This window comes from Stenotrophomonas sp. ZAC14D2_NAIMI4_7 (assembly GCF_003086675.1).
Classification (GTDB): Bacteria; Pseudomonadota; Gammaproteobacteria; order Xanthomonadales; family Xanthomonadaceae; genus Stenotrophomonas.
Map to the genome: position 1 here is coordinate 3,082,258 of NZ_CP025995.1, position 112,297 is coordinate 3,194,554.

At 63.5% G+C, this 112,297-nt stretch carries 106 protein-coding genes and 2 pseudogenes; 58 read left to right on the forward strand and 50 right to left on the reverse strand.

Features of this window, described 5'->3' with window-relative positions:
* Positions 1 to 8: 8 nt before the first annotated feature.
* From C1922_RS14210 to C1922_RS14220, 3 genes are read left to right on the forward strand one after another with little or no spacing between them, the layout of a single operon-like run.
* Positions 9 to 776: an SDR family oxidoreductase gene (locus tag C1922_RS14210; RefSeq protein ID WP_108750343.1), complete on the forward strand. Its 768-nt coding sequence runs from the start codon at positions 9 to 11 to the stop codon at positions 774 to 776.
* 25 nt (positions 777 to 801) lie between these two features.
* Positions 802 to 1,299 (forward strand): Ohr family peroxiredoxin, encoded by a 498-nt coding sequence (locus tag C1922_RS14215; protein ID WP_108750344.1) that lies wholly within the window; start codon positions 802 to 804, stop codon positions 1,297 to 1,299.
* Between the two features lie 57 nt (positions 1,300 to 1,356).
* Positions 1,357 to 1,719 carry a hypothetical protein gene (locus C1922_RS14220; protein WP_108750345.1) on the forward strand — a complete coding sequence of 121 codons (363 nt, stop codon included), beginning with the start codon at positions 1,357 to 1,359 and terminating at the stop codon, positions 1,717 to 1,719.
* Here C1922_RS14220 and C1922_RS20415 read toward each other — a convergent pair.
* The gene (locus tag C1922_RS20415; RefSeq protein WP_159091976.1) at positions 1,707 to 2,477 is read right to left on the reverse strand and encodes a hypothetical protein; all 771 of its coding nucleotides are present in this window, start codon (positions 2,475 to 2,477) and stop codon (positions 1,707 to 1,709) included. The two genes, C1922_RS14220 and C1922_RS20415, sit on opposite strands and share 13 nt — an antisense overlap.
* A gap of 278 nt (positions 2,478 to 2,755) precedes the next feature.
* On the opposite strand from C1922_RS20415, the gene C1922_RS14225 reads away from it, so the two are divergent.
* From C1922_RS14225 to C1922_RS20825, 3 genes are all read left to right on the forward strand, one after another.
* A complete protein-coding gene (locus tag C1922_RS14225; protein WP_108750346.1) occupies positions 2,756 to 3,208 on the forward strand; it encodes a PA2169 family four-helix-bundle protein in 453 nt (150 codons plus the stop codon).
* Between the two features lie 174 nt (positions 3,209 to 3,382).
* Positions 3,383 to 4,261: an NAD(P)-dependent oxidoreductase gene (locus tag C1922_RS14230; protein ID WP_108750347.1), complete on the forward strand. Its 879-nt coding sequence runs from the start codon at positions 3,383 to 3,385 to the stop codon at positions 4,259 to 4,261.
* 255 nt (positions 4,262 to 4,516) lie between these two features.
* Positions 4,517 to 7,051 carry a methyl-accepting chemotaxis protein gene (locus C1922_RS20825; RefSeq protein ID WP_108750348.1) on the forward strand — a complete coding sequence of 845 codons (2,535 nt, stop codon included), beginning with the start codon at positions 4,517 to 4,519 and terminating at the stop codon, positions 7,049 to 7,051.
* Between the two features lie 80 nt (positions 7,052 to 7,131).
* Here C1922_RS20825 and C1922_RS14240 read toward each other — a convergent pair whose 3' ends face one another.
* On the reverse strand, positions 7,132 to 7,518 hold the full coding sequence (locus tag C1922_RS14240; protein ID WP_108750349.1) for a DUF2628 domain-containing protein: 387 nt from the start codon (positions 7,516 to 7,518) through the stop codon (positions 7,132 to 7,134).
* A 215-nt stretch (positions 7,519 to 7,733) separates the two neighbouring features.
* On the opposite strand from C1922_RS14240, the gene C1922_RS20550 reads away from it, so the two are divergent.
* From C1922_RS20550 to hemC, 6 genes are all read left to right on the forward strand, one after another.
* Positions 7,734 to 7,904, forward strand: coding sequence for a hypothetical protein (locus C1922_RS20550; protein WP_199912182.1), 171 nt, complete (start codon positions 7,734 to 7,736; stop codon positions 7,902 to 7,904).
* A gap of 366 nt (positions 7,905 to 8,270) precedes the next feature.
* Positions 8,271 to 10,196, forward strand: coding sequence for a glucans biosynthesis glucosyltransferase MdoH (gene mdoH / locus C1922_RS14250; protein WP_108750350.1), 1,926 nt, complete (start codon positions 8,271 to 8,273; stop codon positions 10,194 to 10,196).
* Between the two features lie 50 nt (positions 10,197 to 10,246).
* On the forward strand, positions 10,247 to 10,906 hold the full coding sequence (locus C1922_RS14255) for an alpha/beta hydrolase (protein WP_108750351.1): 660 nt from the start codon (positions 10,247 to 10,249) through the stop codon (positions 10,904 to 10,906).
* A 3-nt stretch (positions 10,907 to 10,909) separates the two neighbouring features.
* Positions 10,910 to 11,953 carry a sensor histidine kinase gene (locus tag C1922_RS14260; protein ID WP_199912183.1) on the forward strand — a complete coding sequence of 348 codons (1,044 nt, stop codon included), beginning with the start codon at positions 10,910 to 10,912 and terminating at the stop codon, positions 11,951 to 11,953.
* Positions 11,954 to 11,963: 10 nt separating this feature from the next.
* Positions 11,964 to 12,692, forward strand: coding sequence for a LytTR family DNA-binding domain-containing protein (locus C1922_RS14265; RefSeq protein WP_108750352.1), 729 nt, complete (start codon positions 11,964 to 11,966; stop codon positions 12,690 to 12,692).
* Positions 12,693 to 13,255: 563 nt separating this feature from the next.
* Positions 13,256 to 14,167 (forward strand): hydroxymethylbilane synthase, encoded by a 912-nt coding sequence (gene hemC / locus C1922_RS14270; protein ID WP_108750353.1) that lies wholly within the window; start codon positions 13,256 to 13,258, stop codon positions 14,165 to 14,167.
* A gap of 84 nt (positions 14,168 to 14,251) precedes the next feature.
* Here the strand turns inward: hemC and C1922_RS14275 are convergent, their stop codons facing one another.
* Together C1922_RS14275 and C1922_RS14280 are read right to left on the reverse strand one after the other, a co-directional pair.
* Positions 14,252 to 15,028, reverse strand: a complete 777-nt coding sequence (locus tag C1922_RS14275; RefSeq protein WP_108750354.1) for a DUF481 domain-containing protein — start codon at positions 15,026 to 15,028, stop codon at positions 14,252 to 14,254.
* A 107-nt stretch (positions 15,029 to 15,135) separates the two neighbouring features.
* Positions 15,136 to 15,735 carry a hypothetical protein gene (locus tag C1922_RS14280; RefSeq protein WP_108750355.1) on the reverse strand — a complete coding sequence of 200 codons (600 nt, stop codon included), beginning with the start codon at positions 15,733 to 15,735 and terminating at the stop codon, positions 15,136 to 15,138.
* 82 nt (positions 15,736 to 15,817) lie between these two features.
* On the opposite strand from C1922_RS14280, the gene C1922_RS14285 reads away from it, so the two are divergent.
* Both C1922_RS14285 and C1922_RS14290 read left to right on the forward strand, forming a co-directional pair.
* Positions 15,818 to 16,789, forward strand: coding sequence for a YafY family protein (locus tag C1922_RS14285; protein WP_108750356.1), 972 nt, complete (start codon positions 15,818 to 15,820; stop codon positions 16,787 to 16,789).
* Positions 16,790 to 16,819: 30 nt separating this feature from the next.
* Entirely contained in the window at positions 16,820 to 17,614 is a 795-nt protein-coding gene (locus tag C1922_RS14290) for a MetQ/NlpA family ABC transporter substrate-binding protein (protein ID WP_108750357.1), read from the forward strand.
* A gap of 39 nt (positions 17,615 to 17,653) precedes the next feature.
* On the opposite strand, the gene glpK is transcribed toward C1922_RS14290, so the two are convergent.
* From glpK to C1922_RS14305, 3 genes are all read right to left on the reverse strand, one after another.
* Entirely contained in the window at positions 17,654 to 19,153 is a 1,500-nt protein-coding gene (gene glpK, locus C1922_RS14295; protein WP_108750358.1) for a glycerol kinase GlpK, read from the reverse strand.
* 154 nt (positions 19,154 to 19,307) lie between these two features.
* Positions 19,308 to 20,789 (reverse strand): glycerol-3-phosphate dehydrogenase, encoded by a 1,482-nt coding sequence (gene glpD / locus C1922_RS14300; RefSeq protein ID WP_108750359.1) that lies wholly within the window; start codon positions 20,787 to 20,789, stop codon positions 19,308 to 19,310.
* Positions 20,790 to 20,965: 176 nt separating this feature from the next.
* A complete protein-coding gene (locus tag C1922_RS14305; protein WP_108750360.1) occupies positions 20,966 to 21,601 on the reverse strand; it encodes an OmpW family outer membrane protein in 636 nt (211 codons plus the stop codon).
* A gap of 187 nt (positions 21,602 to 21,788) precedes the next feature.
* Between C1922_RS14305 and C1922_RS14310 the strand changes: the two genes are divergently transcribed.
* From C1922_RS14310 to lpdA, 3 genes are all read left to right on the forward strand, one after another.
* Positions 21,789 to 22,304, forward strand: coding sequence for a DNA-deoxyinosine glycosylase (locus C1922_RS14310; protein ID WP_108750361.1), 516 nt, complete (start codon positions 21,789 to 21,791; stop codon positions 22,302 to 22,304).
* A 167-nt stretch (positions 22,305 to 22,471) separates the two neighbouring features.
* Complete coding sequence (gene aceF, locus C1922_RS14315; RefSeq protein WP_108750362.1) at positions 22,472 to 24,184, forward strand: dihydrolipoyllysine-residue acetyltransferase; 1,713 nt, start codon at positions 22,472 to 22,474, stop codon at positions 24,182 to 24,184.
* 106 nt (positions 24,185 to 24,290) lie between these two features.
* Complete coding sequence (gene lpdA / locus C1922_RS14320; RefSeq protein WP_108750363.1) at positions 24,291 to 26,093, forward strand: dihydrolipoyl dehydrogenase; 1,803 nt, start codon at positions 24,291 to 24,293, stop codon at positions 26,091 to 26,093.
* A 464-nt stretch (positions 26,094 to 26,557) separates the two neighbouring features.
* Here lpdA and C1922_RS14325 read toward each other — a convergent pair whose 3' ends face one another.
* Complete coding sequence (locus C1922_RS14325; RefSeq protein WP_108750364.1) at positions 26,558 to 27,376, reverse strand: hypothetical protein; 819 nt, start codon at positions 27,374 to 27,376, stop codon at positions 26,558 to 26,560.
* A gap of 497 nt (positions 27,377 to 27,873) precedes the next feature.
* Here C1922_RS14325 and C1922_RS14330 point away from each other — a divergent pair, with 497 nt between their 5' ends.
* The 9 genes from C1922_RS14330 to C1922_RS14370 all read left to right on the forward strand — a co-directional run bounded on the left by C1922_RS14330 (position 27,874) and on the right by C1922_RS14370 (position 34,945).
* Complete coding sequence (locus tag C1922_RS14330; RefSeq protein ID WP_057496518.1) at positions 27,874 to 28,206, forward strand: hypothetical protein; 333 nt, start codon at positions 27,874 to 27,876, stop codon at positions 28,204 to 28,206.
* 31 nt (positions 28,207 to 28,237) lie between these two features.
* A complete protein-coding gene (gene atpB / locus C1922_RS14335; RefSeq protein WP_108750365.1) occupies positions 28,238 to 29,038 on the forward strand; it encodes a F0F1 ATP synthase subunit A in 801 nt (266 codons plus the stop codon).
* A gap of 73 nt (positions 29,039 to 29,111) precedes the next feature.
* Complete coding sequence (atpE, locus tag C1922_RS14340) at positions 29,112 to 29,417, forward strand: F0F1 ATP synthase subunit C (protein WP_005411133.1); 306 nt, start codon at positions 29,112 to 29,114, stop codon at positions 29,415 to 29,417.
* A 107-nt stretch (positions 29,418 to 29,524) separates the two neighbouring features.
* Entirely contained in the window at positions 29,525 to 29,995 is a 471-nt protein-coding gene (locus C1922_RS14345) for a F0F1 ATP synthase subunit B (RefSeq protein ID WP_108750366.1), read from the forward strand.
* Between the two features lie 2 nt (positions 29,996 to 29,997).
* Entirely contained in the window at positions 29,998 to 30,525 is a 528-nt protein-coding gene (locus C1922_RS14350; protein WP_108750367.1) for a F0F1 ATP synthase subunit delta, read from the forward strand.
* Positions 30,526 to 30,569: 44 nt separating this feature from the next.
* Positions 30,570 to 32,117, forward strand: a complete 1,548-nt coding sequence (atpA, locus tag C1922_RS14355; RefSeq protein WP_108750368.1) for a F0F1 ATP synthase subunit alpha — start codon at positions 30,570 to 30,572, stop codon at positions 32,115 to 32,117.
* 95 nt (positions 32,118 to 32,212) lie between these two features.
* Positions 32,213 to 33,076, forward strand: coding sequence for a F0F1 ATP synthase subunit gamma (gene atpG / locus C1922_RS14360; protein WP_010481324.1), 864 nt, complete (start codon positions 32,213 to 32,215; stop codon positions 33,074 to 33,076).
* Positions 33,077 to 33,113: 37 nt separating this feature from the next.
* A complete protein-coding gene (atpD, locus tag C1922_RS14365; protein WP_108750369.1) occupies positions 33,114 to 34,520 on the forward strand; it encodes a F0F1 ATP synthase subunit beta in 1,407 nt (468 codons plus the stop codon).
* 2 nt (positions 34,521 to 34,522) lie between these two features.
* A complete protein-coding gene (locus C1922_RS14370) occupies positions 34,523 to 34,945 on the forward strand; it encodes a F0F1 ATP synthase subunit epsilon (protein WP_005419509.1) in 423 nt (140 codons plus the stop codon).
* A 130-nt stretch (positions 34,946 to 35,075) separates the two neighbouring features.
* On the opposite strand, the gene C1922_RS14375 is transcribed toward C1922_RS14370, so the two are convergent.
* Positions 35,076 to 35,462 carry a GtrA family protein gene (locus tag C1922_RS14375; RefSeq protein WP_108750370.1) on the reverse strand — a complete coding sequence of 129 codons (387 nt, stop codon included), beginning with the start codon at positions 35,460 to 35,462 and terminating at the stop codon, positions 35,076 to 35,078.
* 80 nt (positions 35,463 to 35,542) lie between these two features.
* Here C1922_RS14375 and glmU point away from each other — a divergent pair, with 80 nt between their 5' ends.
* Both glmU and C1922_RS14385 read left to right on the forward strand, forming a co-directional pair.
* Positions 35,543 to 36,910: a bifunctional UDP-N-acetylglucosamine diphosphorylase/glucosamine-1-phosphate N-acetyltransferase GlmU gene (glmU, locus tag C1922_RS14380; protein WP_108750371.1), complete on the forward strand. Its 1,368-nt coding sequence runs from the start codon at positions 35,543 to 35,545 to the stop codon at positions 36,908 to 36,910.
* A complete protein-coding gene (locus C1922_RS14385; RefSeq protein WP_108750372.1) occupies positions 36,879 to 37,412 on the forward strand; it encodes a GNAT family N-acetyltransferase in 534 nt (177 codons plus the stop codon). The genes glmU and C1922_RS14385 overlap by 32 nt, the downstream gene beginning before the upstream one ends.
* A 29-nt stretch (positions 37,413 to 37,441) precedes the next feature.
* On the opposite strand, the gene C1922_RS14390 is transcribed toward C1922_RS14385, so the two are convergent.
* The 7 genes and pseudogenes from C1922_RS14390 to C1922_RS14420 form a co-directional block, all read right to left on the reverse strand.
* On the reverse strand, positions 37,442 to 38,803 hold the full coding sequence (locus C1922_RS14390; RefSeq protein ID WP_108750373.1) for an ATP-binding protein: 1,362 nt from the start codon (positions 38,801 to 38,803) through the stop codon (positions 37,442 to 37,444).
* A gap of 428 nt (positions 38,804 to 39,231) precedes the next feature.
* A pseudogene (locus tag C1922_RS14395) lies at positions 39,232 to 40,212 on the reverse strand (sigma 54-interacting transcriptional regulator); the annotation flags it as partial.
* Between the two features lie 34 nt (positions 40,213 to 40,246).
* Complete coding sequence (locus C1922_RS14400; protein WP_108750375.1) at positions 40,247 to 40,636, reverse strand: PDZ domain-containing protein; 390 nt, start codon at positions 40,634 to 40,636, stop codon at positions 40,247 to 40,249.
* A 1-nt stretch (position 40,637) separates the two neighbouring features.
* Positions 40,638 to 41,855: an FtsX-like permease family protein gene (locus C1922_RS14405; RefSeq protein WP_108750376.1), complete on the reverse strand. Its 1,218-nt coding sequence runs from the start codon at positions 41,853 to 41,855 to the stop codon at positions 40,638 to 40,640.
* Between the two features lie 20 nt (positions 41,856 to 41,875).
* Positions 41,876 to 43,177 carry an ABC transporter permease gene (locus tag C1922_RS14410; RefSeq protein WP_108750377.1) on the reverse strand — a complete coding sequence of 434 codons (1,302 nt, stop codon included), beginning with the start codon at positions 43,175 to 43,177 and terminating at the stop codon, positions 41,876 to 41,878.
* A 10-nt stretch (positions 43,178 to 43,187) separates the two neighbouring features.
* Positions 43,188 to 43,910: an ABC transporter ATP-binding protein gene (locus tag C1922_RS14415; protein ID WP_108750378.1), complete on the reverse strand. Its 723-nt coding sequence runs from the start codon at positions 43,908 to 43,910 to the stop codon at positions 43,188 to 43,190.
* 24 nt (positions 43,911 to 43,934) lie between these two features.
* Positions 43,935 to 45,218, reverse strand: coding sequence for an efflux RND transporter periplasmic adaptor subunit (locus C1922_RS14420; protein ID WP_108750379.1), 1,284 nt, complete (start codon positions 45,216 to 45,218; stop codon positions 43,935 to 43,937).
* Between the two features lie 201 nt (positions 45,219 to 45,419).
* Here C1922_RS14420 and glmS point away from each other — a divergent pair, with 201 nt between their 5' ends.
* Together glmS and C1922_RS14435 are read left to right on the forward strand one after the other, a co-directional pair.
* Positions 45,420 to 47,258 (forward strand): glutamine--fructose-6-phosphate transaminase (isomerizing), encoded by a 1,839-nt coding sequence (gene glmS, locus C1922_RS14425; protein ID WP_108750380.1) that lies wholly within the window; start codon positions 45,420 to 45,422, stop codon positions 47,256 to 47,258.
* Between the two features lie 767 nt (positions 47,259 to 48,025).
* Complete coding sequence (locus tag C1922_RS14435) at positions 48,026 to 48,460, forward strand: NIF family HAD-type phosphatase (protein WP_108750382.1); 435 nt, start codon at positions 48,026 to 48,028, stop codon at positions 48,458 to 48,460.
* Between the two features lie 69 nt (positions 48,461 to 48,529).
* Here C1922_RS14435 and C1922_RS14440 read toward each other — a convergent pair whose 3' ends face one another.
* The 6 genes from C1922_RS14440 to C1922_RS14470 all read right to left on the reverse strand — a co-directional run bounded on the left by C1922_RS14440 (position 48,530) and on the right by C1922_RS14470 (position 56,630).
* Positions 48,530 to 49,618, reverse strand: a complete 1,089-nt coding sequence (locus tag C1922_RS14440; protein WP_199912184.1) for an aldehyde dehydrogenase family protein — start codon at positions 49,616 to 49,618, stop codon at positions 48,530 to 48,532.
* Between the two features lie 565 nt (positions 49,619 to 50,183).
* Positions 50,184 to 51,491, reverse strand: a complete 1,308-nt coding sequence (locus tag C1922_RS14450) for a cytochrome c (RefSeq protein WP_108750384.1) — start codon at positions 51,489 to 51,491, stop codon at positions 50,184 to 50,186.
* A gap of 3 nt (positions 51,492 to 51,494) precedes the next feature.
* The gene (locus tag C1922_RS14455; protein ID WP_108750385.1) at positions 51,495 to 53,270 is read right to left on the reverse strand and encodes a GMC family oxidoreductase; all 1,776 of its coding nucleotides are present in this window, start codon (positions 53,268 to 53,270) and stop codon (positions 51,495 to 51,497) included.
* Between the two features lie 46 nt (positions 53,271 to 53,316).
* Positions 53,317 to 54,039, reverse strand: coding sequence for a gluconate 2-dehydrogenase subunit 3 family protein (locus C1922_RS14460; protein ID WP_108750386.1), 723 nt, complete (start codon positions 54,037 to 54,039; stop codon positions 53,317 to 53,319).
* A 126-nt stretch (positions 54,040 to 54,165) separates the two neighbouring features.
* The gene (locus C1922_RS14465) at positions 54,166 to 55,428 is read right to left on the reverse strand and encodes a carbohydrate porin (protein WP_159091980.1); all 1,263 of its coding nucleotides are present in this window, start codon (positions 55,426 to 55,428) and stop codon (positions 54,166 to 54,168) included.
* 137 nt (positions 55,429 to 55,565) lie between these two features.
* Positions 55,566 to 56,630 carry a LacI family DNA-binding transcriptional regulator gene (locus C1922_RS14470; RefSeq protein ID WP_108750388.1) on the reverse strand — a complete coding sequence of 355 codons (1,065 nt, stop codon included), beginning with the start codon at positions 56,628 to 56,630 and terminating at the stop codon, positions 55,566 to 55,568.
* A gap of 251 nt (positions 56,631 to 56,881) precedes the next feature.
* Here C1922_RS14470 and C1922_RS20780 point away from each other — a divergent pair, with 251 nt between their 5' ends.
* Positions 56,882 to 57,244 (forward strand): MarR family transcriptional regulator, encoded by a 363-nt coding sequence (locus C1922_RS20780; protein ID WP_227416018.1) that lies wholly within the window; start codon positions 56,882 to 56,884, stop codon positions 57,242 to 57,244.
* 68 nt (positions 57,245 to 57,312) lie between these two features.
* Here the strand turns inward: C1922_RS20780 and C1922_RS14480 are convergent, their stop codons facing one another.
* A complete protein-coding gene (locus C1922_RS14480; RefSeq protein ID WP_108750389.1) occupies positions 57,313 to 58,491 on the reverse strand; it encodes an MFS transporter in 1,179 nt (392 codons plus the stop codon).
* A gap of 106 nt (positions 58,492 to 58,597) precedes the next feature.
* Here C1922_RS14480 and C1922_RS14485 point away from each other — a divergent pair, with 106 nt between their 5' ends.
* Positions 58,598 to 59,443 (forward strand): helix-turn-helix transcriptional regulator, encoded by an 846-nt coding sequence (locus C1922_RS14485; protein WP_108750390.1) that lies wholly within the window; start codon positions 58,598 to 58,600, stop codon positions 59,441 to 59,443.
* On the opposite strand, the gene C1922_RS14490 is transcribed toward C1922_RS14485, so the two are convergent.
* The 7 genes from C1922_RS14490 to C1922_RS14520 form a co-directional block, all read right to left on the reverse strand.
* A complete protein-coding gene (locus C1922_RS14490; protein ID WP_234413325.1) occupies positions 59,402 to 60,175 on the reverse strand; it encodes an ATP-binding cassette domain-containing protein in 774 nt (257 codons plus the stop codon). The genes C1922_RS14485 and C1922_RS14490 overlap by 42 nt on opposite strands.
* Positions 60,169 to 61,131, reverse strand: coding sequence for an iron chelate uptake ABC transporter family permease subunit (locus C1922_RS14495; protein WP_199912187.1), 963 nt, complete (start codon positions 61,129 to 61,131; stop codon positions 60,169 to 60,171). The genes C1922_RS14490 and C1922_RS14495 overlap by 7 nt, the downstream gene beginning before the upstream one ends.
* Positions 61,115 to 62,086 (reverse strand): iron chelate uptake ABC transporter family permease subunit, encoded by a 972-nt coding sequence (locus tag C1922_RS14500; RefSeq protein ID WP_108750392.1) that lies wholly within the window; start codon positions 62,084 to 62,086, stop codon positions 61,115 to 61,117. Before C1922_RS14500 ends, C1922_RS14495 begins: the two co-directional genes overlap by 17 nt.
* The gene (locus C1922_RS14505; RefSeq protein WP_159091982.1) at positions 62,083 to 62,982 is read right to left on the reverse strand and encodes a siderophore ABC transporter substrate-binding protein; all 900 of its coding nucleotides are present in this window, start codon (positions 62,980 to 62,982) and stop codon (positions 62,083 to 62,085) included. Before C1922_RS14505 ends, C1922_RS14500 begins: the two co-directional genes overlap by 4 nt.
* A 147-nt stretch (positions 62,983 to 63,129) precedes the next feature.
* Positions 63,130 to 65,169 (reverse strand): TonB-dependent siderophore receptor, encoded by a 2,040-nt coding sequence (locus C1922_RS14510; protein ID WP_159091983.1) that lies wholly within the window; start codon positions 65,167 to 65,169, stop codon positions 63,130 to 63,132.
* Positions 65,170 to 65,397: 228 nt separating this feature from the next.
* Positions 65,398 to 66,153 carry a helix-turn-helix transcriptional regulator gene (locus C1922_RS14515; protein WP_108750395.1) on the reverse strand — a complete coding sequence of 252 codons (756 nt, stop codon included), beginning with the start codon at positions 66,151 to 66,153 and terminating at the stop codon, positions 65,398 to 65,400.
* A gap of 27 nt (positions 66,154 to 66,180) precedes the next feature.
* Positions 66,181 to 66,954, reverse strand: a complete 774-nt coding sequence (locus C1922_RS14520; RefSeq protein ID WP_108750396.1) for a fumarylacetoacetate hydrolase family protein — start codon at positions 66,952 to 66,954, stop codon at positions 66,181 to 66,183.
* A 275-nt stretch (positions 66,955 to 67,229) separates the two neighbouring features.
* Here C1922_RS14520 and C1922_RS14525 point away from each other — a divergent pair, with 275 nt between their 5' ends.
* Positions 67,230 to 67,922 carry a siderophore-interacting protein gene (locus C1922_RS14525; RefSeq protein WP_159091987.1) on the forward strand — a complete coding sequence of 231 codons (693 nt, stop codon included), beginning with the start codon at positions 67,230 to 67,232 and terminating at the stop codon, positions 67,920 to 67,922.
* Between the two features lie 9 nt (positions 67,923 to 67,931).
* Here the strand turns inward: C1922_RS14525 and C1922_RS14530 are convergent, their stop codons facing one another.
* Together C1922_RS14530 and C1922_RS14535 are read right to left on the reverse strand one after the other, a co-directional pair.
* A complete protein-coding gene (locus tag C1922_RS14530; RefSeq protein WP_108750398.1) occupies positions 67,932 to 68,627 on the reverse strand; it encodes a FadR/GntR family transcriptional regulator in 696 nt (231 codons plus the stop codon).
* Between the two features lie 75 nt (positions 68,628 to 68,702).
* Positions 68,703 to 69,425 carry a helix-turn-helix transcriptional regulator gene (locus C1922_RS14535; RefSeq protein ID WP_159091988.1) on the reverse strand — a complete coding sequence of 241 codons (723 nt, stop codon included), beginning with the start codon at positions 69,423 to 69,425 and terminating at the stop codon, positions 68,703 to 68,705.
* A gap of 152 nt (positions 69,426 to 69,577) precedes the next feature.
* On the opposite strand from C1922_RS14535, the gene C1922_RS14540 reads away from it, so the two are divergent.
* Positions 69,578 to 70,771 carry an MFS transporter gene (locus tag C1922_RS14540; RefSeq protein ID WP_159091990.1) on the forward strand — a complete coding sequence of 398 codons (1,194 nt, stop codon included), beginning with the start codon at positions 69,578 to 69,580 and terminating at the stop codon, positions 70,769 to 70,771.
* A gap of 64 nt (positions 70,772 to 70,835) precedes the next feature.
* Here the strand turns inward: C1922_RS14540 and gcvA are convergent, their stop codons facing one another.
* A complete protein-coding gene (gcvA, locus tag C1922_RS14545; protein ID WP_108750401.1) occupies positions 70,836 to 71,750 on the reverse strand; it encodes a transcriptional regulator GcvA in 915 nt (304 codons plus the stop codon).
* A 112-nt stretch (positions 71,751 to 71,862) separates the two neighbouring features.
* Between gcvA and C1922_RS14550 the strand changes: the two genes are divergently transcribed.
* The 6 genes from C1922_RS14550 to C1922_RS14575 all read left to right on the forward strand — a co-directional run bounded on the left by C1922_RS14550 (position 71,863) and on the right by C1922_RS14575 (position 76,473).
* Positions 71,863 to 72,381, forward strand: a complete 519-nt coding sequence (locus tag C1922_RS14550) for a carboxymuconolactone decarboxylase family protein (protein WP_108750402.1) — start codon at positions 71,863 to 71,865, stop codon at positions 72,379 to 72,381.
* A 101-nt stretch (positions 72,382 to 72,482) separates the two neighbouring features.
* Complete coding sequence (locus C1922_RS14555) at positions 72,483 to 73,256, forward strand: SDR family oxidoreductase (protein ID WP_108750403.1); 774 nt, start codon at positions 72,483 to 72,485, stop codon at positions 73,254 to 73,256.
* Between the two features lie 73 nt (positions 73,257 to 73,329).
* Entirely contained in the window at positions 73,330 to 73,671 is a 342-nt protein-coding gene (locus tag C1922_RS14560) for a carboxymuconolactone decarboxylase family protein (protein ID WP_199912188.1), read from the forward strand.
* Positions 73,672 to 73,678: 7 nt separating this feature from the next.
* Entirely contained in the window at positions 73,679 to 74,410 is a 732-nt protein-coding gene (locus C1922_RS14565) for a cupin domain-containing protein (RefSeq protein ID WP_108750405.1), read from the forward strand.
* Positions 74,398 to 75,516, forward strand: a complete 1,119-nt coding sequence (locus C1922_RS14570) for an FAD-dependent oxidoreductase (RefSeq protein ID WP_108750406.1) — start codon at positions 74,398 to 74,400, stop codon at positions 75,514 to 75,516. Before C1922_RS14565 ends, C1922_RS14570 begins: the two co-directional genes overlap by 13 nt.
* 570 nt (positions 75,517 to 76,086) lie before the next feature.
* Positions 76,087 to 76,473, forward strand: a complete 387-nt coding sequence (locus tag C1922_RS14575; protein WP_159091992.1) for a hypothetical protein — start codon at positions 76,087 to 76,089, stop codon at positions 76,471 to 76,473.
* Positions 76,474 to 76,541: 68 nt separating this feature from the next.
* Here C1922_RS14575 and C1922_RS14580 read toward each other — a convergent pair whose 3' ends face one another.
* Complete coding sequence (locus C1922_RS14580; protein WP_108750408.1) at positions 76,542 to 76,772, reverse strand: hypothetical protein; 231 nt, start codon at positions 76,770 to 76,772, stop codon at positions 76,542 to 76,544.
* Positions 76,773 to 76,991: 219 nt separating this feature from the next.
* On the opposite strand from C1922_RS14580, the gene C1922_RS14585 reads away from it, so the two are divergent.
* Positions 76,992 to 78,485: an FAD-dependent oxidoreductase gene (locus C1922_RS14585; RefSeq protein WP_108750409.1), complete on the forward strand. Its 1,494-nt coding sequence runs from the start codon at positions 76,992 to 76,994 to the stop codon at positions 78,483 to 78,485.
* Positions 78,486 to 78,603: 118 nt separating this feature from the next.
* On the opposite strand, the gene C1922_RS14590 is transcribed toward C1922_RS14585, so the two are convergent.
* Complete coding sequence (locus C1922_RS14590; RefSeq protein WP_108750410.1) at positions 78,604 to 78,912, reverse strand: KGG domain-containing protein; 309 nt, start codon at positions 78,910 to 78,912, stop codon at positions 78,604 to 78,606.
* A 160-nt stretch (positions 78,913 to 79,072) separates the two neighbouring features.
* Positions 79,073 to 79,261, reverse strand: a complete 189-nt coding sequence (locus C1922_RS14595; protein WP_108750411.1) for a DUF3606 domain-containing protein — start codon at positions 79,259 to 79,261, stop codon at positions 79,073 to 79,075.
* 201 nt (positions 79,262 to 79,462) lie between these two features.
* On the opposite strand from C1922_RS14595, the gene C1922_RS20565 reads away from it, so the two are divergent.
* From C1922_RS20565 to C1922_RS14605, 3 genes are all read left to right on the forward strand, one after another.
* A complete protein-coding gene (locus tag C1922_RS20565; protein ID WP_199912189.1) occupies positions 79,463 to 79,618 on the forward strand; it encodes a hypothetical protein in 156 nt (51 codons plus the stop codon).
* Between the two features lie 69 nt (positions 79,619 to 79,687).
* Positions 79,688 to 81,643, forward strand: a complete 1,956-nt coding sequence (locus C1922_RS14600) for a prolyl oligopeptidase family serine peptidase (RefSeq protein WP_108750412.1) — start codon at positions 79,688 to 79,690, stop codon at positions 81,641 to 81,643.
* A gap of 80 nt (positions 81,644 to 81,723) precedes the next feature.
* Complete coding sequence (locus C1922_RS14605) at positions 81,724 to 82,170, forward strand: BLUF domain-containing protein (protein ID WP_159091994.1); 447 nt, start codon at positions 81,724 to 81,726, stop codon at positions 82,168 to 82,170.
* Positions 82,171 to 82,200: 30 nt separating this feature from the next.
* On the opposite strand, the gene C1922_RS14610 is transcribed toward C1922_RS14605, so the two are convergent.
* The gene (locus C1922_RS14610; RefSeq protein WP_108750414.1) at positions 82,201 to 82,482 is read right to left on the reverse strand and encodes a DUF3247 family protein; all 282 of its coding nucleotides are present in this window, start codon (positions 82,480 to 82,482) and stop codon (positions 82,201 to 82,203) included.
* 2 nt (positions 82,483 to 82,484) lie between these two features.
* Positions 82,485 to 83,060 (reverse strand): DUF4142 domain-containing protein, encoded by a 576-nt coding sequence (locus C1922_RS14615; RefSeq protein WP_108750415.1) that lies wholly within the window; start codon positions 83,058 to 83,060, stop codon positions 82,485 to 82,487.
* Positions 83,061 to 83,375: 315 nt separating this feature from the next.
* Here C1922_RS14615 and C1922_RS14620 point away from each other — a divergent pair, with 315 nt between their 5' ends.
* From C1922_RS14620 to ligD, 5 genes are all read left to right on the forward strand, one after another.
* Positions 83,376 to 83,885: a DUF892 family protein gene (locus C1922_RS14620; protein ID WP_108750416.1), complete on the forward strand. Its 510-nt coding sequence runs from the start codon at positions 83,376 to 83,378 to the stop codon at positions 83,883 to 83,885.
* A gap of 49 nt (positions 83,886 to 83,934) precedes the next feature.
* Positions 83,935 to 84,837 (forward strand): manganese catalase family protein, encoded by a 903-nt coding sequence (locus tag C1922_RS14625; protein WP_108750417.1) that lies wholly within the window; start codon positions 83,935 to 83,937, stop codon positions 84,835 to 84,837.
* Between the two features lie 10 nt (positions 84,838 to 84,847).
* The gene (locus tag C1922_RS14630) at positions 84,848 to 85,351 is read left to right on the forward strand and encodes a hypothetical protein (RefSeq protein WP_108750418.1); all 504 of its coding nucleotides are present in this window, start codon (positions 84,848 to 84,850) and stop codon (positions 85,349 to 85,351) included.
* Positions 85,352 to 85,415: 64 nt separating this feature from the next.
* Positions 85,416 to 85,592, forward strand: coding sequence for a DUF3606 domain-containing protein (locus tag C1922_RS14635; protein WP_108750419.1), 177 nt, complete (start codon positions 85,416 to 85,418; stop codon positions 85,590 to 85,592).
* Between the two features lie 12 nt (positions 85,593 to 85,604).
* Positions 85,605 to 88,151, forward strand: coding sequence for a DNA ligase D (gene ligD / locus C1922_RS14640; RefSeq protein ID WP_108750420.1), 2,547 nt, complete (start codon positions 85,605 to 85,607; stop codon positions 88,149 to 88,151).
* Positions 88,152 to 88,170: 19 nt separating this feature from the next.
* On the opposite strand, the gene C1922_RS14645 is transcribed toward ligD, so the two are convergent.
* The 3 genes from C1922_RS14645 to C1922_RS14655 are packed head-to-tail and all read right to left on the reverse strand — an operon-like array spanning position 88,171 to position 89,915.
* On the reverse strand, positions 88,171 to 88,725 hold the full coding sequence (locus tag C1922_RS14645) for an isochorismatase family cysteine hydrolase (RefSeq protein ID WP_108750421.1): 555 nt from the start codon (positions 88,723 to 88,725) through the stop codon (positions 88,171 to 88,173).
* A 1-nt stretch (position 88,726) separates the two neighbouring features.
* Positions 88,727 to 89,365 carry a DUF6766 family protein gene (locus C1922_RS14650; RefSeq protein ID WP_108750422.1) on the reverse strand — a complete coding sequence of 213 codons (639 nt, stop codon included), beginning with the start codon at positions 89,363 to 89,365 and terminating at the stop codon, positions 88,727 to 88,729.
* Positions 89,366 to 89,417: 52 nt separating this feature from the next.
* A complete protein-coding gene (locus C1922_RS14655; RefSeq protein ID WP_108750423.1) occupies positions 89,418 to 89,915 on the reverse strand; it encodes a DUF892 family protein in 498 nt (165 codons plus the stop codon).
* Between the two features lie 281 nt (positions 89,916 to 90,196).
* Here C1922_RS14655 and C1922_RS14660 point away from each other — a divergent pair, with 281 nt between their 5' ends.
* Both C1922_RS14660 and C1922_RS14665 read left to right on the forward strand, forming a co-directional pair.
* Entirely contained in the window at positions 90,197 to 90,604 is a 408-nt protein-coding gene (locus C1922_RS14660; RefSeq protein ID WP_234413327.1) for a BLUF domain-containing protein, read from the forward strand.
* Between the two features lie 145 nt (positions 90,605 to 90,749).
* A complete protein-coding gene (locus C1922_RS14665; RefSeq protein ID WP_108751614.1) occupies positions 90,750 to 91,199 on the forward strand; it encodes a BLUF domain-containing protein in 450 nt (149 codons plus the stop codon).
* Positions 91,200 to 91,212: 13 nt separating this feature from the next.
* On the opposite strand, the gene C1922_RS14670 is transcribed toward C1922_RS14665, so the two are convergent.
* From C1922_RS14670 to C1922_RS14700, 6 genes are all read right to left on the reverse strand, one after another.
* Positions 91,213 to 91,635, reverse strand: coding sequence for a low affinity iron permease family protein (locus tag C1922_RS14670; RefSeq protein ID WP_108750425.1), 423 nt, complete (start codon positions 91,633 to 91,635; stop codon positions 91,213 to 91,215).
* Positions 91,632 to 91,886: a hypothetical protein gene (locus tag C1922_RS14675; RefSeq protein ID WP_108750426.1), complete on the reverse strand. Its 255-nt coding sequence runs from the start codon at positions 91,884 to 91,886 to the stop codon at positions 91,632 to 91,634. Before C1922_RS14675 ends, C1922_RS14670 begins: the two co-directional genes overlap by 4 nt.
* 396 nt (positions 91,887 to 92,282) lie before the next feature.
* A complete protein-coding gene (locus C1922_RS14680; protein ID WP_108750427.1) occupies positions 92,283 to 93,464 on the reverse strand; it encodes a M23 family metallopeptidase in 1,182 nt (393 codons plus the stop codon).
* A gap of 108 nt (positions 93,465 to 93,572) precedes the next feature.
* Entirely contained in the window at positions 93,573 to 94,535 is a 963-nt protein-coding gene (locus C1922_RS14685; protein ID WP_159091996.1) for a GlxA family transcriptional regulator, read from the reverse strand.
* Between the two features lie 795 nt (positions 94,536 to 95,330).
* Complete coding sequence (locus C1922_RS14695; protein ID WP_108750430.1) at positions 95,331 to 95,954, reverse strand: tyrosine-type recombinase/integrase; 624 nt, start codon at positions 95,952 to 95,954, stop codon at positions 95,331 to 95,333.
* A gap of 199 nt (positions 95,955 to 96,153) precedes the next feature.
* Complete coding sequence (locus C1922_RS14700) at positions 96,154 to 97,059, reverse strand: LysR family transcriptional regulator (protein ID WP_108750431.1); 906 nt, start codon at positions 97,057 to 97,059, stop codon at positions 96,154 to 96,156.
* Positions 97,060 to 97,201: 142 nt separating this feature from the next.
* On the opposite strand from C1922_RS14700, the gene C1922_RS14705 reads away from it, so the two are divergent.
* The 7 genes from C1922_RS14705 (at position 97,202) to C1922_RS14735 (ending at position 106,135) form a co-directional block, all read left to right on the forward strand.
* Positions 97,202 to 98,599: an amidohydrolase family protein gene (locus C1922_RS14705; protein ID WP_108750432.1), complete on the forward strand. Its 1,398-nt coding sequence runs from the start codon at positions 97,202 to 97,204 to the stop codon at positions 98,597 to 98,599.
* A gap of 8 nt (positions 98,600 to 98,607) precedes the next feature.
* Positions 98,608 to 99,069, forward strand: a complete 462-nt coding sequence (locus C1922_RS14710) for a DMT family transporter (protein ID WP_108750433.1) — start codon at positions 98,608 to 98,610, stop codon at positions 99,067 to 99,069.
* A gap of 278 nt (positions 99,070 to 99,347) precedes the next feature.
* Positions 99,348 to 99,974, forward strand: coding sequence for a TetR/AcrR family transcriptional regulator (locus tag C1922_RS14715; RefSeq protein ID WP_108751615.1), 627 nt, complete (start codon positions 99,348 to 99,350; stop codon positions 99,972 to 99,974).
* A 61-nt stretch (positions 99,975 to 100,035) separates the two neighbouring features.
* Positions 100,036 to 101,148, forward strand: coding sequence for an efflux RND transporter periplasmic adaptor subunit (locus tag C1922_RS14720; protein ID WP_108750434.1), 1,113 nt, complete (start codon positions 100,036 to 100,038; stop codon positions 101,146 to 101,148).
* The gene (locus C1922_RS14725) at positions 101,145 to 104,210 is read left to right on the forward strand and encodes an efflux RND transporter permease subunit (protein WP_108750435.1); all 3,066 of its coding nucleotides are present in this window, start codon (positions 101,145 to 101,147) and stop codon (positions 104,208 to 104,210) included. The genes C1922_RS14720 and C1922_RS14725 overlap by 4 nt, the downstream gene beginning before the upstream one ends.
* A 36-nt stretch (positions 104,211 to 104,246) precedes the next feature.
* Positions 104,247 to 105,524, forward strand: a complete 1,278-nt coding sequence (gene fabF, locus C1922_RS14730; protein WP_108750436.1) for a beta-ketoacyl-ACP synthase II — start codon at positions 104,247 to 104,249, stop codon at positions 105,522 to 105,524.
* On the forward strand, positions 105,521 to 106,135 hold the full coding sequence (locus C1922_RS14735; protein ID WP_267896400.1) for a TetR/AcrR family transcriptional regulator: 615 nt from the start codon (positions 105,521 to 105,523) through the stop codon (positions 106,133 to 106,135). Before fabF ends, C1922_RS14735 begins: the two co-directional genes overlap by 4 nt.
* 370 nt (positions 106,136 to 106,505) lie before the next feature.
* Here C1922_RS14735 and C1922_RS14740 read toward each other — a convergent pair whose 3' ends face one another.
* From C1922_RS14740 to C1922_RS20715, 3 genes and pseudogenes are all read right to left on the reverse strand, one after another.
* Positions 106,506 to 108,437 (reverse strand): UvrD-helicase domain-containing protein, encoded by a 1,932-nt coding sequence (locus tag C1922_RS14740; RefSeq protein ID WP_108750438.1) that lies wholly within the window; start codon positions 108,435 to 108,437, stop codon positions 106,506 to 106,508.
* Complete coding sequence (locus C1922_RS14745; RefSeq protein ID WP_108750439.1) at positions 108,434 to 110,848, reverse strand: ATP-dependent endonuclease; 2,415 nt, start codon at positions 110,846 to 110,848, stop codon at positions 108,434 to 108,436. Before C1922_RS14745 ends, C1922_RS14740 begins: the two co-directional genes overlap by 4 nt.
* A 121-nt stretch (positions 110,849 to 110,969) precedes the next feature.
* Positions 110,970 to 111,101, reverse strand: a pseudogene (locus C1922_RS20715) (IS3 family transposase); the annotation flags it as partial.
* Positions 111,102 to 112,297: the final 1,196 nt, after the last annotated feature.

Sequence of the window (112,297 nt, forward strand, 5' to 3'; positions counted from 1 at the left end):
GACAACGCATGAAGATTCTCGTCATTGGCGGCACCGGCCGCATCGGCAGCAAGGTTGTGGAGCGCCTGCGGGCAGCCGGACACGAGGCCGTGGTGGCGGCACCGTCCACGGGCATCGATGTGTTGACCGGGGAGGGCCTGGAGGAGGCCATGGCCGGCACCGAGGTGGTGCTGGACCTGGCCAACTCGCCCTCGTTCGAAGACGCCGCCGTGCTGTCGTTCTTCGTTACGGCCGGGCACACGATCCTGGCTGCGGCCGCGCGCGCGGGCGTACGCCACCATGTGGCGCTGTCGGTGGTGGGCACCGATCAGTTGGCCGCCAGCGGCTACTTCCGCGGCAAGATCGCACAGGAGCAGTTGATCCGCGATTCGGGCCTGCCGTTCACCATCATCCATTCCACCCAGTTCTTTGAATTCCTGCCGGGCATCGTGCAGTCGGCCGGGCAGGGCCCGACCCTGCGCCTGCCCAGTGCCGATGTGCAGCCGATTGCCGCTGACGATGTAGCCGATGCGGTGGCCCGCATCGCACTGCAGCCGCCGGTGAACGGCGTGGTGGACATTGCCGGGCCGCAGCGCGAATCGATGGCGGCGTTGGCACAGCGCTTCCTGCAGGCCAACGGGGATACGCGCGAGGTGGTGGCCGACCCGGACGCGCCCTATTTTGGCGCGGTACTGCAGCAGGGCACGCTGGTGCCGCAGGGCGAGGCGTGGACGGGCCGCATCGACTTCGCCCAGTGGCTGCAGCAGTCCACGTCGGCAGCGGGGCCGCGAGCATGACGCTGCTGGACGTCCAGGTCTGCCAATGAGTGGCCTGAAGCCGCCGCCGTCCAGTGTGCTCGATCGCTATCACGGCGATGAGGTGCGCCCGCTCTACACCGGCCGCGTGCGGGTTCATGGCGGCCAGGCCGGGCACGGTCGCGCCTCGGGCGTGGTGCGTTCGGATGATGGTGCGCTGGCCGTCGATCTGCGCCTGCCCCCTGAACTGGGCGGTCCCGGCGGTGGCACCAATCCCGAACAGCTATTGGCGGCCGGCTACGCCGGCTGCTTCCACGGCGCCATGGTGCTGGTTGCCGCGCGGGCCGGCCTGGTGCTGGACCAGCCCAGCGTCGAGGTGGGGGTGACCTTCGCCCGCGACCCGGTGGATGGCCTGTACCTGCTGTCCGCCGAGATCGTGGTGTGCCTGCCGGGAATGGATGCCACGCTGGCGGCGGAACTGGTGCGCAATACCGAACGCGTGTGTCCGTACGCCAAGATGTTCCATCGCGGCATCAGCCACGTGGTGCGGGTCAGCGTGGGATGAACGCTGCGCCCTGTCATGGTTGCCTGGTGATCAGGCTCGCGGCTGCCATAATGGGTCATGCACACTGCGTCCCTCACCGTCACGCTGGAAGCTGCGTTCCTGGGTCTGCGCGCGCTGCCGTGGTTCGCGCTGGCGCACAACAGCCTGAACCCGCGCCTGATCCTGCACGCGGACCGTGTGGAATACCGCGTGCTGCGCCGCCGTGAGCGGCCCTACAGCGCGATTGCCGAAGTGGACTACCGGAACTGGCGCAGTACGCAGAACATCGTGCTGGCATTTGAAGGAAGCGCATTCACCTTCATTGCCAATACCGGGGTGCTGGGCCGCACGCGGGGGGCCATTGCGCGATTGCAGGCGCAGGGATGCGTGTTGTCACCGCGTGCGCAAGAATTGCTTGGAAGCGCGATTCAACGGCCATGAAGTGCCCAGATCTCAGTGGCAATGGAGCTCTGGTCAAAATGGCCGCACACCGACAGTGTTGCGTTTCCTTCGTGGATTCCGGGAGACAGCCCACCGGTAGAGCAGACCACCCCGCGTGAGACCCACAGCCATTTGTTAACGGAAACCGATTCGCCGACATTGCAACCCGGGATGAAACTGGCCAGCCATGACACGACCTGACTGCTGACAGTTTCAAACTCCGCATCGGCGTGAACGGCATATCCGCCAGGATCCCCACGGTACACAGAACCGGGGCCATCCATGACGATGCTGCTTGTTGCCCCACATGAGTTCCGCTTCGCAGACGGTGCTACGGTCTCGGCCTTTGTTTGATCGGGCTTGCCTGGCCGCGGCGAGGTTCCCACGCAGGACAGCAGCGTCTGGGTCTGCGGTGAAAACACGGACACGCTGTCCCTCGAAACGGTTCCGCCTATGCGGGCACAATAGCGATCCAGTGCATCCAGCGTCGAAGGTGACTGCTGGATCGCATCCAGCTCCAGCAGTCCATCGGCCTGTTCGGTATGGACCAGCTCTACCGTTTCACCCGTCCCAAGCCGATAAACGCGTCGCAGCTGCGATGGCGCCGCCCTGGCTGACGATGCGTAGGGTCTGGACTCTTCGATCAAGGTGAAGTCGTCCATCCGCGGAGCATGTGTACTGCCGTCTGCCGCTCGTGCTGGACCGGTCGCACCGAGTAGAAGGAACAGCAGGCATGCCGAAGTGACCAGGGTGTTCATTGTGGAACCGCCTTTTCCAGATGGCTGCACGAGACTGTGCGTAGGCTGAATCTAGGCGTGGGGCAATGCCCATTGAAAGAGGCAAAAGCGTCAGCAATTGCTGCAATCACGTGAAGCAGCTGCAACGCCGCGTGAAGCAGTCAGCGCCGGTTCTACAGCGTGATTCCCGCATCAATCGCTGCTCACCTGCACCGCACACGCGTTCGATCATCGTGGCTGCGCACGGCAACGGTCATGCACCGCTGCCTCTTCCCGCAGATCCGAAAAGGAGCCACGCCATGAGCACCCAGTCCACCATCGAAAGCCGTTTGAACGACCTGATCGAAATCGCTCGCGACGGCAAATCCTTCTATGAAGAAGCGGCCACCAAGGTGAAGGATGCCGAGCTGTCGGCACTGTTCACCCGCATCGCCGGCGTCAAGGCGCGCATCGTGACGTCGCTGAGCAGCGCGGTGGCCGCCACCGGCGGCAAGCCGGCCGAGCACGGCACCATGGTCGGTTCCATGCAGCAGTTCTACGGCAAGGTGCGTGCCGCCTTCGGCGATACCAACTATGGTTACGTGGCCGAGCTGGAAGAATCGGAAGACCGCCTGCTGGGCGCGTTCAAGGACGTGCTGAAGGAAAACGACCTGCCGCCGGCCGTGCGCCAGGAAGTGACCCAGTGGCTGCCGGACGTGCAGGAATGCCACGCCGTGATGCGCACCCGCAAGCACGCAATGAAGGCCGCTTGATCGCCTGATCGTTTCTGGCTGACCCCCACCAGCCAACCCGGGCCCCGCCACATGGCGGGGCCTTTCTGTGCGTGCGCGCACAACTGCGATGCACCACTGTCGCCGCAGTCGCATGGCCTGCCTAGAATCGCTTCATCCCGGTACGTTCCGGGCGCTTTCGAGTGAATGGATTCCATGAAGATTCTGCTGACCGGAAGTTCCGGCCGCATCGGCCGCGCGATCTTTGGTGCGCTGGCGGCGCAGCATGAGGTGATCGGGCTGGACCGCAGTCCGTTCGCCACCACGCGCATCGTGGCCGACGTGACTGACCGCACTGCACTGCTGCGAGCCCTGGATGGCGTGGATGCGGTGATCCATACCGCCGCCCTGCACGCGCCGCATGTGGGTCTGGTGGACGAAACGGTGTTCCAGACGGTGAACGTGGACGCCACCGCGCAGCTGCTGCAGCTGGCGCGGCAGGCGGGTGCGCGGCGGTTCGTATTGACCAGCACGACGGCGCTGTATGGCCACGCGGTGGTTCCTGGCGGCTGCCGCTGGATCGACGAAGACACCCAGCCGCAGCCGCGCACCATCTACCACCGCAGCAAGCTGCAGGCCGAAGCACTGGCCGAGCAGGCCGCATCGGACGGCTTCAGCGTGCGGGTGCTGCGCATGGGCCGTTGTTTCCCCGAGCCCCCCGAGCGCATGGCGCTGTTCCGCCTGCATCGGGGCATCGACGCGCGCGATGTGGCCAGCGCGCATGCGGCGCTGCTGCTGGACGAAGGTGGCGCGTTCCAGCGCTACATCGCCTGCGGTGCCAGCCCGTTCCAGCGCGAGGATTGCCTGCAGCTGGCCGTTGATCCACGCCAGGTGCTGGTGCGCCGCTCGCCGCAGCTGCTGGCTGAATTCGACCGCCGTGGCTGGTCGTTGCCCCCTTCGATCGACCGGGTGTACGACAGCCGCCGGCTGCAGCAGCAGCTGGGCTGGCAGCCGCGCCACGGGCCCGAAGAGGTGTTGCAGCAGTACGCCGCCGGCAGCATTGAAGTGTTGCCCCGCGCGATGGCCCGGCCGTAACCCGTCGCGTCGAGCTTGCTCGACGACCATGAAGGCTGGCGGCACCGCGCCAGTCGAGCAAGTTCGACTCTACCAACCGCGTCCCACGAGGCTGAGTGCGTTCAGCTTCGGCGCCCGGTCCGGCTCAACCTGTGCGGCGCGCGGCCGTTAACCCGGTGCGCGCCTTCTTCTGGAAGGTGGCCCGCGCGAGGGATCGCGCATCTGCGCGGTGCCCCCACCGGTGCCGGTTGTCCTGAATCACCTGCGGATCCTTCCATGTCGCCTTCCCGTTCTACGGCTGCCCGTCGCCCCGGTAGCATTGCCCACAAGCTGATGCTGGGCACCGCGCTGATCGCACTGCTGTGCTTCGGCCTGACCGCCTTCCTGATCTACCGCCAGGCCAGCAGCAGCCTGATCAACGCCTCGCGCCAGACCATGGCCAGCGAAGCCAATGCCGAGGCACGCAAGGTCGCCGCCGACCTGGGTACTGCCTTTGCCAGCAACGACGCCATGGCCGAGGCCGTCCTGGCCCAGCGCGCACGCGGCGATGTGCCCAACCGTGCCAGCCTGGCCGCCATCATCGGCGAACAGCTGCACGCGCACCCGGAATGGCTGGGCAAGAGCACCATGTGGGAAGCCGATGCCTTCGATGGCAAGGACGCCGAATTCGTGAACACCGAGGCGCACGACGCCACCGGTCGCTACATGAGCTACTGGGCCTGGCAGGACGGCAAGCCGACCCAGTCGCCCATGACCGACTACACCGACAGCGCCAGTGGCTCTGCCGACTGGTATGTGGGCCCCAGCCGCGACAAGCTGCCCAAGGTCAGCGAACCCTACGCCTACGACATCGGCGGCCAGCAGGTGCTGATGAGCACGCTGAGCACGCCGATCGTGGAAAACGGCACTTTCCTGGGCGTGTTCACCGTCGACTTCTCGCTGGCCGCCCTGCAGAAGCATCTGGCCACGCTGGCACCGATGGGCGCCGGCCGGGTCGAGCTGCTGTCGCCCAAGGGCGTGGTGCTGGCCGCGGCCAATCCGGCCGAGATCGGCAAGCCGCGCAGCGATGCCGGCACCCGCGCCATGTTGCAGCAGATTGCCGCCGACAAGACCGTGGAAGCCTTCGAACCGGACGATGCCGGCAACGTGCGCCTGTACGTGCCGCTGAAGATCGGCGACGCGCCGCAGCGATTTGCCCTGGGCGTAGTGGTGCCGCATGCGGTGATCGTGGCCGAAGCGCGCCAGCTGCTGTGGCTGACCCTGCTGGTTGGCGTGGTGGCCGCGCTGACTCTGAGTGCCGGTGTGTACGTGCTGCTGCGCCGCCTGGCGATCCGCCCGCTGGCCGAAGCCGTGCGCATCGCTGGCGATGTGGCCGCCGGCAAGCTCGATTCGGCCATGCCCGCACGCAGCAGCGATGAAGTGGGCCGGTTGCTGGAGGCAATGCAGAGCATGCGTGGCCAGCTGCAGGCGGTCATGGCCGCCCAGGCCGAGATGGCGCAGCGCCACGATGCCGGGCAGATCAGCTACCGCATGGATGCCTCGGCATTCCCGGGCGAGTACGGCCGCATGGTCGCCGACAGCAACCAGCTGGTGGCGTCCAGCAATGCGGTCACCCAGCGCCTGGTGGAGGTGATGCAACGCTACGCCGTGGGCGACCTGAGCGTGGACATGGAAGCGCTGCCGGGCGAAAAGGCGGTGTTCACCGCCGCCATGGCCACCACCAAGAACAACCTGGGCGCGATCAACGATCAGATCCAGCAGTTGGCCGCCGCAGCCGCCGCCGGTGATTTCGCCGTGCGCGGCGATACCCAGCGCTTCGAGCATGATTTCCGCCGCATGGTGGAAACCCTGAACACGATGATGCAGGTGAGCGACCACAACCTGGCCGCGCTGTCCACGCTGCTGCGCGCGATCGCCGCCGGCGACCTCAGTACGCGCATGCAGGGTGATTTCCACGGTGTGTTCGCGGTGATGCGTGACGATGCAAACAGCACCGTGCAGCAGCTGACCCAGATCGTCGGCCAGATCCAGCAGTCGGCCGCCAGCATCCGCCTGGCCGCAGGCGAGATTGCATCGGGCAACAACGATCTGTCGCGCCGTACCGAAACGCAGGCGGCCAACCTGGAAGAAACCGCCGCGTCGATGGAAGAACTGACCTCCACCGTGCGCCAGAATGCCGAGCACGCCCAGCAGGCCAACAGCCTGGCGGCGTCGGCGGCCGGCGTGGCCAGCGAAGGCGGGCAGGTGGTCGGCCAGGTGGTGCAGACCATGGAACAGATCGAAAGCTCGTCGCAGCGCATTGCCGAAATCATTTCGGTCATCGATGGCATCGCCTTCCAGACCAACATCCTGGCGCTGAACGCCGCAGTGGAAGCAGCGCGTGCCGGTGAGCAGGGCCGCGGTTTCGCCGTGGTGGCCAGCGAAGTGCGCGCGCTGGCACAGCGCTCGGCGGGCGCGGCCAAGGAGATCAAGGAGCTGATCGATGCCTCGGTGGCCCATGTCGGTGCCGGTGCGCAGCTGGTGCACGCCGCCGGTCGCACCATGCAGGACATCGTCGGCCAGGTGGGCCGGGTGAACGAGATCATGGCCGAGATCTCGGCCGCCTCGCGCGAGCAGTCCGCCGGCATCGAGCAGGTGAACCAGACCGTGGTGCAGATGGACGAAACCACCCAGCAGAACGCCGCGCTGGTGGAAGAAGCCACGGCCGCCGCGCGGGCCATGGAAGAGCAGGCCGAACAGCTGGCGGTGGCGGTGTCGCGCTTCCGCCTGCAGGCCGATGCAACGGCGGCGAAGGTGCTGCGCGCCGCCTGAGGGCTGGAAACGAAGACGCCCGGCGGGGGCCGGGCGTCGTTTGCATCCTTGCCGCGCGTCCGTGCGCAGGTCTGATTCGCTCAGAACATTCCTTCAAACGGGTTCCAGCTGGTGCTGCCCTTCACCTGTTCCAGGTAGTAGGCGTAGTTGGTACTGGAGGCCACCAGGAAGTTGGTGGCGATGAACAGGGCGCGGGCGACGATTTCCGGCAGCACGAAGGCCAGCGCCATCAGCACGATGTTGATGCCGATCACCACGATCGCCTTGCGCCACATGCCCAGGATGAACAGGTAGATGGCGCCGAAGAAGAACGCGAAGAAGTTCAGGTTGATCTTCAGCCGGTCGCCGAAGGACAGGGCCTTCCAGGCCTGCTTGAAGCCGGGCTCCTTGGGGGCACCGTGCTGTTGGTAGAAGGCAAAGCGGAACTGCCACTTCGGACTGAAGCGGGAGAGGTCTACGGCATTCATTGAATAGGGACATCCCTGTAAGAAAACGTTTTCATGATAAATGGCGGCGCATTCAGGTGGTACAGGGTCGCGTCAAAAATGTGACGCCTTGCTCAGGATTTGTCGCGTCGGGCGGTCGCACCGTCACCCACCCGCCTTGTTTTTAGGATAGGGTGCGCAGTTCCGCTGGCGCCCCGGCTTCATCCAGGCGTTGGCGGAATGTCCATGGAGGTTGCATGACCACAGCTGCTACACCGGAAAACGCACCGGGACCGGTGCTTCTGCCGACACCTGAAGTGGTGCAGGCACAACAACTGCTCGCCCGCCAGCAACTGGCGGTGGCGATGGAGCGCGCGCGCGCGGCGGCCAGTGGTGTCGCCCACGCACCGGCACTGGCCGACGAGTGAGATCTGCCGGGGCCGGGATCGCGTTGGCCGACCAGCGCGACCGGCCCACCCCAGCGCCTGTTCATGAGAGTTGTTCTCATTTGTCACGATCCAGCCAAGCGCTCGCCTGCTGATGGCTGAATGGGGACATTTCCCGGCGCAAACCTTCGCACTGGGCTTACATTTGCCCGCCTAGACTGGGCCGCATTTTTTCGATTCCGCCCCGTTGGAGATCGTGTGGGTTCCGGTAGTGACAGACATCGACTGCGCGGCGTGAAGCCCTTGCAGGCTGGACAAGTGCGGGCGCCGGGTAGGCGCGCCGGGAACCTTGGTGCATGCAGCCCCGCCGGGATGGCAGGGCGCGGCGCCTGGGCGGAATAGGCCTGCATGGAAGTTCAAACCCACAACCCGAGCACGGGCAACCCGGATCTGGATGCCGGCTGGGCCCTGCTGCCTGCCGAATCGCCGCTGGTCATGCCCGAGCAGAGCCTGGGCGAGGGCGCGCTGAAGGTGCGCCGCCATCGCACCTCGCCGCGCTTGATCGGCCTGCGCCGCCTATACATCCTGGGTGGCACCGCCGTGATGACCGCCGCCGCCACCCGCATGATGTGGCGGGTGCTGTCGGGCAATGGCATCAGCGTGCTGGAAGCCTGCTTGCTGGTGCTGTTCGTCGGCCTGTTCGCCTGGATCGCGCTGTCCTTTGCCAGCGCGGTGGCCGGCTTCCTGACCGCCGTGTTCGACCGCGGCTACCGCCTGGGCATCGACCCGGACAAGCCGCTGCCGGTAGTGCACAGCCGTACCGCACTGCTGATGCCCACCTACAACGAAGATCCGCGCCGCCTGCTGGCCGGCCTGCGTGCCATCTATGAATCGGTGGCGGCCACCGGCCAGTTGCAGCGCTTCGACTTCTTCGTCCTCAGCGACACCCGCCGCGAGGACATCGCCCGCGCCGAAGAGCAGGTGTTCAACGAACTGCGCGAGCTGGTTCCCGACGGCCGGGTGCGCTTGTTCTACCGCCGCCGCAGCGACAACAGCGGCCGCAAGGCCGGCAACATCGCCGATTGGGTGCGTCGCTTCGGCGGTGCCTACCCGCAGATGCTGATCCTGGATGCCGACAGCCTGATGACCGGCGACAGCATCGTGCGCCTGGTGGCCGGCATGGAACACAACGCCGACGTCGGCCTGATCCAGACCCTGCCGTCGGTGATCGGCGGGCGCACGCTGTTCGCACGCATGCAGCAGTTCGGCGGCCGCGTGTACGGCCCGGTCATCGCCCGCGGCGTGGCCTGGTGGCATGGCGCCGAGAGCAATTACTGGGGCCACAACGCGATCATCCGCACCCGCGCCTTCGCCGACCACGCCGGACTGCCGGCGCTGCCCGGGCGCAAGCCTTTTGGCGGCCACGTGCTCAGCCACGATTTCGTGGAAGCCGCGCTGATGCGCCGCGGTGGCTGGGCCGCGCACATGGTGCCTTACCTGGGTGGCAGTTATGAGGAAGGCCCGCCCACCCTGACCGATCTGCTGGTGCGCGACCGCCGCTGGTGCCAGGGCAACCTGCAGCACGGCAAGGTGGTGGGCAGCCGTGGCCTGCACTGGATCAGCCGGGTGCACATGCTGATCGGCATCGGCCACTACTTCACCGCGCCGATGTGGGGCATGTTGATGCTGATCGGCATTGCCATCCCGCTGTTCCAGGAAGGCATCGATTTCAATGCCGTGCTGCATCTGTCGCCCAGCGTCTACTGGCGTGCGCAGGATGAAGTACAGGTGGTGCGGCTGTTCGGCGCCACCATGGCCGTGCTGCTGATGCCCAAGGTGCTGGGCTACCTGGCCATGCTGCTGGACCCGGTGGACCGCCGCGGCTGCGGGGGCGCTATCCGTGCCTTCGTGTCGATGCTGGTGGAAACCGTGCTGGCGGCGCTGATGGCGCCGGTGGTGATGTACGTGCAGTCGCGCGGCGTGGCCGAAGTGCTGTCCGGGCGCGATTCGGGCTGGGATGCGCAGCAGCGCGACGACGGCGGCATTTCCTGGTGGGCGCTGGTGCGCGGCTATGGTGGGCTTGGCCTGTTCGGCGCGTTCATGGGTCTGCTGGCGTGGGCGGTGTCGCCGTCACTGGCGGCCTGGATGGCGCCGGTGGTGATCGGCATGGTGCTGGCCATTCCGGTGGTGGCGCTGACCTCCTCGCGTGCGCCCGGTGCCTTCCTGCACCGTCTGGGCCTGCTGGATATTCCTGAAGAGAACCTGCCGCCGCCGGTGCTGGTGCGCGCCGCGCAGCTGCGCCGCGAGGCCGCCCAGCAGCCGCCGCTGTACTGATCCACGCGCGGCACCTGCATAATGCGGCTCGAACGTACAGGAGCCACAACATGCTGCAAACGGTGGAACAGGAAACCGGCGCTTCGCCGCAGTGGTCGGTCATCTGGCTGCACGGCCTGGGCGCCGACGGCCATGACTTCGCGCCCATCGTGCCGGAACTGGTACGCCCGCACTGGCCGGCGCTGCGCTTCGTGTTCCCGCACGCGCCGGTGCGGCCGATCACCATCAACAATGGCGTGCCGATGCGCGGCTGGTACGACATCGTCGGCATGGACTTCCGTTCGCGCGCCGACATGGCTGGCGTGCGTGAATCGATGGCGCAGCTGGACGCGCTGATCGCCCGCGAGATCGAGCGCGGCATCGCCGCCGACCACATCTTCCTGGCGGGCTTCTCGCAGGGTGGGGCGGTGATCCTGAGCGCCGCGCTGGCGCGCACCGCGCCACTGGCCGGCCTGATCGCGCTGTCCACCTACCTGCCCGATGCGCAGAGCGCCACCCGTGTTGAAGGCGCCGTGGATGTGCCGGTGTTCATGGCCCACGGCACCGGCGATCCGGTCATACCGCTGCCGGTGGCCGAGCACAGCGCGCAGGTGCTGCGCGACCTGGGGCTGCAGCCGCAGTGGCACAGCTACCCGATGGCCCACCAGGTCTGCGCCGAGGAAATCGACGCGCTGGGCGATTGGCTGCAGCAACGGCTGGGCGTGGCCTGAGCCATGGCCGCTGCCAGCGCCGCGCCGTGGATGCCGGAACTGTGCCGCCTGCCGCGGCTGGCCGCCATGCTGGGCCTGGCCGAGCTGGTCGTGGTGGTGCTGGCGCTGGCGCCCGATGGCAGCCGGCACTGGACGCTGGGCGAGCTCACGTCGGCCAGCGGCTTCGCGCTGTGGCTGGCGCTGGCCGTCAGCATCAGCCTGTGTGCGCTGCGGCGGCCGTTGTCACGCCTGCCCGAAGCGCTGGGCGCTGTCGCCGCCGTGGCCCTGGCGGCGCTGATTGCCGTGGCCTGCGCGGCCATCATCCATGCGCTGTATGCCGTCCTGGATGACAACTTCACCCGCGGCATCAGCTTCCTGCGCTTCACCCTGGGCAGTGCCGCCACCACCGCACTGATCACTGCGCTGGCCCTGCGCTACTTCTATGTGAGTGATCGCTGGGCTGCACAGCTGCAGGCCAACGCACGTGCGCAGGCCGATGCGCTGCAGGCGCGCATCCGCCCGCACTTCCTGTTCAACAGCATGAACCTGATCGCCAGCCTGCTGCACCGTGACCCGGCCGTGGCCGAGCGCGCGGTGCTGGATCTGTCCGATCTGTTCCGTGCGGCGCTGGGCGCGGGCGAGGGCGATGCCACCCTGCGCGAAGAATGTGAACTGGCCGAGCGCTACCTGTCCATTGAGTCGCTGCGCCTGGGCGATCGCCTGCAGGTGCGCTGGCAACGCGACGAACCGCTGCCGTGGGAGCTGCCGCTGCCACGCCTGGTGCTGCAGCCGCTGGTGGAAAACGCGGTGCTGCACGGCATTTCACGGCTGCCGGAAGGTGGCACGATTGAACTGCACTTGGCCCGGCAGGGCGAGGAACTGCAGATCACCGTGCGCAATCCCGCACCTGACCCGCTGGCGCCGGGGCTGGCCCTGGCACGTGGTGCCGGCCATGCCCAGCACAGCATCGGCCATCGCCTGGCCTGGCGCTTCGGCCGCGGCGCGCGGATGACGGCGGGCTGGAGCGAAGGCTACTATGCCTGCCAGGTGACAGTGCCGATCCAATGAAGGAGCGACCGTGAGGGTGGTCATCGCCGATGACGAACCGCTGGCCCGTGAACGCCTGCGCAGCCTGCTGGCCGCGCAGGAGGGCATCGAGGTAGTGGCCGAAGCCGGCAACGGTGAGCAGGCGCTGCACGCCTGTGCGGAACTGCAACCGGACCTGGTGCTGCTGGACATCGCCATGCCGGGGCTGGATGGCCTGGAAGCGGCCCGCCACCTGGCCAGTTTCGAGCCGCGTCCGGCGGTGGTGTTCTGCACCGCCTACGATGCACATGCGCTGTCGGCGTTCGAAGCGGCGGCCATCGACTACCTGATGAAGCCGGTACGCGCCGAGCGGCTGGCCGCGGCGATCGCGCGCGCGCGGACGTTCCTGGCCGGTCGTGATGGCCAGCCGCAGCACAACGGTGGCCAGGCCCGCAGCATGCTGTGCGCGCGGCTGCGCGGCAGCCTGCGGCTGATTCCGCTGGACGATATCCACTACCTGCAGGCCGAAGAGAAGTACGTGGTGGTGCACCACGCACGCGGCGAAGACCTGATCGAGGAATCGCTGAAGTCGCTGGAGGAGGAGTTCGCCAGTCGCTTCGTGCGCATTCACCGCAACTGTCTGGTGGCGCGCCACGAGCTGGTGGAACTGCGGCGCGGCACGGGCGGGCAGGTGCAGGCGGTGCTTCGCCATGGCAAGCAGCCGCTGGAAGTCAGCCGCCGCTGCGTGGCGACGCTGAAGCAGGAAGTACGGCATCTGTAAGGGTGCCGCGCGGCCTGCGGCCGCGACCGCTTACGAGCAAAATCTGAAGCAACAGCAACAGCAACAGCAACAGTGGGTCATGGCTCGTTGTTTCTACGTGCTGGGTCGGGCCGGGGTGGGGGCGCGGGACACGCCGTTAACCCATCCATGGGGGCTCGTAGGCGCCATCCATGGCGCCTGCGGTCCCGCGCCCCCACCCCGGCCCAACCCTCTCCTTTTCCCGGCGTCGGACGGCAAAGGCATTGTTGTTATCGGGTGGGGGAAGAGGGGTCAGATCCCTTTTCCTGCGGAAAAGGGATCTGACCCCGGAAGCCGCCGGCTTTTGATTTTTTCTTCTGATCTTCCGTGGTTGGCGCGCACGGAAACTGTCAGAGGCCGGGCGGGGTGGGTTCGCGGGGGTGTCTGCGGCATGGATGCCGCGGACAAGCCTCCATGGACGGATTCACGGCGTCCCCCGCGAACCCATCCCGCCCGGCCAAGCACGCCTTCCAACCGCAACCCTCGCCAGCCACGAGGGGCTCCGCCGTTGGCCGTATCCGCGCCGGAGGCGCGATAATGCACCGATGGAAACCGTCCGCATCGCCACCCGCAAGAGCCCGCTCGCCCTCTGGCAGAGCGAACACGTCGCCGACCGCCTGCGCCATGCCCACCCTGGCCTGCACGTGGAACTGGTACCGATGAGCACCCGCGGCGATGAGGTGCTGGATCGCTCGCTGGCCGCCATCGGTGGCAAGGGCCTGTTCCTGAAGGAACTGGAGCTGGCCATGCTGCGCGGTGAGGCTGATTGCGCGGTGCATTCGCTGAAGGATGTGCCGATGGAACTGGATGCGCCTTTCGCGCTGCCGGCCATGCTGACCCGGCACGACCCGGCCGATGGCTTCGTCTCCAATCTCTATGCCTCGCTGGATGCGCTGCCCATCGGTGCCCGCGTGGGCACGTCCTCGCTGCGCCGCCAGGCCCAGTTGCGCGCACTGCGCCCCGACCTGCAGCTGCTGGATCTGCGCGGCAACGTGAACACGCGTCTGGCCAAGCTGGACAACGGCGGCTACGACGCCATCGTGCTGGCGGTGGCTGGGCTGGAGCGTTTGGGGCTGGGCAACCGCATCGTTGCCCGCCTGCAGCCGCCGCAGTGGCTGCCGGCGCCGGCGCAGGGCGCGGTGGCGGTGGAGTGCGATGGCGGCAACGCACGCCTGATGGCTTTGTTCGCCGGCCTGGACGATGCGGCCACGCGCGCCTGCGTGGAAGCCGAGCGGGCGATGAACCGCGCGCTGCATGGCAGCTGCCATGTGCCGGTGGCGGCCATCGCGCAATGGCAGGGCGATGATCTGCACCTGCAGGGCCTGGTAGGCAGTGCCAGCGATGGCCGCGCGGTGCGCGCCGAAGCGGTCGGGCCGGGCAGCGATCCGGACACGCTGGGCCAGCAGGTAGCGAAGATGCTGCTCGGTGCCGGCGCCGGCGAACTGCTGAACGTCTGACCGAACCCCATTTCCGTAGAGTCGAGCTTGCTCGACTGCTGTTGGCCAGGCAGTCGAGCAAGCTCGACTCTACGAAAGCAGACCTTATTTGAACTTGTAGACCACGTTCATCGTGGTCAGCGTATCGGTCTTGCGCTTGTCGTCGGCCACGTCGCTGTTGTATCGCGCCTGCCAGCCGGCCTTCAGTGCCAGGTGCTCGTTCATGCTCACCGACACGCCGAAGTCGTTCTGGCCGAAGGTGTTGTACGAGCCCGATTCCACCAGCAGGTTGTTGATCAGGTCGGTGTTGTCGGTCAGCGAATACTTCAGCTCGAACTGGCCCTGGCCGATCAGGCCGGTACGGGTGCGGTCGTCTTCGGTGCTGTGGGTGCGGCTGACACCCGGGCCGATCAGCGCGTCGAAGTAGAAGCGGTCGGTGTTCCACAGGCGGGTGCCGTAGCCCAGACCCAGCGAACTGCGGCGGTCGTAGGTGGCGAAGTCATCGCGCTCGAAACGCACCTTGGCCGACAACTGGCGGTGTTCGCCCAGCTGCAACGCGCTGCCGGCGCTGCCGGTGTAACGGTTGGCCGTGGTGTTGGTGCGGCGCGTGGTGGTGCCGTCGTCGTTGGTTTCGGTCACCTTGGAACTGGAGCGCAGGCCGAACAGATCCATGGTGTGCACCCAGTCATCGTCGGTGTAGCGCAGGCGCAGGCTGCCGTTGAAGCTTTCGGTGCTGCTGTTGCCGCGTGCCGACGCGAAGCCCAGCTCGCCGCCGCTGCCACTCCATGGCGAGGTCATCGCCGCAAGCTCGGATGCGTCCTGCGCGTAGGCCAGCGGCGCGCACAGCAGCAGGGGGACCAGCAGGGACAAACGCAGGGACATCAAGGCTTCTCCGAAGCGGTTAACAACCGGTGATGATACTGGATGGTCGATGACAGGCCGACCCGCCACGGCCCGTGCTTCAGCAGGCGTTGCCGCCGCTCCCCCATTCAGGGCAGATCGACGCGCAGGGCAGGGTCGTTGAAGCGCGAATAGCGCAGCCGCAGCTGGTAGGGCCCATCCTGGGCGGTGCCGCTGCGCATGATCTGCCGCGGCAGGCCCTGGTCGTCCACCCAGTAGTCCAGGTGCTCGCCGGGGCCGCTGCGCAGCCGGTAGTGGCGCGTGGCCACGCCGTCCAGCGATTGGCTGCCCAGGTCTTCCACCTGCAGGGCCGCCGGGTCGGCGTCGGCTGGCAGCGGGCTGCGCCATTGTTCCAGCGCGCCCGCCGGCAGCGGCACCTGGCGTATCGCGCCTTCGGCCTGCAGGAACAGCGTGTCGCCGATGATGATCTGCGCCCCGGCCGGGGTTTCCACCCGGAAGCGGTCCGGTGCCACGAAGTCCATCGCGCTGCGCACCGGGCGCGGGCCGCCGCGCACGTCCAGCTCGGCGTGGAAGCTGCGCAGGGCGGCAAAGCGCTGGCTGGCCGCCAGCACCGCCTGGGCCGCATCGGCAGCGGGAACCGGCGTGGCCGCCGTGGCCGGCGCGGGGGCGCGATCGCAGCTGGCCAGCAGCAGGCAGGCCAGCAGGGGCAGGGCGGGCAACCGGCGCATCGGGCATGTCCATGGGGCAGGGGGCGCCCACGATAGCCCAAAGCCCCCACACAACGCCCGCGACTCGGACATAATCGGGGGTATGGACCGATACGAACGCATCACCGCCCTGCATCGTCTGCTCAAGTCCGCTCGCTACCCGGTGACGGTGGCGACGCTGCAGGACAAGCTTGCCTGTTCCCGCGCCACCGTCTACCGCGACCTGGCCTTCCTGCGCGATGCGCTGATGGCGCCGATCGAGGGCGATGGCGAGGCCGGCTTCCGCTACCAGGCCGATGAAAGCGATCGTTTCGAGCTGCCGGGCCTGTGGCTCAGCTCGGAAGAACTGCATGCCCTGCTCGCCTCGCAGCACCTGCTGGCGCGCACCGGTGGCGGCGTGCTGTCCTCGGTGCTGGCGCCGCTGCAGCAGCGTATCGAGGGCCTGCTGGCGGCCCAGGCCGGCGTCTCCAGTTGGCCGGTGGACCGGGTGCGGGTCATTCCGCACCGCGGCCGCAAGTTCGACGAAGCCAGCTTCCGCACCGTGGCGTCGGCGGTGCTGGAACGCAAGCAGCTGGCATTTGAGTACCGCGCCCGCTCCACCGACGAGCCGACCCGGCGCACGGTGTCACCGCAGCGCCTGACCCACTACCGCGACAACTGGTACCTGGATGCCTGGGACCATGACCGCGAAGCCCTGCGCAGTTTCGCCGTCGATCGCGTGTACAAGGCGCGGGTGGTGGACGAAGGCGCCAGGGACGTGGCCGACACCGAACTGGACGAGCAGCTGGGCGCCAGCTACGGCATCTTCTCCGGCGCGCCCAAGGGCTGGGCGACCATCCTGTTCAGCGCCAAGGCGGCGCGCTGGGTGGCCGATGAGCACTGGCATTCCAAGCAGCAGGGGCGTTTCCTGCCCGATGGCCGCTATGAACTGAAAGTGCCCTACAGTGTCTCGCGCGAACTGCTGATGGACGTGCTGCACTACGGCTCCGACGCCGAGATCGTCGAACCGGTGATGCTGCGCGAGCAGGCCAAGGCGCTGCTTGACCTGGCCCTGAGCAACTACGAAAAATCCTGACCCTCCCCCCCCGAGAGACCCCCTGCACCCATGAAGAAGACCCTGTTGCTGCCCTTGTTCGCCGCTGCGCTGGCCCTGACCGCCTGCGGCAAGTCCGGTGAGCCCTCGCAGAAACTGGTGGTGGCCGCCACGGCGGTGCCGCACGCGGAGATCCTGGAGGTGGTCAAGCCGATCCTGAAGCAGGAAGGCGTGGAACTGGACGTGCGCGTGTTCAATGACTACGTGCAGCCCAACGACCAGCTGGTGCAGAAGCAGGTGGACGCCAATTACTTCCAGACCGAGCCGTACCTGGATGCCTACAACCGCGATCGCAAGACCGATCTGACCAAGGTGATCGGCGTGCACATCGAGCCCTTCGGTGCGTACTCGCGCAAGGTGAAGTCGCTGGCCGAGCTGCGCGAAGGTGCCGACGTGGTCATTCCCAACGATCCCAGCAACAACAGCCGCGCGCTGATCCTGCTGCACAAGGCCGGGGTGATCGAGCTGAAGGATCCGACCAACGCGCTTTCCACCCAGCGCGACATCGTGTCCAACCCGAAGAAGTTGAAGTTCCGCGAGCTGGATTCGGCCATGCTGCCGCGCGTGCTGGACCAGGTGGACCTGGCCCTGATCAACACCAACTACGCGCTGGATGCCGGCCTGAACCCGACCCAGGATGCGCTGGCGATCGAGAGCAAGGATTCGCCGTACGTGAACTTCCTGGTGGCGCGCCCGGACAACAAGGACGATGCGCGCGTGCAGAAGCTGGCCAAGGCGCTGACCAGCCCGCAGGTGAAGACCTTCATCGAAACCAAGTACAAGGGCGCGGTGCTGCCGGCGTTCTGATGTTGGGGCAGCGCCGGGCCATGCCCGGCGTTGCCGCATTCAATCGACGTGGAAGGCCAGCGTTGCGGCCACCGCCTGCTGCCAGCCGGCGTACAGTTTTTCGCGGCGAGCCGCCTCCATCTGCGGCTCGAAGCACCGGTCCAGGCCCCACTGTGCGGCAATCTGCTCGCGGCTTTCCCAGAAGCCCACCGCCAGCCCGGCCAGATAGGCCGCGCCCAGCGCGGTGGTTTCGGTCAACCGCGGCCGCAGCAGCGGCACACCCAGGATGTCGGCCTGGAACCCCGCCAGGAAATCATTGGCAATCGCGCCGCCATCGGCGCGCAGCTCGCTCAGCGCGATGCCGGCGTCGGACTGCATGGCATCCAGCACGTCGCGGGTCTGGTAGGCCATGGCTTCCAGCGCGGCCCGTGCGAAGTGCGCCTTGCTGGTGCCGCGCGACAGGCCGAACATCGCCCCGCGCACGTCGCTGCGCCAGTAAGGCGCGCCCAGGCCCACGAAGGCCGGCACCAGGTACACGCCGCCGCTGTCGGGCACCTGCGCGGCCAGGGCCTGGCTCTGGCTGGCATGGTCGATCATGCGCAGGCCGTCGCGCAGCCACTGCACCACCGAACCGGCCACGAAGATCGAGCCCTCCAGGGCGTATTCCACCTTGCCGTGCAGGCCCCAGGCGATGGTGGTCAGCAGGCCGTTGCGTGAACGCACGGCCTGGTCACCGGTGTGCATCAACATGAAGCAGCCGGTGCCATAGGTGTTCTTCACCCGGCCTGGGCTGAAGCAGGCCTGGCCGAACAGCGCGGCCTGCTGGTCGCCGGCGATGCCGGCAATGGGAATGGGGTGGTCGAAGAAGAACTGCGGCCGCGTATGCGCGTACACCGCACTGGAATCGCGCACCTGCGGCAGCATGGCGCGCGGGATGTCCAGCAGTGCCAGCAGGTCGTTGTCCCAGTCCAGCGTGTGGATGTTGAACAGCAGCGTGCGCGCGGCGTTGCTGTAGTCGGTCACGTGGGCCTGGCCGCCGCTCAGGTTCCATACCAGCCAGCTGTCGATGGTGCCGAACAGCAGTTCGCTGCGCTCAGCGCGCTGCTGCGCACCGGGCACGTGGTCCAGGATCCAGCGCACCTTGGTGGCCGAAAAATAGGCGTCGATCAGCAACCCGGTGCGCTCGCGCACCAGCGCCTCGTGGCCCTCCGCGCGCAGGCGCTCGCAGATGGCCTGGCTTTGCCGCGACTGCCAGACAATGGCGTTGTGGATCGGTTGGCCGGTGGCGCGGTCCCACACCACGGTGGTCTCGCGCTGGTTGGTGATGCCCAGTGCGGCGATCTGGCGTGGATCGATCTGTTCGCGACTGAGCAGTTCGGTCAGCGTGGCATAGACGCTGGTGAGGATCTCGCGCGGGTCATGTTCGACCCAGCCGGGCTGCGGAAAGACCTGCGTGAACTCGCGCTGCGCGCTGCCGACAATATCCCCGGCGTGATCGAACAGGATGGCGCGTGAGCTGGTGGTGCCCTGGTCGATGGCCAGCACGTAGCGGGGCGTCATGGAGCGTCTCCGGTGGCGATGGGGAAATCCTACGGCATCGCGATGGATGGGCGGTGTGCTGGCGGGATGGCGCGGTGTGTGGGAGTGCCGGGGAACCTTCCGGACGCCGTGGCGCGGGATTGCCAGGGAACCGTAGAGTCGAGCAAGCTCGACGCTACCGGTCCTGCATCCAGGTCTGCAGGCGCGCCACCTGCGCTGCATCCAGGCGCAGGCCGAGTTTGCTCCGGCGCCACAGCACATCATCCGCGCTGCGTGCCCATTCGTGCTCGCGCAGGAACGCTACTTCGCGTGCATGCAGGCCGGCGCCGAAGTCTTCGCCCAGCGCAGGCAGGTCACGCGCATTGCCCAGCAGTTCGGCGCTGCGGCTGCCATAGGCGCGGGCCCAGCGCTGTGCCATCGCGGCAGGCAGCCATGGGGCGCGCTGCTGCAGCTGCGAGGTGGCATCTGCGGCGTCACCCCAGTCGCCGCCGGGCAGGGCGGGGCCGTGCGCGGTCCAGGCTGGGCCCATCTGCGGCAGAGCGCTGCGCAGCAGCTCCAACGCCTGTTCGGCCAGCACGCGGTAGGTGGTCAGTTTGCCGCCCAGCACGTGCAGCGCGGGTGCGCCGTCGTCCTGCAACTGCAGCCGGTAGTCGCGGCTCAGTCGTGCTGCGCGCGGGTCCGGGTCGGCCAGCAGGGGGCGCACGCCGGCGAATTGCCAGACCACCTGCGACGGTGTGACCGGATCGCACAGGTAGCGGCTGGCTGCGGCGCACAGGTAGTCGATTTCTTCAGGCAGCACCGTGCAGCGTGCCGGGTCGCCGCGATAATCGGTATCGGTGGTGCCAACCAGCAGATGGTCGCTGGCAAAGGGCAGCAGGAACACCACGCGGCCATCGGGCTGCTGCAGCAGGCAGGCGCTGTGGCTGGGCCAGGGCCGGCGCAGCACGATGTGGCTGCCCTGCACCAGGCGCAGGGCAGGGGCGCCACTGTCCCCCTGCATCTGCTGCAGCAGGCTGCCCGCCCACGGGCCGGCGGCGTTCACCACTGCGCGGGCATGCACGGCGAAGGGAGGTTCGGCGGCAGTCTGCAGCTGCGCCTGCCAATGCGTGCCATGCGGCTGCACCTGCAGGCAGCGGGTGCCGGTCAGGATGCGTGCGCCGCGGCCCGCGGCATCGAGCGCGTTGAGCAGCACCAGGCGCGCATCATCCACCTGTGCGTCGGCGTAGCTGAAGGCGTGGTGCAGATGCGGTTGCAGCAGGGCGCCGATCGGGTCGGCCTGCAGGTCCACTGCGGTGGCGGCGGGAAAGGACTGGCTGCGCTGGCCCAGATGGTCGTACAGCCACAGGCCCAGCCGCAGCATCCAGCGCGGCCGCAGGTACGGTTCCCAGGGCAGTACGAAGCGCAGTGGCTGCACCAGGAAAGGGGCCTGCCGGCGGACGATCTCGCGTTCGCTCAAGGCCTTGCGCACCAGCGCGAATTCGCCCTGTTCCAGGTAGCGCAGGCCACCGTGGATCAACTTGCTGCTGGCGCTGGAGGTGTGCGCGGCCAGATCGTGCTGCTCGCACAGCAGCACGCGCAGGCCACGGCCGCTGGCATCACGGGCGATGCCGGCACCGTTGATGCCGCCGCCGATCACCAGCAGGTCTACCTCGTGCATGGGCGTTTCCGCAGCTGTGTAGAGTCGAGCCATGCTCGACTGCTTCTTGCAATCCAGTCGAGCATGGCTCGACTCTACAAAAAAACAGCGAGCTCGACTCTATAGAATACGGGTGACGGAAACGACGACGGGCCCCGAAGGGCCCGTCGCGTTATTGCAGTGAAGCGGGTACGTGCTTAGAAGCGGGCACCGATACCCACGCCCACGGTCCACGGGTCGATCTTGGCTTCACCGACCTTCACGCCATCGATCTTCACGTCCGGGCGCGAGCGCATGTAGCGCGCGTCGGCACGGGCGAACCAGGTGGAGTTGATGTTCATGTCCACGCCGACGGTGCCAATCACGCCCTTGGCATCCTTCAGGCGGATGTCCGAGGTGCTGCCATCGGACAGCGATTCATTGCTGAAGGCCGACTGGAAGTAGCCCACGCCCACGAACGGACGGAACACGTTGTCGGCCTGGCCGAAGTGGTACTGGCCGCTCAGCGCGACCGGCTGCTGCTCGACGCTGCCCAGGCGGGCATTGCCCGGACCCTTCACGCGGTGGTCGAACTTGTCGGCGGCGCCCCACAGCTCAACGGCCCAGTTGTCGTTGACGTAGTAGCTGAAGCTGACGGTCGGCGCCGGGCCACCATCAACCTTCTTCACGCCTTCGATCGGGTCGTTCTTCGGCTGCAGCAGCGTCACCCCGCCAACCACGGCAAAATGCTTGCCCGAGGCGGTGTCGGTGCTGCTGCTGTCCTGGGCGAAAGCGGCCGGCGCAAAGGCGGCGGAGGTCAGCAGGGCGAGGCTCAGAATACGGATGGAGCGCATGGGGGAATCTCCTGATGTTTCTTGTTTTTGGGCCCCCGGTTGCGGGGCGAGCACACCGTAGTCGCCCCAACATGAATCGAATCCGACGCGCGTTAAAAAATGGTTTTCCTTGTTCAGCGAGCAGCGCGAAAGCGCTGTTTCAAAGGGGTTTTTGATGCGGCGTGATGTTCATTCTGTTGTAGATCATGTGAGTGTCGAACACGTGTGCATCGGCTTTCCTGCGCAGGTGAACGACGACTGTCGCGTGTTGTTGCTGGGTTCGATGCCGGGCGTGGCATCGCTGCAGGAACAGCAGTACTACGCGCATCCGCGCAATCGTTTCTGGCCGCTGCTGGGCGCGCTGTGCGGTTTCGATGCGGACCTGCCCTACGCGCAGCGCCTGCGCGCGCTGGCCGCCGCGCGGGTGGGGCTCTGGGATGTGATCGGCCAGTGCCAGCGGCGCGGCAGCCTGGATGCGGACATCGTGCGTGGCAGCGAAGTGCCCAATGCGCTGCCCGCGTTGATTGCCGGCCTGCCGTCGCTGGTGCTGATCGGCTGCAATGGGGGCGCCGCAGCGCAGGCCTTCCGGCGCTGGGTACTGCCGCAGCTGGTGGCGCCGCCGCCGGTGCTGGCCTTGCCCTCCACCAGCCCGGCCAATGCCGCCTGGTCCTTGCCCCGCCTGCGCCAGGCCTGGCAGCCGGTGGCCGACGCACTGGCGACATGAAGCGGACATCGACGGGACAATACGCTACCCACTGGAAGGCCGCGCAGGCCCGTGGCAACAGCGTGTCCCGGTAGCGTGCGTACTGAAAACACCTGTAACGGTTGGCGCTGGCCCCCGCTGGCCGCACAATAGACGTTTCCCTACACCAGATTGCCGGAGTTATCCCCATGGCCGAAATCAAGGAAGCACTTGTCCCCGATATCGGTGACTACAGCGATATCCCGGTAATCGAGGTGCTTGTCGCCGTCGGCGATACGGTCAAGAAGGACCAGGGCCTGGTCACGCTGGAAAGCGACAAGGCCACGATGGAAGTCCCGTCCTCGGTCGCCGGTGTAGTCAAGGAAATCAAGGTCAAGGTCGGCGACAACCTGTCCGAGGGCAAGGTCGTGGCGCTGATCGAAGTGGCTGAAGGCGAAGCCGCCAAGCCTGCCGCTGCCGCCCCGGCGCCGGCCAAGGCCGCTGCCCCGGCTGCCGCCACCCAGAGCGCCCCGGCCCCGGCGGCTGCTGCTCCGGCCGCGCCGGCCGCCAGCGGCGGTGCCGTTGAAGCCCTGGTGCCGGACATCGGTGATTACACCGACATCCCGGTCATCGAAGTGCTGGTCGCCGTCGGCGATACGGTCAAGAAGGACCAGGGCCTGGTCACGCTGGAAAGCGACAAGGCCACCATGGAAGTGCCGTCCTCGGTGGCTGGCGTGGTCAAGGAACTGAAGGTCAAGGTGGGCGACACCCTGTCGCAGGGTGCCGTGGTTGCCATCATCGAAGCCGAAGGCGCTGCCGCGCCGGCCCCGAGCAAGGCCGCCGCTGCCGCCGCCCCGGCTGCTGCCGAGACTGCCACCAAGGTTGAGCCGGTGGCCGTTCCGGCCCAGCCGGACAAGCTGGCCGCCCGCGAGATCGCCTCGGCCGGTACCCCGTCCAGCCCGCCGGTGCAGTTCAACGCCGATGGCGTGCTGCCGGCCAAGGTGCCCTACGCTACCCCGGCCGTGCGCGTGTTCGCCCGCGAACTGGGCGTGGACCTGCTGCAGATCAGCGGCACCGAAAAGGGCGGCCGCATCACCAAGGGTGACGTGCAGAAGTTCGTCAAGGCCGCGCTCAGCGGTGGCGTGCCGGCTGCCGGCGGTGCCGCCGTTGCCGCCGGTGGTGGCCTGAACCTGCTGCCGTGGCCGAAGGTCGACTTCAGCAAGTTCGGCGAAACCGAAGTGCAGCCGCTGTCGCGCATCAAGAAGATCTCCGGCGCGAACCTGGCCCGCAACTGGGCCATGATTCCGCACGTCACCCAGTTCGAACAGGCCGACATCACCGACCTAGAAGGCCTGCGCGTGGCGCTGAACAAGGAAAACGAGAAGGCCGGCATCAAGCTGACCATGCTCGCCTTCCTGATCAAGGCCAGCGCCGCGGCGCTGAAGAAGTTCCCGGAATTCAACGCCTCGCTCGATGCCAGCGGTGAAAACCTGACCCTGAAGAAGTACTTCCACATCGGCTTCGCCGCCGATACGCCGAACGGCCTGGTCGTGCCGGTCATCCGCGACGTGGACAAGAAGGGCGTGGTGCAGATCGCGCAGGAAACCGGCGAGCTGGCCAAGAAGGCGCGCGACGGCAAGCTGGGCCCGGCCGACATGAGCGGCGGCTGCTTCTCGATCAGCTCGCTGGGCGGCATCGGTGGCACCGCGTTCACCCCGATCGTCAATGCACCGGAAGTGGCCATCCTCGGCGTGTCCAAGTCCTCCATCCAGCCGGTCTGGAATGGCAAGGAATTCGCGCCGAAGCTGATGCTGCCGTTGTCGCTGAGCTACGACCACCGCGTCATCGATGGCGCCCTGGCCGCACGCTTCACCACGTACCTGTCGCAGGTACTGGCCGACATGCGCCGCGTGCTGCTGTAAGGCCGCGCTTCGCCCCCACCGTGCGGCCGCTGCCCCTGGCGCGGCCGCGTGAACAGATGCAGTGACAGCCCGCCGGCCCGCCCGGGCGGGCACGAGGAAAACCACCATGGCCACGATTGAAGTCAAGGTTCCCGACATCGGCGATTACAGCGATGTGCCGGTGATCGAAGTGTTGGTCGCCGTCGGCGACACGGTGAAGAAGGACCAGGGCCTGGTGACCCTGGAATCGGACAAGGCCACCCTGGAAGTGCCGTCGTCGGCCGCCGGCGTGGTCAAGGAAATCAAGGTCAAGCTGGGCGACACGCTGTCCGAAGGCGCCGTGGTCGTGCTGCTGGACGCTGAAGGCGCCGCCGAAGCCCCGGCCAAGGCCGCCGCGCCGGCTGCGGCCGCGCCGGCCAGCAAGCCGCCGGTGACCCCGTCGCACCGCGCCCCGGCCGAGCCGGCGGCACCGAAGCCGGCGCTGTCCAGCGGCAAGCAGGCTGATATCGAATGCGAGATGGTCGTGCTGGGCTCCGGCCCGGGCGGCTACACCGCCGCCTTCCGCGCCGCCGACGTCGGCCTGGACACCGTGCTGGTGGAGCGCTACGCCAGTCTCGGCGGCGTCTGCCTCAACGTGGGCTGCATTCCGTCCAAGGCCCTGCTGCACGCTGCCGCGGTCATCGACGAAGTGGCCCATGCCGGTGATTTCGGCGTCGAATTCGGCAAGCCGACCATCACTCTGGACAAGCTGCGCCAGTACAAGGAAAAGGTCGTCAACCAGCTGACCAAGGGCCTGGCCGGCATGGCCAAGCAGCGCAAGGTCCGCAGCGTGCAGGGCGTGGGCAAGTTCGTTTCCGCCAACGAACTGGAAATCACCGCCGCTGACGGCAGCACCCAGCTGCTGCGCTTCCAGAAGTGCATCATCGCCGCCGGTTCGCAGGCGGTGAAGCTGCCGAACTTCCCGTGGGACGACAAGCGCGTGATGGATTCCACCGACGCGCTGGAGCTGGCCGAAGTGCCGGGCTCGCTGCTGGTCGTCGGCGGCGGCATCATCGGCCTGGAAATGGCCACCGTGTATGGCGCGCTGGGCAGCAAGGTCACCGTGGTCGAGTTCATGGACCAGCTGATGCCGGGCGCCGACAAGGACCTGGTCAAGCCGCTGGCCGACCGACTGAAGAAGCAGGGCATCGAAGTCCACCTGAAGACCAAGGCCTCGGGCGTCACCGCCGATGCCAAGGGCATCACCGTGACCTTCGAAGCCGCCGAGGAAGGCCAGACGCCGGCCCTGGCGCAGGGCACCTTCGACCGCGTGCTGGTGGCCGTGGGCCGCTCGCCGAACGGCAGGAAGATCGATGCCGAGAAGGCGGGCGTGCAGGTTACCGACCGCGGGTTCATCCCGGTCGACCGGCAGATGCGCACCAACGTGCCGCACATCTTTGCCATCGGCGATATCGTCGGCAACCCGATGCTGGCCCACAAGGCCACGCACGAAGGCAAGCTGGCCGCCGAAGTGGCTGCCGGCCACAAGAAGGAGTGGGTGGCCCGGGTGATTCCGTCGGTGGCCTACACCAACCCGGAAATCGCCTGGGTGGGCGTGACCGAAACCGAAGCCAAGGCCAAGGGCCTGAAGGTGGGCGTGGCCAAGTTCCCGTGGGCCGCCAGCGGCCGCGCGATCGGCATCGGCCGTACCGAAGGCTTCACCAAGCTGATCTTCGACGAAGAGACCCACCGCATCATCGGTGGTGCCATCGTCGGCGTGCACGCCGGTGACCTGCTGGCCGAAATCGGCCTGGCCATCGAAATGGGTGCCGAAGCCGAAGACATCGGCCACACCATCCACGCGCACCCCACGCTGAGCGAATCGGTGGCGATGGCCTCGGAAATCTACGACGGCACCATCACCGATCTGTACATGCCGAAGAAGAAGTAACGCGCCCGCGCGCTGTAAACAAAAACCCGGCGAAAGCCGGGTTTTTTGTTGCTTGACGCATGCGTGGGGCTTCGGTTGCTGCTGTGGCGAGGGTCGGGGCCGCGCCGCGGGTGGCAGGCATTCCGGCAAATGTCCCCCGGCTGCCGCCTGGCGGCGCCAGCCTCCTCCTTGAATTTGCCGGAACGCCTGCCACCCGCGACGCGGCTCGGCTTTCGGCGGGCAAAGGCAGTGCTCGTGTTTCTCCCTGCAGCAGAGGAGATGCCAGGCACGCGGGTGTGGAGGGCGCTGCGGGCGAATTAAAGGAGGAGGGGACGGCCGCAGGCCGGCGCCGGGGGACATTCGCACGCAGTGCCCTCCACAGCCAGCGCCCGACACACCATCAGCCACGCGTTCTACACGGGAACACAAAAAAACGCGGCGCCTGGTTGCCCGGGCGCCGCGTTGGAGAGAGAGAGCGGTAACGCTTAGAAGCTGACGCTGATGCCGGCCACCGGGCCCTTGAATTCCTGCTTCAGGCCGATGGTGCCGTCGCTGCCCTTCTGGTCCACGTCCAGCTTGAACCAGTCGTAGCCGGCGAACACGCCGAAGTTGTCGGTGAAGCGGTAATCGACGATGGCGTTGGCGCGGCTCAGGTCGCCCTTGTAGTCATCGAAGCTGCCCCAGCGGGTGTTCAGGTACTGGCCCTGCAGGGTGATCATCCACTTTTCCGACGGGGTGAAGCTCAGGCGCGCACCGACCACGGGGGCCACGCCGTCCGCCTTTTCGTCGAGGAACTGGCCTTCATACACGGTGCCCAGATCGGCGTAGCCCTTGGTGCTGACTTTGGCGTACTCGGCACCCAGCTGCAGGCCCAGGTCGAATTTGTCGGTGTCCACCACCGAGTAGTCGTACACCAGGCTGGCCACCTGGTACTTCAGTTCGGCCTTGACGAAGCTGTCGGCCGGCACGTTGACGTCACCGAAGGTGATGTCCTGGCCCAGCGTCTCGCGGCGGTCCTTGTCGTACTTGAAGTAGTTGAACAGCAGGCGCTGGCGGTCGCTGATGCGGAACATGCCGTCGATGCGCGGTTCCCATTCCTTGCCGCCCAGCTTGAAGTCCTCGGAGAAGCCGATGTCCTGGCCGGCCACGTTGGTCTGGCCACGCAGCGTGTTGTCCGAATCGATGTTCATCGCACCCAGGCGCAGGGCGAAGCGATCGTCACCTTCGGCGGCGTGGGCAGACGAGGCGAAGGAAGCGCCGGCGGCGAGCAGCGAGAGGGCGAGCAGGGTGGGTACGGAGCGCATCAGAGAGTCCTTGCGGTGGTTCATTCGGGATGAAGGCCACTGTGCCGGACGCGCGCGTCCACCCTACGTGAACGTATGGTCCACGTTGCGTGGACGGTTCAGCGCGGTCATGACGTTGCAAAGAAGATGGCCCCGGAGCGCGCTTCGGGGCCATCCTGGGACCTGCAGGGCGGAGCATCGACGAGGAAGTGCAGCGGGCAGGTCGAATGGTCAGACTGCAGGCGTGCGGGAAAGTTCCCTGCCGTGCGACCAAAGTTCAATGCGCTGCGCTGCAGCATGCGGCGGACGCCATTGTCCCCCTGCTGGGCCGTAAAAAACCTGCCGTTCCCGCAACTTGCGGCTTCCGGGATGAACAGGCAGCGGTTGTCTCGCAAATTGTCCCATTGCTATAATTTGGCGGCTCGATGAGGCACCCCCTGTTTCAGCGGCCTCAGCCATTCACTTGTAACCACGTGGGACGTCCTGTGCTGAACTCCGTTGAAGCGGGTCGGCGACTGATGCTGCGCGCCGCGGTCTACCCGCTGGCTGCAGTCGCTGTGCTGGCTCTGGCCTTCCTCCTGGTAGGGCCGAAGTACGCCCTTGGCGCCCTGGCGTCGGGGGTGGCGATCTCGGCCGGTGGCTGGGTAGCGGCACGGATGGCGCTCAGTGGTGGGGCGGTGGCAGCGGGTTCGGCGATGGCGCGGCTGATTGTCGCGATTGTCGCCAAGTGGGTCGTGGTTTTCGGCGTCCTGCTGGTGGGGTTCCTGGTCTTCAAGCTGCCTGCATTGGCGCTGCTGGCCGGTATCGCCGTCGGTTTGATGTTCCAGGTCCTGGCCATGGCCAGGCGTTGACAAAAATTCAATTAACGAAGGTTCCGGACACATGGCGGGCGAGGCTCTAACCCCTACCAGCTACATCCAGCATCACCTGCAGAACCTGACCGCCCCGGTCGGTAACGGCGAAGGGATGTTCTGGCACATCCACGTCGATACGTTCCTCACCGCGGTCCTGATGGGCCTGGTGATCGTGGTCGCGTTCTGGCTGGGCACCCGCAAGGCCACCGCTGGCGTGCCGGGCAAGTGGCAGGCGTTCGTGGAAATCTGCCTGGAGTTCGTCGACCGCCAGGCCAAGGACACCTACCACGGCAAGAGCAAGCTGGTCACGCCGATCGCCATCACCATCTTCTTCTGGATTCTGCTGATGAATCTGCTGAAGATGATCCCGGCCGATTTCATCGCCAAGCCGCTGGAAATGGCCGGTATCCACTACTGGAAGCCGGTGCCGACCGCTGACGTCAACGCCACCCTGGGCATGGCCTTCAGCGTGTTCTTCCTGATGCTGTTCTTCGCCCTGCGTGCGAAGGGCCTGGGCGGTTTCATCAAGGAATTCCTGACGGCCCCGTTCGGCAAGTGGATGATGCCGTTCAACCTGATCCTCAACATCGTCGAGTGGCTGAGCAAGCCGATCTCGCTGGCGATGCGACTGTTCGGCAACATGTTCGGCGGCGAAATCGTGTTCCTGCTGATCTGGGTGCTGGGTGGTGCCGGTTTCTTCGGTGCCATTGCCGGTGGTGCGTTCGGCCTTGGCTGGATGCTGTTCCACCTGCTGGTGATCCCGCTGCAGGCCTTCATCTTCATGATGCTGTCGATCGTGTACCTGAGCCTGTCGGAAGACGCTCACTAAAGTTCCAAGCTTCAACGCGTTTCAACCTTCATCCGTTTCATCACCCTTAGCTACTTAGTTCCTGGAGATAACCATGTACTTCGCCGTCCTGACCAACTTCGCGCAGATTCAGAGCTCCACCGCCCTTGCCGTCGGCATCATGATCGGCCTGGCCGCGCTGGGCGCCGGTCTGGGTCTGGCCATCATGGCTGGTAAGTTCCTGGAGTCGGCCGCCCGCCAGCCGGAACTGATCCCGGTCCTGCAGGTCCGCATGTTCATCACCGCCGGCCTGATCGACGCCGCGTTCATCATCTCGGTCGCCGTCGGCCTGCTGCTGGCCTTCGCCAACCCGCTGTCGGCCGCCTTCGCTGGCGCCGTCACCAAGGCTCTGGCCGGCTGATACAGCGGTTTGAGACGACCGGGTGCTGATGCACCCGGTTTCGGATGAAGGTCCGGGTGCGCCGCTCCGGCGGCGCATCCACCCCGAAACCAGCGATCGAGCTAACCATGAATATCAATTTCACCCTTCTTGCGCAGGCGCTCGCCTTCGCTGGTCTGATCTGGATCATCGCGACCAAGATCTGGCCGCCGCTGATGAACGCGATCGAAGAGCGCCAGCAGAAGATTGCTGAAGGCCTCGCCGCTGCCGACCGCAGCCAGAAAGATCTGGCCCAGGCGCAGGAAAAGGTCAACGAAGCACTGAAGGACGCGCGCACCAAGGCCAACGAGATCATCGACCAGGCCCACGCGCGCGCCAACCAGATCGTCGACGCTGCCCGTACCGAAGCGATCACCGAAGCCACCCGTCAGAAGGAACTGGCCCAGGCTGAAATCGACGCCGCCGCCAACCGTGCCCGTGAAGATCTGCGCAAGCAGGTGTCCGCGCTGGCCGTGACCGGTGCCGAAAAGCTGCTCAAGCGCGAAATCGACGCCAACGCCCACAAGGCGCTGCTCGACGAGCTGGCCTCGGAGATCTAAGGATGAGCCAGGCCCTCACGCTTGCCCGCCCGTACGCCCGCGCCGCCTTCGCGACCGCGCGCGACGAAGGCACGTTCGCGCCGTGGTCGGACGCCCTCGCGTTCTCCGCCCACGTCGCCGCCGACCCGCGCGTGGCGGCCCTGCTCGCCAACCCGGAGCTGGGTCGTGACGACGCCGTCGCCCTGCTGGCGCCGGTGAACCACGGCGAAAGCTACTCGCGTTTCCTGGCCATCCTGGCCGAATCGCATCGTCTGCCGTTGCTGCCGGAAATCGCCGGCATGTACGACGCCCTGCGCGCCGAAGCCGAGCACGTGGTCAAGGCCACCGTGACCTCGGCCGCCGAACTGTCGGCCGGCGAGCTGGACGCGATCAAGGTCGCGCTGCGCAAGCGCTTCAACCGCGAGGTCGATGTGACCACCGCGGTGGATGCCTCGCTGATCGGCGGCGCCGTGATCGATGCCGGCGACGTGGTCATCGATGGTTCGCTGAAGGGCAAGCTGGCCCGTCTGCAGACCGCGCTCGCTAACTGAATTCATTTAACGTCCGGCCCCGCTGCCGGCACTAGGACTTGACGATGGCAACCACGCTCAACCCCTCCGAAATCAGCGAACTGATCAAGAACCGCATCGAGAAGGTCAAGCTGGCCGCGGAATCGCGCAACGAAGGCACCGTGACCAGCGTGTCCGACGGCATCGTGCGCATCTTCGGTCTGGCCGACGTGATGCAGGGCGAAATGATCGAACTGCCGAACAACACCTTCGCCCTGGCCCTGAACCTGGAGCGCGACTCGGTCGGCGCCGTGGTCCTGGGTGACTACGAGCACCTGCGCGAAGGCGACGTCGCCAAGACCACCGGTCGCATCCTGGAAGTGCCGGTCGGTCCGGAACTGCTGGGCCGCGTGGTGAACGCCCTGGGCGAACCGATCGACGGCAAGGGCCCGCTGGGCACCGACGTCACCGCCCCGGTGGAGCGCGTTGCTCCGGGCGTGATCTGGCGCAAGTCGGTCGACCAGCCGGTGCAGACCGGTTACAAGTCGGTCGACTCGATGATCCCGATCGGCCGTGGCCAGCGCGAGCTGATCATCGGCGACCGCCAGACCGGCAAGACCGCCATGGCCATCGATGCGGTGATCAACCAGAAGGGCACCGGCATCAAGTGCGTGTACGTTGCGATCGGCCAGAAGGCTTCGACCATCGCCAACATCGTGCGCAAGCTGGAAGAGAACGGCGCGCTGGCCCACACCATCGTGGTGGCCGCTACCGCTTCCGAATCGGCTGCCATGCAGTACATCAGCGCCTACTCGGGCTGCACCATGGGTGAGTACTTCATGGACCGCGGCGAAGACGCGCTGATCGTGTACGACGATCTGTCCAAGCAGGCCGTGGCCTACCGCCAGATCTCGCTGCTGCTGAAGCGCCCGCCGGGCCGCGAAGCCTACCCGGGCGACGTGTTCTACCTGCACTCGCGCCTGCTGGAACGCGCTGCCCGCGTGTCCGAGGAATACGTCGAGAAGTTCACCGAAGGCAAGGTCACCGGCAAGACCGGTTCGCTGACCGCGCTGCCGATCATCGAAACCCAGGCCGGCGACGTGTCCGCCTTCGTTCCGACCAACGTGATCTCGATCACCGACGGCCAGATCTTCCTGGAAACCGACCTGTTCAACGCCGGCATCCGCCCGGCCGTGAACGCCGGTATCTCGGTGTCGCGCGTCGGTGGCTCGGCCCAGACCAAGATCATCAAGAAGCTGTCGGGCGGCATCCGTATCTCGCTGGCCCAGTACCGTGAACTGGCTGCGTTCGCGCAGTTCGCCTCGGACCTGGACGAAGCGACCCGCAAGCAGCTGGAGCGCGGCCAGCGCGTGACCGAGCTGATGAAGCAGAAGCAGTACGCGCCGATGTCCATCGCCAACCAGGCGCTGTCGATCTACGCCGTCAACGAGGGCTACCTGGACGACGTGCCGGTCAACAAGCTGCTGGCGTTCGAAGAAGGCCTGCACGCCCACTTCGCCAACACCCAGGGCGAACTGGTCAGCAAGGTCAACGCCACCGGCGGCTGGGACAACGACATCGAAGGTGCCTTCAAGAAGGGCATCGCCGAGTTCAAGACCACCGGCAGCTGGTAATCGCGGTCCTGTAGAGCGGAGCCATGCTCCGCTGGACCAGATGACAAACGGTTGAACAACGCGGGGCAGCAGCCCCGCGCCACGGGAAACAAGAGATGGCAAGCGGACGCGAAATCAAAACCAAGATCAAGAGCGTGCAGAACACCCGCAAGGTGACGCGCGCCCTGGAAATGGTCTCGGCCTCCAAGATCCGCAAGGCGCAGGATCGGATGAAGACCTCGCGTCCGTACGCGCAGGCGATGAAGCAGGTGATCGGCCACCTGGCCCAGGCCAGCACCGATTACCAGCATCCCTTCCTGGTCGAGCGTGAGCAGGTCAAGCGGGTCGGTTTCATCGTGATCTCCTCCGATCGCGGCCTGGCTGGCGGCCTGAACAACAACCTGTTCCGCAAGATGCTGGGCGAAGCCAAGGCATGGCAGGACAAGGGTGCTGAAGTGGACCTGGTGACCATCGGCCAGAAGGCATCGACCTTCTTCCGCCGCGTGAAGGTCAACATGGTCGGCAGCGTGACCCACATCGGCGACGTGCCGAAGCTGGAATCGCTGATCGGTGTGATCAAGGTCATGCTCGACGCCTTCACCGAAGGCAAGGTCGACCGCGTGTACCTGGTCTACAACCGCTTCGTGAATACCATGGTGCAGAAGGCCAGCTTCGATCAGCTGCTGCCGCTGCCGCCGGCTGAAAAGCAGGTCGCCCACCATGACTGGGATTACCTGTACGAACCCGATGCCGCGACCGTGCTGGAGCACGTGATGACGCGTTACATCGAATCGCTGGTGTACCAGGCACTGCTGGAAAACGTCGCCTCCGAACATGCCGCACGCATGGTCGCGATGAAGGCGGCGAGCGACAACGCCAACAAGCTGATCGGCACCCTGCAGCTCGTCTACAACAAGGCGCGCCAGGCAGCGATCACCCAGGAAATCTCCGAAATCGTCGGCGGCGCGGCAGCAGTCTGACCGCGTTCGTTCAAAGCACACATTAGAGGATGCAGCAATGAGTCAGGGCAAGATCGTTCAGATCATCGGCGCGGTCGTCGACGTCGAATTCCCGCGTGAGTCGGTGCCGAAGGTGTACGACGCACTGAAGGTGGAAAACACCGAAATCACCCTCGAAGTCCAGCAGCAGCTGGGCGACGGCGTGGTGCGTACCATCGCCCTCGGTTCCACCGACGGCCTGAAGCGCAACCTGGTGGCCATCAACACCGACCGCGGCATCTCCGTGCCGGTCGGCGCTGGCACCCTGGGCCGCATCATGGACGTGCTGGGCCGTCCGATCGACGAAGCCGGCCCGGTGGCCGCCAGCGACAGCTGGGAAATCCACCGTGCGGCCCCGTCGTACGAAGACCAGAGCCCGGCCACCGAGCTGCTGGAAACCGGCATCAAGGTCATCGACCTGATGTGCCCGTTCGCCAAGGGCGGCAAGGTCGGCCTGTTCGGCGGCGCCGGCGTCGGCAAGACCGTCAACATGATGGAACTGATCAACAACATCGCCAAGGCGCACAGCGGTCTGTCCGTGTTCGCCGGCGTGGGTGAGCGTACCCGTGAGGGCAACGACTTCTACCACGAAATGAAGGACTCCAACGTCCTGGACAAGGTGGCGATGGTGTACGGCCAGATGAACGAGCCGCCGGGCAACCGTCTGCGCGTCGCCCTGACCGGTCTGACCATGGCCGAGTACTTCCGCGACGAGAAGGACGAAAACGGCAAGGGTAAGGACGTCCTGCTGTTCGTCGACAACATCTACCGCTACACCCTGGCCGGTACCGAAGTGTCGGCACTGCTGGGTCGTATGCCGTCCGCCGTGGGTTACCAGCCGACCCTGGCCGAGGAAATGGGCGTCCTGCAGGAACGCATCACCTCGACCAAGAACGGTTCGATCACCTCGATCCAGGCCGTCTACGTTCCCGCCGATGACTTGACCGACCCGTCGCCGGCGACCACCTTCGCCCACCTGGACTCGACCGTTACCCTGTCGCGTTCGATCGCTTCGCTGGGTATCTACCCGGCCGTCGATCCGCTGGATTCCACCAGCCGCCAGATGGACCCGCTGGTCATCGGCCACGAGCACTACGACACCGCCCAGCGCGTCCAGCAGACTCTGCAGAAGTACAAGGAACTGAAGGACATCATCGCCATCCTGGGCATGGACGAACTGTCCGAAGAAGACAAGCAGGCCGTGTCGCGCGCCCGCAAGATCGAGCGCTTCTTCAGCCAGCCGTTCCACGTGGCCGAAGTGTTCACCGGTTCGCCGGGCAAGTACGTGCCGCTGAAGGACACCATCCGTGGCTTCAAGGCCATCGTCGATGGCGAGTACGACCACCTGCCGGAGCAGGCGTTCTACATGGTCGGCGGCATTGAAGAAGCGGTCGAAAAGGCCAAGAAGATGGCTGAGAAGGCCTGATCATGAGCACCATTCGTTGCGACATCGTCAGCGCTGAACAGGAAATCTTCCGTGGCGAAGCGACCCTGGTCGTGGCGACCGGTGAGCTGGGCGAGCTGGGCATTGCGCCCAAGCACGCCCCGCTGATCACCCGACTCAAGCCCGGCAAGGTCGTGGTCACCACGCCGAACGGCGAGCAGCTGGATTTCGCCATTTCCGGCGGCATCCTGGAAGTGCAGCCGCAGGTAGTGACCGTGCTGGCCGACACCGCCATCCGCGCCCAGGACATCGACGAAGCCTCGGTCCGCAAGGCCAAGGAAGAAGCCGAGCGCATCCTGGCCAACCGTGGTGAAGCGATGGAAGTGGCCGAAGCCCAGCAGAAGCTGGCCGAAGCCGTGGTCCAGCTGCAGGCCCTGGAACGTCTGCGCAAGAACCTCAAGCACTGAGGTTCACCCGCAGCACCCACGAAAACGCCGGCCCAGTGCCGGCGTTTTTGTTTGTGCGGGTAATGGGCCGAGGCCCGGTAGAGTCGAGCTTGCTCGACTGCTTTTCGAGCAATGGTCGGGGTTTCAACCGTCAGCGGTAGACCACAAACCGCATCAGCAGGAACGACACGCACGCCAGTCCGCCTTCCACCAGCGGCTTGGCCAGCCACGCGTACTGCAGGCCCAGCGCTTGGTCGGCGGCGGCCACCAGCAGGGTACTGGCGATCGTCATCAGTACCCACAGTGCCAGGAAGCGCGCGAACCGGCGCCAGCCCAGCCGCTGGCCGCCCTGCGCATCGGCAAAGGTGTAGCGCCCGTTGAGCCAGAACCCCAGCAGCATGCCCCCCAGTCGCCCCACCACGTTGGCCGGCACCACCGGCATGCCCGCCGCCGTGCAGGCGACGAACAGCAGCCAGTCCAGCAGCAGCTGGGCCAGGCCGATCACGAGGTAGGCAGTGCCTTGGCGGAACAGGCTCATGGGCAAGGGATTGTGCAGGGATGCCCATGTTAACGGCGTGCGTTCTAGAATCGTCGGCAACGACCTACGGATAGCCGCCCATGACCCAACCCCTGCACGTGATCATCCTGGCCGCCGGCGCCGGCAAGCGCATGAAGTCGGTGCTGCCCAAGGTGCTGCAGCCTATCGCCGGGCAGCCGATGCTGGCGCACGTGATCGCCACCGCGCGCGAACTGCAGCCGGCGGCGATCCACGTGGTCTACGGTCATGGTGGCGATGCGGTCCGCCAGCGCTTCGCCGACCAGCCGGACCTGCTGTGGGCCGAGCAGGCGCAGCAGCTGGGCACCGGCCACGCCGTGGCCCAGGCCATGCCCGAGGTACCCGATGCCGCGCAGGTGCTGGTGCTGTACGGCGACGTGCCGCTGATCCGTGCGCAGACCCTGCGTGACCTGCTGGCGCAGCCGGGCCGCTTGGCGGTGCTGGTGGCCGAGATGGACGATCCGACCGGCTACGGCCGCATCCTGCGCGATGCCGAGGGCAAGGTCGGCGCCATCGTCGAACAGAAGGATGCCGATGACGAGCAGCGCCGCATCCGCATCATCAACACCGGCATCATCACCGCCGAATCGACCGCGCTGCGGCGCTGGCTGTCGCAGCTGTCCAACCGCAACGCGCAGGGCGAGTACTACCTGACCGATGTGTTCGCCTTTGCCGCCCATGAGTTCACTCCGGCGGAGATGGCCCTGGTGGCCGACGCCCAGGAAGCCGAAGGCGCGAACGATCCCTGGCAGCTGTCGCAGCTGGAACGCGCTTGGCAGCGCCGCGCCGTGCGTGCCCTGTGCACCCAGGGCGCGCGCGTGCTCGACCCGGCCCGTGTGGATGTACGCGGCCAGGTGACCGTGGGCAGCGACGTGCAGATCGACGTGGACGTGATCCTGGAAGGCACCGTGGTGCTGGCCGATGGCGTAAGCATCGGGCCGTTCACCCGCTTGAAGGACGTGACGCTGGGGCCGGGCACCGAGGTGCGCGCGCACTGCGATCTGGAAGGCGTGGTGAGCGAAGGCGCCGCGCAGATCGGCCCGTTCGCGCGGCTGCGTCCGGGCACGGTGCTGGCCGACGGCGTGCACGTGGGCAACTTCGTGGAAACCAAGAAAGTCACCCTGGGCGTGGGCAGCAAGGCCAACCACCTGACCTACCTGGGCGATGCGGTGATCGGCAGCAAGGTGAACATCGGCGCCGGCACCATCACCTGCAACTACGACGGGGTGAACAAGTCGACCACGACCATCGGCGACAACGCCTTCATCGGTTCCAACAGCGCGCTGGTGGCGCCGGTGCTGATCGGCGAGGGCGCCACCATTGCGGCGGGCTCGGTCATCACCCGCACCGCACCCGATGGCAAGCTGACCCTGGCGCGCGCACGACAGGAAACCATCGATGGCTGGAAGCGCCCGATCAAGAAGTCCTGAGCCACGTGTGCCGCACGCCGATGAGCTCGGCGTGCTGCCAGGCATCGAACAGCGCGCCGGCGAGCTGCTGAAGGGCCATGACGCCTATCCGGTGTTTGCCGGGCATGGCCTGGATCTGCCTGCGCTGCATGAAGGTCTGCGGCGCCGGCAGGTGTGGGTGGTGGATGCGGCCGACGGCGGAATCGCCGGTTACCTGCTGGCCGGTGAACTGGCAGGTCAGTTCCATGTGCTGCAGATGGATGTGGATCCCGCGCACGCGCGCCTGGGCCATGGGCGTGCGCTGTTGCGCCACGCGTTGGCGATGGCCAAGGCAGACGGCTATGCGGCAGCTGTACTGACCACGTTGAGCGATGTGCCGTGGAACGCGGCCTTCTACGCCAGCGAAGGATTCGTCATGGTGCCGGAAGCGGAATGGGGCGCCGGCCTGCAGGCCGTGATGGCCGAAGAGGCCGCGTTGGCGTTTCCGATGCATCTGCGGGTCGCGATGCGTCGGATGCTTTAGCCGCCGACCTTGGTCGGCCCATCCCCCGTTCACCCCACCGGCAACAGGATCGACACGCACAGTCCGCCCTCGCCGCGGTTCTGCAATGACACGCGGCCACCGTGCGCTTCCACGATTTCCCGGGTCAGCGCCAGGCCCAGCCCGGTGCCGTTGCGCTTGGTGGAATAGAACGGCATCAGCGCGTTCTGCAGCACCTGCTCATTCATGCCCTTGCCGCGGTCCAGCACATCCAGCCGCAGCCACTGCGGCAGGCGGGTCAGCTGCACCTGCACATCGTCATTGGGCGGGTCGGCTTCGGCGCAGGCTTCATGCGCGTTCTTCAGCAGGTTCAACAACGCCTGGCCGAACTGGGCGATGTCGATGCGACTGCTCAGGTCTTCGCTGGGCGGGTGGTCCATGGTGAATGGAATCTGCTGGCCCAGGCTGGCCAGGAACGGCGCCCAGTGCACAGTCTGCAGCTGCGGCTGCGGCAGCTTGGCAAAGCGCGCGTAGCCGCGGATGAATCCTTCCAAGTGGCGTGCGCGGTCTTCGATGGTGCTGAAGATCTCGGGCAGTCGGTCGAAGCGCTCGCGCTTCACCAGCTCACCGCCGGAATGGGCCAGCGAGGCGATCGGCGCCAGCGAGTTGTTCAACTCGTGGCTGATCACCCGGATCACCTTCTTCCAGGTCTGCACTTCCTGCCGCCGCAGTTCGGCGGTCAGCAGCCGCACCAGCAGCAGATCGTGTGGGCGGCCGTTCAGATGGAACGCGCGCCGCGACAGGTGGTAGACCTGTTCGTCGTCCTCGTCCACTTCGGTACCGTCGTCCACGTCCGGGCGCACTGCGAACAGGCTGTCGCCGCCGCGCTCGATGGCATCGCGCAGCTCCACCGGCATCTGTTCCAGCACATCCTGCAGCCGCTGGCCCTCCAGCTTCCAGCCGCCGTGCAGCAGCTTGCGTGCAGCCAGGTTGGAAAACACCACGCGCGCAATGCCATCGCCACCGGCGGCGATCAGCAGCATGGCCACCGGCGTGTTCTGCACCATGGTGTCCAGCAGCAGCTCGCGCTGCACCAGCCCCTGGCGCTGTTCGCGCAGCACATCGCCCAGTTCGCGGTGGGCCTGCACCAGGTCGCCCAGCTCGTCGTTGCCCGGCCAATGTACGCTGAAGTTGTATTCGCCGTCGCGGTAGCTGCTGGTGGTGCCGGCCAATGCCCGCATCAGCGATCGCACCGGTGCGGTGGCACGGCGCAATGCCCACCACATCAGCGCCAGCAGCAGCACGGTGGAAACCAGGGTGACCGCCCAGCCGTGGTCCAGCCAGTACGCCAGCAACCACGGCAATGCCGCAGCCAGCGCCAGCACCGGCAGCAGGCGCAGGAACAGGCGGAAGGTGAACGAGCGCCGCTTCATTCGCGCGGAATGCCGTGGCGATCCATGCGGCGATACAACGCCTGCCGGCTCAGCCCCAGTTCGGCGGCCGCCTGCGCAATCACCCCGTGGTTGCGCGCCAGCACATCTTCAATGCGTGCGCGGTCCGGGTCGTTGCCGGCGCTCGGCGCCGGGCGTGCTGCGGCCGGCGCACGCGGCAGGTTCAGGTCGGTCACCTCGATGCGCGGGCCACTGGCCAGCAGTTCGGCGCGCTGGATCACGTTGCGCAGTTCGCGCACGTTGCCCGGCCACGGGTGGCGCTGCAGGGCGGTCGCGGCGGCGCTGGACAGCGGCTTGCCGGCGGCCAGGAAGCGCTCGGCCAGCGGCAGGATGTCACCGGGTCGCTCGGCCAGCGGCGGCAGTGCCAGTTCCACGGTGTTCAAGCGGTAATACAGATCTTCGCGGAAGCTGCCGTCGCGGATCATCGCCGGCAGGTCCGCATTGGTCGCGCTGACCACGCGTACTTTGACCTGCCGCTCGCGGTTGGAGCCCAGGCGCTCGAACCGGCCGGTTTCCAGCACGCGCAGCAGTTTCATCTGCCCGCCCAGGGACAGGTTGCCGATTTCATCGAGGAACAGCGTGCCGCCGTCGGCCGCTTCGAACTTGCCCTCGCGCGCCTTGTTGGCACCGGTATAGGCACCGGCCTCGGCGCCGAACAGTTCGGCTTCGATCAGTTCCGAGGGCAGTGCACCGCAGTTCACCGCCACGAACGGGCCCTTGGCGGCCAGTGAATTGGCCTGGATGATCTGCGCGATTTTTTCCTTGCCGGCGCCGTTGGGGCCGGTGATCAGCACGGGCAGTTCCGAGCGTGCCACCTGGCAGGCCAAGGCGATGATGCGCTCGCTGGCCGGATCGGCGAACACCGCATCACACAGCTCGTACTTCGTTTCCAGGGCCGTGCGCTGGCGCTGTTCGCGCGCGCGGCGCTGGTCCAGTTCGCGACGCGCCTCGGACAGCTCCAGCAGGTTGTTCACCGTGGTCAGCAGCTTGCGGTCATCCCACGGTTTGGCCAGATAGTCGGCGGCACCGGCCTTGACCAGGTCCACCGCACTGCTCAGGTGGGTCCAGGCGGTCAGCAGGATGACCGGCAGATCGGGGTGGCGCGCGCGGATCTGCGCGAACAGTGCTTCGCCTTCCTCACCAGAGGTGGTGTCTTCGGTGAAGTTCATGTCCTGGATCACCAGGTCCACCGGCTGCGATTCCAGCAGGGCCAGCCCTTCGGCCGGGCTCTGCGCCCGCAGGGTGTCGATGTCATGCAGGGAAAACAGCACGTCCAACGCAGTGGCTACGCTCGCGTTGTCGTCGATGATCAGGATCGCAGGCATGGACGCATTCTGGAGAAGGGATGGGTGGCGCCGAGAGAACCGTGACCGGCGCCACCCATCAAGCATAGCCAAACCGGTGGCTGCGCAGGGGGCAGCGAGGTCAGTGCGGCGGTGGCGGGGGCGACGGCGCTGGCGGCGGTACCAGCACCGCCTTCCAGGTCGCCACGCTGACCGCCTGGCTGAGCGTGCGGCCGTCGCGGCGCAGCAGCAGGTACACCTGTGGTTTGCCGGCCGAATCTGCGCGGCGCAGGGCGGCGGCAAGCGCATCGATCTGGCGGACCGGCGTGTCGTCCACGCGCAGGATGCGGTCGCCCCGGCGCACGCCGAAGCGCGCCTCGGGACGCACCGCCTGCACGTCCACCTGTCCTTCGGTGGAGCGCAGCGCCAGCTGTGCGCCATCCTGCTGCCAGTTCATCGTCTGCACCGTGCTGCTGCCGGCAAGCGCCGGCAACGGCAGGGCAAGTACAAGGGCCAGGACCAAGGGGCGCATGTCACGCCCCCCGGGTGGCCACCGCCGGCGGCACCGCGGCGGCGCGGCGGGCCGGGCCGAACACCGCGACCTGGCCCAGCACCCACAGCAGCACCGCGCCCAGCGGCAGGTACAGCAGCGGCATGCGCGGCAGCTCGTACATGTTCATCAGGGCCAGGTTGATGGCGTAGGCCGCCAGCATGCCCAGCACGATGCCCAGCGTGGCCAGCAGGAAGTTCTCGGTCTGGAAGTAGCGCAGGATCTGCCCGCGGGTGGCACCCAGCGCACGGCGGATGCCGATCTGCTTGCTGCGCTGCTGCACCCAGAAGCTGGCCAGGCCGACGATGCCCAGGGCCGTGACCACCAGCAGCGCCACGCACACCGTCACCAGCAGGCCGACCATGGCGCGGTCGTTGCTGAAGTACTTCTGGCGCTGTTCTTCATAGGTCATCTTTTCGCGCATCAGGCGGTTGGGATCGTTGCGTTCCAGCGCAGCCACGGCGGCCTTCAGCACCTCGTCGCGGCGCTCCGGTGCGGTGCGCAGCATGTAGGTGCCGCCTTCGTCGAAACCACGGCGCAGCGGCAGCAGCATCGATTCGGACCAGTTGTTGGCCCAGCCGGTCGGGGTGGTGAGCGTATCCACGATGCCGATCACATGCAGCGGCTGCTTGCCCATGTAATAGGTCTTGCCCAGCGCATTGCCATTGGGCTCCATCTTCGCGGCGGTGGCCTGGGTGAAGATCACCGGGATCGCCTTGTCCTGCGAACCGGCCTTGCTGACCACCTCATAGTCGCGGTATTCGTCGGGCTGGAAGTCACGCCCGGCGATCACGTTGATGCCCATCGTGCGGATGCCATCTTCGGACATGGTGTACATCGAGGCTTCGGTAGTGGGCTGTTCCTGGTCCTGCTGGCGCTGGATGCTGCTGCTTGAAGAACCGCCGCGGAACGGGATCTGGTTGATGATGGTCGCGCTGGTGACGCCGGGAATGGCGCGCAGCGAGGCCAGGTCTTCGCGGGTGCGGGCCAGGCCATTGGTCTGCTTGCCGATGCCGCTCACGCGCACCATCACCAGTTCGTTCTCGGCGATGCCGCTGGGCATGCTGATCTTTTCCACGCGCTGGCTGACCAGGAACAGCGCATTGCAGACGATGGCGCAGGTCAGGGCGACTTCCAGCACGATCAGGGCGGCAGCGGTCTTGTGCCGGCGCAGGGTGCTGAGGATGGGGCGGATGTCCATGGGAGTCCTCGTTCGGGTGCTTACTGCGACTTGAGCTGGATGGCCGGGGTGACCTGCATCGCGCGCCAGGCGGGCAGGAAGCCGGCAGCAAGGCTGGCAAACAGGGTCAGGCCGATGGCCAGCAGCAGCATGCTGCCGTCCAGATGGGCCAGCTTGGCGTAGTCCACCGGCTGCTGGCGCACCGCGAACAGCCCCAGTAGGGCCACGCCGATGCCGAGCACGCCGCCGACCACGCCCACCGCGCCGGCTTCCACCAGGCACTGCAGGAAGATCTGCCCGCGGCTGGCCCCCAGCGCACGGCGTACGCCGATTTCACCGCTGCGGCGCAGGAATTTGGCCAGCAGCAGGCCCACCGTGTTGACCAGGCACACGCCCAGGAAGCCCAGCGCCAGCCACAGCTGCAGGCGCACATCGCTGGGCACCGCGCCGTTGAAGTCCAGCCACTCCATCACGTTGCGCAGGCGCACATTCGGCGGGCGCTCGAAGCGGCCGGCCTCGCGCTGCTGGCTGGAGTAGTTTTCCAGGTAGCGGCGATAGTCATCGGCCTTTTCCGGCGGCACCTCGGCCCAGTACTGCAGCCAAGTGCAGGGCGCGTTCAACGAATAGCTGTTGCCGTCCGGGTTCTCGCCGAAGCAGTTCATGTTGCCGCTGCTGCCCAGCTTCATGTCAAAGGAGGTGGTGACCGGCAGCAGCAGATCCTCATCCTTGCCGTAGCTGCCGGTGGTCAGGTCGAAGAACTGCGGCTCGGGATTCCATTCCTTCATCACGCCCACGATGCGGAAGCTCTGGCCATCCATGCGGATGTCCTTGCCCACGCTGTTGCCGCCCTGGTACAGCTTGTCGTTCAGCGCCTTGGAGATGACCACCACGCGCGCGCGGCCTTCATCGTCCTGGCGGGTCCAGGGGCGGCCGTACTGCATGGGCACGTTGAACATCGGGAAGAAATCGGCCGAGGTCCAGCGCGTATCGATCGTGAACGGCTGCAGGGTGCTGCTGTCCGGTTCGATGGTGCCGCCGCCGGCGCTCATCAGTGCCTGGCGTTCGGCCTTGGCCTCGCGCAGCAGTGCCTCGCCGTCGAAGCGGGTCATCTGCGAATTGGGTTCTTCGCCGGGCACGTAGCCACCGCGCGGGCCCGGGTCCAACTGCACGTAGAACAGACGATCACTCTTGTCCGGAATCGGATCGCCGGACAGCACATGGAAGACGGTCAGAGTGGTCATCGAAGCACCGATGCCCAGCGCGATGGCCACCACCATCAGCGCGGTCAGCACCTTGTTGCGGCGGAAGCTGCGCGCCGCCAGGCGGGCGTAGTAGGCGAACATGGTCAGGCCCTCACTCGTTCACGGCAACGATGCGGCGCGGGGTGGCCAGCACCGGCTCACGCACCAGGTCGGTCACCTGGCCGTCGACGATGTGCACGTTGCGCTGCGCGCGCGCGGCCAGTTCCGGGTCATGGGTGACCATGACGATGGTGGTGCCGGCGGCGTTGATCTCTTCCAGCAGCTCCATCACCCCGCGTGCCATCTGCGTGTCCAGGTTGCCGGTCGGTTCGTCGGCCAGCAGCAGGCGCGGGCTGCCGGCCAGGGCGCGGGCAATGGCCGCGCGCTGCTGCTGGCCGCCGGACAGTTCGTTGGGGTAGTGCTTCATGCGCGAGCCCAGGCCGACCTGGGTCAGCGCCTTCTCGATGCGCTCGCGGCGCTCGTTGGCGCTCATCCTGCGGTAGCGCAGCGGCACGTCCACGTTGTCGAACAGGTTCAGGTCGGGAATCAGATTGAAGCCCTGGAAGATGAAACCGATCTTCTGGTTGCGCAGGCGGCTGCGCGCATCATCGCCCAGCGTGCTCACGTCCTGGCCATCGAGCAGGTAGGTGCCGCTGGTGAAGGTCTCCAGCAGGCCGGCAATGTTCAGGAAGGTGGTCTTGCCGGAGCCGGACGGGCCGGTGACGGCCACGAATTCGCCTTCCTTCACCTGCAGTTCCAGCGAGCGCAGTGCATGGGTTTCCACCTGTTCGGTGCGGAAAACCTTGGCGACCGAACGCATTTCGAGCATGTACATGGGGTGTCCTCTCTCCAGGATGTGTCAGTTGACGGAGACGCGTTCGGCGTCCTTGAACAGGTCGCTGCCGGAGACCACGATGCGGTCGCCCGGCTGCACACCCGACTTGATTTCCACTTCGCCCAGGCTGCTGACGCCCAGTTCCACCGGCCGGCGCACCGCGGTGCGGCCGTCCATTACGTAGGCCACGCCGTTGCCCTGTTCCACGAACGGGCCACGCTCGACCTTCATTACGTTCCTGCGGGTATCCAGCAGCACGCGCACCGACATGCGCTGGCTCTGGCGCAGGCCTTCGGGCTGTGCGGCGGCAAAGCGCACGCGGGCGTTCACTTCACCGTTGACCACTTCCGGCGACACCGCGCTGATCTCACCGGCGAACGGCTTGCCGTTGCCACCGGTCAGCTGTGCCGGCATGCCGATGGCCAGGTCGCGCGCGAAGCTTTCCGGCACCTTGATCTCCACTTCGAACTTGGACAGGTCCACCACGCCCAGTACCGGCGCGTTGGCCGCCAGGTTGGTGGCCTGGGTGGCCTGCACCTGGCCTACCTGGCCATCGAACGGGGCGCGCAGGGTCAGTGCGTCCACCTGGCGCTGCACTTCGGCCACCACGGCCTTCTGGCGGTCGGCCAGCAGGCGCTTGTTGCGCGCATCCAGGTCGGCGCCCTGGCTCTGCAGGCGGGCATCGGTGGTGGCGTTGGCCAGGGTGATGTCGGCCTTCTTCAGGGTGTCCTGGGCCTTGGCCAGGTCGATCTGCGGCACCGCGCCGCCGTCGTAGCCGCGCTGGTAGCGCTGCAGGTCGCGGTCGGCGGCCTGCCGTTCGATGCTGGCCTGGTCGGTTTCCTTGCGCGACTTGGCGCGGGCCAGGGTGGCGTCCAGGGCGGCGCGGCTGGCTTCGGCTTCCAAGCCGGCCAGGGTGGCCTGTTCCTGGGCCAGCTTGCTGCGCAGCTCCGGGCTGTCGATGATCGCCAGCTCCTGGCCCTTCTTCACCACGTCACCGGCCACCACTTTCAGGTCCACGGTGCCGGCCGAGATGGCGTACAGGGTGGGGCTGTTGGCGGCGATCACGCGGCCGTCGGCGGCGATGTCGCGCACCAGGTCGCCGCGCTGCACTTCGGCAATGCGCACCCGGCTGCTGTCGAAGGAGCGGCTGGCATTGGACCAGGCATGCACCGCCCAGCCGATGGCGGCCAGCAGGGCAAGCCCGCCCAGCACCGGCCAGCGGTAACGGCGCAGGGCGGCGCCCGAGCGGGAGGTGCCGGCCGGGGCGGAGGAAACGATCTGGTCCTGGGCAGAGGTGTCGCGGATCATCGGGTACGTGCCTGTCGGTGGTAGCCCATACCAAGCACGTCGCGTGCCAACTTTTTGCTTTTATGAATCAGTGATTTAGCGATCCGTGGTCGGTGTCCGGGTGTCCGCGGACACTGTAGCGGACACTTTCATTAAGCAGACAGGCGGGGGAGGGCGGGCACCCACGCTAGAATGCCGACATCGTCTTCAAGGAAACGCGACATGTGTGGAATCGTAGGTGCGATCGCTGATCGCGATGTGGTGCCGGTACTGATCGAAGGACTGAAACGACTGGAATACCGCGGCTACGATTCTTCCGGTATTGCGGTGATCGACCAGGGCGAGCGCGCGGACGTGCGCCGCGTGCGCCGCACCGGCCGCGTCTCGGAGATGGCCACCGCCGCCGAGGCCGAAGGCTTCCACGCCAGCCTGGGCATCGGCCACACCCGCTGGGCCACCCATGGCGGGGTGACCGAGGCCAATGCGCACCCGCACATCAGCCACGGCGTGGCGCTGGTGCACAACGGCATCATCGAAAACCACGAAGAGCAGCGCGAGAAGCTGCGCGCGCTGGGCTACACCTTCGAGTCGCAGACTGACACCGAAGTGATCGCGCACCTGATGCACCACCACCTGAAGGGCGGCGACAGCCTGCTGGGCGCGCTGCAGCGCACGGTGAAGGAGCTGACCGGCGCCTACGCCCTGGCCGTGGTCAGCCGCGCCGAGCCGGACCACTTCGTCTGCGCGCGCATGGGCTGCCCGCTGCTGGTGGGCCTGGGTGAGGGCGAGAACTTCGTCGCCTCCGATGTCTCGGCCGTGATCTCGGCCACGCGCAAGGTGATCTTCCTGGAAGAGGGCGACACCGCCGACATCCGCCGCGATGGCGTGCAGGTCTTCGACGAGCACGACCAGCCGGTCGAGCGCGACGTGCACCTGTCCGACGTGTCGCTGGCCTCGCTGGAGCTGGGCCCGTACCGCCACTTCATGCAGAAGGAAATCCACGAGCAGCCGCGCGCGCTGGGTGACACCATCGAAGCGGCGATCGACGCCGGTGGTTTCCCGGCCGAGTTGTTCGGCAAGAATGCCGAAGCCGTGCTGGCCGGCATTGAAGGCGTGCAGATCCTGGCCTGCGGTACCAGCTACTACTCCGGCCTGACCGCGCGTTACTGGATCGAATCCATCGCCGGCCTGCCGTGCAGCGTGGAAATTGCCAGCGAGTACCGCTACCGCGCGGCGTATGCCAATCCCAAGCACCTGATCGTGACCATTTCCCAGTCCGGCGAAACGCTGGATACGATGGAAGCGCTGAAGTACGCCAAGTCGCTGGGCCACACCCACACGCTGTCGATCTGCAACGTGCCGGAAAGCGCGATTCCGCGCGCCAGCGAACTGGTCTGCTACACCCGTGCTGGCGCCGAGATCGGCGTGGCGTCCACCAAGGCGTTCACCACCCAGCTGGCCGCGCTGTTCCAGCTGACCGTGGTGCTGGGCAAGCTGCACGGCCGCGTCGACGCCGCACAGGAGGCGGATTATCTGGAGCAGCTGCGCTTCCTGCCGGGCAGCGTGCAGCATGCGCTGAACATGGAGCCGCAGATCGCGGCGTGGGCCGAGCGCTTCGCGCGCAAGAGCAGCGCCCTGTTCCTGGGCCGTGGCCTGCATTACCCGATCGCGCTGGAAGGCGCGCTCAAGCTCAAGGAAATCTCCTACATCCATGCCGAGGCCTATCCGGCCGGTGAGCTCAAGCATGGGCCGCTGGCGCTGGTGGACGAAGACATGCCGGTGGTGGTGATCGCGCCCAACGACAGCCTGCTGGAAAAGGTGAAGTCGAACATGCAGGAAGTGCGCGCCCGCGGTGGCGAGCTGTTCGTGTTCGCCGACCAGGACAGCAACTTCAACGCGTCCGAAGGCGTGCACGTCATCCGCACGCCGCGCCACGCCGGCGTGCTCAGCCCGATCGTGCATACCATTCCGGTGCAGCTGCTGGCGTACCACACCGCGCTGGCACGCGGCACGGACGTGGACAAGCCGCGCAACCTGGCCAAGAGCGTTACGGTGGAATAAGCCGGACGGGCCAAAGGTCGCCGGTGGTAGTTGACAAATGTTCGTTCAATACACCAATTGTTTGTTCAAATTGACTGCCCGATGCTGAGCTAGTCCGAACATTTGTTTGTTCAATACGATCCCTTGGTGGCTATGGCCTTGCGCGATGCAAGGCTTACAGGTGGTCAACAAGCACTCGAATAGTGTTCGGCCGAGAAGGGTGAGAGTGTTCTGCTCTCGCCCTTCGCCGTTTAGGAGGCACTCCCTGTTGCTGCCATCTCTGCATCCAGGTCGCATCACTGGCACTCACGGGCCGGATTCGGCGTAGCATGAGTCATGTGCTGCTATCGCCCGAACTCATGAGCATGCGACTGGACAATCCTGAACTTGTGGGGCCTGCCATCCGATCATTCGCCCAGGTCGCGACGGCTTGGTCCCTGACTGATGCTCAGCAATCGGCGATCCTTGGACGTCCTGTGGATACCGCTTTGGCTGTTTTGTCGACCGATACGGATGGAGATTCTCTGTCGGAGACCATGACACGGATTGGATGCGTTCTTGGCATCTATCGGGCACTGCACACCATCTTTCCTAGTCAGCAGCAAGCAGATCGCTGGGTCCATAGGCCGAGCTCTGGAGTCCTGTTTAACGGCGCCCCAGCGGTGGCATTGATGTGCAGCGGTCGGCTCGAAGACTTAGTGCTACTGCGAGAGTATCTGAATGGACAAGGGCTAGACGAACCGTAATTGGTCGCTTGATCAGTGCGCGCTGATCAGAGGAGTGATGTGATGAAGCCAACGATCTTGGCAATGGATTTGGAGGGAACTCTGATCTCCAACGCAGTCAGTCAGATTCCCCGTCCTGGCCTTTTCCCGTTCCTGCAGTACGCCCACACCCGATTTTCCCAGTTGGTGATCTTTACGACGGTGCCGGAGCCTTTAGCAAGGAGGATCTGCGGCTTGTTGGCTTCGGAGGAAGTGGCTCCGGAATGGTTTGCCCACCTTCCCTACATTGTTTGGGATGGCCCCACCAAAGATCTGCGATTTGTGGTGCCGGAAGTTGGGCAAGCGCTGCTGTTGGATGACCATGCTCCGTACGTGCACCCCGGGCAGGAGAGTTTTTGGGTTGAGATACCGCTGTTCGGTTCTCCCTACGCCGACGAAGATACTGGTCTTGAACTAGCCAAGCTCCGAATCGAAGATCGGCTCTCTCATTCTCACTGACACAATTAGTCATCGGAAGGCGATGAGGGCAGTTTGATGCAGCCCCAGACGTGGGGCCGCATCCCATAGCTACAATTTCTTGAACATGTGGGTCTTGGTGGTGGTGAACTCACACAAGCCTTCGTGTCCGTTTTCAACGCCCATGCCGGACTGCTTGTGGCCGCCAAATGGGATGTCGATACCGTGGATGTGGATCTCGTTGACCCATACGGTGCCGGTATCCAGACGCTTGGCCACGCCGATCGCACGTTCTCGGTCGCGGCCCCAGACCGAGCCGGCCAGGCCGAACGGCGTGGCATTGGCCTTGGCCACCACCTCGTCGATGTCATCGAAGGCGATGATCGGCAGGATCGGGCCGAACGGTTCTTCCTGCACGATGCGGCTGTCTTCAGGCGGATTGTCGACGATGGTGACGGGCACGAAGTTGCCGGCCAGGCTCTCATCGATGGTGCCGCCCAGCGGAACGGTGTAGCCCTTGGTCTTCACGTCGTCGAACAGGCTGCGCAGCTTGTCGTACTGCATGCGGTTCTGGATCGGCCCCAGGTCCGTGCTTTCCAGCATGCCATCGCCCACGGTCTGCTTGGCGGCGTAGGCCACGAAGGCGTCGACGAACTTCGCATGCAGGCTGCGATGCACGTACAGGCGCTTGGTGGCGATGCACCACTGGCCGGCATTGCCGAAGGCGGCCCAGAACAGGGTGGGGATGATCGGTTCCCAGTCCGCGTCGTCCAGCACGATGGCCGCATCGTTGCCGCCCAGTTCCAGGGTGACGCGCTTGAGGTTGCTGGCGCTGCTGGCCATTACGCGCTTGCCGGTCGCGGTGGAGCCGGTGAAGCTGATCTTGGCCAGCGCCGGGTGCTCGGTCATCTGCTGGCCAAGCTCGTTGCCGCCGGAGACGACGTTGAGCACGCCCGGCGGCAGCACCTGCTGCGCGATCTCGCCGAAGAACAGCGAGGTGAGCGGGGTATACGGCGAGGGCTTCAGCACCATGGTGTTGCCGGTGACCAGGCACGGCGCCACTTTCCACAGGCCCAGCAGCACCGGGAAGTTCCACGGGGTGATGGCGCCGACCATGCCCAGCGGTGTGGTGCACTTCCACGGTGTGCTGGTCGGTGTCTTCGATGGTCTCGATCGGCAGCTCGTGCTTGGCGACCTCACGCACCCAGTGGATGGCCGCGTCCACTTTCGAGGTGGCCATGCTGTGGCGCGGCTTGCCCTGTTCGAGGGTCAGCAGGGTGATCAGGCGATCGCGGTTGGCTTCCAGCGCATCAGCGTAGTCCTGAATGTATTTGGAGCGCTCTGCCCACGCGAACGACCGTCCAGGAGCGAGGGTTCAAGCTCAAGTAGGCGGGAGGTCTGATGGCGGCGGTGCACCTGCCCATCTTCGATGTCCGCTTCTGGCCGATAGCGGACATAGCTCTTGAAGCGCTGGTACTGTCCCATCGATGCGGAACCAGGGCTTACAGCTCCGCGCTCCTGACCAACATCGAGAGGGGTATCCCCAAGGCATCGGCGATGCGAACGAGAGTAGAGAGTTGAAAGTCCTTTCTACCCTGCTCAACGTGGCCTAGCTGGGTCCGGTGCATGCCCAGCTGGCGTGCCAGCTCTATCTGCGTGACACCACTCTTTCGACGCGCACGCATGATTGCGCGACCCAAGGCCGACTGAGGGCTGCTGTAGGCATCAGAGCGCAGTGGTAGGGAGCTAGCCATTGTTGGGAATCTCAGTTGGCCGGCAGCTGCTTTGCCGCCTGCAGCTGCGCCCGCGTCCTGGCGACGTCGCTTTCGTCGATCGGCTTGGCTGCGTTGCCCCAACTGTTGCGGATGTAGTCCAGCGTCTCGGCAATCTGGCGATCATCCATTTTCCACGCGAACGAAGGCATACCCGCGCCGGTCGGCTTCTCCTTGGTCGATGCCGCACGCCCACCCACCATCATCACATGCAGAAGGCTGGTGACATCATCAGACTGCAGGGCACGATTGCCTGCAAATGCGGCTGTCATTCCCCCCATGCCTTCGCCGCGCACGCCATGGCATGCGGAACAGTTGACCTCGTAGCGCAGGGCGGCGCGTTGCATAGCAGGCGTGTTGGCTGCCAAAGCAGCAGGTCGGCCACCCGGTGATGCCGGCAGGGTCTTCAAGTAGGTGGCAATGGACTTCAGGTCGTCTTCGGTCAGATGCTGAAAGGAATGCTCCACGGCCTCTGCCATCGGACCACTGGCCACCGACACGCCGTTCGAGCCAGTACGGAGGTACTCCACGATTCCCTCTTCAGGCTCGCTCCCCAGTCCCGAGTGCGGGTTGGGGGTCAGGTCCGGGGCGTACCAGTCGCCCAGGTTGCCGCCTTGCAGGTAGCGGCTGCCGATTTCGGCACCCAGCAGGTTTCGCGGGCTATGGCAGGCGGCGCAGTGCGTCCCGCCGTCCACGAGGTACTGGCCGCGCTTGGCCTGAGGCGAGAGGCCGGGTGTCGGGGTGAAACCGCGGTTGTCGAAGAACAAGAGGTTCCAGCCTGCCATGGCGTAGCGGATGTTGAAGGGGAAGCCGAGACCTGCATTCTCGTGGACTTCATTGCTCACCGGCTTCACCGTGGACAGGTATGCCCACAGATCATGCATGTCCTCATCGCTCAAACGCTGATACGCGGTGTAGGGCATCGCCGGGTACAGCAGGCCCTTGCTGCCCTGGCCGTGTCGCACTGCCTTGAAGAAGTCCCGCTCGGTCATGGCCCCGATGCCCGTCTCCCGGTCGGGGGTGATGTTGGAGGACATGATCTGACCGAAGGGGGTATCGATCGCGTAGCCGCCGGCGAAGTCGCCCTTGTCTGCGGTGTGGCAGGCAAGGCAGTCGCCGGTCCTCATGACATAGGCACCGCGTTCGATAGCGGCGCGGTCACTGCTCCTGGCGTCGGCCAAGGTCACCTTGTCATCGGCCACGTTGGATCGGCTGACATTGAGCCGGCTCCAGCCCAGGCCTGCAACCCCTACCGCCGCGACGGCCAGCACAATGCCTGCAATGCGTTTCCTGCTCGCCATGGCTCAGCCTCCCGCCAACGGGCGCGGGTCGCGCACGTAGTCCTGATGGATCTTCTGTGCGGTGCGGATCGCCAGGGCTCCAAGCGTGCCGGTCGGGTTGTAGCCGGCATTCATCGGGAAAGCCGATGCACCGACCACAAACAGGTTGTGGGCATCCCAGCTCTGCAGCCACGGGTTCACCGCAGAGGTCTCCGGATCGGCACCCATGACCGCGCCACCTACGACGTGGTCGGATGCCACGATGCCGGTGGTGAATGCCTTGTCGGCGAAATTGAAGGGCGTCACGTGCGAGGCGCCCATTTCGCGTGCGATCTCCACGGCACGGTCCATGGTGAACTTGGCCATGTTGCGGTCACTCTGCGCGTAGTCGTAGGTCAGGCGCAGCAGCGGCACGCCGAACCGGTCGGTGTAGTTGGGATCCAGATCCAGTGAGCCCAGGCGCGTGGGCATGGAGCAGCCTTGATTGAACAGCACGCCGTAGTTCTGGTAGTACTTCTTGTAGCCTTTCTTGAAGCCGCTGCCCCAGCGCGGCGTGCCTGCCGGAAGGTTGGCTGCCTTGGCAATGGGCGCGCCATCGCGCGAGAGCGTCAGGATGCCTGCACCGCCAATGAAGTCGAGCTTGGAGTGATCGAAGTTGTCGCCGTTGTAGTCGTCGATCTGCGAGCCGAGGCCGCCGGCACCGATGAACGGGTTGATGGTTTCATCCTCGAACCACAGGTCGGTACCTGAGATCGTCTGGAAGCCGAAGTTGCGTCCAATCGTGCCTTTGCCCGTGTGCGGATCGTAGGTCTGGCCGATCTTCGAGTTCAGCAGGATGCGTACGTTGTCGACCTGGAATGCCGTCAGGCAGACGATGTCCGCAGGCTGCTCCACCTCGTTTCCGTGTTCGTCCACATAGGTCACACCGGTGACCGTCTTGCCATCGGCCGCTTTGTTCACCTCGGTCACGCACGCCTTGGTGATGACCTGGAAGTTGGGCCGTCGCATCAGCACCGGGAAGATGCAGGCCTGCGGGCTGGATTTGGAGAAGTTGCCGCACCCGTAGGCCAGGCAGTAACCACAGTAGGTACATGCGCCCATCGTTACACCCAAGGGGTTCACATAGGGTTGCGAGATATTGGCGACCGGGATGGTGAACGGATGCAGGCCCATGCGCGTGGTCGCGTCGTTGAACAGCTCCATCATCCGCAGCGTCTTAAGCTTGGGCGTGGGGTAGTCACGGCTGCGCGGTCCCTCGAAGACATTGCCCTCGCTGGAGATCTCGCCCTTGATGTTGCCGGCTTTGCCGGAGATGCCGGCAATGCGCTCCCAGCGGTCATAGAACGGTTCGAGTTCGTCGTAGGTGACGCCCCAATCCTGCAGCTGCATCTCACCGTCATCGGCGCGGGCGCGGCCGTAGCGCTCGATGGTCCGGCTGCGGATCTCGAAATCCCACGGACTGAAGCGCCACGCCATGCCGGCCCAATGGAAACCCGCACCACCAACCCCACCGCCCATCTCGAAGATGCCGAAGTCGCGCAGCGGCGCGGCCACTTGGTCCAGGCTGTTGCGGAAGCTGACGGTGTTGTCGCGCGGCGGCGAGAACAGTTCCTTGCGCTGGCTCCAGCGCAGTTCGTCCGGGTCAACGGCGGGCGGCGTGTGGGTAGAGGTATCCATCCAGGGGCCGCGGTCGATGGCGACTACATTCAAGCCGGCACGGGTGAGCTCCTCGGCCATCAACGAGCCGGACCAACCCAAGCCGACGATGACCACGTCAGCCTTGGAGCGTTTGTTTGCCATGATGTCTTCTTCAGCTGGCGAAAGGCTGGCTGCCGCAGCGCGGCGCTCAGTCCTTCGGAATAAGGCTGACCGGCTGCAGGCCCAGTGCCTGGCCGGTGCGGTCGGCGTAGAGCCGGTAGTCGTAACGTGCGCCGGGGAAGCCGATGAGCTTCCAGCCGACCATGTCCTGGTTGCCGCCATACATCGGGTCGGCAAAGTAGCTCTCGCGCACGTTCATCAGCATCAGCTCGAAGAACGCCTTCGTGTTGACGTCGCGGCCCAGCTGGATGCTTCCGTCTTCCATGCCCGCAAGGGTCTGGTCCTGCAGTTCGGCCGGCAGATCGGCAAAGTGCTTGCCATGGGCGCGCGACGCATAGGTGTCCAGTGCCTTGATGCCCGTGGCGTAGCGCTCACGCGGCGTAGCGATGAACTGCGGCTTCTGCATCAGCTGGTCTTCGCCCGGCGACTTGGGGCCCTTGCGGTAGAGCATCGCGCCTTCGCCATACGGGCCGGCCAGCTGCCCGTCCAGGAACACCAAGGCGCCGGCTTGCGTGGCAGAGGGGCCAAGTTCATCGGCCGGGATCAGGCGATCGAACACAGCGCCCAGCGTACGGCGCTCCTCTGCATCGGTCAGGACCTTCCAGCTGCTTCCCTGGCGCACTGGAGAAGGCATGAAGGCCTTGTCCAGTGACATGTCGTGCGGGTAGCCGCGCATCTCTTTTGCAATGGCCCCTGCCACGGGCACGGCGGCTGCGGCACCCAGGGTCAGCAAGGCTTGTCGTCGTTTCATCTTCCGCTCCTGGCGGGGAGCGGCGAGGCGCACGACAGCGCCAGGGCCCTGCCCGCATGCGGCGTATTGTCGCGGCCGCCAAACGGACCGCTCCGGATCCGTTGACGATAAATCGTCAGGCGGCTCCTAGAACGACAATTGAGTCTTCATGCCGATGACCATGGCATCGTGGTTGTCCGAGCGCCCGCCTGGGTGGACGACGTACTGCAGGACAGGCTGCAGCACGACGCCAGGAATCGCCTGCAGGGTGTAGAAAGCCTCCGCGGTGTACTCGGTGTGCGCCGATGGCGTGCCGCTCTCACTCCCGCGTCCATAGCGAGGATTGACCTCCGTGGCTCCCAAGCCGATGCCGACCTGGTCATGTACCCGCGTCGAGCCGACCCCGGTGTAGCGCAGGATCACGTGGGTCGTTCCATCGATGGCTCCCGTACGGCGGTCGGTGCGGGTCAGGTCGAGCATCACCCTGAGCCCGGATTGCGGATCGCCTCCGTTCCCATGGGTCAGCTGCTGGTGCAGGCTGGCATAGCCGCCATAAGCACCGGCGCGCATGAGGGCTGGCAATCCAGAATCACTCCAGGCCGTGCCGGTTTCATCTCGCCAGGCGTCAGCTCGCGGGGCGCTGCTGTACCACCCACCCAAGGCATAGTGGCCAGAGAAGCCGTTGGCCTCGGGATCCCAGCCAAATTCCACCGGCGTCAGCGTTCCGACCGTACCCGAGGGCGCCAAGCGCAGGCCTCCACCGTGTTCGTTGCCGTACGCCGGATTGATCTGGTACGCGCCAACCCGTAGGTACTGGTTCGATCGCGGCTTTACTTCAAGCACTGCGGCCCACTGGCTGGCAGGGCCATTGAACCAGTAGTCGCCTGCGAACATGGCCGGCTGGCTGCCGCAGAAGGTCAGGTCCATCGCCATGCAGTCCAATGAATTGAAGTCGTCGCCCACCGCCATGCGGCCGGCCTTCACTCCAACCCTGCCGTCGGCCCACCTCTTTCCTACCCACAGACTTCCCAGCCGCCAGATCGATCCGCGGCCATAGGTTTCCTGGCTCTGCAAAAGCTGGCCAAGGTTCGCTCGAGCATTAAGGTTGTCGCCGTCGCGCAGCGAAACGGACGCCTGGGCCTGCATGCCCTCCCAGCCCCACAGCCGCTCCAGGTCCATCCGCAGGCCCATGGCCAACTGGCCGGCATGCGTGCCGGTATGACGGTCGCCACCACTGACGTTGCGGGCATCCTCGGAGGTATAACCCAGGTCGACGGCTATTCCCTTTGCTTCCAACGCTGCCCGGCGGCCCTGCGCATCGGGCAGCAGATGGCCGGCCGCACCAGCGCTTGGGGAAAAGACGAGCAGGCCAGCCAGAGGCAGCCACAGCAGACGGGGGGAGTGAGACATGCGATGTGTTCCGGCCGGGAAGGCGCCTACCGCCGGCCAGGCACGGTGATCCCTGGGCATGACGGCGGCGCGGCGCAGCTTATTGCAGCCATCCTTCGGGTCGCTTGAGGCGTTGACGATTTATCGGCAACAGCGAACTACAGGGATGGATTCTCGGGCGTCTCTATCCGGAACCGCGTTGGCCCGGGCAGCGGGCCATCAATCTCGCCACAGGCGTGCATCAGGGACTGCAGTCCGGCCAGGACCTGGGCATCCGGATCCTGGTCCAGCACCAGATCGAGCCATCCTTCCTGCATCAGCCGCTGGTGTTCAGCGGTGGCCTCGTGGGTGATCCACGCAGGCCTGGGCAAGCCCGATCCACTGAGTGCTGACACGATGCCCGCCGAAGCCACACCGGTGTTGTAGATGCCTACGACCGGGCCGTCTGCCCGCAACGCCTGGCGCATGGACGCCCGGCAGCGCGCCTCGTCGTCCAGGTGCTCGATCGGCGGTTCCGGCACCAGATGGGGGTAACGCTGCCGAAGCACAGAGACGAAGCCATCCATGCGCTCCACGTGCGCCAGCCAGGACATGGAAGTGGCCATCAGAACCACTCGCCCGGGGCCGTTGACCATTTTTCCAAGCAGATACGCCGCAGTGCATCCAGCCAGACGGTTGTCGATGCCGGTGTACTGACGGCCTTCAAGACCACTGATATCGCTGGTGACCGTCACTACTGGCACGCCCAGCCGCTGCTGTTCCACCAGTGCCGCACGTATTGCGGGTGTATCCGCAGCCGCGATCAGCAACCCATGCCGCTTGTAGGGGGGGCGCTGGATGAAGGCCAGCATCTCGGCTTCCTGCTCATACGGCCAGTGGTGCCTGTGGACAGCGATGCGGGAACCAAGCAGCTGGGCGTAGCGCTGCACGGCAGCGTCCAGATTCCGGTAGTAATCATTGTCCCGCTCGTATCCCAGCACCACATCGAACCGCAGCACGCCGTGCGCCACCGACGGAAGCACGCGCGGGATGCCCAGCGTACGCGCCGCCTCGATGACCTTGCGGCGCGCGGTGTCCGAAACGCTGCCGCGTTCGTTCAGCACTCGGTCAACGGTGCTTGCACTGACCCCAGCAGCCAATGCGATCTCGGCAAAACGGGCGCTTCGCTTTCGGCGGGGAGCTGGGTCAACCATCGGGAAAGGGACTGGTGGGCTGATCGGCATGATGCCACCAAATTTCGTGGCCGGTCCTGAGGACCCTTTCCTGGGGCGGGGCAATCAGTAAGGCAGCAGACCTGCTCTCTTTTTCTTCCAATGGAGCGCAGTCGTTCGCCCGGATGCGTGCGCATGGGGTTCACCTTCTGGCCGACGGCAGCGACTGAGTTCCCGACACGCAACCCAATGCGCCGTTTGTTCAATCAGGACCATTACTCAGCGCGACATGATGGACTGAGTCCCAATCCTCAATCAATCCAGTGAAGAATCCAGACATTCGCCGTGACCCAGCAGCCTCAAACGAGGTCCGCCGTTGTGTTATTGGTGGCCAGCGACGGGAAAGAGCGGCACCGCTCCAAGTAGAGCCGGATGCGATAACGTTTGCGACGTTGTCTTCATTGGCTGCTGTACTGAGTGACGAGAATCGAAGCCTGCTCAGGCTACTGCACGAGCTTCGGCCAAGCTCACTGACTGAGCTCTCTGAGCACAGTGGGCGAAGAGTGCCGAGCCTGTCTCGCACTCTCCGTATGATGGAAGGTTACGGGCTGGTCGAACTGAAGCGGGTTGGAGCGTCGGTCAGGCCAAACGCCGTGGCTACGCGATTCATCGTAGAGCTCGATTAGGAACATGCAAGGCGATCAGGCCAGCAAAAAGCCGGATGGCGATGCGCCACCCGGCTCTGAACGCCCGCTCAGCCCACAGTGCGGGTCCGACCCGCCAGTGCGCCAAAGACGCCCATCACTGCGGCAAGAGCAATGCCGACTGCGAGAACGGTGTTCCAGCCGCCCGTTGACGTGTGCAGCCAGCCCGCAGCGGCGGGACCACATGCTGCCAGCAGGAAATTCACACACTGGGCCATGCCCGAAAGCGAGGCGGCCTGCTGAGGAGAGCTGGTCCGCAGGCCCATGAACATCAGCGACAGCAGCAAAGCACCGCCGGTGCCCATGCCGAACAGGAAGGCCCATACCGGTGCCCACGCCGGCATGAAGATCAGCCCTGCCAAGGCGACGATCTGGATCGCACCGTGGAAGACGGCAATTCCGCGCTGATTGCTCAGCTTACTCACAACGGCGCCCAGCAGCAGGCCTGGCACGATCGAAGCAAGCTGGAGCAGACCGTGCAGCGAGCCGGCGGCAGAATCGCTGAGCCCGTTGTCGGTAAGAATCGACGGCAACCAGGTAATCATCGCGTAGAACAGGATGGAATTGATCGCCATGTAGATCGAGACCTGCCACGCCAGAGCGGAACCCCACACGTTCACCTTGGCCACCGGTGCTGCAGAAGACGCAGATACAACTGCCTTCGGCTTCAACTGGAACAGCCAGATGAGCAATGCGAGCGCCGGGAAGACAGCCGTGGCGCCCAACGCAACCTGCCAGCCACCTGCATGCTCAAGGGGCACGGCCGAAGCAGACGCCGCAGCAGCGCCCAAACCCATCGCCATACCGCACTTGCTGGTGATGGACGGCACTTTGCCCGGGAACTCCTTCTTCACGATCGCAGGCATCAAGACATTGCCAAATGCGATGCCGAACCCGATCGCGGCCGTGCCGAAATAGAGGGCGACGGCAGTGCCCGCCGAACGTAGTGCCACGCCACCCAGCAGCACCAGCATTGCCACCAGAAGGACGCGATCCAAGCCAAAACGATTGGCAATCCGTCCCGCGAATGGCGACAGCACGCCAAACGCGATGAGCGGTAGTGTGGTGAGCAGGCCTGCCTGCGTCGATGTCAGGTCAAAGGTGGAGCGAAGGGTCTGCAGGACAGGGCCCACACCAGTGATGGGTGAGCGGAGGCTGGCGCCAACCAGTATCAGCCCAAGCAGGAGCAGGCCGGTACCTGCGGCCGCGCGGTCTGCGCGAGTGTTCATGTTCACGGGAAACACCTGATCAATTCTGAGGATGCGAAAGATAGGCGTTGCGGCGGTGGCGCGATATAGATACAGTGCCTGATGATACCTAAAATACGTCAACAGAATGAGCGCTGCCGAAGAGCCGTTCGACTGGACTTTCGATGACAGTGAGGCCAGAGGTCCCGTCATTGGCATGCATGCTGAGATCTCCAGCGAGCAGGCGGAAATCCCCACTCATCACCACGCGCAAGGGCAGCTGGTGATGGCTCTTGAGGGCGCTGTCACCTGCGAGGTGCCCAACGCTGTCTGGATGGTGCCACCACGCTGCGGAGTATGGGTCCCATGGGACATGCCGCACAGCATCAATGTGACTGCCAACGCGCGCGTCTGCTACCTCTTCATTCAACCTGGTCGGACAAGTCTTCCTCTGGAGTGCTGCACACTTGCGCTCTCGCCTTTGGTGCAGGCGCTGATACTTGATCTGGCAGACCAGGACTCGCGCTATGCCATGAACAGCCCCACTGGCAGGAAGGCAGCCGTTCTACTCGAAGAACTGATCAAAATGCCCGTGGAGCAACTCTATCTGCCTACCTCCAACGATCCCAGGATTCGGCAGCTGACCCAGCTGCTGTCAGAAGATCCCGCAGACAGGAGCACACTCACCCAATGGGCCAAGCGGCTAGCAACGAGCGAAAGAACCCTTGGCAGGCTGATGGAACGTGAGACGGGACTGAGCTTCCGGCGCTGGCGTCAGCAGCTCCATCTTCTTGTCGCATTGCGCCAGTTGGCTGGCGGCGAGAACGTGCAACAAGTAGCTGCTCGCCTTGGCTACGACTCGGTGAATGCCTTCATTACCATGTTCAAAAAGCTGACGGGGCAAACGCCAGGACGATACTTCTCCGGCGTACAGGCTTCATCCACGTTGGGGTCACGGGTCAGCGTCGTTGCCATAGAAGACGCACAGCCTTGAACTCCTTATCTGATGGACACTGATCGGGATCTCGTAGATTTCCTTAAGTACTGTGGATTTCATCACTGCTGAGGGCGATCCTTGAACAACGATCGTGCCGGACTTCATTGCAACAATGTGATCAGCGTAGGTCGAAGCGAAATTGATGTCATGCAGTACGACAACGATGGTCTTGCCAAGCTCGTCCACCGCCCTGCGAAGAACGCCCATCATCGTGACTGCCTGCTTCATATCGAGCGAGTTCAGGGGCTCATCCAGCAGAAGGTAATGTGTGTCCTGAGCTAGAGCCATAGCGATGAAGGCGCGTTGACGTTCTCCGCCGGAGATCTCATCAAGGTATCGGTCCGCGAGGGCGTTGAGGTGCAAGTAGGAGATCGCCTGCTCGATCTTCCGCCTATCCTCTTCGGTGATGCTGCCCTGGCTATGGGGATATCGCCCGAATCGCACCAGATCGCGTACGGTCAAGCGGAGCGAAACCTGATTCGCCTGACGGAGAATCGCCAAGCGGCGTGCCACCACGTCGCCAGGCAGTGCTGAAATCTCCTTTCCATCCAGAAGAACTACGCCGCCAGTCGGGCTGGTCAATCGTGCCAGCATTGAGAGCAGCGTTGATTTTCCGGCACCGTTCGGGCCGATCAGTGCGGTGAGCTTTCCCTCAGGAACAGCAAGGCTCACATCTTTTACGACGGCTGTCTGGTCGTAGTTCTTGGTAACCACCATGGCGTTCAGCACAATCTGCTCCGCTTTAAGACGAGTGCAAGGAAAACAAGTCCGCCCGCGAGGTCGATCACTACCGTCACGACGGTGCCGAGTGACAGAACTCGCTCGAGGATCAGCTGGCCACCGAGGATAGCGATCAGCGCGATGAGGAAGGCAGCAGGAAGGGTGACTGCATGGCGCCTTGTGCCGGTGACCCGATAGGCCATGTTGCTTGCAAGCAAACCCAGGAAGAGAATCGGCCCTACGAGTGCTGTGGACACTGCGACAAGGACGGATACGGCCACGAACGTGAAGCGAGCCAGGCCGCCATGATCCAAGCCAAGCCCCGTGCACGCGTCCTTGCCCAGCAGCGCGACGTCGTACTGGAATCGTCTGCGCCACACCATCACTATCACTGCCACAGCCAACGTGGCCGCATAGGGAAGAAGGGAAAGCTCCACCGAATTGAAGTTGGCGAACAGTGCGTCCTGCAGCAACATGAAATCGTTTGGATCTATCAGGCGCATCAGCAGGCCGGATACGCTACGCACTAGAAGGCTGAAAACCACTCCGGTGAGGAGGAGCAGGTGCAAGGATCGCGCACCTGATCTTCTGATGAATGTCCACATCAGCATTCCCGCGCCCACCATCAAAAGAACATTGATCGCGAATGCAAGAAGTGGTGTATTAACTGCCGCGTTCGACGATCTGAAAAGGAAAATCGACAGCGTCTGCATCAATACGTACACCGCATCAAAGCCCATGATGGAGGGTGTAAGTATGTTGTTCTGGGTGATGGTCTGAAAAAGCACTGAGGAGACTGCTATGCAGCCCGCAACCAGAACCACCACGGCAAGCCGCCCACCGCGAAATGGGATGACGAAGGCCCAGTTGCCCTTTGACTGCACGGTCATGAATGCCAGTGCCGAGGCGATGGCGATCATCACGAGGAGGGACTGTCTCAAGGAAGGACTAATCTGCATGGACATGCTTCGAACGAAGAAGTAGCACTACTGCTATGGCGCCAATGACCCCGGCAATGGTGGAGGCTGGGAGTTCGTAAGGAGCTACAAGGTGCCGACCCAGGATGTCGCAGATCAAGGTCAGCCCAGCCCCCATTAGTGCTACCCGAGGCAGCGCTGCACGAACGTTGTCGCCGTGGCGCAGCCGTACAAGATTGGGTACGACCAGGCCAAGGAAGGGGAAGCTGCCCACACATACGACAACGATCGCCGATGCGGCACAGACAAGAGCAAGGCCAAGCGTCAGTGTCCGGCGGTAATTGACCCCGAGGCTACGTGCGACTGCGCTTCCCAGACCCATCAGTGTGAGGCGATCAGCGATCGCGTATGCCGCGACTATCAACGGCACCAGCATCCACATAGGTTCATAGCGGCCTTTCAGCACCGAGGAGAAGTCGCCCAAGTCCCATCCGTGTAATGCCTGAGTGAGGTGGTACCGCAAGGCAATCAGTGTGGCCACGGAGTGAAGGATCGCGCCGAAGATGAGTCCGACTAGTGGGACGACGAAGCCGGAGCGCGGTGGTAGAGATCGAATCAACTGGAGGAAGACACCGCTGAGAAGGAGAGCCACAGCGGTGGCGCCGAGGATTTTCTCCAGAACGGTTGCGGCGGGGGCAAACAGCGCAACGAGCAATGCCCCGAGTGCAGCTGCCTCAACCGTTCCCGTTGTCGAAGGCTCGGCAAAGCGGTTTCTGGCCAACATCTGCATGACCAGTCCGGCAACGGAAAGCCCTGCACCCGCAAGTGCGACTGCCGCTGTCCGCGGCCATCGGCTTTCGGTCAGAACGATCCAGTCGATACCATCTGGCCAGTGGCTAAGGACCAGACGCCATTCAATGTCAGCAACGCCGGAGCACAGGCTGACGATGAGTAGCAGAAACACGGAACCTGCCACCAGGACGGTGCGGGCTGACTTCTTCATCTCTGTGCTCGTCCGCGGCTTATGGCGCCCGCGGCGCAATTGTTGCCATCAGCCACGTTCCAGGAACTATTCCCATCGGCTGCGCACGCAAAACGATCGATGAGTGCATCGACGCTGCGCTGCATCGAGCCAATGCCAATCAGGCCCGACATGTACCAATCCCAGCTATCGAGGTACACGATCTGACCACGCTTCCACGCCGTCGTTGTCCGGACCAACGGGTTGTCCAACAGTCGCGCTGCTGCTTGGCCCTCTTGACCTATAGCGGTGTCACGGTCGATGACGAACAGCCACTCCGGGTTCGTCTTGGCAAGGTACTCGTAGGAGATCGCTTGCCCATGCACAGAGATGTCAATGGAGCTGTCTGCGGATGGAATGCCAAAGTCGTCGTGGATGACTCCGAACCTCGACCCTGAGCCATAAACGCTCATTCGTCCACCGGAGGTCAGCAGCACAAGGCCCCGCCCGCGGTTTCGGGTCAGGTTTCGAAGCACCTCCAGTGAGTGGTCGAGTCGCTGAACGAGTTCGGTAGCTGTGCCTTCACGACCGTAGATCCTGCCCAGCAGTAGCGCGTTGTGTCGAACACCCGCCACCAGATGCTTGGTATCTACAGTAAGATCCAGCGTTGGACCGATCGTGGCAAGGCTCCGCATCTTCGCGGCTGACCGGTCGGCGACCAGGATCAGGTCCGGGTGCATGTCGAAGACGGCTTCGTAGTCCGGCTCGAATAGTGAGCCGATGCGGCGGTAGGTGCCGCTGGCATACTTTGCTTGCGCACCGGACCACGCGGACGACGGCACGCCTTGCACATCGACTTGCAACTCGTCGAGCGTGTCCAACACGCCGGGATCGTAGACGAGCGTTTCCGGCATCCGGCTCGGTGATGCCTCGCTCAAGCCATGGCGCGTACCTTCGTGCCCTCCTGTCATTGTCCCGAAGACAACAACTGCACACGCACAGAGAATCAGACCGCTCAGCGTCAGGATGGCGATACGTGCAACAGTCGGTGATGAGGATCCATACATCGAGAGAGCTTTCCGGCTTCAGAGCTTCACGTGGACGGTGATGCTTGCGTTGCGGGGGGCGCCGAAGTTCTCCTGACCGTAGAATCCGATCATCTGCGAATAGCGCTTGTCGAGAACGTTGTTGATTCCGATGTTTACAGTGGATCGCTCGCTTATCTTGTAGGCAGCCATCAACGACACCACCGCGTACGCACCCTGCTCAACGTTCATTGTGCCCATCGGGCTCGAGGTCGCCTGGTAGAAGCGGCTCTGCCAGTTCACGCCGGCACCCACTTTCAAGCGGTCGGCAGCCGTAGGAAGGCGGTAGACAGCAAACAGCTTTGCTGTTCCGCGAGGGATGGTGGTGCTGAGGCGACCACCGACCGGGTTTACGGCACGGAAGTAGGAGCCGCCGGTGTAAAGGCTGAACCGCGGGGTGATGTCACCTTGGAGGTCGAATTCGACTCCGCGACTTCTGGTGCCGTCGACCGCATAGTAGGCGGTGCTTCCATCGGGCGTGCGTAGGAGAGGGTCACGCTGGGCAACATGATCCTGGTCGGCTTGGAACAGCGCCAGCGACGTAATCAACCGCCCGCTGAAGTAATTCGCCTTGAGCCCGACTTCGATCGTGTCGCCCTCGGCAGGGGCAAGCAGACTGCCAGTCGCGTCCTTGTTCAGCTGCGGGCTGAATATGCTCGTGTAGCTCGCATACACCGAGTAGATGCTGTCCAGGTCATAGACCAACCCGGCATAGGGCGTGAACTTGCGGCTAACAGTCAGTCGATTGTTAGCACTCACGCTCCGATAGTCATATCGCGTAAGGCGGCCGCCGAGAACCAGGGAGAGGCGATCGCCCACTGACATGCGGGCAGCGCTATATACAGAGCTCTGACGTATGCTGGCATCGGTTAGTGTCGCGTAGCCGGTCGAGGCGAAGTCAGGCTCTGGATAACCTCCACGATAGGAGGCCACATCGAGCAGCGGCATTCCCCGATTGATCATGTAGCCAGTGCTGTCGCCGACCTCTGTCCTACGAGAGGACATCGCACCTGCAACAATGTCATGCGTCCGCGAGAAGAGCTCGACCGACCCGCTGAGCATTACATCGACGTTCGTCTGTCGAATCTTGTTGTGATGGGCCAACGCGTCCATCGCGAGAAGGCTGGTCTGCGCGTCAATGAAGCCCGATGGACTGAGCAGTTTTCCGAATTCCTTGGACCGGCTCTGAGTGACGGCAACGGAGAGCTTCCATCGTTCAGTAAAGCTGTGATCAACGCGCGCAAACCCTGTAGAGAATCTGGTGCTCCAATGTGTCCAGTCGGACGAAAGCGAGTCGTGCACGGACCACTGGGCTCGACTCCCGTCAGTCATGAACAGCGGCAGGCCGCCCCACATCATGCCGTCGGTCTCGTAGTCCATGTATTCATAGCCCACGGTAAGCAGCGTATCCGTCCCCAGATCAGCATCCGCCGTGGCATACATCGAGCGGCGGCCAGACGTCTGGCGATCTGTGAATGAGCCAGTGTCCTGGTAGTTGCCGATGATCCTCCCACGGACTGATTGGTCTGCAGTCAGCGGACCTGCAACATCGATCATTGCTCCATAGGTGTCCCACGACCCTATCGTGAGCGCACCCTTGACCTGCAGCGCAGCGGTAGGTCGCTTTCTTACGAGATTGACCGAGGCGGAAGGATTGCCCGGTCCAGACAGCAGCCCGGTAGAGCCGCGGACAAGCTCCACTCGATCGTAGAAGGCAGCATCGAGATAGCCGGCGCCATTTACGAAGGTGGTGGGCACTCCATCGTACTGGAAGCTATCGATCAGGAAGCCCCGAGCGTAGTACTGAGATCGGTAGTCATAGCTACTGGAAGAAATCCCGGCGGCTTGTGAAAGGATCTCTCCCACGGCCTCAAGCTGTTGATCATCGATGCGCTGGCGGGTGATGACGGTTACAGACTGGGGGATCTCCTGAATGGTCATTGGCAGCCCCAACGCCGAGGAGACCTCGCCCGGCAAGTAAGAGTCCTGCCCCTCAGTAGATCCTGAGATCCTGGCAGTCCGCACGTTGACGGTATCCAAGGTTGTTGGATCCAGAACGTGTGCCCACGTCGTGGCGCTCGCACACGCGCATCCTGCAATCGCGGCAACAGCCAACGAGCCTTTGTTGATACTGCGAATGCGTCGCATTACTACTCTCGGGCGGCAACTGGGAGGGCAGACATTCTCCTCGCGCCGCACACGAGCCGTTGTAGCAATATCGCCAAGAGATGTTGAAATGACGCCAAGATGATCTGCGCGTCGAGGTGTCTAGCGGAAATAGGTGCCTGGCGTACAGCCGAAGAGGGCGCGGAACGCGGCGATGAAGCTGGAGGATGATCCGTATCCCACCTCGTCCGCTATCACGCCTACCGGCGCACCTTCCGCAAGCAGTTCCAGCGCGTGCAGTAGTCGAAGTCGCGTGCGCCACTCCCCGAAGGACATCCCTGTTTCCTGCTGGAACAGTCGCTCGATGGTTCTTGGACTGGCCGCAGAAAGGATTGCGAAATCGTCCAAGGTGGAGGCATCGGTCAAGTCCTGGCGAAGGGCCGCCGCGATTCTCTTCAGACGAACGTCCTTCGGTTCGGGCAGGTTCACCGGTGCTCGCTGCATATCGATCAGGTGATCCAGAAGCACCTGGGCCAGACGGGAATCCCGGGAAGGCGAGATGTAATTCCACGGAAGCTCAGTGGCGGCTGCGATGAGCTCGCGGACCAGGCCGTCGACGTTAAGCACTGCGCAATCAGCCCAAGGGAGGAGCCCTACGGCGTCGGGATCAATGTAGAGCACACGAAGCTCTAGAGGCCGTTTTGCAACGAACGCATGCGCGGTTCCTGCATTGATCCAGATGGCGCGGGACGTAGGCAGCATCCAGTGCCCGCTGTCGGTGCTTACATGCATCACGCCCTGAACTGCATACATCAACTGGTGCCGGCGATGGCTGTGAAGCGGAAGGCCACCCACGGGCCAGCGTTCTGCGGCACCCACCACTGGTGCGGGTGCTGTGTCAGGGTCACCGCGCAGCATGGGCGGCTGCGCAATGGTGCGGAGCGTTCAGAGCGGCTCGGGCCATGGTCCTACCTCGTTCTCCAGCTTGCCGATGCCTGCAATCTCGATGGCGATCCGGTCCCCGCGCTTAAGGTATCTGGGCGGAGTGAATCCGAGGCCTACACCGTCCGGGGTACCGGTTGCGATGATGTCGCCGGGCTGGAGCGTGATGCCTTGTGAAATGGTGGCGATCAGTGTCGGGACATCAAAGATGAGGTCGGCCGTTGTCGCTCGCTGCCTCAGCTCGCCGTTTACCCAGCAACGTAGTTCCAAGCCGCGCCAATGCAGCTCGTCCACGGTAACGATGACTGGGCCCATGGGCGCGAACGTGTCGAATGACTTGCCCAAGTGCCATTGCTGGTGGCGCTTTTGCCAATCACGGGCTGTCACATCGTTGAGCGCGGTATAGCCCCATACGTGTTCCATGGCGTTCTCCGGAGAAATTGCCCGGCCTGGCTTCCCAATGACCACGGCCAGCTCGGCCTCGTAGTCCAGCGCATCACTGACCCCCGCTGCGTCCCAGATGGTCGCGCCGGGGCCGATAACGGTTTGCGGCGTCTTGGAAAAGACTATTGGGTGCTCAGGGATGCCATGCGTACTCGAACTGGAGTCAAATCCGCTTAGCGAGAACTCACGGGCATGTTCAGCATAGTTTTTCCCTACGCAGAAGAGATTCCGCTCTGGTCTGGGGATCGGAGCCAACCAGCGCAAGGTTGAGCCATGAAGCGCGTCGTCTATCCGATGGGCGTCAGACAGTCGTCCCTTTATCAGGTCAATCATGCATCGAACCGGGCGGCCGCAACGCCATGACAGGGGCACCACGTGCCCGCCATCGCCCAATGCTCCAACGCGTTGAGATCCTTCTGGTTCCAGATACGTCAGCAGCTTCAATGGCTTCTCCTGTAATGGGTTCAACGCCCCATGAACGAGGCTCAGATTCAGATAGACATCCTAACATCCTACCTTTATCCTGCGGCGATGCAACTGGTTCTCATTTGGGTGAAATGATGTCTACTTCTGCGAACGAGGCGGCCCAGCGAAGCCGCATTACCCACATGCTCGATGTGCAGAGCGTGGATCGCTCCAATCCTGCGTTTGTCAGCGTGACGCTCCGAGGCGCGCTGGCTGCTGGCGTGATACCTGATGGCCCCACAAGCTGGGTGAAGGTCTTTCCGCCCCACCTGGATTCTCGTACGGGAAGGGCTTACACGATTCGGCGCTTTGATGCAGCTCGAGATGAACTTGTGGTCGATATCATCAGCCGCCGCCAAGGGGGACTGCTGTCGGATTGGATTGCCCGCGACCTTCAAGCGGGAGCGCAGCTGGGCATCGCTGGCCCGAGGGAGTGCAAGGCCTTCAAGGGCAACGCGGACTGGTACCTGCTGCTGGGTGATGAAACCGCCTTGCCGGCGATCGCTTCAATGCTTGAGGCCGCACAGGGCCGGGACGTTGAGGCCATCGTGGAAGTCCCGTTCCCTGATTACACCTATGTCCGCTCTCCGCGACTGCGGTATCTGTTCCGTGGCAGGGAGGACAACGATAAGGAGTCCTACCTGATCCATGCCGTGGATACGATCGGCAATCGTCCTGGCAAAGGCGAGATCTGGATCGCAGGTGAGGCGGGGATGGTTAAGGCACTGCGTAATCATTGCCGACACATCTGGATCGGCCGAGGACACTCGATCACGGCAACCGGCTACTGGAAGATGGGCGAGCAGGACTACCGCGACGACGAAGCCTTCGGCTAAGGCCAGCCCTCAGGCCGGGGTCAACTCCTGGTTCATCCACGCGATGGACGAGGCGGTGATCGCGCGGGCTGCAGCGACGGCTCTTGCCTCATCACCCGCCTCGATCGCCGCCATCAGTTCGTGATGGTGGTCGAAGCCCGGATCGAGGCCTTCGGCGGCAGTGAACTGAAATTCCCCCTTCAGTCGCTCCTCGGTACTGAAGAAGAAGAACCGGAACAACTCTTCAAGCGCAGCATTGTGCGACGCTTTGGCGATGGCCAGATGGAACTTGGCGTCCGCATCGAAGAACTTCTCTTCACTGGCATGATCAGCGCGTTCACCGCGTTGCTTGAGGCACCGCTTGATCTCGCGTAGATCCTGGGACGTACGGCGGTTGGCCGCAAAGCGAGCGACCTCCGATTCCAGCAGCGCCCGCAGCTCCAAGTGATCACGCCAATCTGCGGATTGCAGCACGCGCAGCGTATAGTCTTGGTCGCGCCGGCTGCGCACATAGGTTCCATCGCCCTGACGGACCTCAAGCATGCCCTTGTGGGCCAGCACTCTGATCGCCTCACGTACGGTGTTCCGGCCGACGCCCAGTTGTTCGGAAAGCTCGGTTTCCCGGGGCAATCGGCTGCCGACACCCCAGCGCCCGTCCTCAATCGCCTTGGTCAGCTCGGCCAAAGTCGAATCGACCAGCGAAACACGTGCAACGGGGGCGGGCATGACCGGGGATAGCTCTGTGATGGAGTTAAGTCATCCTATCATGGGACGTCCGTGCCTCTTGGGCTACCCGCCTGGCTACGGGGTACGGAAGTAGCGTGCCGGCGTGACACCAAACATCGCCCGGAAGGCCGCCACGAAGCTGGACGCGGACTCATAGCCGACATCCATCGCGACCGTTTTTACGCTCTCGCCGTAAGCCAATGCTTCGACGGCCATGATCAAACGCTGGCGTTGGCGCCACGCGCCGAAGGTCATGTTCGCCTCAGTCGCGAAGAGTCGCTCAATCGTGCGCTTGCTCGAGCCGGCGCGTTGGGCGAGCACGTCCAGGGGCTCTCTGTTCGACGGATCATCGGAGAGCATCTGCACCACCTTCAGGGCTCGCTTGTCCGACGGTAGCGGCAGGTCCGAGGGAGCCTGGTCCAGCAGTTCCAACTGATCCATCAACACTGCTGCCAAACGCGACTCGGTCGACCCTTCCTGATAGTCCCACGCGCTCCGGGTGCACGCCAGGAACAGCTCTCGCACCAACGGAGACATACCAACAACCCGCACTTTGGACTCCAATGCCATCGGATAGGCATCGGCCCGCGCATAGAGAACGCCTACCTCAGCCGGACGTTTCACCATCAAGGAGTGCTCCGTCCCTGCCTCGATGAGAACCGCGCGTGCCGGCGGCACGACCCATTGCCCTACAGCAGTGGAGAGGTGCAGCACGCCTGTGAATGAGCTGATCAGCTGATGCCGTCGATGCTGGTGCGGCTCGGTGCTGCCGGGCTGCCATTTATCAAGGCGACCCACCAAGGGAGCGACTGCATCGTCGGGATCTTCCTCTCGTTGGCACGAAATCAACATAAATGGCCATACTATCGACACACGCGTCGTCGGCACCTTTTTACCATGGAAGCCTGCCACTCGTAGTGAGTGGCCCCCTGACAACGCGAGACACCATCATGACCTCCAATACTCTGACCCAGCGTCAGGGCGGTGGTGCCTTCGTCGCTGCGGACGCTCGTGTCCCCGGCGGCAAGCGCGCCACTCGCCTCGCCTTCTTCATCGCCGGTCTTGCCCTTTCTTCCTGGGCTCCGCTGGTTCCCTACGCAGCCAAGCGGCTGAACGCAGATTCGGCCACGCTCGGCAGCATCCTGCTGTGCCTGGGGCTGGGTGCCGTCATCGGCATGCCGGCAGCAAGTGCCTTTGCAACCCGTGTGGGTACCCGGGCCGTGATCATCTTCGGCGCCATCAGCCTGATCATCACCTTGCCGCTGTTGGCCTTCGTGTCCACCCCGGTCCTTCTGGGTGCCACCCTGCTGTGGTTCGGGTGCGCCATCGGCGCTACCGACGTTGCAGCCAATATGCATGGCACCGAGGTTGAACACGCGGCCAAAGCGCCGCTGATGTCCGGCTTCCACGGCATGTACAGCGTGGGCGGACTGGTCGGCGCCTCCGGCGTGACGGCACTGATCGCTGCCGGCATGAACGTGGTCGGTGCAGCTGCCGTTGCCTCGCTGGTGATTGCGGTCAGCATCGCAGCAGCGGTCTCCGGTTTCTTCAAGAACAAGCCGGTCGAAGATCATCCGCTGTTCGTCGTTCCGCGTGGCATGGTGCTCGTCATCGGCCTGCTGGCCGCCCTGACGTTCCTGGCCGAGGGCGCGATGCTCGACTGGGGTGCCTTGCTGCTGACCCAGGTCAAGCACGTCCAGGTTGCCATCTCCGGTGCGGGCTACTCGGTGTTCGCCACGGCCATGCTGCTGTCGCGTTTGATCGGTGATCTGCTGGTTCGTCGCTACGGCGAACGTCCCATGCTGGTTGGCGGTACCGTGCTGACCGGTGTGGGCCTGATGATCGTCGCGCTGGCGCCGTCGGTGCCGGTCGTGTTTGCAGGCATCACTCTGGCCGGCCTGTCAGTAGGTAATCTGGTGCCGGTTCTGTTCTCACTCGCCGGCCGCCAGAAGATCATGGCGCCGTCCCACGCCATTGCTGCTGCCAGCATCCTGGGGTACCTGGGCGTACTGCTCGGTCCGGCCTTGATCGGCTACGCCGCGCACTTCATCGGTCTGCAGAACTCGTTCACCACCTTGGCAGTTGTGGTTCTGGTGGCGACGCTGGTAATGCCGTTCGTCGCTCCCAAGCGCGCTGCACGGTAAGCAATTTTTGGGGAGCCCGGTCAGGGACGATCGGGCAGCCGACCTGCCCGCCGGCGCTCCAGGTCTACGCGGTCTGCGCCTCCTCGTGCAGCCATGCTCGGAAGCTGACGACCTTCGGCAGCGAAGCGGACTCTGGGCGGTACACGATGTAATACGCCAGCGCTGCGGCGACGGTCAGTTGCGGGAAAAGGCGCACCAGTCGCCCGCTTGCCACATCCTCCCGAGCCATCACGCTGCGCGCCAAGGCGATTCCATGCCCCTCGGTCGCCGATTGCAGAACTGCTGCCGAGTTATTGACCTGCATCCCCCGGGCGGCATCCACGTTGTCCGCGCCGACCCGGTGCAGCCACTCTGCCCACGTCATGAAGCCGGTATGACTGTCGACCGACAAGTCATGGATCAACGGTTGGCCTTGCAACTCATCGGGACGTTCCAGTGGACCGTGAGCCTGCAGCCAGTTCGGCGAGCAGACGGGAAAAATCTCCTCATCCATCAGCTTCTCCGCGGCCAGCCCTGGCCACCGGCCACGCCCATAGCGCACGCCGATATCGATCCCATCCTGCTCGAAATCCACGAGATTCAGTCCCGTGTGCAGGCGTACGTCCGTGTCTACGCACTCGCACTGGAAGCGCTCCAGTCTGGGCAGGAGCCATTTGGAAGCAAACGCGGGACTGGTAGTGACCGTCAGCAGGCCGCCACGTGCGCTTTGCTGCAAGCGCGACAACCCCAGGGTCAACCTGTCCAATCCAGCCCGGATGTCAGGCAAAGCGCGCTCGGTGGCATCCGTTGGGGTCAACCGGCGCGCGCCTGTTTTCTCGCGCAGGAACAATGGGACTCCCAAACTCTCCTCCAGAGATCGGACAAGCTGCCCTATCGCGGCCGGGGTGACGTGCAGTTCTTCAGCTGCGGCGCTGAAGCTTTGGTGTCTGGCCGTGGCCTCCACAGCGCGCATGGCCGTGTAGTTGAGATGGGCTTTCATTGTCGGGATAGTTTTTCTTTGCGTGTACCGAAGAATAAAGCATTTGTCCGGGTCTGCCAGTGAGCGGAGGATGCGCCTCAACGGGCCACGCGCCCCTGGCTCAGGAAGTCAGATGAATTCCCCTCGAGTTACCCCATGGCAGGACGGCGACAGCGCTCCACCCTCCTTGCTCGGCAATATGCGGGCGCGCCGCCCCCGCGGCGAGCTGATCGGCATCGACCGCGTGTTGCTGCGCAGTGTTTCGCTGGCTGAAGGCTGGAACGAGCTGCTCGGCCGGGTCCGTGCGGAGTTCAGTCTGGCGTTGGAGTACCGGGAACTGATCATGCTGCGAGTGGCGGTTCTCAATGGCGCGACCTTCGAATGGGACGTGCACTTTCCGGCCTACCTGCAGGCAGGCGGCACCCGGGAAAAAGCCGACGCTCTTCTTCAGCCTCATCCCCCTGGGCTCTCGTCGTTGGAGCAACTACTGATCGAACTGACCGACCAGTCCACTCAGCGGGTCGACGTCGATGGGCATTTGATCGACGCCCTGAAACTTGGTCTGGGCGAGGAGCAGACCGTTGAAGCCGTCGCAACCGTGGCTGCCTACAACATGGTGTCCCGTTTCCTGGTGGCACTTGGCATCCGCTGACTCTACATAGCGATTCGCGTAGCGAGCTGGGCCTGCAGGGATGTCAGGCAGCAATCCCCCTTTTTTTCACCGCGAAAGCGGCACTAAACGAGACCACTCAAATGAATGACATCTTCAAGGGCAACAAGGTTCTGGTTGTCGGCGGCACCAGCGGCATGGGCCTGGCCTCGGCACGCAAAGTGCTCGAGGGCGGCGGTCGTGCCGTCATCGTTGGCCACAATGCCGAAAAAACCGAGGCAGCACGGGCGGAACTGGCAGAGCTCGGGCCGGTCAGCGCGTTGACCGCCGACCTGACCACATCCACTGGCCTGCATGACCTTGTCGCCGATATCGCCAACTCCCATTCGGACGTGGATCTGCTGGTCAATGCGGCTGGCGTCTTCTTTCCCAAGCCCTTCCTCGAGCACAGCGAGGCCGACTACGACCAGTACATGCAGCTGAACAAGGCACTGTTCTTCATCAGCCAGAAGGTGGCGGCTAACATGATCGCAGGCCAGCGCCACGGCTCGATCGTCAACATCGGCTCGATGTGGGCCCACCAGGCTGTGGCAGCCACCCCGTCGTCGGCCTATTCGATGGCCAAGGCCGCGTTGCATTCGCTCACGCAGAACATGGCGATGGAACTCGCCTCGAACGGTATCCGCGTCAATGCCGTTGCACCGGCAGTTGTGCAGACCCCGATCTATGAAGGCTTCATTCCCAAGGATCAGGTCCACGGCGCACTGCAGGGCTTCAACAGCTTCCACCCGATCGGTCGGGTTGGTACGCCGGAAGATGTCGCCGAGACGGTCGCTTTCCTGCTCTCCGAGAAGGCAGCTTGGGTAACTGGCGCGATCTGGGACGTCGATGGCGGCGTGATGGCCGGCCGCAACTGACCCTGCACAAAATTACTGCCCTGCGCGATTGTCGCAGGGCAGTGGCACGTGAAGACTTGAGGTAAAGAACATGATGAACGATTGGAACGGTTACCGCGAGGCACTGCTTGAAAAAGTGGGTGCATTTGGCAAGAGCAGCCCGGATGTACTGCGAGGTCTGAGCACCATCGACAACGCGGCGATGAAGACCGGGCACTTGGAGCCGAAGATCCATGAGCTGATTGCGCTGGCAGTGGCGGTCACTACGCGCTGCGACGGCTGCATTTCCGTGCACACCAAGAAGGCCGTGGAGAACGGTGCCTCCCTTGAAGAGATTAGTGAAGCGCTTGGCGTGGCCATTGCCCTGAATGCAGGAGCTGCGCTGACCTATTCTGCGCGTGTGCTGGAAGCACGCGAGCAGCTGCTGGCCGGTTGATTCGACCATGACCGTGGCCGTGCCAACGCGAATCAACGCCGACTTCAGCCGCCCGACCTGGGTGCTACCCGAGGATCAGGAGTGGGTGGCATCGCCCCAGGCCGGGGTGCAAAGGGTGCTCCTGGATCGTGTCGGTCGCGAAAAGGCACGGGCGACCAGCTTGGTGCGTTATGCGCCTGGCTCATCCTTCCCCGAGCACCGGCATCCAGGTGGCGAGGAGATACTTGTCCTGTCCGGAACTTTCACTGCCGAGGGTCGGGATCACGGGCAATGGAGCTATCTGCGCAATCCGCCCGGATCCAGGCACGCGCCCTCCAGTGAAACGGGGTGCACCCTCTTCGTGAAGCTGTGGCAGATGCCTTCCGATGAGAGTGCGACGGTAGCGTTCAATGCGGCCCACTCTTCGCTATGGGAAGGGGATGCAAGACGCAGAATTTGCCCCCTGTTCGAGTGTGTAGGTGAGCGCGTGCGCCTGCTGCGGCTATCACCCGGCGAGTTAATCTTCGACAGAGTTCCGGCAAACGCAGAGGTGCTGGTTCTGGAAGGGAGCCTTGTCGGCATCGCGTCCCGCAAGGTCTATCACTTCGGGGCTCGGGCCTGGATACGCTGCACCGGTGAGGGTAGCCGCAACCTGCTCGGGTCGCTCTACGCGGAACAGCACGGTGCACTTGTCTATCTGAAGACCGGGTATGCAGTGGGAGCAGGACTTGAATCCGAGGATCCCTCATGGACGCAGTAAGGACGCTCATCATCGGCGGCGGCCTCGCTGGTCTCTATACCGCACGTCTCTTGGAACATGAGGGAGACAGCGACTATGTTCTTCTAGAAGCAAGGGCAACATTCGGTGGCCGCATTCTGTCGGCAACACCTGACCCGGAGCAACCGCTGCGCCGATTGGACTTGGGCGCCACGTGGTACTGGCCAAGCTTGCAGCCTGAGCTGGATCTATTGATCAGAGAACTGGGCCTCCCCAGCTTTGAGCAGGGCAGCGAGGGCGATGCCGTGTTTGAGCGCAGCCCACTGTTGCAACCCTCGCGTATGCCGGGTTGGGGGGCAGCGCCTCCAGCGCGTCGTTTGCTAGGTGGAATGGCGACCTTGGTGGACCGGCTTCACGCCCAGCTCGACGCGACCCGGCTTCTTTCCGCTACGGCGGTTACATCGCTGCGTAGTGAGACCGGCGGCGTTGTGGTAGAAGCCGAGACCGCTGATGGAGGGCCTCTAAGTTTTCTGGCGCAACGCGTCGTCTTGGCGCTGCCCCCACGGCTGGCGGTCAGCGCCATGGCCTTTGATCCGCCACTGCCAGACAGCCTTGCTCAGACGTGGGCATCCATGGCCACGCATATGGCGCCGCACGCCAAGTACATTGCCGCCTATCCATCAGCGTTCTGGAAAGAGCAGGGGTTGTCCGGTAGTGCTCATAGCGCTAGCGGCCCCTTGGGCGAGATCCACGATGCGAGCCAGCCCGGATTGCCCGCGCTATTCGGATTTTTACTCACCCAAGCCGGTCAGCGCCGGATGATTCCCAAGGAAAGCCTGCTCGCCCAATGCCGAGCGCAGATGGGGCGCCTGTTTGGGCGCAATGCATTGAAACCAACCTTTGAGGACATCTTGGACTGGGCTGATCAGCCCTACACGGCAACGAGTGAATGCGGGAGCGGGCAAATGTCCAACGTCGTGGCACTCGTACCTGGGGTCAGAACGGGAGCTTGGGGCGGCAGGATTGCGGGGGCGGGAAGTGAGTGGTCACCCAGCCACCCAGGTTATGTCGCCGGCGCACTTGCGGCGCCAGCAAAAGCACTGCGCTGGCTGGAGCGCAATGCGGCTGTTGGCCACTCACTGCTCTAGACAGTAAGACTCACTCAAACAGAGTGACCGTAAGCTGGGACCTGAACCTGGCGAACGCCGGGTTATTGGAGGCGGCCTGCTACTGGTAGCACCCTCGACTTTGGCAAGGATGTCCGCTTCTGGCCGATAGCGGACATTGGAAATACCTAACTGGCTGGGCAGGTGCTGAAGTCCGCTTCAGGCCCATGGCAGAAAGATGCGCCAATGCCGTAAAGAAATTGCACGGGTCTCCAAGCCCGGCGCCGGACCCGTTATACGCCGGCCTGTTACCGTGCCTCACTTTCCTTAAGACTGAGCGGTATCACGTAGAAAGCTGCTACTTGTTGCTGTCGGGGTAATTCACTGTCATTCGCCTACGGTGCTGCTGCGGAGCCCATAGCTACATCAATGCGCACCCGCGCCCCTTGGGGCGTCGAACCTGCGGCTGCGTGCGCCGTATGCGGAGAAGCTTGGATATCTGGATGAGGCGCTGGGGAATGCCTTGAAGCGCTGACCGCGGCAGATCGGCGGCGCGAAGCTTGTCTGTACACACCGGGCTGTCCTTGCCTTGACAGGCCCTTGGCGCACGCCGTGGATACTTCGGCCGTCGCCACCCTGCAGGAGCTTCCAGCCATGAGTGCCCGGTTACATGCAGCGCCAAAAGTCGTCCGTCTGGAGGCTCTGCCGCTGGCTTGCGGCGAGTCTGCGGTGGTGGTTGAACTGGACAGCGTGCCGGGGCGCGGCTGGGCCAAGGCGCTGAAGCGGGTACTGGCGGATACGGAAGGTCTCGAGTCCACGCAGCTCCGTTGTGATGGCCGCTTCGCATACTTCATCGGTGTGGAGCTGGACGAGCGTGGCACGGCGCACCGCATCAACCAAGCCCTGGCGGCCGCCAGCGAGCGGACAGGGCCCGGCACGCCTACGACCACGCCTGCCGCTGCCATGCCCGCTGCGGCCTTGGCCGCTCCGCAGGCCTGAGTTGGCGTCCGTTAGCGTATGCCCAGCAATCTTGGCCCGATGCACTGAGGTAGGGAGAAGCCTGACGCTTAGTGGTCGCCGTAGCGCGTCGCCCACGGGATCTCGCCGCTGTGCAGGCAGAGGTGACCGGTGCGCATCAAGCAGTGCAGGCGGGCATTTGGATCCGCGCTCGTGGCTATGTAGTCCAGCGCGTCCGCCAGCATGCAGGTGAACTGATGCTCAGGATAAGACGCGGCCCAGGCAGGCAGCATCTCTTCCAGCTGTGCAATCATCATGTCGACCTCAAGACGCGTGCTCATCACCTTCCTCCTTCTGGCAAGGTAAAGACGGCGATGCAATGGAGGGGTCGCAGGCCGCGCAGGCAATGCATGCATGGCGCCTATGCGACTTTCACAAAGAGTTGACTGTGATTTTTGGGAGGCGCCCTGTGCGCGTCTCGTGCACGTGCGGGTGACCCCAAGTTCACTTCTGTGGGGGTATCACGAGGTTCCCCAGCGGCGCCTGAAAGGACCTTGACCATGACCGACCCCTCACCACGTGCCAGCCTGTGGTCGCGTGATGCCCCGGCCGGCAGCTTCCGTCCCCTCGCCGACGCGGCTCGGGCTGACGTGCTGGTGATTGGCGGCGGGATGACCGGACTTCTGACCGCGGCCCGCTTGGCCGATTCCGGCTTGGACGTGGTGGTGGTCGACGCAGGCCCGATAGGCGGACGCAACACAGCAATGTCCACAGGTAATCTGTACGCGCCTGTCTCCCGCATGGCCGATCTCGTCGCACGCTGGGGTGGTGATACCGCCAGCCGTATTGTGCAGTGGCGGCAGCAGGCGCTGCGTTCCATCGAAACGCTCGTGCACCGTTATGATCTGCGGTGCGGGTTTGAGCGCGTCGCAATGCAGTACGGCATGCAGGAACGGACACGCGAAGTAACGCATCAATTCGAGCAGGAGCTGCAGGCCTACCAGAGGGCTGGACTGCGCTGCGACCATCGGCAGTCAGGGTTGCCATTCGCACTCGGCCACGCATTCCGCATTGCTGATCAGGCCCAGCTGGACCCAGCTGCCTTCTGCAGGGAACTTGCTCAGCATCTGGTGGGCCGCGTACGCATTCACGACCGTACACAGGTGATCGATCTCGACGCATCGTCCGGCATCGCCATGACCCTTGATGGTGCCATCCATGCCAAACACTTCGTCCTGGCCACCCATTCGCCTCCCGGTTTCAACCTGGTGCAGGCCGAGATGGAGGTGTACCGCGAGTACGGTGTAGCGGTGCCGGTCTCCAACCCTCCGGAGGCCGGCATCCATTGGGTCGCCGATCGGCGCCGTTCTCTTCGAGGGGTACACAGCACTGACGGCAGCGGTTGGCTGGTGCTGGTAGGCGAGAAGCACCGCACCGGCGAAACGCCTGCTACGGACCCGGCTGAGCGTCTGATCGCCGACGCGCGCCGCAACTTTTCGGTCGTGGGCGAGCCGCTGTGTTGGTCTGCCCAGCAATTCCGGGCAGCCGATCAGCTGCCCTACATCGGCAGCAGCGCCCACGACAACGTGTGGGTTGCTACGGGCTACGGAGCGGACGGGTTGACGTGGGCGGGCGTTGCCGCGCGTGCCATTGCCCAAGGCATCACTGGCACGACCAGTGAGATCGAGCAGCTGCTCAGTCCCATGCGATTCACGCCGATGCGATCTGCTGCGGGCTGGGCCCGCACCAATGCCACGGTTGTACGGCACATGGTCGGCGATCGGCTGGGGTCTGCGCCGCCGAATCCTGCAAGCGAGCTGGGCCGCGGCTGCGGAGCGCTGCTTGACATAGACGGCAAGAGAACCGCGGTCTACCGCGATGAAAGCGGGCTACTACACGCGATGTCACCTGTGTGTCCCCACCTCAAATGCATCGTGCAGTGGAACGGCCATGAGCGCAGCTGGGACTGCCCTTGTCATGGCAGCCGCTTTTCTGCCACGGGCGCGCTGCTCGAAGGACCAGCCAGGCAGGGCCTCAAGCGAGAACAACTGTGAAAGCATGAAGCCGCGCTGACGCGCACCCGCTTTGCGCAAAGAACGTTGAGTGGTTCGACAGAAACGAAACGGGCGGGCCTTGGCCCACCCGCTCGTCTATCCGATTGGCATGATCGACTCAGCGCTGCTGACCGCCGCGGTTGCCGCCGCCTCGCTGCTGTTGCTGCTGCCCGCCCTGGTTGCCGCCCTGGCTACCGCTGCGCGACTGGTTTCCTTCGCGCCCGATGTCAGCCATGTGCTGGCGATCCTGACTCACGGACTCGCCGCCCTTGCGGCCGGCCTCGCGTGCCTCTTCGGAACTGAACTCATGCGCGTTGCCCGACTCATGGGCTGCACGACCGCCCTTTGCGGCGATCTCACGCTGCTTGTCCTCATCCATTGAAGCGAAACCGCGGTTGCTGCTGCCCTGGTTCTGGTTGTTGGCCATGGGATGTCTCCGTGGGTTACGCCGCCGGATTGGCGACGGGGACATACTGCAGACCTGCCTGTAGACTCGTGTTGCTCGCTCCGCCAACGCCACGTCGGCATTGATGAGTTTTTCCGTCATGGCTCCTGCACACCGCCCGTGCCGGAGGCCGTACTGTTGATCAGTGCGGGGGCTCGTATCGGCGCAGCTCCGTGGTCAGGTAGCCAACTTCCTCCACGGCGCGCTTGAGCTGATCTTCGCGCAGACCCAGTTCGCGCGCCCAATAGCGCAACTCCCATTCCTCATTGATATTGATGCGGTCGGGGTCTTTGGGCTTGCCACCCGGCGTGGTTTTGCGGATCTGCGTCATGACGGTTCCTCTCGGCGTTTCGTACAGCCTATTCCCTTTAGAAGGATGGCTGGGCGGATGAGCCGCGATGGCGGCGTGCACAAGGTCAGCCGCCGCCGTCACGACTGTCATACGCACGTCAGACGCGGACAACCGCAGCCTGGGTGCATCGTGCATCCACCCCGCAGGAATTGCTCCGGTGGGCCTAACGAGGATGCAGACATGAGCCAGAACAACCGTAACGAGCAGAACGAGCGTAACAACGAGAACAACCGCAACAATGAGAATGAGCGGAACAACCAGAACGAGCGAAACGAGAACGAGCGCAACCAGGAAGACAACCGCCAGGCCCAGCGTGACGAGCGCAACGAGCGCTGAGGCGACAGCACGGCCGGTGCCCCGGGGCGGGCGGGGCACCCGGTTTCTGAATTCGTGAAGGAGTACACCATGTCAGCGCTTTCTCTCTCCGACCTGTACAAGCACACGAAGATTCTTGCGCTTGATGGCGTGCCGACCACGGATCTCCTGACCTTCTGCACGTCGCAGCCAGACCGCGCAAGTGACGGCTATGCTTCCGCGCTGTGGACGCTGCGGTCCGACGCCCAGCACTGCCAAGTGCGCCGGCTCACCCATGAGGGGAGTGTTTCGTCACCCCGGGTCTCGCCGGACGGCAGCCTGATCGCGTTTCTGTCGCAGCGCCAGGGCGCAAAGCGGCCTGTTCCGTACCTCATCAATCCGGCAGGAGGGGAGGCTTGGCCTGTGCCTAATCTGGACAGCCTTCAGGTGGCGCAGTTGCTGCAATGGTCCGCTGACGGGCGGCGACTGCTGGCGCTGGTGTCGCTGCCCTACGCTGAGGACCCACGCGACAACGTCGACCACCCAGCCCGCCCTCACGTCATCCGGCATGCGCCTTTCAAGCTGGATGGGAGTGGCTACACCGTCGGCCATCGGCGCCATCTTTTCGAACTGTGTATTGATGGCAGCACGCCTCCCGTGCCACTCACCAGCGGAGACTACGACGTCAGCTCGGGAGCTTGGTCGCCCGATGGCAGCCGGCTGGCCTATGTTGCCCGCGGAAAGGGTGCGCAGCGCCATCGCAGCAACTTGTGGGTGGTCGACGACGGGAGATCGCCGCGTGCAGTGACCGAGGACATGGCCACCGTGATTGGGCCGGTATGGTCCAATGCAGGTTCACGGCTCGCCTTCGCCGGAAATAAGGTCGAGGGCGATTCGGCAAGCTACCTGCATGTGTGGGATGGCGACCGGACCATCGCGGGTCCGCTGGGGCCGCACCCGCTGGAAACGGGCCAGATCATCTGGGCGCCGGACGATGAGCGCCTAGCGGCTGTCGCCAGCCATCAGGGGCTCTTTCCGTTGCTGGACATCAACGCTGACGGCTCAGATCCGGTGCTACGCGACCTCGGCGAAGCGCAGTTGAGCCTGCTCGCCGCCAGCGGCGCTGGCCCGGCGTGTGTGTTAAGCACGTGGTGCAGCTTGGACGAGCTGCATCTGCTTTCCTGGCAGCCCGCGCGTCCGTCGTGCTGCAGCACGGTGCTCAACGCGGGACTCACTCAACAGCTGCGCATGCACTGCGCGCGCGAGCGGTTCGACGTACCGGACGGGGAGGGCGGTAGTGAGGCGGTGGACGTCTGGGTGTTCAGCCCTTGGGACAGGCAGGGCGATGAGCTCCCGTTGCTGGTGGATATGCATGGCGGACCCCACAGTGTCGCATTGATGGACTTTGCCAGCCATGTGTACCTCTATGCCATGGTTGCGCGCGGTTGGCGGGTGATCGCCCCCAACACCGTTGGTTCGTCCGGATATGGTGACTCGTTCGCCAAGCGGCTCTGCGGTCGTTGGGGCACGCTGGACTTTCCGCAGGTGCAGGCGATCGTGGGCGCACTGCGGAAGAGCGGTCGCGTGGGGGCATTCGTGGCTTGCGCTGGCAAGTCGTACGGCGGCTTTCTCAGTGCGTGGGCAATTGCCAATGATCCCAGCTTCGGCGCCGCTGTCATCAGTGCTCCGGTTGCCAACATGGCATCGCATGCCGGCACGTCAGACAGTGGCTACTATGTCGCCCCCTATGCCATGGGAGGGGAAATCGACGAGGTGCGCGAACGCTATGATGCGTTGTCGCCGGTTGAGTACTTTGGCAAGGTCACCCGGCCAATTCTGCTACTCAACGGTGACCAGGACCAGCGTTGCCCGGTAGGACAAGTGGAAGAACTGTTCACCCGCATGCTGCGCTTGGGTTGCCCAAGCGCGGCAATGGTCATCTATCCGGGCGGAAGCCATGGAATGGCCGCGTCCGGTCGGCCCTCCCATCGGTTGGACTACCACGAGCGAATCGTCGAGTTTCTGGTGGAAAGCGAGCGGCAGGCGCGCGCAGTCAGCGCACATTGAAATGGCAGATGAGTGCCTCCCCGTGAGGGCTGAGTCGCATGTCGAAGAGCTGTATGCAGAAAGATCCAGGGAGAATAGTCATGCCACTGAGTGCAATCGTTTATGCCAGCCAGGCTGTTTCTGCGCTTACGCCAGACCGCCTCGCTGCACTTGTCCGGGATGCTGCTGCGTTCAATGACGAGCGGGGCATCACCGGGGTTCTCCTTCACGATGGTCTGCGTTTCCTGCAGTACATCGAAGGGCCAGAGGCCGACCTCCGGCACGCATACGCGCGCATCTGCGCGGCCACATCCCACCACGAAATGATGGAGCTGGCACGAGGCCAGATTGATGCGCGGCGCTTCCCCAACTGGGCGATGCGACTGGCGCCGACCACACCTCCCGCACTGCGCGAGCTGGTGCTCTCCGACTGGAGCGCGCTGGTGCGTACCCGCCAAGGCGTAGGGCGCAGCGGCACGGCCATTGACAGGCTCCTCGGACTGATCGGCAGCGAAGGCGGCGTCCTGCCACTCCAGCAGATCGCCTAGCTGGCTGCGCCGCCCTCACCTGGTCCCTGCTCAGGTCACTCCCCGCCGCTCCACGTGCTCGATCTCATCCATGAGAATCAGATGAACGCCACCGTCGCCGACGTCGAGCCTCACGATGCCGTTGGTTCCTTCCTGGCCACTGTGGTCCATGAACTGCATGATCGCAGGTCTTTCAGGCACCACGCCACGTAAGACCCGGCCATCGAACAGGTGTAGCTCGACGTCAATCTCGCCTTCCAGCTCTCGCTGAAGCGCCTTCAGGCGCTCGATGGTGGGCTGGTCGGTGTGCACGCGCTGGATGGGCCTGGTCATCGCTATCGCACCTCAGCCTTGCCATCGATCTCCGCAAGCAGCTGCTGCGCCTGCTGCAGGTGATCCTGCACATGGGAACGCGTGGTTTTCAGGAAAGCGATAACTGCGGGATCCCGGGTCGCCGGCAGCAGCGTGCTGTCCAGAATCTGCAGTGCCGATTGGTGGTCGCGCACCATCGTCTTCAGATAGGCGCCGTCAAATGTTGGGCCCTTGGCCTGCTTCAACACTACCAGCGTACGCTCGGCTTCAGCGGTCTTTGCCTGGGCGGGCGCGGATCGCGCATCCACAGGCCAAACCCCCAGCTTGCTGTTGTTCTTTGTGTGTTCGTCGATCATGTGCTGGGCATAGCGCTTGGTTCGTGCGTCGGTGGCCTGTGACAAAGCCAGCTGGCCGGTATTGATTTCACCGTTGTTTACTGCTGAGAGCAGACCAAGTGCGGAAGCCTGTGTTTCGGGGGTGGTTGCGGACTGTTCTGAATCGGTGGGGGCGGGTGCTGACTCGGCCTGGACGGTCATGCCAGGCAGGATGAGCGCTGCGGCCAGGAATGCAAAGAGCGGTCGGGCGGATGCTGTGCGCATGGCGGTGTCTCCTCGGGAAGAGCCCGCAGCGTGACGCAGGACAGGCGATGGCTATGAGACGCCGACATCACGGGCTGCGGCCACTTACGGCGGGAAGAACGACCATGCGATAACAAAGTGCTCGGCCTGGCCCCGCTCTGGGACGCAGGCTGACCTTCACCTGCAGTGGCCAACCCTGACGCGGGCTTAGCAGGCTCGACATAGGGGTTTGCTGTTGCTTCACATAGGCGTCGCGCGACCCTTCACGCCCGCATCGCCCCAGCACCATGTGACCGCCGATACGGTGGGTCTCCCCCAAACGGAAGCGAGTAATCCATGGCAGAGCTCAAAGAAAACCTCTTGGACTGGCTGCGCGATGCGCACGCAATGGAACAGCAGGCCGAAACCATGCTCAAGGGACAGGCCTCGCGCATCGAGCACTACCCGGTGCTGAAGGCACGCATCGAAGAACACATCGAAGAAACCATCGGCCAGCGGGAGCTGCTGGAGGGCTGCATCACGCGCCTGGGTGGTTCGCCCTCGACCCTCAAGGACGTGATCGGAAAGATGGCTGCCTTCGGTCAGGCCGTCGGCGGCATGACGGCATCGGATGAGATCGTCAAAGGCGCGATGGCCGGCTATGTCTTTGAACACTTCGAGATTGCTTCGTACACGGCGCTGATTGCCGCAGCGAAGACTGCAGGCGACGCGGAAACCGCGCGCGTCTGCGAGCAGATCCTTGTGCAGGAAGAAGCCATGGCCGACTGGCTGGCAGCCCACCTTCCTGAGATCACCGAGGAGTTCATGGTTCGTGACGCCACGCCGGGCGTCGAGGCAAAGAAGTAGACGCGCGTCCGCGCATTGCACCTCCCAGCCATCGCCAGAGGACCACATCATGTTCCTGCACCATAAAAAGCTCATGTATACCGTCAGGGTTGAACGCTCTGATCCCGCGCTTGCCACGCTCATGCTGGAGCAGTTCGGCGGGCCACAGGGCGAACTTGCCGCCGCCATGCGCTATTTCACCCAGGCCCTCGGCGAGACGGATCCGGGTCGGAAAGATCTTCTGTTCGACATTGCTACCGAAGAGATCAGCCACCTGGAGATCATTGGCACCATCATCTCGATGCTGAATCAAGGCCCGAAGGCGGTTCAGTCCGAAGGCATGGCCGAAGCCGAAGACATGCGTAACCTGGGTGGCAATAGCACCAGCCACACCCAGCAGATTCTCTACGGCGGCGGCCCCGCGCTGGTGAATTCCAGCGGGGTGCCCTGGAATGCGGCCTACGTCGACTCCATCGGCGAGCCGACGGCGGACCTTCGATCCAATATCGCTGCCGAAGCACGGGCGAAGATCGTCTACGAACGCCTCATCAACGTGACGGATGATCCAGGTATCAAGGACGCGCTGCGCTTCCTGATGACGCGCGAGATCGCCCATCAGAAATCGTTTGAGAAAGCTCTCTACAGCATTCGCCCCAATTTCCCGCCTGGGAAAATGCCCGGCGATCCCGCGTTCACCGATCTCTACATGGATATGTCCCAAGGCGAGGGCGACGTTGAAGGCAGCTGGAACAGCGGGGACCTGTGGGAGCGCGTGAGCGATCGTGATGCCCAGGCAGCCTTGGACGGTGGAGACGGCAGCTGTGGGGTCGGCCTCTCCGAGCGTGAGACGCTGGCTCTGGAAGCAGTGAGCCTGCGCACTCTTTCAGACCCTGAAGAAGAACCGCTGACGGGCGCAGAGCTTTCCACCGGCGAGGGTGCAGGTGCGACGAGGAGCCCGGCTCGCGAGCCGTGAAACCTCTGATATGTGGGCGCACAACAGCCAAGGCCTGGCATACGTCATCTACCTCGTGTGGCTGGTCTTTGGCTGTATGGATTTTGCCATTCATCGCCGCACGGCTCTGGCCCTGACATCGGGCCTGAGAGAGAGCGCATTGCACGGCCTTCAAATGCTGCTTGTCGGCGCGGGCGTGTTGCTGTGGGCGGCGTTGGACAGTTCCCGGGCCGTTGCAGCCCTGCTAGGGTGCATTGCCGCCGCGCACGCGGCCGCCGCCTACGCCGACACGGTGGTGGCAGTCCAGGAACGACGTGTCACTCCACTGGAGCAGCATGTGCACAGCGTCCTCGATATTGCTCCTTGGACTTTCGTCGGTTACGCCGCGTGGACCGCGGAGCCGACGTGGACACTGACGTGGCAACCCCAGCCCCTATGGGTCTGGGTAGCCCTCGTTCTGCCCACGTTGCCGACGGTCCTCCTTCCGTGGATGGCTGAATTCCGCGCTGCGTGGCCGGCAAGGCACAGTGACTGACAAGCCTCTGGCGAAGCAGGGGCGCATTCCCTACCTGACACAACGAAGATGTGAGGATTCGACAATGGCAGATGACAAGACCAAAACCGGCGCAGCCGACCGCGACCGCATCAACGTCAACGAAGATTACGAACTGCAGTATTGGACCAAGGCGTTGGGCGTATCCGCCGATGAGCTTCGAGCGGCGGTGAAAGAGGTGGGCCCCACGGCGGCAGCGGTTCGCGAGCACTTGGGTAAGTAAGGAGGATTCACCGTGTCCTTGGTCGAATACCGCCGCAAACGCCGTTTTGACCAGACCAGGGAGCCGGAGCCTGGCAAAGCGCTGCCCAAGGGGCAGCGCGCCATATTCGTCGTCCAGCTCCATCACGCCAGCCGGAGGCATTACGACTTCCGTCTTCAGGTGGGCGATGCCCTGAAGAGCTGGGCGGTTCCAAAAGGTCCCAGCTACGACCCCAAGGTCAAACGCATGGCGGTCGAGGTCGAGGACCACCCCGTCGACTACGCGCGCTTTGAAGGCGAAATCCCCAAGGGGCAATACGGTGGCGGCCACGTGGCCCAGTTCGATCAAGGCGTCTGGGCGACCCAGGGCGACCCGGAGGCTCAGCTTGCCAAGGGCCACCTGCGCTTCGAGCTGTTTGGTAGCAAGCTGAAAGGCGGCTGGCATCTGGTTCGATCCGGCAAGCCAGCGCGTCAGCCGCAGTGGCTGCTGTTCAAGGACGACGATGCGTTCGCCAGCGATCTCGAAGCGGACGATCTGCTGGCCGACGTGTCTGCTCCACCTGCAGAGGACCGGAAGCGGGCGGGTGGAGGAAAGGCGGACAAGAAGAAGCTCAAAGCCGTGCCCGCCAAGAGGGCGCGCCGAAAGAACTGGGCCAGAAAGGCCATGTCCCTGTCCAACGCGAAGAAGGCTGCCGCTCCCTCGGGTCCCTTCGAGCCCCAGTTGGCCAAGCTGGGGGAGGCGCCACCCCAAGGCGATCAATGGGTCCATGAGATCAAATGGGACGGGTATCGAATCCTGGCCACGGTGGCCGATGGCGCCGTCCGGCTGTGGTCCCGCAACGCCTTGGAATGGACCGACAAGGTCCCCGAGATACGCGATGCCATCGCAGCGCTGGGGCTCACCTCCGCTGCGCTGGATGGCGAACTCATCGCCGGGTCAGGCACCAAGGAGGACTTCAATCTGCTGCAGGCGACGCTGTCCGGAGAGCGCCAAGGGGCGCTGGCTTACGCGTTGTTCGACCTGGTGCACATCGATGGCGTGGACGTGGCCGCCGCGCCCTTGGTGGAGCGCAAAGCGCTGCTGCAGGAACTGCTGGAGGGCCAGACCGGCCACCTGGCCTTCAGTTCTCACGTCCAAGGCGACGGCGACCAAGCCTATCGGATGGCCGGCGAGCATCACTTCGAGGGCATCATTTCCAAGCGGGCGGACCGCGGTTATCACAGTGGCCGAAGCGACCACTGGCGCAAGACCAAACAGTTGGCCAGCGATGAGTTTGCGGTGGTCGGCTACACGGCGCCCAAAGGCAGCCGCAGCGGTTTCGGTTCGCTCCTGCTGGCCAAGCCCGACGCCAAGCGTGGCTGGCTTTACGTGGGGCGGGTGGGCTCTGGTTTTTCCGACCTGCTGATCAAGGAAATCAGCGAAAAGATCCAAGGCGGTGGGAAAAAGCCCACGGCCTACGTTACTACCGAGGACACGGATCTGCGGGCCGCGAAGTGGTTTGAGCCGCGGTTCGTGGTGGAGGTCTTCTACCGGGGAATAGGCGGGCAGCAGCTGTTGCGGCAGGCATCGCTGAAAGCCGTACGCGCCGACAAGGAGGTGGCCGATCTGCTGGACTCGGACCATGCCGTACAAGGGACACCTGTCCGGGTTAAGCGAGCATCGACGGCACCCTCCACCCGCAAGGCCGCCGCAAAGCCCCCGGCCGATCGTGCGCCGCCCAAGCTTTCCTCCCCCGGCAAAGTGCTCTTCCCCGGCGATGGCTATACCAAGCAGCACGTCTGGGACTATTACTCCGCGGTGATGGATCACCTCCTGCCAGAGGTAATCAACCGGCCGCTGTCGATCATTCGCTGTCCCGCCGGCACTGGTAAGCCCTGCTTCTTCCAGAAGCACCACACTGCCGGGCTGGAGTTGGTGGATGCGGTCAAGCTGAAGGAGGACAGCGGCATCAACGCTCATTATCTGGTGGTGCGCGACGCCGCCAGCCTGCTGGAGCTGGTCCAGTTCAATGCCTTGGAGTTCCACCCGTGGGGCAGCCATGCCGAAGCGCCCGACCGGGCCGACCGGGTGGTGTTTGACCTCGATCCAGGCCCGGACGTGCCCTTCGCAGAAGTCAAAAAGGCTGCCACCGATATCCGGAAGCTTCTGGCCCAACTGGAACTGGAGTCCTTCCTGCGGGTATCCGGAGGCAAGGGCCTGCATGTCGTGGTGCCGCTCAACCCAGGGTGCGACTGGGATCTGACCAAGCGCTTCGCCAAAGGGTTCGCCGACGCGTTGGCGCAATCGGAACCTCAGCGGTTCCTGGCCACCGCCACCAAGGCCTTGCGAAACAAACGGATCTTTGTCGATTACCTGCGCAACGGTCGAGGCGCCACCGCAGTGGCGTCCTACTCCCTGCGGGGCAGACCGGGCGCGCCGGTGGCCATGCCTTTGGCATGGACCGAGTTGGCAAAGCTGAAGCGTGCCGATGCGTTCACGATCAGGGACGTCCCGGCCAAGCTGAGACGCCGGCGGAAGGATCCATGGGAAGGTATTGATTCGCTGCGCCAGAACCTGGCCCGCTGGGCTCGAGAAGAGTAATTGCGTGTGACCACGCCGATCAGGTGAAGCCCAAGCTTGGAAGAAGCGAACCCGCGGAGACCACGCGGGCTGCACCGGATTGGCCCAGCACATCCAGGGAAGGGCTTCTGCGCTCGGGCAGGCAGGCCACCGCCTGTTCCACCACCAGGCATTCGTACTCTCTTGAATTCGCATCGATGGCCGTTGCGAGCACACACGAGTCCAGCGCCATCCCTGTCAGCACCAAGGGGCCCGCTTCCAGTTTCTGAAGCAGGATCTGCAGGGGCGTAGACAGAAATGCCGAGTGCTTGGGTTTCAGTATCGAGTAGTGGTTTGGCTTGGGCAGCAGTGTGCGGGCAATTTCCTGGGGCATTCCCGGCGTCTGCAGGCATTGGTCGGCCAGCTCGTGGAAACCACATTTCCAGTTCCCGAAATTGTCATTGGCGTAGATGACAGGCCAGTCCCTTTCATCAAAGTCCTGCCGAATCGAATAAATGGCGTGCGCGGCCTCCACGGCGACGGGAGCCAGGCGCTCTCCATCGGGGAAGTCGAAGCGGCTGAACATGTCAACGATCACAAGGGCTGGGGTGGACATGTCAATCCCCGGTCTGCGAATGAGGCGCCTCTACGGGCTTGGATTGGGGCGAATCCTTCTGCCTCAGGAAGATGGTAAGAACCACAAGTGCCAGCACGGCCAGAAACTCGCTTTGCCAGTTCTGCATCGATTCGAACCAGAAGTCGCTGCTGAAGAGGTGGTCCAGGAACGAGGGTGGCAGCATCCCCTGCAGACGCTCCTCGTCGCATTTTTCGCGCCAACTTCCCAGCGCATGCAGCGCAAAGGACATTGCAAACAGGGCGAAGAAGGCGATCGCAAGCGAATGCTCATAGAGGCGCTTCCAGACACGGCCTCGTCGGACAGGCCAGGGTATTCCGCCCTTTTCAACCCGAGGTTGCTCCTGCGAGGGATCCAGAGGACGGGACTCCGCCGAGCCCTGTTGCCGCAGGCGTACGGTCAGCAGCACGTACATGCCCATTTGCAGGAACTCACTTTCCCAGTTCTCAAACGTGGCGCTGCTGAAGTGGCCGGTGGCCAGGTAAGGAAGCAACCCAAGCGTGTGAGCCCCGTGCTGGGACAGCTCTTCGTTGTGGACCTGCCATCCGGTCAGCGCCTGGGCGACCAGAAAAACAGCCATCAATGCCAGCAGTACCAGAGACAAGCCGTTGCGACGCCACATCTCTCCGCTCCTGAGAGGCGGGCCCGGAGGCCCGCTCCAACTACGGGTCCTGTCAGGCAGCCTCTGCCGCATCCTGGTTGCCACCCTGTTCCGCCAGTAGTGTCAGCTTCTCGTCGGTGGATTTTTCTTCTTCCAGGGTTTCCAGCAGATACGGCAACGCATCCTTGTAGCCGAGCTGCTTGGCCAAGGCCGCGATGGTGCCGTATGACGCGATTTCGTAATGCTCCACTTTTTGCGCACCGCCGATCAGTGCGGCGTCCCGGACGGGGCCCTTTTCAATGGAATCGATGACTTCCTTTCCTTCTTCCACCAGGCCCTCCATGGCCGCGCACTTGATCCGCTTCAGACGGATACCCAGCACTTCCACCACTTGGTCGATGCGTTCGATCTGACCTTGGGTCTCTTCCAGATGGGTTTCGAAAGCAGCTGCGAGATCCGGGTTGGCTGCCGCGCGGGCAAGACGGGGGAGCGCCTTGGTCAACTGCTTCTCGGCGCTGTAGATGTCCGAGAGCTCGTGGACGAACAGTTCTTCTGCGGTCTTGATGGCCATCTTTCACTCCTTTCGGATACTGGTCAGGGAAAGCCCACCATGCATCCAGATCCGTCAATGGAAGCGTCAAGGTCTCGCCGAGGCAATGTGATCCCCCGTGATGGTTCCGTTTGAGACTGGCCGGTTAAGGGAAACGAGGGGCTTGGCTCAAAGGATGAAACAGGCGCAGGTGCCCCGCGGAAGTACCGAGCTGGGAAATCCGTCACCCCGCGCTTCTCAGGGGTGCCCTATGGTGCTGGTTCCTTGAGGAGAACAGTGTGCCCTTTCGAGCAGTCGGCTACATGAGCCAGGCGAGGCAGCCTTGGAACCGCGAAGAACTGGACTCGCTGGTTCAGCGTGCGGCCGCCTTCAACCTGGAGGCTGGGGTGACCGGCGTGCTGCTCTTTGATGGCGTCAGTTTCCTGCAATATATCGAGGGGCCGGAGGAGGGCGTGGGGCTGGCCTACAGACGTATTCTTTCGTCGGCTTTCCACTCCGAGATCGTGGAACTGGGGCGTGGGACCGTTGGCAGCAGGCTTCTGCCTTACTGGTCCATGCATTGGCTCCTGGCCGATCCCAGTCAGCTGCGCTCGGTTGCCTGTGCTGACTGGACGGGGTTCGTCAGATCAACCCACCCGTCCCCGCGACGGTCCACTGCAATGGACCGTCTTCATGTTTATCTGCATCCCTACCTCGCACGGCCTCAGTAGCACGTCCCCGTTGGCACGCGCTGAATGCCGCTGATCGGACCGAACGTGATCTACCCGGCGAATGCACGCGATCGGAACACGCCTTCCTCGCATCAGGCTTATCCTTGGGGGGATTCCGGGGGGATTCGCAAAAACAGAGCAGCCGATGCCTATCAGGGCCGTTGCATACATCAGCGAAGCGGGCCCAGCCGTTGCGGGTGACACGTTGGGCCTGGGCAGTGGAAAGCTGGACGAACTGGTTGACGACGCCGCACGGTTCAATCGTGATGCTGGCGTCACCGGAGTACTGCTGTTCGATGGCCTCCGATTCCTCCAGTACATGGAGGGACCCGAAGACGGCTTGAGCGTGGCGTACTCGCGGGTACAAGGTGCCTCCAGCCACACAGGGCTCATCGAACTGCACCGCGGCAGGGTGGGAAGCCGGCGCCTGCCGTTCTGGCCGATGCGCTGGCTCCCGATGCAGCCCGATGAGCTGGAGCGGCTGGCGCGTGCTGACTGGACCGGTTTCGCGCAGCGCAGCGGAGATGCGGAGGCGGCCGAAGCGGCAATGGACATTCTGACGTCGTGGGTTCAACCGTATACATCGGCCGCGTAAATCGACGTGCTCTTCAGGGGCGGACAACCGGGCCGCCTTCGCAGGGCATGCAGCGCTCCTTCTTCGACTTGATATCCGCCGCCGTCTTCGCCAGCGCCTCGTAGCGCTGGCGGATCTCCTCAAGGTGAGCCGGCTCCATCGACTCCAGATTCAACAGCTCCTGGTTGGCATCCTTGCTGACCCGGATCAGCTCGTCCAGCTTGATATGCAACGCAGCGGTATCGGCGTTCTGCGTATGCTGGATCAAGAACACCATCAGGAAGGTGACGATGGTGGTACCGGTATTCACCACCAGCTGCCACGTGTCGTTGAAGTGGAATGCCGGCCCGCTGGCGGCCCAGATGATGATCACGCCCAGCGCGGCGACAAACGCTCCCAGGCTGCCGGACAATCGTGCGGTCGCGGACGCGACGCGCGCAAATCGCGGCCGGATCATTGGTCACCTCCCGCGGCCCCCTCATCCGTGCGCCGGTCTGGCAACTTCACCCGCTCATCGAGGCGCTTCTGCTGCTCTTCCGGCGTTGGCGCGGCGACGAACGGAGAGATGGGGTCGCTGGCGGGGAAGGTTTCCTTCAGTGCTTCATCATGATTGCGGTGGTTATGCAGTTTCGCCCGCAGCGGGCTAACGGGATCTGTAGCCCGTGCTTCCGGATCTGGGTGGGGAAGGTCTTTCTTATCGCGTTGCATGGTGCGTCTCCAGGTTATGCGCCAGTGTTCAGGTGGCATGACCAGCATAGAAACAGCGACGTGATCGGCTGCATCAAAGAGAAGGCAACGTGGCGTCAAGCCTTCAGGCAGCAATCGTTAACACTTGGCCTCTCGATGGTACCCGGGTCTAGATGGACACACTGCGCCCGCGCTCGGCAGGACTGAATTGATCAGCGCAAGATCGGTGCTGACCAGTGACGCTGGCATTAGCAGTGCGACCCGATGAGTCCATGGTTTCCAGTGGCGTGGGGCCAGCACTCGCGTTATAGCGGATAGCGCGGATGTCCCCTTCTGGCCGATAGCGGACATTGGGCCAAAGGCTAGTGCAGAGGAGCTGCTATCCAATTCTAGGGTTAGGAATGTTCGCCGACACCATCAAAGATCCAACTCACCTTCAGCCAACGGAAACTCCTCGCGCCTGACGCCCCAATCACCTGAAGGTCCCTTAGCGCGGAATCGCTCAATCACAAATGGCACCCCTTCGCTGCTCATGATGCCCGGCCCCGTAGTTACCTGGAAATGCAGGTGTGGCCACCTAGCGTCACCTGAGTTGCCGATGCTCCCCAGCGGCTCGCCGCGCCGCACACGCTGCCCCACCTTGACGACAACACTGCCGGGTTGCAAATGCGCATAGTGCGCAAACTGACCGCCTCCCAGATCCAATACCACGGTGTTGCCCGCCAACGAATCCATGCTCAGCGGCACGGCGGGGGTGAACCCGGCTGGCGTCTTGGGAATGTTGTCCGGGAACCCGTCTCTTGCTTGGACCACCATGGCATCGGCCACGGCGTAAACCGGCTGCCCGTAGGCGTGATAACTGCGAACGTTCAATGGGTCGCCACTCAGCTGCTCGCCATCGATCCTGCGTTTCCAGTCCATGGAATACCGGCGGGAAATCTGTGCCCTCCCGCCGGCTACCATCAGCCCCGGTCGGTGGTGGCGATCCAGCGCCAAGCCGTTGTCCGGTAGCCAGCCCTTGCCAAGCACCGGGCTCGCCAACACCCTCACCACATCATGCCGGGTGCCGATCAACGGTCCCTCGGCCACTGCGCCGTCCAGTACGATCCGGTGCAGCAGTTCGTCGGGCACCCGCATCCCTTCGTTGAACGCAACGCAGAGAAAGGCGGTGAGGGAACGGCCCGTTTCCAGCGTATGCGCTGAATCGATCGAGCCGCTACCTGTCAGTTTCATCTGGTCCAGCAGCGTCTGCCCCGAAAGTCTCAGCAACAGGTCCCCCCCGTCAGGGCTGGGGGCCAGGATGTTCAGCGCGTTGATGTGCAACGCGCTTTCGGAGTGATTCTGCAACTGCAACTCGTATACAAGGTAGTGGTAGCCGCCGGCACTGAAGGCACTGGGCTCGAACAGCGTGCGGATGTCGAGCTGCACCGGCGGAAACGCCGCGTCGGCAGCCTCCTGCGCTGGGCTCGCCTCCATAATGCGCTGGGCGACCTGGCAGCCGGCGGGGAGGGGGAGCTGCTCAATGGGCGCTGCGAGCAACGGCAGGGCGGCGCTGAGACCGGCAATGAAACTGAGGCGAAGCAGGGCGGGGCTGATCACTAGGTTTCCTGAGGCGGAGGACGCAATCAGGCGTCCAAGATGTGAGGGCGATAACGTAGCCGAGTCCTCAGGGCGGATGCGGACATCGACCCGGCGTATCAGGACACGTCAAAGGGTGCCAAACCGGGCCCGGTATTCGCCTGGGGTCAGGCTCAGTTGGCGGGCAAAGGCGCGCCGAAGTGCATCCACCGACCGGAACCCGCACTCACCCGCAACCCACTGAATATCCTTGCGTGTGCTCTCCAGCAGTGGTTTCGCAGCTTCAATCCGCAATTGCTCCACATACTTCTGTGGGGTGAGCCGGAACGCGGTTACGAATCGCCGGCTGAACTGCCTGGGGCTCATATGTACCCGCTGCGAGAGCTCGTCCACACTCAAGCGCAGTTGCAGGTTCTCGCGCATCCACTGCGCCAGCTTCTGGAACTGGTCAGGCAGATCCAGCAACTGCAGCTGCCGGCTGAACTGGCTCTGCCCGCCAGAGCGCTTGCTGGACATGACCATCCGTTTGGCCACTTTCAGTGCGAGCGACGTCCCGTGGTCCTCGGCGACCATGGCGAGGGCCATGTCCATCCCAGCCGTGATGCCAGCCGACGACCACACGTGGCCATCGTGGGCATAGATGGCATCGGCCTGCACACGCACGTTCGGATAGCGTTCGCGCAGTTCGCGCACATCGCTCCAGTGCGTTGTTGCCTCACGGCCATCAAGCACCCCTGCTTCGGCCAGCAGGAGCGCGCCGCTGCACACCGAGGCCACCCGCCGCACCTGCAATGCGGCCTTGCCCAGCCACGCGACCAGCACATGATCTGCCCGGGCAATATCCAGCGCGTCACCCATACCGCCGCACACCAGCAGGGTGTCAGTGCCGGGAGGCATATCGGCGCACGCCAGATCGGGGAGCAGGCGCATGCCGGATGAGGTCACTACGGGCGCTGTGTTCAGTGCGAGCAGCGTTACCGCATACAGCGGTCTGGTAACGGTGCTGTCTTCCTCGGCCTGACGGCTGGCCAGTGCGAACACCTCCACCGGGCCACTAATGTCCAGCGATTGGGCACCAGCGTAGATGAGCATGCAGATAGTGCGCGTAGGTGTCTGGACCATGACTGGCCGAGCTTCGAGAGCGGCATTCCGGCACTCATTCTATGCGCATGCGGCCAATCACGTTCAATGGGCTCTTGTGAGCGAGAAATGTCCGCTGATGGCCGTTAGCAGACGCTGGTGAGCCAATCGGTGGCTAAGGCGACTCACGAGCTCTGAGCGGTCAGGGCGGTGTGATCAAGGCTCTCTGGCCACCATAAGGTGCGTTCTGGATGGTATAAGCGGACCCAGGGATCCCGCTATTAAATGGTCAGGATTAATAGAACTATGCGTCGGCTCATTCTTGCGCCTGCTCTCCTTCTGTCACTGGTTGGCTGTAATCAAGCTCGGGTCGACGATCTTGAGAGTCAAGTTGCAGACCTTCAAGCGGAGCTTTCTGACTCCCACGGTAGAGTGGCGCGGTTGGAGGATGAGCTACAGGACGCCCGGGACACAATTGAGGCAAGCCAATCAGCATTCGCGGATGTAGCTCTACAGTCTCGCGAGGTCCAATCAGCATCGTCCGAGCTATTGTCGATCACTAGCCGCTTCGGCTTCGATGACTGGCAGGATGTTGTGCCGGACATCCAGGCTGCAGCCTACAGAGTCGACTCAGCGGCAAGTGATCTGGATTCAAGAGTGAGCAACGCAGAGATCGCGCTGCAATAGCCCCATGACGGCTAATTCGAGCCGAACCCGCTTTCCGGGTCAGTTTGAATAAGGCGTTGGTTGATGTCCTCTTCTGGCCGCTCCTCGACCTTCGATGGACAAGGAGCGACCCTTGTGGACTCAGACATCAGTCTGCTCGGCAATCTCTAGGGCATCATCGACCTCGATGCCTAGGTAACGCACGGTGCTCTCGAGCTTCGTGTGCCCAAGCAATAGCTGGACAGCCCTGAGGTTTCGCGTCCTGCGGTAGATCAACGAAGCTTTTGTCCTGCGCATCGTGTGCGTGCCATAGGAACCCGACTCGAGACCAGCTTCCTCAACCCAGCGGTGGACAATCCTGGCGTACTGTCTCGTCGAAAGGTGGGGCGAGTCCGACCCGCGGGTCGCGAACAGGAAGTCCGAGGCCTTCAGGTCAGCATGAGTGATCCAAGCCTGTACAGCCTCGCGAGTCGATTGGGTAATTTCGAACTGGACAGGGCGACCGGTCTTCTGTTGCATCACCATAGCTCGCGAAGCCATCTGCCTGCCGTGAGATACATCGGACACTCGGAGTTTCACCAAGTCGCAGGCGCGGAGCTTGGAGTCAATTGCCAGATTGAATAGGGCTAGATCTCGAACCTTGTGGCCAAGCTGAAGTCTGATCCGGATGGCCCAGATATCTTTCAGCTTGAGCGGCACCTTCTGGCCGATCAGCTTTCCCTTGTTCCAGGGCTCGTGGGGCTGGTGTGTGTGAATAATTGCCATGACCTACTCCTGTTGAAGGGGTTGGTCAGGCTTCGCCCGAGCCTAGAAGCAAGGCGTGATGCGACCGGAAGCGGAGGCCTTTCCCGGCGGCTTCCGGGAGGCATCTGTCTTAGAGAAACGCTGTCTTTAGCAGTCCATCGGAGAGATAGATGCTCGACACTGCCTCGAAATCTCTGGACGCCACGGCTGACTTCGCGATCTATGATTTCTCGCTCTTGGCGGAGAAAAGCTCTGTAGCCCAAGCTATGAATGCTTGGACGATGGGCGATCCATAACGGTGGTGCGGGTACAGGATCGAGACCGGCACCGACGGCGGACGCCACCGCTGAAGCACCTCAACCAGAGTGCCATCCTGCAACTGCTTCTCGACCAGTACGCCTTGCAACTGTGCCAGGCCGTATCCTTTCATGCACAGCTTGATATAGAGCTCGGTCTCATTGACGGCGACCGAGCCCTCCACAGGTAATACTTGTGTCTTCCCATCAGCTGAGAAGAGCAGGCTGCCACCGCCCCTCGAACTAGAGGAAAAGTGGTGCACCGCGCGGTGTCCGGCGAGGTCTTCAAGTGATCGCGGGACGCCATACGCCTCCAGATAGCTTGGCGCGGCGCAGGTGATCCAGCGGAAGTTCCCCAGCGGCCGGGCTACGAGGCTGGAGTCTTCCAGCGGCCCGGTCCGGATCACGCAGTCCACACCCTCCTGGACGAGGTCGACCGGCCGGTCACCTACGCCGATCATCAGATGGACCCCGGGATACTGACGGCGAAAGCTGTCCAGGTTAGGGAGGAGTATCGAGTGCGCGAGGCCGCCTGGCATATCGATCCTCAACCGCCCCCGCAGGTCCTGTGGAGACGACTTCAGGCCGGTTTCCGCCTGTTCGATCTGGTTGAGGATCTCCTGGCACTGCAGGTAGTAGCGCTCGCCTTCCGAAGTGGGGCTGACGCTCCGCGTGGTCCGATTGAGCAGGCGGACGCGCAGGTGCTTCTCCAAGCGCTTGATCAAGCCCGAGACGGTGGAGGGGGGGATGGAGAGGGCCTCGGCGGCACGCACAAAGCTCTTCGCTTCTACCACCCGCACGTACGCCTGCATCGCCAGAATCCGATCCATTTCGCTTCCACCCTATGGTTGACGGTCAGCTCGATCTTGATTATGCGCGTTTTACGAATAATAAAAACGAAGAGCATGACTTTTTCGCAGGGTCTGCGCGGGGCATAAAGTTCACGCCATTCCTGAAATCGAGCTTGCCCCAATGAGCACCCTCCCGCGAGACATTCTTCAGCAACCGACAACCGAAGCGGCCGAAAAGACGCTCATCCGCGGCGCAACCATCATCAGCATGAACCAGGCTGTGGGCAACCTCGTGAAGGGCGACATCCTTGTCACGGGTCGCACCATCACTGCCGTTGGCGAGAACCTGAGCGCCGAGGACGCGCTCGTCATCGATGCCAAGGACATGATCGCCATCCCGGGCATGGTGGACTCCCACCGCCACGCCTGGGAGGGTCAGCTGCGTCGGATCAACTCAAACGCCGAGACGCTGGAGCACTACTCCAACGCCACGCATTTCTCGTTTGCCAAGCATTATCGGCCGCAGGACATGTATGTCGGGACCTTGCTGTCCGCGCTAGGCGCAATTGATGCAGGCATCACTACGGTCATCGACAACTCCCACAACAGCCGCACGGCCGCGCACTCCGATGCGGCGGTTGAGGCTCTGCTGGACGCGGGAATCCGCGCACTGCATGCATCGGGCGCCCCGGTTTCCGGCACTTGGGACCGCGACCACTGGCCGGGCAACCTTGCGCGCCTGCAGGAAAAGTACTTCAAGGACCCGGCCAACCATCTGGTCACGCTGGCCACCATGGCCAGTATCGAGCCGGACCTGTGGGCTGAGGCGCGCCGCTTGGGGATTCCGATCGTCACCGAATTCTTTGGTGAACAGATGGGCTCCCAGCTGCCGTGGCTGCATGCTCAGGGCCTGCTCGGCCCGGACAATATCTTCAACCACTGCACCTGTTTGAAGGATGAGGGTTGGGGAATTCTCAGCGAGGCGGGTGTGCGCATCAATGTCTGCCCGCGCTCGGACGCCCACTATGGGATCGAGGACGGCATGTTTGCCTGGGATGCGGCGATCCGGCACGGGATCCGCCCCGGTTTCAGCGTCGACAACGAGACGTCCTACAGCGGTGACATGTTCATGGAAATGCGCGTGGCCTATTACCTGGAGCGCGTACTGCGCGTCAATGCACGTCCCCCGCGTAGTGCCGGCTCCCCACAGGATCCGCTCAATTCCCACCGCCTGCTTGAGGCCGCCACGCTTGATGGCGCGGCCTGCGCAGGGCTGCAGGACAAGATCGGCAGCCTGACGCCGGGCAAGCAGGCCGACATCGTGCTGTTCCGCACCAGCGACATCAACCTGTATCCGTCCAACAATGCGTTCGGAACGGTGGTGCATGCGGCGGAGCGCAGCAATATCGACACCGTGATGGTCGGCGGCCGGGTGCTGAAGCGGGGTGGCGAAATGTGCGGTCTGGATATGGGCAAGTTGCGCGCTGCAGTGGACGAGTCCTGCGAGCACCTCTTCTCGGCAGCCGGCTACGCGCCGGACGTGTTCGGCACGTCCTTCCCCGTGCTGGCCAATCACTGAGAGTAAACATGAATAGCTTCGGTGCCTGGGCCTTTCCGTTGGCAATGGTTGCGGGAATGGCCGTCACGTTGCAGACCACGTTCAATGGTCAGTTGGCAAAGGGCCTGGGCGGCGATCCTGTTGCAGCTGCCATCTTCTCCTTCATGGTCGGGCTGTTGTCGCTCACCATCATTGGTCTCGTGCGGGGTAACACCTTGAACCTGCTCGCGGGCATCCCCGCGCAGCCCGCATGGATGCTGCTGGGGGGCGTGATGGGCGCATTCGCGCTGCTCAGCAACGTAGTACTGGTACCCCGCATTGGCATTTCCGCTCTGGTTGGATTGGTTATCGCCGGGCAACTGCTGTCCTCGCTCGTTATCGACCATTTTGGACTGCTGGGTTCTCCCCACCGCACGATTTCCTTTATCAAACTGGCAGGCACACTTGTCATGATGGCTGGGCTTGTAGTCGCCCTGTTCGGGGACCGTTAGTCCAGACTGATGGCGTGATGCAGCAAGTGATACGCGCCATTCATAGTCAGCATTGCTGCCGCATTGATATCGTGGTGTGGTGCCAAGAATCGGCTTCTGGGGTATAGCGGACGGGCAGCACGCGTGACCTCCAGAAGTAGCTTGTCAACGCATGTCGTGAGCTGAGCTCAAGGCCGCTGGCGGCGAGAGCCGCCAGCCCACGTGCGCTGCGGTTTGTGAACCGATACCCAAATGGTCACAATTTGCCGACGTATCATCTCGGCGCTACTCTCTTCCCCATGTCTACTTCAACTTCCGCAGTGCTTGATGCCGGCCGCGGTCCGGCTGAGCACGACGTACGCACCCAGATCATTGATGCGGCCACGGCGCATTTCAGCCATTACGGCTACGACAAGACCACGGTCTCCGACCTAGCCAAGGCCATCGGATTCTCCAAAGCCTACATCTACAAGTTTTTTGCGTCGAAGCAGGCAATCGGCGAGGTTATTTGCGCCAATTGCCTCGCCCAGATCGAAAGCGACGTCCATGCCGCGCTCAAGGGGGCTGAGGCTGCTCCGGAGCGACTGCGCGTGCTCTTTACCGCCATTGTCGACGCCAGCCTTCGCTTATTTGTCCAAGATCGCCGGTTGTACGAAATTGCTGTCGCTGCCGCGACTGATCAATGGCCGTCGACTCAGGCCTACCAAAGCCGCATTCGGCACCTTGTCGAAGAAATCCTGAAAGAAGGCCGCGCCTCCGGGGCTTTTGAGAGCAAGACGCCCCTTGATCAGATCAGTCGCTCGGTCTACCAGGTGCTGGTTCCTTACCTCAACCCGGTGACCCTGCCGCACTTGTCGGACCTGCACAAGGAGGATCCAAGGGCGACACAGGACCTGGTCCTGAGGAGTCTTGCCCCCAGACAGTGACTATTGACTACATCGGTCACTAGGAACAAAATGCTTCCGGATATCCCACCCGGAAGGCCGTATGCGTCGCCGATTTGTAGTCCTAGCCAGCGCCTTTGTAGCTCCGCTTTTTCTTGTCGCCTGCGGTAAGGCCGACCACATCGATCCCCGTAACGCGCCCCCCGTTGTCCGAGTCGCGACGGTCGACCCAGCTGCCGGAAACGCACGCACGTTTACCGGCACCATCGCCGCGCGTGTGCAGAGCGACTTGGCTTTTCGAGTGGGAGGCAAAGTCACAGAACGCCTTGTCGAGGCGGGACAGACGGTCAGGCGTGGCGATGTGCTCTATCGGATTGATCCGATAGATCTCAACCTGACAGCGGCATCCCAGCAGCAAGCGGTGGTCGCGGCCCGTGCGCAGAGCGTCCAAGCAACTGCTGACGAGGCGCGATACCGCGATCTGGCGGCAAAGGGCGTCGTGTCCCGATCAGCCTACGATCAGATCAAAGCGGCGGCAGACACCGCGTCGGCACAGGTCAAATCGGCCGAGGCACAGGCTCGGGTTGCACGCAACGCCAGCCAATACGCGGCACTCGCTGCGGATGCGGATGGAGTGGTCATGACGATCTCAGCGGAACCGGGCCAGGTTGTGGCGGCAGGGCAGGTCGTTGCCAGGCTTGCCCGTGCAGGCAGCCGGGAGGCGGTGGTCCAGCTTCCTGAGACGCTGCGCCCTCAGATCGGCTCTGTGGCCTTTGCGTCCGCTTTTGGAGCAAGTGGCAGGATGCCCGCGCGATTGCGAGTGCTTTCTGAATCGGCAGACCCCGCGACTCGAACTTTTGAAGCCCGCTACACGCTGGAAGCGGACGGCACGTCGCTACCGCTGGGTTCAACGGTGGCGGTCGAGCTCGCGGGCGCGCCGTCTGCCGGACTCTCGGCCGGATATGAGGTTCCGCTAGGAGCACTGTTTGATCCCGGCACCGGAACCGGTGTCTGGGTGGTCAGTGGTGAGCCACTCAAAGCCAGCTGGAAGCCGGTGGTCGTCAAGCAGCTGGGCGATGACAAAGCCGTGGTCGAGGGCGCCCTTAAAGCCTCTGATCGCGTTGCCGCCCTGGGCGCCCATCTCCTCCGCGAGGGACAGGTGGTTCGCCTGGCTGAGGCGAGCAAGAACAAGGCTGCTGACGGAGTCCGTCCGTGAGCGAGTTCAATCTGTCGGCGCTTGCGGTGCGCGAGCGCGCCATCACCGTCTTTCTGATTTTCCTGGTCTCGGTTGCCGGCATTGTTTCCTTTTTCCAGCTCGGCCGTGCTGAGGACCCCGCGTTCACCGTCAAGGTCATGACGATCGTGACGGCTTGGCCTGGGGCTACGCCGACGGAGATGCAGGACCAGGTTGCCGAGAAGCTCGAAAAGCGCCTGCAGGAGCTTCGCTGGTATGACCGCAGCGAAACCTATACGCGTCCTGGCCTATCATTCACCACGCTGACATTGCAGGACGGCACGCCGCCGTCGCAGGTGCAGGAAGAGTTCTATCAGGCCCGCAAGAAGATGGATGACGAAGCGGCGAACCTGCCCGCAGGGGTGATCGGCCCGCTGGTTAACGACGAATACGCAGACGTCACGTTCGCCCTCTACGCTCTGAAAGCGAAGGGCGAACCGCTCCGCGTGCTTGCGCGCGATGCCGAAACTTTGCGTCAGCGCTTGCTGCACGTGCCCGGCGTGAAGAAGGTCAACATCATTGGGGAGCAGTCCGAGCGCATCTATGTCGAGCTGTCCCACGAACGTTTGGCGAACCTCGGTGTCACGCCACAGGAGGTATTCGGGGCGTTGAATGGACAGAACGCGCTGACGCCGGCAGGTTCGGTCGAGGCCAAGGGTCCGCAGATATTTATTCGCCTCGATGGCGCCCTGGATCAGTTGGACAAAATCCGGGATACACCCGTCATTGCACAGGGCAAGACGCTCAAATTGCGTGACATCGCCACCGTCAAACGCGGCTATGAGGATCCGTCTACCTTCATGATCCGCAACGGCGGGGAGCCCGCCATGCTGATCGGCATCGTCATGCGCGACGGCTGGAACGGCCTGGACCTTGGTGCCTCACTCGACGCTGAGGTCAAGAAGATCAATGAAGGGCTTCCGGTTGGGATGGCGCTGGATAAGGTGACCGATCAAGCGGTGAACATCAGCGCATCGGTCGACGAGTTCATGCTGAAATTCTTCGCCGCGCTGCTGGTGGTGATGCTGGTGTGCTTTGTAAGCATGGGCTGGCGTGTCGGCATCGTGGTAGCGGCTGCTGTACCGCTGACGCTGGCGGCCGTATTCATGGTAATGGCTGCAACCGGAAAGAACTTTGACCGCATCACTCTCGGGTCGCTGATCCTGGCGCTCGGGCTGTTGGTGGATGACGCCATCATCGCCATCGAAATGATGGTCGTGAAGATGGAAGAGGGCTATAGCCGGGTCAAGGCATCGGCGTACGCGTGGAGTCACACGGCCGCACCTATGCTGGCTGGAACCCTGGTCACGGCCGTGGGCTTCATGCCCAATGGATTTGCCAGGTCCACTGCCGGCGAATACACCAGTAACATGTTCTGGATTGTGGGGATCGCGCTGATCGTATCTTGGGTGGTTGCGGTGTTCTTCACGCCCTACCTTGGCGTGAAGCTACTGCCTGAGTTCAAGGCCGTGGAGGGCGGGCACAGCAGCCTCTACGACACGCCGCGCTACAACCGCTTTCGATCGATCCTGGCGCGCGTGATTGCTCGCAAGTGGTTGGCCGCAGGTTCGGTGATTGCATTGTTCGTGCTTTCGATTGTTGGTATGGGAGTTGTCAAGAAGCAGTTCTTCCCAATCTCTGATCGTCCCGAAGTATTGGTTGAAGTGCAGATGCCTTATGGCACCGCCATCGAGCAGACCAGTTTGGCGGCGGAGAAGGTGGAGAAATGGCTCTCGCAGCAGGAGGAAGCCAAGATCGTCACGGCTTACATCGGTCAGGGAGCGCCACGGTTCTATCTGGCCATCTCACCGGAGCTGCCGGATCCGGCGTTCGCGAAAATCGTGGTGCGTACCGACAGCCAAGAGCAGCGCGATGCCCTGAAGGCAAAGCTTCGCCAGGCAGTGGCTGATGGCTTGGCGCCAGAGGCGCGAGTGCGCGTAACCCAGTTGGTGTTCGGGCCTTACTCGCCCTACCCAGTAGCTTACCGCGTCAGCGGCCCGGATCCGACGGTCATCCGTGGAATTGCGGCCAAGGTCGAGCAGACGATGCAGGCCAGCCCGATGATGCGCACGGTGAACACGGACTGGGGAATGCGCACGCCAACCCTCCACTTCACATTGGATCAGGATCGCTTGCAGTCGATGGGAATGACGTCGGCGTCCGTGGCTGAGCAGTTGCAGTTCTTCCTCAGGGGCGTTCCCGTCACTGCTGTTCGCGAAGACATCCGGACTGTTGAGGTTGTCGCTCGCTCAGGAGGAGAAACACGTCTAGACCCCGCTCGGATTTCGGATTTTACCCTTGTTGGTTCTGCCGGGCAGCGCGTTCCTCTGTCCCAGGTCGGCTCGGTGGAGGTTCGGATGGAAGAGCCGGTGCTGCGCCGTCGTGATCGGGTGCCCACCATCACGGTGCGAGGTGACATTGATGATGCATTGCAGCCGCCAGATGTATCGGCAGCGATCAGCAAACAGCTTGAACCACTCGTTGCCTCACTGCCTGAGGGCTACGCCATTGCACAGGCTGGGTCCATCGAGGAATCGGGCAAGGCCATGGGCGCGATGTTGCCCCTGTTCCCGATCATGCTGGCGGTGACCCTGCTGATCATCATCCTACAGGTGCGGTCCATCTCGGCAATGATCATGGTGTTCATGACCAGTCCGTTGGGGCTGATTGGCGTGGTGCCAACGCTGCTGCTGTTCCAGCAGCCGTTCGGTATCAATGCGCTGGTGGGGTTGATTGCGTTGTCGGGCATCCTGATGCGCAACACGCTCATCCTTATCGGTCAGATCCATGAGAACGAAGAAGCAGGCATGGAGCCCTTCCACGCCATCATCGAGGCGACGGTGCATCGAGCGCGTCCGGTGATCCTGACCTCGCTGGCAGCGGTGCTTGCGTTCATACCGCTGACGCATTCGGTGTTCTGGGGAACGCTTGCCTACACGCTGATCGGCGGCACTATCGCCGGCACCGTGATGACGCTGGTCTTTCTTCCGGCGATGTATGCCATTTGGTTTAAGGTCCGAGCGGAATATACACCCGTTGCCTGACATCGGCCCGGACCTCCTTTATACGGGAAGTGATTCATGAGCATTGCTGACAGAGACCGCATCGTGGTGACCGGAATGGGCGTGGTCAGCCCACTTGGCTGCGGTGTGGAAATCGTCTGGTCCCGCCTCCTGGCCGGGCGCTCCGGCGTTGGGTCGCTGGGAGCAGATCTTGCGGCTGGAACCGGCTGCGAGGTTGGCGGACGCGTGCCTGATCGCACGCAGGATCCGGAGGCTGGCTTTGATTCCACCGGAATCATCGCGCCGAAAGATCTCAAGAAGATGGACCGGTTCGTTGAGTTTGCGCTGGTCGCTGCGCATGAAGCGCTTGAGCAGGCCGGTTGGCGGGAAGCCGATGAACGCGGGCTGCTGCGAACGGCGACCGTGATTGCCACGGGCATCGGTGGGTTCGGGTCGATCGTCAATGCGGTACACACCACCGAACGCCGCGGGCCTGGACGGCTGTCGCCCTTCACCGCGCCGACCTTCCTGGCCAACATGGCGGCAGGGCAGGCCTCGATCCGTTACGGGTTCATGGGCCCGCAGGGTGCGCCCGTCACGGCCTGCGCAGCGGGTGTCCAAGCCATTGGCGATGCCGCGCGTCTCATCCGGTCCGGCGAGGCGGACATCGCACTGTGCGGTGGGGCGGAGGCGGCGATGAACCGGGTCAGCTTGGGCGGCTTCGCGGCGGCCAAGGCGCTGAGCACCTCTTTCAATGACACCCCCCAAGCGGCGTCTCGCCCCTTCGATGAACAGCGTGACGGGTTTGTCATGTCTGAAGGGGCAGGGTTGCTCGTGATCGAGCGGTTGGACCACGCCTTGGCTCGTGGCGCCAAACCGCTGGCCGAACTGGTCGGTTACGGAACGACCTCCGATGCCTACCATCTGACAGCAGGGCCCGACGACGGCAGTGGCGCGCGGCGAGCAATGGAGATTGCCCTGGCACAGGCGGGTATCACGCCTGCGCAGGTTGATCACATCAATGCGCATGCGACGTCGACTCAGGTAGGTGATCGGGCAGAGCTTGCTGCGATGCGCTCCCTGTTCGGTTCTCGTCCCGATCTGCTGATATCTGCCACCAAATCCAGCACTGGGCACCTGTTGGGGGCAGCTGGCGGCATTGAGGCGATCTTTACTGTTCTCGCACTGCGCGATCAGCTCGCACCGGCCACGCTCAATCTTCAGCAACCTGACCCGCTGTCGGAAGGTCTTCTGATTGTGTCCGAGCGGCCTCGAAAGGCCAACATAGAATTTGCCTTGAGCAACGGATTTGGATTCGGTGGCGTGAACGCCAGCGCAGTTTTCCGGCGCCTGTGAACGCACCTCGGCCTCCCGCACGCGCAAGTCGAACGGCTCTCCGCTGGGAGAGCGCCAGGGCGGAGAGCCGGCAAAGAATCTTGCATGCTGCTGGCGAAGTGTTCGCGGAGGACGGTTTTGAGAGTGGGACGATGAAGCGAATCGCAGAGGTTTGTGGCATCACCAAAGTCACCATCTACGCACACTACCGCGACAAGGAACGCCTCTATCGGGCGGTCATGGATGGACACTTGGGTTCAATGCCAAAGCCCACGCTGGAAATGCGGCGTGAAGTCGGGCTTCGAGATGCTTTGACTTGCATCGTTCAGGGCATCCGGATGCTGGCCGGGGATCCATCCTGTCAAGCATTTTGCCAAATCTTGCTACGCTCGGATATGCACAAAAGTGTCTACATGGATCGTTGGAATGAAGTGCTGCAGCCTTATCGACAGGCCGCTGTGCGAGCACTTTCCGACGTGTCACCCAAACTGAACAACGGCGAGGATGGGGAAAAGTTCCTTCGGCTGATCCTGGCGGAGCAGGGCTTGCCCAAAGGTACAGCGCCAGTTTCCGGTTGTAATGCAACGATTGAACTATTCACTCGATCCTATGGCTATGGCTCATTGGGATGACCGGGGCGACTGTGTTCAATACTGCCCGGGCTTCGCGCACTGTGCTCGTCCCGGAAATTGCTGTCTTCTGTGGCTGGTTTTGCGGTGGCGGGGTAATGCCGTTAGGTCGGTCAGGCGCGGTCTGGCGGCGCGAGCTAACGACCGCTCCTGGCCGGAGGCGGACATCGCGATCTATGGCCGCTTTTGGCCGTAAGCGGACCAGGTGGGCAGGGCGATTAGGAAGATTTATCGGGGGTAGGGAAAGGCGCCCTCAGCCCCAAAGCGAACGTTCAGTATTCCGCTTATGAATCCCTTCGTCATCCATGGCACTGAAAATTTAATCTACCGCTGAACCGCATAATCAACTTGACGCCATCTGGTGTCCATGAGACTACGGAAATGCAACCAGCGCGTCCTGTGTGAACACCGCACTCCGGGGCAGGATCCCGCTTGCCACGACGTTCTCCAAGAAGTTCGCCGGATCGGCGACAAAGAATGTCAACACCAGACCACGCTGGGCGCGAGTACAGCAGACGTAAAGCAGGCGCAGCGTTCGGCTCCAGGTGTTTTCATCACCACCCTGCACTCGTGCGCGATCTGCTGCACGGGCCTCAGCGCTGGCGAAGATACGCTCGTAGTTGTAGGTCCGGTAGTCACTCTCCTCCTCGTCCATCACTACGATGACGCGCTCGAACTGGGCTCCCTTCACACCGTGCTGCGTGGCATAGGGGGAGCCTTCTGAGACATATCGTTCGTAGGGCCGAAGCTCGTGCGCACAGCACCTGAAGAACTTGACCATCGCTGCGTCGGCGGATCGTCCCTCGGCGGGAGTTGCGTCAGATGCATCAACCTCTTGAGCTGGTTCTGAAACATCTCCGACGAACCCAAGCACGCGCGCATAGCGCTCATCGAACTCGAAAAGGCCCGCGTCGCGGAGATGAAGAGCAATATCGCCAACGGTGGTGACTGCCTCATCCAGCATGGCGACAAGTCTCAATACGGCTGCGTGCAGCTCTCGCAGCACATCTGCGGCACGGCGGCCGACCAGTGCGTTAGGCGCCAGGCGCGGGCTGAACTCTCGGAGCAGGTTCATTGCTGCGAACTCGTTGCCGGCTTTCACGGCTGCAACGATCGGCAGGGCGAAACTGAGGAAGGGTCGAACGGGCCAACCGGTGCCGTCCTGCAGCCCCTGCTTCATGGCCTCCGACGTCTTATCGTTCAGTGCCGAGTAGATACCGCCAAATCCGAGCCGGTTGGCGGCCATGCGGTGCACGATGACAAGAATCTTGACCCCGTCGTCTGGGGTCGTCCAACCCTCGTCGTTGTTCGTCGCCGCGCTCCACGCTCGGACTCTTGTCAGGGCTTCCGTTCGATTGAGTGCATTCGGAAGGACGAACATGCAGGCCGAGCCTTCCACCGGCCTGAGGTCCCCACCGACCCTCTCGTGCAGCCCGCGAACTTGCTCCATGCCGTCGCCCTGCGCGCGCACGGCGTTGGCGACGTCAAGAATCTGCTTGGCGCAGCGAAAGTTCTCCGGTTTCGTAATGGCCCGCCAATGGTCTTCGAGCGGGATGTCCCCTGCGCCTCTCATGAAAATCGACTGCATAGGGTCGCCAAAAAACCCGAGGCAGAACTTACCTCGCATCTGAGCCTCCACTTCCTTGAAGGACTTCACAACCCCTGGGAACGCGTCCTGACTCTCGTCGATGAACACGAATGGATAGTTTAGCGCTACAACCCGTCGGAACAGCGGGCGGTTCTGCAACAGGAAATCGGTGAGCTGAAGGATGTCCTCGTGACCGAGGATGCCCTTCGCGTAGTCACTGCCCACGCCGTAGTTGAAAGTCTTGACGTTAGCCACCGCCTCCAGGTTTTGGGCATAGCGCTCCTGGTCGGCCCTGTTTCTGTCGCGCGTGGTCTGCCGAACACGCGAGCCGTAGTTCTCGAGCTCTTCTTCAAGCGTGGAGATCCGCCTGCGGATGTCGCTCTGCAGCCAAACCTTGATGTCGACCTGAAACGTCTTTGCAATGGACCAGTAGAAGCTATGGATGGTCGAGACATGGACCAGTGGGTCTTCGTTGACGTCCGCCAGAATTTCGTTGGCGGCGAGCTCGGTATACGTGATGCACGCGACCTTCTGCTTCTTCGCCCGCATGCTGGCGCCATGCTCCGACATCACCCAGTCCAGCGCCTTGATAAGGGAGGTGGTCTTGCCCGAACCTGCGCCGGCACGCACCACGAAGGGGCGCGATGGCGTCGCGGCAATGCACGCGTGGATCTCGCGGTCGGCGTCAGTGTCCGGACTATCGACTCGCCTGCTCATGCCGTCTGTCCCTCGCCAGCAATGACAGTAACAACACCTGATGCAGTCGGCTTAATCGTGGTGACCTCTGTGGCGATGGCCGCGTCCGCCTCAAGCTCGTGGGCCACTTTGGCTTCGAGCCAGATCAAGCCCTCGGTAATGTACGCGGGAACCTTCCAGCCATTGACCGGCCCGCTCGCGAGGACCTCCAGCGCAAAGCGGGTCTTGTCGAAGTTCTTGCCGACTACCCTGTCGTGTAGCTTCTCAGCCAGCTCCTCGGGGCTGCTCGGCGCGCGCTTGAGCTTGAGGCCGACCGCCCGGTTGGCCTCAGCCTGGCACCAGTCGGCGTTCTCAAGACCAAAGGCCTCCTCAAGCGTGCGCCCGCAGAGCTGCGAGGTCGCCGCACCCACCGTTACTGAAACCTTCGTCTGATAGGCTACCCGAATCTCAGCACTGGAGCCCTCGGACAGCGACAGCGTTTTTTGCTCCGCAGTGACCTCCCATAGTTCCGCCACCGACCGCTTCTTCGGGATCCAGCTGATGAGGGTTTGATTAGACGTGACGGCACCTTCTACATGCGCATGGCAGGTGCTGCCACGCTTCCTGGACTTCTTCTTTCGGCCAGGTTCCGCCGCGTCGTCGTCTTCGAGCTCGAAGGGTTTCAGGTCGTCGTCCTCGTCATCTCCGTCGACGGCGCTCTCAACACCTGCGCCTTGCGCGGCAGCTTTCTCGGCGTCCGTCTCGACTGTCACGCTGTCTAGATCTGTGATGACCAGTGTCGTGATTCCAACAAAGGCGATCAGCTCCCGGAACCGATGCGCGAAGGCGCCACCGACTTCAAGGATGGTCAGGGCGGAAGAACGCAGGCGCTTGGCCGCCGACTCGATCATGGCAGGCAAGAGTAAGCGCTCGACGTTGCCTTCCACCAAGATGACCGCGTCGGAAAAGAAGAGATCGCAATGCGTCAGCTTGAGATATCGCTGCAGGAACTCGCGCGTTGGAGCGTCGGCCACGCCCGTCTTGAATTGCGACAGATTGCGCACTTCCGTGTGGTGGTCCAACTGGTCGCTGACGCGGCGGAAGTACCGGATGGGGGAGAACCCCCGCTCATAGAGGATGTGTGGGGAGTGCGTGGTGATGACGAGCTGCGTGTGGAAAAAATCCGCGTGATCGTTAGCATCCTCGAGGAGCCGCAAAACGTTCCTGATGAAGACCTGCTGGATCTGCGCATGCAGATGCGCCTCGGGTTCCTCGATGAAGATCAAATGAAGCGCAGCTCGCTTGTCCTCCTCGGCTTTCCACTGCTCCTGCAAGTCGAGCAGCTCAACCACCATGTAGACCAAATTCTTGAACCCCAGGCCGTTGTAGCTGTCAGGCAGTTGGGCGGAAGCCACGCCCGGGATCACGTAGTGAACCTTAGCGTCTTGCCCCAGGACAGTGGTCGGATCCAAGGCTGCCCGAATCACTATCTCGGGATTGTTGACTCCCGGATAGCCGAGCTTGGCCAGGCGTTTGAGGGTGTCACTGAAGACTTCCTTCAAATGGAAGTTCAGCTCCTTCTCCGAAGAATCGAGCGCCTTGAGAGCCGCATGGTCGTCGCCACGCTTCTCCAAGTTGCGGTGATAGAACTTGCTCAGTCGCCGCGACAAACTCTCGGCGCGATCAGAGCTGCCGGAATCCGGGTCATCGAGGTGCCGCTGCGCGCGCAAGAAGTCGACCCTCACCAGCGACTTGAGAATGGCCGCACCGCCCGGCTCATTGCCTAGAGGTAGCGGCTCGTAGTCGACCTCCTTTGCCTGATATCCGGCAAAAGCCCGCTCATCGAGCACGTAGTAGCGGAAGGTGTATTCCTTGCTCAGCTCCTTGGTGAGGTACTTCGTCAGGCTTTCTGGCCAAGGCTTGTACTCGCCGGCATCGGCCACCACCACAGCCGCATCTTCCGCGCCCGCCTCCACTGCGTGTTCCCCGGCGGACTTGCGCTTGACGGCAAGCGCGACAGCTGCGTTGTTGGCCTTCTCACGTAGTTCATGGAACTTTCGGACGAGCTCGTGGGCATCCCGAGGCTCGAACGCCACCCGGATCCCGACGCACTTGCCGTCCCACTCAGTGCTCGGCAGCAGCGACATTGCAATGGCAAGGTCGTCTTCACCGACGCGGAACCAGAGATCCAAGAGGATGGACGGTAACCTTTTGGGCGCATCCTCATCGCCAGGCGTCCTGCCGACCGCATCGATCTCGGCCCACAGCGCTGCACTGAAGTCGAAGAGTTCAAACTTCTTCGCTTCGCCGCGGAGCATCGAGTACAGGCCTTGTGCAGCAGACGTCTTGCCGCTGTTGTTGGCACCGACAAAAATCGAAATGTCGTCATCTAGTTCGATGACGACGTCCCGCAGTCTACGGTAGTTCTGCAGCCGGTATGCCTGTAGCTTCATGGTTACCTATCTCGGGCGGAGGCTGGGATTCGGGGTGTTCAGTTCCTTGGCTGGCAACAATCTATCAAGAGTTCGCATTCGTCTCATCTCTGCCCTTCAATCCCTCGGATTCTAATGGGCTCTACCAAGGAATCACGGGTGGCTGTAAATGGCCCTTGAACTTGCTGTCTTGCTTGGCGCCCCCTCGGCGCATCCCCGAGCTGTGCCTTCGCTCGATATATTCGAACACATCGGCTCTTGCAGTTTCTAGAGTGGACTATCTCGATCGGCAGATGGAAGAACGGCAGGTTTACTTCTTTCTTAGCCAGATATTCCTGACGCGGGCCGGTAGAACTTCATCATCGGGGACAAAGGAGGACCGCTTCTGGCCGGAAGCGGACACGCCGACGTCATGCGATAGCTGAAATCACACTTGAACACATCACTTCAAGCTTCCTGCATGCAAGAAGAGTATTTGTCGCACGCAAGTGCGAGGAGATTATGCGCCTCGTTGAACGGCCCAACGAAGTCGTCGGTCTCCCGCAGCATGAGTGCTGCAAGGTGGAACAGTGCAGTCCGTGCATACGGGAAGCGTGTGCAGACTGCCTTCCCAGATGTTTCGAGCGCTCTATCCTCTATCGACATGCTCGGCCTAGCAGAGCAGGCTGCCTCGACCCGCGGCAAGGCCTTGTCCAAGGCATTGGAGCTTTCCGAGGCTTGCGACAACGCAGGTGTTGACTCGGTCTTTGGCATCTTGATGCGCAGCGCCAGCAGTTCTCTATTCAGTCGCAGCTGATCACTCTGTATGCCCAACGTCAGATAGTCGCTTCACCGCTCTTCAAGGCCATGCGTGGTGGCCAGGGTAGCTAGCAATTCCTGGGGGGGGGCCGCGCACGTCAGCTTGGAGGGGTAGGCGCGCAGTCACCTGGGATCTGCAGAGAGGCAAGTTTGTGAAGGGCGCTGAAAACAAGCAGGGAGCGGCTACCTTCTGAACAGCATCGCGCATATCAGATCAACTGATATGAAATCAGATCAACTGATAACATATCAGTTAATTTCTGTTCCACGGTTGATGGTGGTATTTGTTTCACATTGAGCGTGATCGTTTCGGAGTTTGGTTGGTAAAAAAATCTCCGAAATTTCGCAAATTCAGCGAAATCCAGTTGATTGGTTCATTTCATTGAGCGATGCTCAAGTAGTGCAAACATCCATCAAAATACTGGCGATTCGAGCAAGTACCCCCAGCGAGCTCCATGAGCACGTCGCTGAGAAATTTGGTGTGTACGTTCAAATCGCCGATGTCTGGACACTTCTCGGCTTCCAGACCTTGGGGGCTGCAAAGCGTGCAGCAATGCAGGGGCGACTGGGTGTCGCGACGGTTACTCTCCCTGGTCGGAAGAACAGGGTCATCAAGTCGTGCGACTTGGCCCAGTGGCTGTTTGACGCCGCACGACCAACTTGTCTCGACAC

What these genes read in the sequence shown, in the direction of transcription:
- C1922_RS14210 (WP_108750343.1), top strand. Translation starts at nt 9, where the DNA reads ATGAAGATTCTCGTCATTGGCGGCACCGGCCGCATCGGCAGCAAGGTT.
- C1922_RS14215 (WP_108750344.1), top strand. Translation starts at nt 802, where the DNA reads ATGAGTGGCCTGAAGCCGCCGCCGTCCAGTGTGCTCGATCGCTATCAC.
- C1922_RS14220 (WP_108750345.1), top strand. Translation starts at nt 1,357, where the DNA reads ATGCACACTGCGTCCCTCACCGTCACGCTGGAAGCTGCGTTCCTGGGT.
- C1922_RS20415 (WP_159091976.1), bottom strand. Translation starts at nt 2,477, where the DNA reads ATGAACACCCTGGTCACTTCGGCATGCCTGCTGTTCCTTCTACTCGGT.
- C1922_RS14225 (WP_108750346.1), top strand. Translation starts at nt 2,756, where the DNA reads ATGAGCACCCAGTCCACCATCGAAAGCCGTTTGAACGACCTGATCGAA.
- C1922_RS14230 (WP_108750347.1), top strand. Translation starts at nt 3,383, where the DNA reads ATGAAGATTCTGCTGACCGGAAGTTCCGGCCGCATCGGCCGCGCGATC.
- C1922_RS20825 (WP_108750348.1), top strand. Translation starts at nt 4,517, where the DNA reads ATGTCGCCTTCCCGTTCTACGGCTGCCCGTCGCCCCGGTAGCATTGCC.
- C1922_RS14240 (WP_108750349.1), bottom strand. Translation starts at nt 7,518, where the DNA reads ATGAATGCCGTAGACCTCTCCCGCTTCAGTCCGAAGTGGCAGTTCCGC.
- C1922_RS20550 (WP_199912182.1), top strand. Translation starts at nt 7,734, where the DNA reads ATGACCACAGCTGCTACACCGGAAAACGCACCGGGACCGGTGCTTCTG.
- mdoH (WP_108750350.1), top strand. Translation starts at nt 8,271, where the DNA reads ATGGAAGTTCAAACCCACAACCCGAGCACGGGCAACCCGGATCTGGAT.
- C1922_RS14255 (WP_108750351.1), top strand. Translation starts at nt 10,247, where the DNA reads ATGCTGCAAACGGTGGAACAGGAAACCGGCGCTTCGCCGCAGTGGTCG.
- C1922_RS14260 (WP_199912183.1), top strand. Translation starts at nt 10,910, where the DNA reads ATGGCCGCTGCCAGCGCCGCGCCGTGGATGCCGGAACTGTGCCGCCTG.
- hemC (WP_108750353.1), top strand. Translation starts at nt 13,256, where the DNA reads ATGGAAACCGTCCGCATCGCCACCCGCAAGAGCCCGCTCGCCCTCTGG.
- C1922_RS14275 (WP_108750354.1), bottom strand. Translation starts at nt 15,028, where the DNA reads ATGTCCCTGCGTTTGTCCCTGCTGGTCCCCCTGCTGCTGTGCGCGCCG.
- C1922_RS14280 (WP_108750355.1), bottom strand. Translation starts at nt 15,735, where the DNA reads ATGCGCCGGTTGCCCGCCCTGCCCCTGCTGGCCTGCCTGCTGCTGGCC.
- C1922_RS14285 (WP_108750356.1), top strand. Translation starts at nt 15,818, where the DNA reads ATGGACCGATACGAACGCATCACCGCCCTGCATCGTCTGCTCAAGTCC.
- C1922_RS14290 (WP_108750357.1), top strand. Translation starts at nt 16,820, where the DNA reads ATGAAGAAGACCCTGTTGCTGCCCTTGTTCGCCGCTGCGCTGGCCCTG.
- glpK (WP_108750358.1), bottom strand. Translation starts at nt 19,153, where the DNA reads ATGACGCCCCGCTACGTGCTGGCCATCGACCAGGGCACCACCAGCTCA.
- glpD (WP_108750359.1), bottom strand. Translation starts at nt 20,789, where the DNA reads ATGCACGAGGTAGACCTGCTGGTGATCGGCGGCGGCATCAACGGTGCC.
- C1922_RS14305 (WP_108750360.1), bottom strand. Translation starts at nt 21,601, where the DNA reads ATGCGCTCCATCCGTATTCTGAGCCTCGCCCTGCTGACCTCCGCCGCC.
- aceF (WP_108750362.1), top strand. Translation starts at nt 22,472, where the DNA reads ATGGCCGAAATCAAGGAAGCACTTGTCCCCGATATCGGTGACTACAGC.
- lpdA (WP_108750363.1), top strand. Translation starts at nt 24,291, where the DNA reads ATGGCCACGATTGAAGTCAAGGTTCCCGACATCGGCGATTACAGCGAT.
- C1922_RS14325 (WP_108750364.1), bottom strand. Translation starts at nt 27,376, where the DNA reads ATGCGCTCCGTACCCACCCTGCTCGCCCTCTCGCTGCTCGCCGCCGGC.
- C1922_RS14330 (WP_057496518.1), top strand. Translation starts at nt 27,874, where the DNA reads ATGCTGCGCGCCGCGGTCTACCCGCTGGCTGCAGTCGCTGTGCTGGCT.
- atpB (WP_108750365.1), top strand. Translation starts at nt 28,238, where the DNA reads ATGGCGGGCGAGGCTCTAACCCCTACCAGCTACATCCAGCATCACCTG.
- atpE (WP_005411133.1), top strand. Translation starts at nt 29,112, where the DNA reads ATGTACTTCGCCGTCCTGACCAACTTCGCGCAGATTCAGAGCTCCACC.
- C1922_RS14345 (WP_108750366.1), top strand. Translation starts at nt 29,525, where the DNA reads ATGAATATCAATTTCACCCTTCTTGCGCAGGCGCTCGCCTTCGCTGGT.
- C1922_RS14350 (WP_108750367.1), top strand. Translation starts at nt 29,998, where the DNA reads ATGAGCCAGGCCCTCACGCTTGCCCGCCCGTACGCCCGCGCCGCCTTC.
- atpA (WP_108750368.1), top strand. Translation starts at nt 30,570, where the DNA reads ATGGCAACCACGCTCAACCCCTCCGAAATCAGCGAACTGATCAAGAAC.
- atpG (WP_010481324.1), top strand. Translation starts at nt 32,213, where the DNA reads ATGGCAAGCGGACGCGAAATCAAAACCAAGATCAAGAGCGTGCAGAAC.
- atpD (WP_108750369.1), top strand. Translation starts at nt 33,114, where the DNA reads ATGAGTCAGGGCAAGATCGTTCAGATCATCGGCGCGGTCGTCGACGTC.
- C1922_RS14370 (WP_005419509.1), top strand. Translation starts at nt 34,523, where the DNA reads ATGAGCACCATTCGTTGCGACATCGTCAGCGCTGAACAGGAAATCTTC.
- C1922_RS14375 (WP_108750370.1), bottom strand. Translation starts at nt 35,462, where the DNA reads ATGAGCCTGTTCCGCCAAGGCACTGCCTACCTCGTGATCGGCCTGGCC.
- glmU (WP_108750371.1), top strand. Translation starts at nt 35,543, where the DNA reads ATGACCCAACCCCTGCACGTGATCATCCTGGCCGCCGGCGCCGGCAAG.
- C1922_RS14385 (WP_108750372.1), top strand. Translation starts at nt 36,879, where the DNA reads ATGGCTGGAAGCGCCCGATCAAGAAGTCCTGAGCCACGTGTGCCGCAC.
- C1922_RS14390 (WP_108750373.1), bottom strand. Translation starts at nt 38,803, where the DNA reads ATGAAGCGGCGCTCGTTCACCTTCCGCCTGTTCCTGCGCCTGCTGCCG.
- C1922_RS14400 (WP_108750375.1), bottom strand. Translation starts at nt 40,636, where the DNA reads ATGCGCCCCTTGGTCCTGGCCCTTGTACTTGCCCTGCCGTTGCCGGCG.
- C1922_RS14405 (WP_108750376.1), bottom strand. Translation starts at nt 41,855, where the DNA reads ATGGACATCCGCCCCATCCTCAGCACCCTGCGCCGGCACAAGACCGCT.
- C1922_RS14410 (WP_108750377.1), bottom strand. Translation starts at nt 43,177, where the DNA reads ATGTTCGCCTACTACGCCCGCCTGGCGGCGCGCAGCTTCCGCCGCAAC.
- C1922_RS14415 (WP_108750378.1), bottom strand. Translation starts at nt 43,910, where the DNA reads ATGTACATGCTCGAAATGCGTTCGGTCGCCAAGGTTTTCCGCACCGAA.
- C1922_RS14420 (WP_108750379.1), bottom strand. Translation starts at nt 45,218, where the DNA reads ATGATCCGCGACACCTCTGCCCAGGACCAGATCGTTTCCTCCGCCCCG.
- glmS (WP_108750380.1), top strand. Translation starts at nt 45,420, where the DNA reads ATGTGTGGAATCGTAGGTGCGATCGCTGATCGCGATGTGGTGCCGGTA.
- C1922_RS14435 (WP_108750382.1), top strand. Translation starts at nt 48,026, where the DNA reads ATGAAGCCAACGATCTTGGCAATGGATTTGGAGGGAACTCTGATCTCC.
- C1922_RS14450 (WP_108750384.1), bottom strand. Translation starts at nt 51,491, where the DNA reads ATGGCGAGCAGGAAACGCATTGCAGGCATTGTGCTGGCCGTCGCGGCG.
- C1922_RS14455 (WP_108750385.1), bottom strand. Translation starts at nt 53,270, where the DNA reads ATGGCAAACAAACGCTCCAAGGCTGACGTGGTCATCGTCGGCTTGGGT.
- C1922_RS14460 (WP_108750386.1), bottom strand. Translation starts at nt 54,039, where the DNA reads ATGAAACGACGACAAGCCTTGCTGACCCTGGGTGCCGCAGCCGCCGTG.
- C1922_RS14465 (WP_159091980.1), bottom strand. Translation starts at nt 55,428, where the DNA reads ATGTCTCACTCCCCCCGTCTGCTGTGGCTGCCTCTGGCTGGCCTGCTC.
- C1922_RS14470 (WP_108750388.1), bottom strand. Translation starts at nt 56,630, where the DNA reads ATGCCGATCAGCCCACCAGTCCCTTTCCCGATGGTTGACCCAGCTCCC.
- C1922_RS14480 (WP_108750389.1), bottom strand. Translation starts at nt 58,491, where the DNA reads ATGAACACTCGCGCAGACCGCGCGGCCGCAGGTACCGGCCTGCTCCTG.
- C1922_RS14485 (WP_108750390.1), top strand. Translation starts at nt 58,598, where the DNA reads ATGAGCGCTGCCGAAGAGCCGTTCGACTGGACTTTCGATGACAGTGAG.
- C1922_RS14495 (WP_199912187.1), bottom strand. Translation starts at nt 61,131, where the DNA reads ATGTCCATGCAGATTAGTCCTTCCTTGAGACAGTCCCTCCTCGTGATG.
- C1922_RS14500 (WP_108750392.1), bottom strand. Translation starts at nt 62,086, where the DNA reads ATGAAGAAGTCAGCCCGCACCGTCCTGGTGGCAGGTTCCGTGTTTCTG.
- C1922_RS14515 (WP_108750395.1), bottom strand. Translation starts at nt 66,153, where the DNA reads ATGCTGCGCGGTGACCCTGACACAGCACCCGCACCAGTGGTGGGTGCC.
- C1922_RS14520 (WP_108750396.1), bottom strand. Translation starts at nt 66,954, where the DNA reads ATGATTGACCTGATAAAGGGACGACTGTCTGACGCCCATCGGATAGAC.
- C1922_RS14525 (WP_159091987.1), top strand. Translation starts at nt 67,230, where the DNA reads ATGCTCGATGTGCAGAGCGTGGATCGCTCCAATCCTGCGTTTGTCAGC.
- C1922_RS14530 (WP_108750398.1), bottom strand. Translation starts at nt 68,627, where the DNA reads ATGCCCGCCCCCGTTGCACGTGTTTCGCTGGTCGATTCGACTTTGGCC.
- C1922_RS14540 (WP_159091990.1), top strand. Translation starts at nt 69,578, where the DNA reads ATGACCTCCAATACTCTGACCCAGCGTCAGGGCGGTGGTGCCTTCGTC.
- gcvA (WP_108750401.1), bottom strand. Translation starts at nt 71,750, where the DNA reads ATGAAAGCCCATCTCAACTACACGGCCATGCGCGCTGTGGAGGCCACG.
- C1922_RS14550 (WP_108750402.1), top strand. Translation starts at nt 71,863, where the DNA reads ATGAATTCCCCTCGAGTTACCCCATGGCAGGACGGCGACAGCGCTCCA.
- C1922_RS14555 (WP_108750403.1), top strand. Translation starts at nt 72,483, where the DNA reads ATGAATGACATCTTCAAGGGCAACAAGGTTCTGGTTGTCGGCGGCACC.
- C1922_RS14560 (WP_199912188.1), top strand. Translation starts at nt 73,330, where the DNA reads ATGAACGATTGGAACGGTTACCGCGAGGCACTGCTTGAAAAAGTGGGT.
- C1922_RS14565 (WP_108750405.1), top strand. Translation starts at nt 73,679, where the DNA reads ATGACCGTGGCCGTGCCAACGCGAATCAACGCCGACTTCAGCCGCCCG.
- C1922_RS14570 (WP_108750406.1), top strand. Translation starts at nt 74,398, where the DNA reads ATGGACGCAGTAAGGACGCTCATCATCGGCGGCGGCCTCGCTGGTCTC.
- C1922_RS14580 (WP_108750408.1), bottom strand. Translation starts at nt 76,772, where the DNA reads ATGAGCACGCGTCTTGAGGTCGACATGATGATTGCACAGCTGGAAGAG.
- C1922_RS14585 (WP_108750409.1), top strand. Translation starts at nt 76,992, where the DNA reads ATGACCGACCCCTCACCACGTGCCAGCCTGTGGTCGCGTGATGCCCCG.
- C1922_RS14590 (WP_108750410.1), bottom strand. Translation starts at nt 78,912, where the DNA reads ATGGCCAACAACCAGAACCAGGGCAGCAGCAACCGCGGTTTCGCTTCA.
- C1922_RS14595 (WP_108750411.1), bottom strand. Translation starts at nt 79,261, where the DNA reads ATGACGCAGATCCGCAAAACCACGCCGGGTGGCAAGCCCAAAGACCCC.
- C1922_RS20565 (WP_199912189.1), top strand. Translation starts at nt 79,463, where the DNA reads ATGAGCCAGAACAACCGTAACGAGCAGAACGAGCGTAACAACGAGAAC.
- C1922_RS14600 (WP_108750412.1), top strand. Translation starts at nt 79,688, where the DNA reads ATGTCAGCGCTTTCTCTCTCCGACCTGTACAAGCACACGAAGATTCTT.
- C1922_RS14605 (WP_159091994.1), top strand. Translation starts at nt 81,724, where the DNA reads ATGCCACTGAGTGCAATCGTTTATGCCAGCCAGGCTGTTTCTGCGCTT.
- C1922_RS14610 (WP_108750414.1), bottom strand. Translation starts at nt 82,482, where the DNA reads ATGACCAGGCCCATCCAGCGCGTGCACACCGACCAGCCCACCATCGAG.
- C1922_RS14615 (WP_108750415.1), bottom strand. Translation starts at nt 83,060, where the DNA reads ATGCGCACAGCATCCGCCCGACCGCTCTTTGCATTCCTGGCCGCAGCG.
- C1922_RS14620 (WP_108750416.1), top strand. Translation starts at nt 83,376, where the DNA reads ATGGCAGAGCTCAAAGAAAACCTCTTGGACTGGCTGCGCGATGCGCAC.
- C1922_RS14625 (WP_108750417.1), top strand. Translation starts at nt 83,935, where the DNA reads ATGTTCCTGCACCATAAAAAGCTCATGTATACCGTCAGGGTTGAACGC.
- C1922_RS14630 (WP_108750418.1), top strand. Translation starts at nt 84,848, where the DNA reads ATGTGGGCGCACAACAGCCAAGGCCTGGCATACGTCATCTACCTCGTG.
- C1922_RS14635 (WP_108750419.1), top strand. Translation starts at nt 85,416, where the DNA reads ATGGCAGATGACAAGACCAAAACCGGCGCAGCCGACCGCGACCGCATC.
- C1922_RS14645 (WP_108750421.1), bottom strand. Translation starts at nt 88,725, where the DNA reads ATGTCCACCCCAGCCCTTGTGATCGTTGACATGTTCAGCCGCTTCGAC.
- C1922_RS14650 (WP_108750422.1), bottom strand. Translation starts at nt 89,365, where the DNA reads ATGTGGCGTCGCAACGGCTTGTCTCTGGTACTGCTGGCATTGATGGCT.
- C1922_RS14655 (WP_108750423.1), bottom strand. Translation starts at nt 89,915, where the DNA reads ATGGCCATCAAGACCGCAGAAGAACTGTTCGTCCACGAGCTCTCGGAC.
- C1922_RS14660 (WP_234413327.1), top strand. Translation starts at nt 90,197, where the DNA reads ATGAGCCAGGCGAGGCAGCCTTGGAACCGCGAAGAACTGGACTCGCTG.
- C1922_RS14665 (WP_108751614.1), top strand. Translation starts at nt 90,750, where the DNA reads ATGCCTATCAGGGCCGTTGCATACATCAGCGAAGCGGGCCCAGCCGTT.
- C1922_RS14670 (WP_108750425.1), bottom strand. Translation starts at nt 91,635, where the DNA reads ATGATCCGGCCGCGATTTGCGCGCGTCGCGTCCGCGACCGCACGATTG.
- C1922_RS14675 (WP_108750426.1), bottom strand. Translation starts at nt 91,886, where the DNA reads ATGCAACGCGATAAGAAAGACCTTCCCCACCCAGATCCGGAAGCACGG.
- C1922_RS14685 (WP_159091996.1), bottom strand. Translation starts at nt 94,535, where the DNA reads ATGCTCATCTACGCTGGTGCCCAATCGCTGGACATTAGTGGCCCGGTG.
- C1922_RS14695 (WP_108750430.1), bottom strand. Translation starts at nt 95,954, where the DNA reads ATGGCAATTATTCACACACACCAGCCCCACGAGCCCTGGAACAAGGGA.
- C1922_RS14700 (WP_108750431.1), bottom strand. Translation starts at nt 97,059, where the DNA reads ATGGATCGGATTCTGGCGATGCAGGCGTACGTGCGGGTGGTAGAAGCG.
- C1922_RS14705 (WP_108750432.1), top strand. Translation starts at nt 97,202, where the DNA reads ATGAGCACCCTCCCGCGAGACATTCTTCAGCAACCGACAACCGAAGCG.
- C1922_RS14710 (WP_108750433.1), top strand. Translation starts at nt 98,608, where the DNA reads ATGAATAGCTTCGGTGCCTGGGCCTTTCCGTTGGCAATGGTTGCGGGA.
- C1922_RS14715 (WP_108751615.1), top strand. Translation starts at nt 99,348, where the DNA reads ATGTCTACTTCAACTTCCGCAGTGCTTGATGCCGGCCGCGGTCCGGCT.
- C1922_RS14720 (WP_108750434.1), top strand. Translation starts at nt 100,036, where the DNA reads ATGCGTCGCCGATTTGTAGTCCTAGCCAGCGCCTTTGTAGCTCCGCTT.
- fabF (WP_108750436.1), top strand. Translation starts at nt 104,247, where the DNA reads ATGAGCATTGCTGACAGAGACCGCATCGTGGTGACCGGAATGGGCGTG.
- C1922_RS14740 (WP_108750438.1), bottom strand. Translation starts at nt 108,437, where the DNA reads ATGAGCAGGCGAGTCGATAGTCCGGACACTGACGCCGACCGCGAGATC.
- C1922_RS14745 (WP_108750439.1), bottom strand. Translation starts at nt 110,848, where the DNA reads ATGAAGCTACAGGCATACCGGCTGCAGAACTACCGTAGACTGCGGGAC.